This is a genomic window from Georgenia sp. G2120, assembly GCF_055326485.1.
Genome location: NZ_JBUZNL010000006.1, coordinates 135,223 through 238,079, shown reverse-complemented (window position 1 = coordinate 238,079; position 102,857 = coordinate 135,223). Strand labels below are relative to the sequence as shown.

The 102,857-nt window shown below is 73.1% G+C and carries 82 protein-coding genes; 24 read left to right on the top strand and 58 right to left on the bottom strand.

What is annotated here, in order from left to right:
• Positions 1–79: 79 nt before the first annotated feature.
• The 14 genes from ACZLMO_RS09245 to ACZLMO_RS09180 form a co-directional block, all read right to left on the bottom strand.
• The gene (locus tag ACZLMO_RS09245) at positions 80–1,771 is read right to left on the bottom strand and encodes a dihydroxyacetone kinase family protein (protein ID WP_463653551.1); all 1,692 of its coding nucleotides are present in this window, start codon (positions 1,769–1,771) and stop codon (positions 80–82) included.
• Between the two features lie 206 nt (positions 1,772–1,977).
• Positions 1,978–3,030 carry a zinc-binding dehydrogenase gene (locus ACZLMO_RS09240; RefSeq protein WP_425715062.1) on the bottom strand — a complete coding sequence of 351 codons (1,053 nt, stop codon included), beginning with the start codon at positions 3,028–3,030 and terminating at the stop codon, positions 1,978–1,980.
• 82 nt (positions 3,031–3,112) lie between these two features.
• Positions 3,113–3,898, bottom strand: a complete 786-nt coding sequence (locus ACZLMO_RS09235; RefSeq protein ID WP_425715063.1) for a DeoR/GlpR family DNA-binding transcription regulator — start codon at positions 3,896–3,898, stop codon at positions 3,113–3,115.
• Positions 3,899–4,004: 106 nt separating this feature from the next.
• Positions 4,005–5,039 (bottom strand): NAD(P)H-dependent glycerol-3-phosphate dehydrogenase, encoded by a 1,035-nt coding sequence (locus tag ACZLMO_RS09230; protein WP_463653550.1) that lies wholly within the window; start codon positions 5,037–5,039, stop codon positions 4,005–4,007.
• A gap of 338 nt (positions 5,040–5,377) precedes the next feature.
• Complete coding sequence (locus ACZLMO_RS09225; protein ID WP_425715065.1) at positions 5,378–6,889, bottom strand: xylulokinase; 1,512 nt, start codon at positions 6,887–6,889, stop codon at positions 5,378–5,380.
• A complete protein-coding gene (locus tag ACZLMO_RS09220) occupies positions 6,886–7,950 on the bottom strand; it encodes an NAD(P)H-dependent glycerol-3-phosphate dehydrogenase (RefSeq protein WP_425715066.1) in 1,065 nt (354 codons plus the stop codon). Before ACZLMO_RS09220 ends, ACZLMO_RS09225 begins: the two co-directional genes overlap by 4 nt.
• Positions 7,951–7,978: 28 nt before the next feature.
• Complete coding sequence (locus ACZLMO_RS09215) at positions 7,979–8,683, bottom strand: L-ribulose-5-phosphate 4-epimerase (RefSeq protein ID WP_425715245.1); 705 nt, start codon at positions 8,681–8,683, stop codon at positions 7,979–7,981.
• Between the two features lie 125 nt (positions 8,684–8,808).
• Positions 8,809–10,491: a ribulokinase gene (locus tag ACZLMO_RS09210; protein ID WP_425715068.1), complete on the bottom strand. Its 1,683-nt coding sequence runs from the start codon at positions 10,489–10,491 to the stop codon at positions 8,809–8,811.
• Positions 10,492–10,593: 102 nt separating this feature from the next.
• Entirely contained in the window at positions 10,594–11,961 is a 1,368-nt protein-coding gene (locus tag ACZLMO_RS09205; protein WP_425715069.1) for a sn-glycerol-1-phosphate dehydrogenase, read from the bottom strand.
• Between the two features lie 57 nt (positions 11,962–12,018).
• Positions 12,019–13,584, bottom strand: a complete 1,566-nt coding sequence (locus tag ACZLMO_RS09200) for an FGGY-family carbohydrate kinase (protein WP_425715070.1) — start codon at positions 13,582–13,584, stop codon at positions 12,019–12,021.
• A gap of 91 nt (positions 13,585–13,675) precedes the next feature.
• Entirely contained in the window at positions 13,676–14,530 is an 855-nt protein-coding gene (locus ACZLMO_RS09195; RefSeq protein ID WP_425715071.1) for an HAD-IIA family hydrolase, read from the bottom strand.
• Between the two features lie 193 nt (positions 14,531–14,723).
• Positions 14,724–15,710, bottom strand: a complete 987-nt coding sequence (locus ACZLMO_RS09190) for a hypothetical protein (RefSeq protein ID WP_425715072.1) — start codon at positions 15,708–15,710, stop codon at positions 14,724–14,726.
• A 160-nt stretch (positions 15,711–15,870) separates the two neighbouring features.
• Complete coding sequence (locus ACZLMO_RS09185) at positions 15,871–16,356, bottom strand: ribose-5-phosphate isomerase (protein WP_425715073.1); 486 nt, start codon at positions 16,354–16,356, stop codon at positions 15,871–15,873.
• Positions 16,357–16,563: 207 nt separating this feature from the next.
• The gene (locus ACZLMO_RS09180; protein ID WP_425715074.1) at positions 16,564–17,562 is read right to left on the bottom strand and encodes a sugar-binding transcriptional regulator; all 999 of its coding nucleotides are present in this window, start codon (positions 17,560–17,562) and stop codon (positions 16,564–16,566) included.
• Positions 17,563–17,694: 132 nt separating this feature from the next.
• Here ACZLMO_RS09180 and ACZLMO_RS09175 point away from each other — a divergent pair, with 132 nt between their 5' ends.
• Together ACZLMO_RS09175 and glpK are read left to right on the top strand one after the other, a co-directional pair.
• Positions 17,695–19,434: a glycerol-3-phosphate dehydrogenase/oxidase gene (locus tag ACZLMO_RS09175; protein ID WP_425715075.1), complete on the top strand. Its 1,740-nt coding sequence runs from the start codon at positions 17,695–17,697 to the stop codon at positions 19,432–19,434.
• A gap of 131 nt (positions 19,435–19,565) precedes the next feature.
• A complete protein-coding gene (glpK, locus tag ACZLMO_RS09170; RefSeq protein ID WP_425715076.1) occupies positions 19,566–21,086 on the top strand; it encodes a glycerol kinase GlpK in 1,521 nt (506 codons plus the stop codon).
• A gap of 130 nt (positions 21,087–21,216) precedes the next feature.
• Here glpK and dusB read toward each other — a convergent pair whose 3' ends face one another.
• From dusB to ACZLMO_RS09150, 4 genes are all read right to left on the bottom strand, one after another.
• Positions 21,217–22,503 carry a tRNA dihydrouridine synthase DusB gene (gene dusB / locus ACZLMO_RS09165; protein ID WP_463653549.1) on the bottom strand — a complete coding sequence of 429 codons (1,287 nt, stop codon included), beginning with the start codon at positions 22,501–22,503 and terminating at the stop codon, positions 21,217–21,219.
• 203 nt (positions 22,504–22,706) lie between these two features.
• Positions 22,707–24,095, bottom strand: coding sequence for a glycine--tRNA ligase (locus tag ACZLMO_RS09160; protein WP_463653548.1), 1,389 nt, complete (start codon positions 24,093–24,095; stop codon positions 22,707–22,709).
• Between the two features lie 197 nt (positions 24,096–24,292).
• The gene (locus tag ACZLMO_RS09155) at positions 24,293–26,491 is read right to left on the bottom strand and encodes a serine/threonine-protein kinase (protein ID WP_425715080.1); all 2,199 of its coding nucleotides are present in this window, start codon (positions 26,489–26,491) and stop codon (positions 24,293–24,295) included.
• A gap of 74 nt (positions 26,492–26,565) precedes the next feature.
• Complete coding sequence (locus ACZLMO_RS09150; protein ID WP_425715081.1) at positions 26,566–28,560, bottom strand: serine/threonine-protein kinase; 1,995 nt, start codon at positions 28,558–28,560, stop codon at positions 26,566–26,568.
• A gap of 254 nt (positions 28,561–28,814) precedes the next feature.
• Between ACZLMO_RS09150 and ACZLMO_RS09145 the strand changes: the two genes are divergently transcribed.
• The 7 genes from ACZLMO_RS09145 to ACZLMO_RS09115 all read left to right on the top strand — a co-directional run bounded on the left by ACZLMO_RS09145 (position 28,815) and on the right by ACZLMO_RS09115 (position 33,963).
• On the top strand, positions 28,815–29,837 hold the full coding sequence (locus ACZLMO_RS09145; RefSeq protein WP_463653547.1) for a metal ABC transporter substrate-binding protein: 1,023 nt from the start codon (positions 28,815–28,817) through the stop codon (positions 29,835–29,837).
• Positions 29,830–30,648: a metal ABC transporter ATP-binding protein gene (locus ACZLMO_RS09140; protein ID WP_463653546.1), complete on the top strand. Its 819-nt coding sequence runs from the start codon at positions 29,830–29,832 to the stop codon at positions 30,646–30,648. The genes ACZLMO_RS09145 and ACZLMO_RS09140 overlap by 8 nt, the downstream gene beginning before the upstream one ends.
• Positions 30,648–31,586 (top strand): metal ABC transporter permease, encoded by a 939-nt coding sequence (locus ACZLMO_RS09135; RefSeq protein ID WP_425715084.1) that lies wholly within the window; start codon positions 30,648–30,650, stop codon positions 31,584–31,586. Before ACZLMO_RS09140 ends, ACZLMO_RS09135 begins: the two co-directional genes overlap by 1 nt.
• Before the next feature lie 179 nt (positions 31,587–31,765).
• Positions 31,766–32,407, top strand: a complete 642-nt coding sequence (locus tag ACZLMO_RS09130; protein ID WP_463653545.1) for a DedA family protein — start codon at positions 31,766–31,768, stop codon at positions 32,405–32,407.
• Positions 32,408–32,537: 130 nt separating this feature from the next.
• Positions 32,538–32,891, top strand: coding sequence for an ArsR/SmtB family transcription factor (locus ACZLMO_RS09125; protein ID WP_463653557.1), 354 nt, complete (start codon positions 32,538–32,540; stop codon positions 32,889–32,891).
• Positions 32,888–33,382: an SRPBCC family protein gene (locus ACZLMO_RS09120; protein WP_463653544.1), complete on the top strand. Its 495-nt coding sequence runs from the start codon at positions 32,888–32,890 to the stop codon at positions 33,380–33,382. The genes ACZLMO_RS09125 and ACZLMO_RS09120 overlap by 4 nt, the downstream gene beginning before the upstream one ends.
• Entirely contained in the window at positions 33,379–33,963 is a 585-nt protein-coding gene (locus tag ACZLMO_RS09115) for a TIGR03086 family metal-binding protein (RefSeq protein ID WP_425715088.1), read from the top strand. The genes ACZLMO_RS09120 and ACZLMO_RS09115 overlap by 4 nt, the downstream gene beginning before the upstream one ends.
• 92 nt (positions 33,964–34,055) lie before the next feature.
• On the opposite strand, the gene ACZLMO_RS09110 is transcribed toward ACZLMO_RS09115, so the two are convergent.
• The 8 genes from ACZLMO_RS09110 to recO all read right to left on the bottom strand — a co-directional run bounded on the left by ACZLMO_RS09110 (position 34,056) and on the right by recO (position 41,399).
• A complete protein-coding gene (locus ACZLMO_RS09110) occupies positions 34,056–34,217 on the bottom strand; it encodes a hypothetical protein (RefSeq protein ID WP_425715089.1) in 162 nt (53 codons plus the stop codon).
• 237 nt (positions 34,218–34,454) lie between these two features.
• Positions 34,455–35,462 (bottom strand): siderophore-interacting protein, encoded by a 1,008-nt coding sequence (locus ACZLMO_RS09105; RefSeq protein ID WP_463653543.1) that lies wholly within the window; start codon positions 35,460–35,462, stop codon positions 34,455–34,457.
• Positions 35,459–36,274: an ABC transporter ATP-binding protein gene (locus tag ACZLMO_RS09100; protein ID WP_425715091.1), complete on the bottom strand. Its 816-nt coding sequence runs from the start codon at positions 36,272–36,274 to the stop codon at positions 35,459–35,461. Before ACZLMO_RS09100 ends, ACZLMO_RS09105 begins: the two co-directional genes overlap by 4 nt.
• Positions 36,271–37,371, bottom strand: a complete 1,101-nt coding sequence (locus ACZLMO_RS09095) for a FecCD family ABC transporter permease (protein WP_463653556.1) — start codon at positions 37,369–37,371, stop codon at positions 36,271–36,273. Before ACZLMO_RS09095 ends, ACZLMO_RS09100 begins: the two co-directional genes overlap by 4 nt.
• Positions 37,372–37,376: 5 nt before the next feature.
• A complete protein-coding gene (locus tag ACZLMO_RS09090) occupies positions 37,377–38,456 on the bottom strand; it encodes a FecCD family ABC transporter permease (RefSeq protein WP_425715093.1) in 1,080 nt (359 codons plus the stop codon).
• Complete coding sequence (locus tag ACZLMO_RS09085; RefSeq protein ID WP_463653542.1) at positions 38,453–39,637, bottom strand: iron-siderophore ABC transporter substrate-binding protein; 1,185 nt, start codon at positions 39,635–39,637, stop codon at positions 38,453–38,455. Before ACZLMO_RS09085 ends, ACZLMO_RS09090 begins: the two co-directional genes overlap by 4 nt.
• A gap of 230 nt (positions 39,638–39,867) precedes the next feature.
• Entirely contained in the window at positions 39,868–40,671 is an 804-nt protein-coding gene (locus tag ACZLMO_RS09080; RefSeq protein WP_463653541.1) for an isoprenyl transferase, read from the bottom strand.
• Positions 40,668–41,399, bottom strand: a complete 732-nt coding sequence (gene recO, locus ACZLMO_RS09075) for a DNA repair protein RecO (protein ID WP_463653540.1) — start codon at positions 41,397–41,399, stop codon at positions 40,668–40,670. The genes ACZLMO_RS09080 and recO overlap by 4 nt, the downstream gene beginning before the upstream one ends.
• 88 nt (positions 41,400–41,487) lie before the next feature.
• Here recO and ACZLMO_RS09070 point away from each other — a divergent pair, with 88 nt between their 5' ends.
• Positions 41,488–41,697, top strand: a complete 210-nt coding sequence (locus ACZLMO_RS09070) for a type II toxin-antitoxin system VapB family antitoxin (RefSeq protein WP_463653539.1) — start codon at positions 41,488–41,490, stop codon at positions 41,695–41,697.
• Positions 41,694–42,089, top strand: a complete 396-nt coding sequence (gene vapC, locus ACZLMO_RS09065; RefSeq protein WP_463653538.1) for a type II toxin-antitoxin system VapC family toxin — start codon at positions 41,694–41,696, stop codon at positions 42,087–42,089. Before ACZLMO_RS09070 ends, vapC begins: the two co-directional genes overlap by 4 nt.
• 50 nt (positions 42,090–42,139) lie before the next feature.
• On the opposite strand, the gene leuA is transcribed toward vapC, so the two are convergent.
• Positions 42,140–43,921 (bottom strand): 2-isopropylmalate synthase, encoded by a 1,782-nt coding sequence (gene leuA / locus ACZLMO_RS09060; protein ID WP_463653537.1) that lies wholly within the window; start codon positions 43,919–43,921, stop codon positions 42,140–42,142.
• Between the two features lie 172 nt (positions 43,922–44,093).
• Between leuA and ACZLMO_RS09055 the strand changes: the two genes are divergently transcribed.
• Together ACZLMO_RS09055 and ACZLMO_RS09050 are read left to right on the top strand one after the other, a co-directional pair.
• Positions 44,094–44,879, top strand: a complete 786-nt coding sequence (locus ACZLMO_RS09055; RefSeq protein WP_463653536.1) for an SGNH/GDSL hydrolase family protein — start codon at positions 44,094–44,096, stop codon at positions 44,877–44,879.
• A 99-nt stretch (positions 44,880–44,978) separates the two neighbouring features.
• The gene (locus tag ACZLMO_RS09050; RefSeq protein WP_463653535.1) at positions 44,979–45,791 is read left to right on the top strand and encodes an SGNH/GDSL hydrolase family protein; all 813 of its coding nucleotides are present in this window, start codon (positions 44,979–44,981) and stop codon (positions 45,789–45,791) included.
• Positions 45,792–45,872: 81 nt separating this feature from the next.
• On the opposite strand, the gene ACZLMO_RS09045 is transcribed toward ACZLMO_RS09050, so the two are convergent.
• The 5 genes from ACZLMO_RS09045 to ACZLMO_RS09025 are packed head-to-tail and all read right to left on the bottom strand — an operon-like array spanning position 45,873 to position 49,537.
• On the bottom strand, positions 45,873–46,379 hold the full coding sequence (locus ACZLMO_RS09045) for a mycothiol transferase (protein WP_463653534.1): 507 nt from the start codon (positions 46,377–46,379) through the stop codon (positions 45,873–45,875).
• On the bottom strand, positions 46,379–47,347 hold the full coding sequence (locus ACZLMO_RS09040) for an ABC transporter substrate-binding protein (RefSeq protein ID WP_463653533.1): 969 nt from the start codon (positions 47,345–47,347) through the stop codon (positions 46,379–46,381). The genes ACZLMO_RS09045 and ACZLMO_RS09040 overlap by 1 nt, the downstream gene beginning before the upstream one ends.
• Before the next feature lie 2 nt (positions 47,348–47,349).
• Positions 47,350–48,054, bottom strand: coding sequence for an ABC transporter permease (locus ACZLMO_RS09035; protein ID WP_425715105.1), 705 nt, complete (start codon positions 48,052–48,054; stop codon positions 47,350–47,352).
• Positions 48,051–48,698 (bottom strand): ABC transporter permease, encoded by a 648-nt coding sequence (locus tag ACZLMO_RS09030; protein WP_425715107.1) that lies wholly within the window; start codon positions 48,696–48,698, stop codon positions 48,051–48,053. The genes ACZLMO_RS09035 and ACZLMO_RS09030 overlap by 4 nt, the downstream gene beginning before the upstream one ends.
• Positions 48,695–49,537 carry an ABC transporter ATP-binding protein gene (locus ACZLMO_RS09025; protein WP_425715246.1) on the bottom strand — a complete coding sequence of 281 codons (843 nt, stop codon included), beginning with the start codon at positions 49,535–49,537 and terminating at the stop codon, positions 48,695–48,697. The genes ACZLMO_RS09030 and ACZLMO_RS09025 overlap by 4 nt, the downstream gene beginning before the upstream one ends.
• Before the next feature lie 78 nt (positions 49,538–49,615).
• Here ACZLMO_RS09025 and ACZLMO_RS09020 point away from each other — a divergent pair, with 78 nt between their 5' ends.
• Positions 49,616–51,079, top strand: a complete 1,464-nt coding sequence (locus tag ACZLMO_RS09020; RefSeq protein ID WP_425715108.1) for a dihydrolipoyl dehydrogenase family protein — start codon at positions 49,616–49,618, stop codon at positions 51,077–51,079.
• A gap of 13 nt (positions 51,080–51,092) precedes the next feature.
• Here the strand turns inward: ACZLMO_RS09020 and ACZLMO_RS09015 are convergent, their stop codons facing one another.
• The 9 genes from ACZLMO_RS09015 to ACZLMO_RS08975 all read right to left on the bottom strand — a co-directional run bounded on the left by ACZLMO_RS09015 (position 51,093) and on the right by ACZLMO_RS08975 (position 71,367).
• Positions 51,093–53,066 carry an FHA domain-containing protein gene (locus tag ACZLMO_RS09015; RefSeq protein WP_463653532.1) on the bottom strand — a complete coding sequence of 658 codons (1,974 nt, stop codon included), beginning with the start codon at positions 53,064–53,066 and terminating at the stop codon, positions 51,093–51,095.
• A gap of 230 nt (positions 53,067–53,296) precedes the next feature.
• On the bottom strand, positions 53,297–55,795 hold the full coding sequence (locus ACZLMO_RS09010; RefSeq protein WP_463653531.1) for a transglutaminase-like domain-containing protein: 2,499 nt from the start codon (positions 55,793–55,795) through the stop codon (positions 53,297–53,299).
• Positions 55,792–57,234 carry a DUF58 domain-containing protein gene (locus tag ACZLMO_RS09005; RefSeq protein WP_463653530.1) on the bottom strand — a complete coding sequence of 481 codons (1,443 nt, stop codon included), beginning with the start codon at positions 57,232–57,234 and terminating at the stop codon, positions 55,792–55,794. Before ACZLMO_RS09005 ends, ACZLMO_RS09010 begins: the two co-directional genes overlap by 4 nt.
• Positions 57,231–58,241 carry an AAA family ATPase gene (locus ACZLMO_RS09000; protein WP_425715113.1) on the bottom strand — a complete coding sequence of 337 codons (1,011 nt, stop codon included), beginning with the start codon at positions 58,239–58,241 and terminating at the stop codon, positions 57,231–57,233. Before ACZLMO_RS09000 ends, ACZLMO_RS09005 begins: the two co-directional genes overlap by 4 nt.
• 129 nt (positions 58,242–58,370) lie before the next feature.
• Complete coding sequence (locus tag ACZLMO_RS08995; protein WP_463653529.1) at positions 58,371–64,796, bottom strand: Ig-like domain-containing protein; 6,426 nt, start codon at positions 64,794–64,796, stop codon at positions 58,371–58,373.
• A gap of 487 nt (positions 64,797–65,283) precedes the next feature.
• The gene (locus tag ACZLMO_RS08990) at positions 65,284–65,991 is read right to left on the bottom strand and encodes a hypothetical protein (RefSeq protein ID WP_425715116.1); all 708 of its coding nucleotides are present in this window, start codon (positions 65,989–65,991) and stop codon (positions 65,284–65,286) included.
• A 3-nt stretch (positions 65,992–65,994) separates the two neighbouring features.
• Positions 65,995–67,914: a serine/threonine-protein kinase gene (locus ACZLMO_RS08985; protein WP_463653528.1), complete on the bottom strand. Its 1,920-nt coding sequence runs from the start codon at positions 67,912–67,914 to the stop codon at positions 65,995–65,997.
• Positions 67,911–70,415, bottom strand: coding sequence for an FHA domain-containing protein (locus tag ACZLMO_RS08980; RefSeq protein ID WP_425715118.1), 2,505 nt, complete (start codon positions 70,413–70,415; stop codon positions 67,911–67,913). Before ACZLMO_RS08980 ends, ACZLMO_RS08985 begins: the two co-directional genes overlap by 4 nt.
• Before the next feature lies 1 nt (position 70,416).
• A complete protein-coding gene (locus ACZLMO_RS08975; RefSeq protein ID WP_425715119.1) occupies positions 70,417–71,367 on the bottom strand; it encodes a PP2C family protein-serine/threonine phosphatase in 951 nt (316 codons plus the stop codon).
• 191 nt (positions 71,368–71,558) lie between these two features.
• Here ACZLMO_RS08975 and ACZLMO_RS08970 point away from each other — a divergent pair, with 191 nt between their 5' ends.
• A complete protein-coding gene (locus ACZLMO_RS08970; RefSeq protein WP_425715120.1) occupies positions 71,559–72,353 on the top strand; it encodes a DeoR/GlpR family DNA-binding transcription regulator in 795 nt (264 codons plus the stop codon).
• A gap of 75 nt (positions 72,354–72,428) precedes the next feature.
• Here ACZLMO_RS08970 and ACZLMO_RS08965 read toward each other — a convergent pair whose 3' ends face one another.
• From ACZLMO_RS08965 to ACZLMO_RS08955, 3 genes are all read right to left on the bottom strand, one after another.
• Positions 72,429–73,466, bottom strand: a complete 1,038-nt coding sequence (locus tag ACZLMO_RS08965) for a zinc-binding dehydrogenase (RefSeq protein WP_425715121.1) — start codon at positions 73,464–73,466, stop codon at positions 72,429–72,431.
• Positions 73,463–74,260, bottom strand: coding sequence for a class I fructose-bisphosphate aldolase (locus tag ACZLMO_RS08960; protein WP_425715122.1), 798 nt, complete (start codon positions 74,258–74,260; stop codon positions 73,463–73,465). Before ACZLMO_RS08960 ends, ACZLMO_RS08965 begins: the two co-directional genes overlap by 4 nt.
• 255 nt (positions 74,261–74,515) lie before the next feature.
• Positions 74,516–75,373, bottom strand: coding sequence for an aldo/keto reductase (locus tag ACZLMO_RS08955; RefSeq protein WP_425715123.1), 858 nt, complete (start codon positions 75,371–75,373; stop codon positions 74,516–74,518).
• Positions 75,374–75,593: 220 nt separating this feature from the next.
• Between ACZLMO_RS08955 and ACZLMO_RS08950 the strand changes: the two genes are divergently transcribed.
• Positions 75,594–77,159 (top strand): FGGY-family carbohydrate kinase, encoded by a 1,566-nt coding sequence (locus ACZLMO_RS08950; protein WP_425715124.1) that lies wholly within the window; start codon positions 75,594–75,596, stop codon positions 77,157–77,159.
• Between the two features lie 185 nt (positions 77,160–77,344).
• Here ACZLMO_RS08950 and era read toward each other — a convergent pair whose 3' ends face one another.
• The 7 genes from era to hrcA all read right to left on the bottom strand — a co-directional run bounded on the left by era (position 77,345) and on the right by hrcA (position 85,051).
• Positions 77,345–78,358 (bottom strand): GTPase Era, encoded by a 1,014-nt coding sequence (gene era / locus ACZLMO_RS08945; protein WP_425715125.1) that lies wholly within the window; start codon positions 78,356–78,358, stop codon positions 77,345–77,347.
• A complete protein-coding gene (locus ACZLMO_RS08940) occupies positions 78,355–79,833 on the bottom strand; it encodes a hemolysin family protein (protein WP_425715126.1) in 1,479 nt (492 codons plus the stop codon). The genes era and ACZLMO_RS08940 overlap by 4 nt, the downstream gene beginning before the upstream one ends.
• Before the next feature lie 10 nt (positions 79,834–79,843).
• Positions 79,844–80,296, bottom strand: coding sequence for an rRNA maturation RNase YbeY (gene ybeY / locus ACZLMO_RS08935; RefSeq protein WP_425715128.1), 453 nt, complete (start codon positions 80,294–80,296; stop codon positions 79,844–79,846).
• Positions 80,293–81,402, bottom strand: coding sequence for a PhoH family protein (locus ACZLMO_RS08930; protein ID WP_425715129.1), 1,110 nt, complete (start codon positions 81,400–81,402; stop codon positions 80,293–80,295). The genes ybeY and ACZLMO_RS08930 overlap by 4 nt, the downstream gene beginning before the upstream one ends.
• Positions 81,403–81,627: 225 nt before the next feature.
• Positions 81,628–82,554: a 16S rRNA (uracil(1498)-N(3))-methyltransferase gene (locus tag ACZLMO_RS08925; protein ID WP_425715130.1), complete on the bottom strand. Its 927-nt coding sequence runs from the start codon at positions 82,552–82,554 to the stop codon at positions 81,628–81,630.
• A gap of 126 nt (positions 82,555–82,680) precedes the next feature.
• Positions 82,681–83,817 (bottom strand): molecular chaperone DnaJ, encoded by a 1,137-nt coding sequence (dnaJ, locus tag ACZLMO_RS08920; RefSeq protein WP_425715132.1) that lies wholly within the window; start codon positions 83,815–83,817, stop codon positions 82,681–82,683.
• Between the two features lie 217 nt (positions 83,818–84,034).
• A complete protein-coding gene (gene hrcA / locus ACZLMO_RS08915) occupies positions 84,035–85,051 on the bottom strand; it encodes a heat-inducible transcriptional repressor HrcA (RefSeq protein WP_425715134.1) in 1,017 nt (338 codons plus the stop codon).
• 336 nt (positions 85,052–85,387) lie between these two features.
• Between hrcA and ACZLMO_RS08910 the strand changes: the two genes are divergently transcribed.
• From ACZLMO_RS08910 to ACZLMO_RS08900, 3 genes are all read left to right on the top strand, one after another.
• A complete protein-coding gene (locus tag ACZLMO_RS08910) occupies positions 85,388–86,215 on the top strand; it encodes a hypothetical protein (RefSeq protein ID WP_463653527.1) in 828 nt (275 codons plus the stop codon).
• 258 nt (positions 86,216–86,473) lie between these two features.
• A complete protein-coding gene (locus tag ACZLMO_RS08905) occupies positions 86,474–87,367 on the top strand; it encodes a DUF3097 domain-containing protein (RefSeq protein ID WP_425715137.1) in 894 nt (297 codons plus the stop codon).
• 666 nt (positions 87,368–88,033) lie between these two features.
• On the top strand, positions 88,034–89,584 hold the full coding sequence (locus ACZLMO_RS08900; RefSeq protein ID WP_425715138.1) for an HNH endonuclease: 1,551 nt from the start codon (positions 88,034–88,036) through the stop codon (positions 89,582–89,584).
• A 204-nt stretch (positions 89,585–89,788) separates the two neighbouring features.
• Here ACZLMO_RS08900 and hemW read toward each other — a convergent pair whose 3' ends face one another.
• The 4 genes from hemW to lepA all read right to left on the bottom strand — a co-directional run bounded on the left by hemW (position 89,789) and on the right by lepA (position 95,062).
• On the bottom strand, positions 89,789–91,069 hold the full coding sequence (gene hemW / locus ACZLMO_RS08895; RefSeq protein ID WP_425715140.1) for a radical SAM family heme chaperone HemW: 1,281 nt from the start codon (positions 91,067–91,069) through the stop codon (positions 89,789–89,791).
• Entirely contained in the window at positions 91,062–92,042 is a 981-nt protein-coding gene (gene trmB, locus ACZLMO_RS08890; protein WP_463653526.1) for a tRNA (guanosine(46)-N7)-methyltransferase TrmB, read from the bottom strand. The genes hemW and trmB overlap by 8 nt, the downstream gene beginning before the upstream one ends.
• Positions 92,039–93,088, bottom strand: coding sequence for an MOSC domain-containing protein (locus ACZLMO_RS08885; RefSeq protein ID WP_425715144.1), 1,050 nt, complete (start codon positions 93,086–93,088; stop codon positions 92,039–92,041). The genes trmB and ACZLMO_RS08885 overlap by 4 nt, the downstream gene beginning before the upstream one ends.
• Before the next feature lie 111 nt (positions 93,089–93,199).
• Positions 93,200–95,062, bottom strand: coding sequence for a translation elongation factor 4 (gene lepA / locus ACZLMO_RS08880; protein WP_425715146.1), 1,863 nt, complete (start codon positions 95,060–95,062; stop codon positions 93,200–93,202).
• 399 nt (positions 95,063–95,461) lie between these two features.
• Between lepA and ACZLMO_RS08875 the strand changes: the two genes are divergently transcribed.
• The 3 genes from ACZLMO_RS08875 (at position 95,462) to ACZLMO_RS08865 (ending at position 98,015) form a co-directional block, all read left to right on the top strand.
• Complete coding sequence (locus ACZLMO_RS08875; protein ID WP_425715148.1) at positions 95,462–96,589, top strand: YeeE/YedE family protein; 1,128 nt, start codon at positions 95,462–95,464, stop codon at positions 96,587–96,589.
• A 341-nt stretch (positions 96,590–96,930) separates the two neighbouring features.
• Positions 96,931–97,155, top strand: a complete 225-nt coding sequence (locus ACZLMO_RS08870; RefSeq protein WP_425715150.1) for a sulfurtransferase TusA family protein — start codon at positions 96,931–96,933, stop codon at positions 97,153–97,155.
• A 182-nt stretch (positions 97,156–97,337) separates the two neighbouring features.
• Positions 97,338–98,015, top strand: coding sequence for a hypothetical protein (locus tag ACZLMO_RS08865; RefSeq protein WP_425715152.1), 678 nt, complete (start codon positions 97,338–97,340; stop codon positions 98,013–98,015).
• A gap of 168 nt (positions 98,016–98,183) precedes the next feature.
• On the opposite strand, the gene ACZLMO_RS08860 is transcribed toward ACZLMO_RS08865, so the two are convergent.
• Genes ACZLMO_RS08860 through ACZLMO_RS08850 form a run of 3 tightly spaced genes read right to left on the bottom strand, consistent with a single transcriptional unit; the run spans position 98,184 to position 101,661 of the window.
• Positions 98,184–99,017: a transglutaminase family protein gene (locus tag ACZLMO_RS08860; protein ID WP_425715154.1), complete on the bottom strand. Its 834-nt coding sequence runs from the start codon at positions 99,015–99,017 to the stop codon at positions 98,184–98,186.
• Positions 99,014–99,943: an alpha-E domain-containing protein gene (locus tag ACZLMO_RS08855; RefSeq protein ID WP_425715156.1), complete on the bottom strand. Its 930-nt coding sequence runs from the start codon at positions 99,941–99,943 to the stop codon at positions 99,014–99,016. Before ACZLMO_RS08855 ends, ACZLMO_RS08860 begins: the two co-directional genes overlap by 4 nt.
• The gene (locus ACZLMO_RS08850) at positions 99,937–101,661 is read right to left on the bottom strand and encodes a circularly permuted type 2 ATP-grasp protein (RefSeq protein ID WP_425715158.1); all 1,725 of its coding nucleotides are present in this window, start codon (positions 101,659–101,661) and stop codon (positions 99,937–99,939) included. Before ACZLMO_RS08850 ends, ACZLMO_RS08855 begins: the two co-directional genes overlap by 7 nt.
• A 52-nt stretch (positions 101,662–101,713) precedes the next feature.
• On the opposite strand from ACZLMO_RS08850, the gene ACZLMO_RS08845 reads away from it, so the two are divergent.
• Together ACZLMO_RS08845 and rpsT are read left to right on the top strand one after the other, a co-directional pair.
• The gene (locus tag ACZLMO_RS08845) at positions 101,714–102,406 is read left to right on the top strand and encodes a type II toxin-antitoxin system PemK/MazF family toxin (protein ID WP_463653525.1); all 693 of its coding nucleotides are present in this window, start codon (positions 101,714–101,716) and stop codon (positions 102,404–102,406) included.
• 170 nt (positions 102,407–102,576) lie between these two features.
• Entirely contained in the window at positions 102,577–102,837 is a 261-nt protein-coding gene (gene rpsT, locus ACZLMO_RS08840; RefSeq protein WP_425715161.1) for a 30S ribosomal protein S20, read from the top strand.
• Positions 102,838–102,857: the final 20 nt, after the last annotated feature.

The following is a 102,857-nucleotide window of genomic DNA, read 5'->3' as shown; positions in this document are numbered from 1 at the left end:
CGCCATGTTGTGGCGCCCCGGCGGCCCTCACTCGTGAGGAGGAATCACCTCACTCGTCATACAGGTGAGCGGCGCTGCCTCAGCTGGCGGTGCCCGCGTGCCGGGCGATCGTACGGACGACGAGCGCGGCGGACACCGCGCCGGGGTCCGCGTGGCCGACCGACTTCTCGGCGAGCGGTCGGGCGCGGCCGAGCTTGGGACGCATCTGCTCGGTCGACTCGGCGCCCTGCTGGGCGGCCACCGCGGCGGCGGCCCAGTCACCGGCACCGAGGGCGTCGATCCCGGGCAGGAGCGCGTCGAGCATCGTCTTGTCACCGGCCACGGCCCCGCCCACGCGAGCGACGGCGTCGACGGCGGCCTTCGCGGCTCGGACGAGGTCGTCGGCGCTCGGAGCTCCGGTGTCGGACAGCTCGCCCGCGGCAGCGTTGAGCAGCGCGCCCCACAGCGCGCCGGACGTGCCGCCCGCACGGTCGGACCAGGTCTCCCCCGCGCGACCGAGCGCCGTGCGCAGACCCGCACCGGCGTCGGCGGCCTCCCGGGCGGAGGCCAGGGCCTCGCTCGAGCCGCGCGCCATCCCGGTGCCGTGGTCGCCGTCGCCGGCGAAGGTGTCGAGCTCGCCGAGCTCGTCCTTCTTCGCGGCCAGCGCCTCGGAGACCGAGGACAGCACCTCGACGAGGCGCGCCGCGGCGGCCTTCCCGGCGTCGTCGGCCTCGGGGATCGCCTGCTCGGCAGACTCGACCTGCTGGATCTCGTCGGCGGTGAGCTCCTCGCCGGCGATCTGCCCCATCTTCACGGTCGGGGTGTCGCAGGGGGCCTTCCACAGGCGCTCGAGCTCGTCGTCGACCCACACGAGCGTGAGCGAGACACCACCCATGTCGAGGGAGGTGACGAGCTCGCCGACGAGCCGGTCGACGACCGTGAGGCCCGCCGCCTCGAGCTGACCCTCGATGGTCCGGTAGGCGACGAACATCTCCTCGTACTTGGCGGTGCCGAGGCCGTTGAACAGGACGACCACGCGGCCGTCCGCCCCCTCGGGTCGCTCCTTGAGCAGCGCCTCGACCAGCGTGGTCGCCGTCTCGTCGGCGGTGCCGAGGTCGGTCTCATCGATACCGGGCTCGCCGTGCACGCCGAGGCCGATGCCGAGCCGCCCCTTGGGCACGGTGAAGAGCGGCTCGTCGGAGCCGGGCAGGGTGCAGCCGGAGAACGCGACGCCGAGGGTGCGGGTGCGGTCGTTCGCGTGGCGGAACACGCGCTCGACCTCGTCGATGTCCATGCCCTCCTCCGCCGCCGCGGCCGCGATCTTGAAGACGGGCAGGTCGCCGGAGATGCCGCGGCGCTTCTCGATCTCGTCGACCCCGGCCGAGGCGATGTCGTCCGTGACGACCAGTGCGCGCGCGTCGATGCCCTCGGCCCGGAGCCGCTCGACGGCGTCGCCGAAGTGCAGGACGTCGCCCGCGTAGTTGCCGAAGCCGATGATGACGCCGCCGCCGCGCTCGGCGGCCTTGGCGACCGACACGGCCTGCGCGGCCGAGGGCGAGGCGAAGATGTTGCCGGTCACGCCGCCGTCGGCGAAGCCGGGGCCGACCCAGCCCATGAAGGCCGGGTAGTGGCCGGTGCCGCCGCCGGTGAGGACGGCGACCTTGCCCTGGGGCGTGCGGGTGGCGCGGACGACGCCACCGTACACCTCGCGGACGTGGTGGGGGAACGCGGCGGCGAACCCGGAGACGAGCTCGGCCGGGAAGTCCGACGGGTCGTTGACGAGCTTGGTCATGACAGCTCCTTCGATGTCGTGCTGGTGATGGGTGATGGGTGATGGGTGATGGGTGATGGGTGGATGGTCGGGGTGGGGGGCCGGGACGGTCGAGCAGGTCGGATCGGGTCGGGTCGGGACCGGGAGGACGTGGCCTCCGACGACGACGGACGGCGCTCCGACGACTCATCGGCGCCGACGACCGTGCGGCGTGGGCCGCAGCCGGGTCAGGCGGGGCCGGCCTCCGCATCCGGGACGACGGCGACCTTGATCCCGCCGCGCTGCGCGGTCGTCTCGATCGCGTCGAGCGCGTCCGAGAGCCCGAAGCGGTGGGTGACGTACCGGGACCCGTCGATCGCGCCGGAGGCGAGCAGGTCGACGGCCTGGTGGTAGTCGGACCGGCGGCAGTTCGACCCGCCGGTGACGGTGAGCTGGCCGTAGTGGATGTCGTTCGGGTCGATGACGGCGGTGCCGCCCTTGGGGAACCCGGCGAACGCGCTCACCCGGCCGCCGATGCGCACGAGCCTCGACGCCTCGGAGAACAGCTCGGGCACGCCGATGGAGACGACGGCGACGTCGGCGCCGCGGCCGTCCGTCAGCGCCCGTACCTCGGAGTCGACGTCGTCCGTGGTCGGGTCGAGGGCGAGGGTGGCGCCCATGTCGAAGGCGACCTGCCGGCGCTCGGCCGAGCGGTTGGTGACGACGACGTTCCGCGCCCCGCGCAGGAGTGCGACCTGCACGTGCAGGAGGCCGATCGGCCCGGCGCCCATGACGACCACGGTGTCCCCGAGCTCGACCATGTACTCGCGCAGACCGTTGAGGACGCATGCCAGTGGCTCGGCGAGCGCGAGGTGTGCCGGGTCCGTGCCCGCGGGGGCCGGGACGAGGTTGCCGCGCGCGACCGCGTCGGCCGGGACCAGCTGGTACTCAGCGAGCCCGCCGTCGACCTGGTAGCCGAACAGGCGAGCCTGCTCGCAGTGGTGCTCGAGGTCGCGCCGGCAGAAGTAGCACGAGCCGCACGAGATCGTCGGCAGGACCGCGACGAGGTCACCGACGGACACGGCGCTCACGCCCTCGCCCACCTCGTGGACCACGCCGGCGGCCTCGTGGCCGAGGACGACCCCGGGGCGGGCGTCCTTCTCCCCGCGCACGAGGCGCACGTCGGTCCCGCACACGGTGTTGGCCGCCACCTCGAGCAGCACCTCACCGGGTCCGGGGCGGGGCGTCTCGACGTCGGTGAGGACGACGTCGCCCTTCCCGCGCAGCACGACCGCCCTCATCGGTGGCTCCGACCACGGGTGCGGACCTGGGGGGACGTCGACATCTCGGTCTCCTTCACTGGTGCTGACGGTCTCACGGGGATCATGCCAGGTGGACGCGCAGGCCGAGGTCGCGCAGGTGGTCGACGCGCTCCTCGGGCAGCGAGGACGGGACGACGATGTCGTCGACCTGCGCGAGGTCGGCCACGCGGTGCATGGCACGCCTCGCGAACTTGCTCGAGTCGACGACGAGGATCTTGCGCACCGACCGCGCGAGCATGGTGCGCTTGATCTCGGTGACGTCGCCGTCGGGGTGGTGCATCGCGTCGTCCCAGATCGCGGTCGCCGACATGACGCAGCAGTCGGCGCTCAGCTCGCGCAGGGCGGCCACCGTGGCGGGACCGTGGTAGGCCTGCGCCCAGGCGGTCCAGCGGCCGCCGACCATGTGCAGGCGCACGCCGTCCATACCCTGCGCCTCCGTGGCGACGAACTGGCTGTGTGTGATGACCGTCAGACCACTCGTGTCCCCGAGGGCCCGGAGCACGTGGAGGCCGGTCGTCGAGTCGTCGAGCATGAGGACGCTGTCCGGCGGGACGAGGCTCGCCGCGACCGTCCCGAGCTGGTCCTTGACCGCGGTGTCCCGGGCGAGACGGTAGGCGGCCGACGCCTCGACGAGCGAGGTGACCACCGACGTCACCGTTCCGCGCGAGCGCGCGAGGAGGCCGAGCTGCTCGAGCGCGGCGAGGTCCCGGTAGACGGTCATGGCCGAGACGCCGAGCTCGCCGACGAGCTCCTCGACCTGGACCGAGCCGCGTTCGACCACGATGTCCGCGAGCCGGTGGCGCCGTCGGCTCAGCTCCCCGGCGCCGCGCGCGTCCTCCTGGTTCATCGGCGCTCCTCGGCGCTCCGCCCGCACACGCGGCTCACGGATACGTCGGACGTCGACGCAACGGTGCCGGACGCGGCGGTGCGGCTCGTCGTGGGGACGTGCTCCGTCACGGCAGGACCGCGGCGGCGACGCGTCCGGCCGGATCCTCGGCGCCGTCGATGACGGCCGCGACCGCGGCGAGCAGCGGCATCCGATCCGGCAGAGAGCCACCGATCTGCTCGACGAGGCGCACCGCGAGACCCGCGGCGGGGACGCCCTCGACGGTCTGCTCGGCCGCGACCATCGCCTCGAGCGCCGCCCCTGCCTCCTCGCCCCGTCCGATGCGCGAGCCGTAGACCTTGTTGCGCCCGGACAGCCCGGTCACCTCGAGGTCCCCCACCCCGGCGAGGCCGTACACGGTCTCGGCGCGGCCGCCGAGCGCCTCGCCGAGGGCCGCGATCTCGCGGACCGCCTGGGCGAACGTCGCGGACTTGAGGTTGTGGAACGGCTCGTCGTGTGCCTCGTGGAGTCCGTCGGCGATGCCGAGCGCGATGGCGTAGACGTTCTTCATCGGGGCACTCACCTCGAGCCCGACCTCGTCGGTCGCGCCCTCGATGCGGTACGTGGTCGAGCTGAGCGAGTCGGCCACCTCCGCCACGATCGCCTCGTCCTTGCCGGCGTACAGCGTGGCGGTCCAGCGGTCGGCCGCCACCTCGTTGGCCTTGCAGGGCCCGCCGACGGCGACGATCGGCGGCAGCGGGGTGCCGCTCGTGGCGGCGACCCGCCGCACGGCGTCGGGCAGGAGCTCGATCCGGCCCTCGGCATCGGGGGCAAAACCCTTCGAGGTGAGCAGGAGGGCACGCGCCCTGGCGATGCCGGGCAGCGCGAGCTCGGCGACCTTCTCGACGCCGACGGAGGCGACCGAGAGGACGACGTACTCGGCGCCGTCGAGCGCGGCCTCGAGCTCGCCGGACCGGAAGAGCCGGGTGCCCTCGGCGAGCCGGACGTTCGTGCGCGGGTGCGGCCGGCCGGCCTCGACGGCGTCGAGGAGGTGGTCGTCGAGCCAGGTGCCCCAGAGTCGGACGTCGTGGCCCTGGGCGCGGTACGGGGTGGCGAGGGCGGAGCCCATCGCACCGGCACCGAGGATGGTGATCGTCGTCATGACAGCTCTCCTGGGTCGCAGGTCTCGGCGTGACCACGGGGGACGCCCGGCCGGACGCTGCGGGCTCGGCGGTGGGTCCCACGGCCCGACGTCGGACCGCGCATCGAGCATCCCACATCACGCGCGTGAAAAACAACAGCACACTTGTGATGGCGCGAGTATGCCGGCGATGGTCGAGCAGGTCTGCGAGCTCGCAGCGTGCAGGCATCCGGAACCCGCGTCCACGACGACGAAGGTGCGTCCGTCCCGTCGCGGACGCTCGTGCCTCCGACGACGGGCGCACACCGGGCCGGTGCGGTCACCCGCACCGGCCCGGCCGCGCCCTCACCCGCGGGGCGTCACTCCCCCGTGAGCTCCCACAGGCGCTCGTAGACGGGCTCGAGGTGCTCGTAGAGCGTGGCCTGGGCCTCGCCCCAGCGCGCATACTCCTCGCCCCGCTTCTCGTCAGGCTCGGTCACGTGCCCGGTCCGCGCCATCGCCCGAGCGGTGGCGGGGACGTCGCCGTGGACGCCCGTGTGCGCCATCGCGAGGACGGCCGCTCCCTGGGCGGAGACCTCCTCGACGCCGGAGGCCACGATCGGCAGCCCCACGGTGTCCGCGAGGATCTGCGTCCACAGGTCGGACCGCGACCCCCCGCCCGTGGCACGCAGCTCGGTCAGCCGCGTGCCGGTGCCCCGCTGCATCCCGGCGAGGTTCTGCCGCAGCTCGTACGCGGTGCCCTCGAGGATCGAGCGGTACATGTGGGCGCGGGTGTGTGCGCCGCCGAAGCCGACCATCGCACCGCTCGCCACCGGGTTCCACCACGGCGACTGCACGGCGTTCCAGTACGGGAGCGTGAGCAGGCCCTCGGCGCCGATGGCGACCTTCGCGGCCGCCGCCTCGAGCTCGGGGTCCGGCCTCCCGTCGAGCTCCGGCTTCCCGAGCTCGGAGCGGAACCAGTTCGCGAGCACCGATCCCGAGTTCTGCACGATCTCAAGGACGTACTGCCCCGCGAGCCCCGCGGCGAGCGTGCGGTACTCCTTCCCGTACCGGTAGTCGGCCGAGTGCACGCCGGCCACGATCGAGGTGCCGATGTTGATGTAGGCGACCTCGGGGTCGATGGCGGCGGTGCCGAGACCGGAGCCCTGCCCGTCGCCGAGCCCGGAGATCACCGGCACCGTGTGCTTGAGCCCCCAGTGCTGCGCCACCTCGAGGTCGAGCTCGCCGACCACGTCCCCGGGGGCCGCGAGCTCCGCCATCTGGTCGCGGCGCACGCCGGCGAGCTCGAGCAGCTGGTCGGAGTAGTCGAGCGCCTCGATGTCGAACAGCGCGAGCGTGTCGGCCGAGGCGTGGGAGGAGACCCAGCGGCCGGTCATCGCGTGCACGAGGTAGGCGTGGACGTCGACCACCTTGTCCGCTCCCGCCAGGACGTCGGGCTCGTTCTCCTTGAGCCAGATCATCTTGTAGAGCGCCGGCGTGGTGTCGGCCGGCTTGCCGGAGAGCTGGTGGATCTCGTCGGACCCGTGCTCACGGATCTGCTTCGCCGCGCGCGAGTCGAGCCACAGCACCGCGTTCCGGGTCGGCGCGCCCGTCGCGTCCACCGGCACGAAGCTCTCGCGCTGGTGGGTGATCGCGAGCGCGGCGACGCGCGCCTTCTGCTCGGCGCTCAGGCCGCCCACCGCGCGCCCGACCGCCGAGTCGGTGGAGAACCACCACTGGCGGGCGTCGTGCTCGTAGTGGTTCATCCGCGGCTGGAGCAGGTCGATCTCCGCCCGGCCCTCGCTCAGGGTCCTGCCTGCCGCGTCCACGACGACGGCCTTGGTGGCCGAGGTCGAGGAGTCGATCGCGATGACGAGCGGGTCGTCGCTCACTTCCGCCCCCCGAAGAACTCGTCCCACGGGAGGTCGATGGGCTCGTCGCGCGCGATGATCCCGTGCAGGTGGCGCAGCAGCGGGAACTCGTGGGCCTCGAGCACGCCGCGCTCGATCTGCTTCTCGATCGCCGCCCCGACCACGCGGATCGCGTTGACGCCCTCGAGGGTGACGCCCTTCATCAGGGAGTCGCGGACCTCGGAGAACGGGATGCCGGAGCCGACGTAGGTGCCGGCCTTGACGTTGCGGCCGCCGGCCGAGGTCACGTGCATGTCCCCCACGCCGGGCAGGCCCCAGACCATCCTCGGGTCGCCCCCGAGGATCTCGTAGAAGCGGTGCATCTCCTGCGCGCCCTGGGCGAAGATCGCCGCGGTGAGGTTGAGGCGGCGGTAGCGCTCGTTGGCGTCGTCGCCCTCCTTGAGCTGCAGCCCCTCCCCGAACCCGGCCGCGAACGCGTAGATGTTCTTCGTGGCCGCGCCGATCTCGGCGCCGAGGAAGTCGGTCGTCGTCCACACGTGGTAGTAGTCCGTACGGAACAGCTGCGCGAGGCGCTCGACCACCTCCTCCTTGTCGCCCGAGAAGACGACCGCCGTGTCGTGACCGACCGCGAGCTCGCCGGCGATCGACGGGCCGACGATCGCGGCCCAGTCGACCTGCCCCGCGAGCTCGTCGCCGACGATCCGCTTGAGGGCGTCGGGGATCATCTCGAGGGTGCCGTCGTCGTCGGCCAGCATGCCCTTGGTGACCGAGAGGACGGTCTGGCCGGGCCGCAGGAGGCGGGCGAGCTGCTCCCCGACCCAGTCCACGCCGAAGGAGTTGACGCCGGACATGACGACGTCGGCGCCGTCGAACGCCTGCTCCGCGTCCTCGAGCTGGTACGCCGTGATCCCGTCCTCCACCACGAGGTCGAGGTCGGGGTGCCGACCGGTGGTCTGGATCGACTCGATGATGTCGCGGTCGAGGTGGGTCCCGACGAGCCGGACCTCGTGCCCGTTCTGACGGAGCGGGAAGGTCAGGGCTGTCGCCATGATGCCGGACCCGAGTACGACGACGGTGGTCATGTGCTGCTCCTTGTCGTGGGTGATGCGGTCAGTTCTGGCCGTAGACGCCCTGGTAGCGCTCGTACAGGCGCGTGACGGCGTCGTCGGGGATCGGGAGGGGCTCGCCGAGCTGGCGCGAGACGTGCACGGTGCGGGCGACCTCCTCGCACATGACGGCGGCCTTGACGGCGGCCTTCGCGTCCGTCCCGATCGTGAAGGGCCCGTGGTTCTGCATGAGGACGGCCGGGGAGCGGTGCCCGCGCAGCGTCTCGACGATGCCCCGGCCGATGGAGTCGTCGCCGATGATCGCGAACGGTCCGACGGGGATCTCCCCGCCGAACTCGTCGGCCATCATCGTCAGCACGCAGGGGACGGGCTCGCCGCGGGCCGCCCAGGCGACCGCGTAGGTGGAGTGGGTGTGCACCACTCCCCCGACCTCGGGCATGTGCCGGTAGACGTAGGCGTGCGCGGCGGTGTCGGAGGACGGGCTGAGCACGCGCGAGGCGTCCGGGTCGGCCAGGGCCCGCCCCCACAGGTCGGTGACGACCATGAGCTCGGGCGCGAGCTCGTCGTAGCTGACGCCGGAGGGCTTGATGACCATGAGGTCCTCGCCGCCGTCGACCGGCACGCGGGCCGAGACGTTGCCCGCCGTCCACACGACGAGCCCCCAGCGGGGCAGCTCGGCGTGCAGGGCGGCCACCTCCGCACGAGCCTGCTCGACGGTGGCACGCACCTCGGGCGCGAGGTCCGCCAGCGCGGGGACGTCCCCGGTCGGTTCGTCGACTACCTGTCCTGCGGTCACTGCTCTCCTTGGTCGGTCCGGCGTGCCGGTACGGCGACGGCGCCCGGCCGGGAGCGGCCCGGCCGGGCGCGGCGTCGTTACTTCTTCGCGCCCCGGGCGGCCGCGCGGGCGCGGATCGCCTTGAGCCGGTGCATCAGCTCGTTGCCGCCGCGCCCGAAGTAGTCGTGCAGCTGGACGTACTCGGCGTACAGCTCGTCGTACAGCGTCGCGCGCTGCTCGCTGGGCAGGTAGGCGTTGCGGACCTTTCCGCCCATCGCCTCCGAGGCCTCCTGGATGGTCTCGTACTCGCCGGCGGCGACCGCGGCGTGGACGGCCGAGCCGAGGGCGCCCGCGTGGGCCGCCGTCGCGACCGAGATCGGCAGGCGCGTGACGTCGGAGAACAGCTGCATGAGGAACTTGTTCTTCAGCAGGCCGCCGGCGGCGACGAACTCGTTGATCTCGACGCCGTGCTCCTTGAAGGTGTCGACGATCATGCGGGCGCCGAAGGCCGTCGACTCGAGGAGCGCCCGGTACTGGTCCTCCGGGCGGGTGGTGAGCGTGGTGCCGATCATCAGCCCGGACAGGTCGGTGTCCACCAGGACGGACCGGTTGCCGCCGTGCCAGTCGAGCGCGACGAGTCCGTGCTCGCCGATCTGCTGGTTCGCCCCGAGGTCGGTGAGGTAGTCGTGGACCGACTTGCCCGCCTTCTTCGCGGCCTCGTGGTACTCCGGCGGGACGCTGTGGTCGACGAACCAGCCGAAGATGTCGCCGACGGCGGACTGGCCGCCCTCGAAGCCCCACAGGCCGTCGACGATTCCGCCGTCGACGACGCCGAACATCCCGGGGACCTCGACGAGATCCGGACCCGAGACGACGTACACGGCGGAGGTGCCGAGGATCGCCGTGAGCTGGCCCGCCTCGACGGCCTTGACGGCGGCCGCGGTGACGTGGGCGTCGATGTTGCCGACCGCCACGGCGGTGCCGGCGGCGAGCCCCATGAGCGAGGCGAACTCCTCGTTCAGCTCGCCGGCCTTCGAGGCCAGCGCGGCCACGGGGGCCGCCATCTTCTCCTCGAAGATGCCCCCGAACTCGGGGTTGAGCGCCTCGAGGTACTCGCGCGAGGGGTACTGACCGTCCTGGAACATCCGCTTGTAGCCGGAGTCGCCGGCGGACTGCACGAGGGTGCCCGTCATCCTCCAGACGATCCAGTCGAGCGCGTTGACGAAGACGTCGGTGGCCGCGTAGACCTCCGGGTCCTCCTCGAGGGTCTCGAGGACCTTGGGCAGGAGGAGCTCCGAGGAGATCGTGTTGCCGTAGCGGCCGAGCCAGGTCTCCCCACGCTCCTTGGCCACCTCGACGATGCGGGTCGCCTGCTCCTGGCCGCCGTGGTGCTTCCACAGCTTGACCCAGGCGTGCGGGCGGTTGCGGAACTCCTCGAGCTCGCACAGCGGCGTGCCGTCCTCCTTCGCGGCGACGACCGTCGCGGAGGTGAAGTCGATGCCGAGCCCGACCACCTGGTCGGCCGTGATGTCGGCGTCGTTCATGGCGGCCGGGACGGCCTTGCTGAGGACGTGGATGTAGTCGGCCGGGTCCTGGAGGGCGAACTCGGGCGGGAGCTTCTGCCCGTCCGCCGCGTCCAGGGTGCGGTCCATGACCGCGCTCGGGTAGTCGACGATGACCGAGGACCCCTTCTCGAGGCCGTCGCTCACGCGGATGATGCTGGCCCGGCCCGAGAGCGTCCCGAAGTCGATGCCGATGACGAACTTGCTGTCCTTGGTCACTGTGCTGCCTTCCTCCCGGCGGGGTGACGCCGTCGTCGGTGGCGGGGACGTGGTGCTTCGTCGTCGGGTCCCGGTGCCCGCCGGACCGGGACCCGACGGGGGTCAGCGCGCGGACTCCTGCGACCAGTAGCCCTCGGGCGAGAACAGCTCCTCGACGCACTCCTCGAGCAGCCCGACCTCGAGGAGGAGGTCGAGGAGCGTGTACCGCGAGCGGATGGTCTGCGCGCGGTAGTAGGTGAGCCGGAACCGCTCCATGTCGATGTCGATCTGCTCCGGGTGGTACACGGCGCCGACCGCCTTGAGCATCTCGCGGGCCTCGTCGGCGCTCACGAGCTGCTCACGGCACTTCTCGACGATGGTCGGCCACTCGCGGACGACCAGCTCGAGCCGCTCGCGCAGCTGCTCGGGCTCGAGGTACTTCGCCAGCGTCTGCTGCACGGCCGGCTCGACGAGCGGGGCGGCGCGCTCGGTGGTGTGCATCGCGCGCACCCGGGCCTCCATCTCCTCGCGGGACGGCCAGGCCGCCACGAGCGCGTCGATGTTGATGGCCGGCACGTCCTTGGTCAGCGCGACCTCGTAGAGCGCGCAGAGCGCCACCGTGCCGAGGCCGACCTTGAAGCCGTGCGAGAGCGGGGGCTCCCAGTCCAGGCCGTGCCCCTCCATCTCCCACGTGTGCGAGAACTGGTGGCCGGCGCCCGAGGCGGGCCGCGAGCTCTGGTGCGCCTGCATGGCCAGGCCGGACATCAGCAGACCCTCGGCGAGGCCCGCGAGCGCATCGGGGTCCGACTTCGCGAGGTCGTCGGGCCGCGAGAGGGACTCGCGCAGCGGGCCCTGGACGAGGCCCCAGACGTACTCGTCGATCGTCTCGACCCCGAGGATGTCGGAGATGATCCAGTCGGCGCCGGCGGGGACCTTCTCGACGAGGTCGCCGAAGCCGGTCGCCGTCAGGCGCTGCGGGGCCGTCGCCATGAGGTCGAGGTCCGCCACCAGCGCGGTCGGCGCCGGGCAGTTGCGCGTGATCTTGAAGCCGTCCTTGGTGATCGACGACCCGAAGGCGGCGTACCCGTCCATCGAGGCGGCGGTGCACACGTTCATGTAGGGCCGCTCGAGCTCGCCCGAGGCGAGCTTGACGATGTCGTTGAGCGTGCCCGACCCGATCGAGCAGGCCACCGCGTCGGTGCCCCGCAGGTGCTCACGGATGAGCTCGACGTTCTCGTAGCCGGCGTAGAGCGTGGGCGTGCCCGGGAAGACGTAGGGCTCGTCGAGGTCGATCCCGGCCGCGCGCAGCGACTCGGTGACGGCCTCGCCCGCGAGGGCCCACGTGTTGCCGTCGGCGACGACGATGCCGCGCCGACCGGCGAACTGCTCGGCGAACACCTCCCCGGTGCGGCCCACCACGCCTCGTCCGTGGACGATCGCCTGGGTGTCGGTGGCGGTTGTCAGCGCGGTGGCGATCAGGTCCTCGGTCATGAGGTCTCTCCTTGTCGGGATGGGGATACGGCGGTGGGGACGACGCGACGACGCCGGTCAGCCGGCGACGTGGTCGACGGTGTCGTGGATGAGCTCCTGCAGCGCCGGGTACTGCTTGGCGTACTGGTCGACGTAGAAGCGGTACTCCTCGTGGCGCGCGGCGTCCGGCTCGAGCCGGGCCCGGGTGTGCACCATGGCCTCGGCGGCCTCCGCGACCGACGGGTGCAGCCCGGCGCCGGCGGCGGCGAGGATGCACGAGCCGAGCGTGACGGCGTCGCCGACCTCGGTGAGCGTGATCGGGACGCCGGTGACGTCTGCGTGCATCTGGATCCAGTCGGCCGACTTGAGCGCGCCACCGGCGGCGACGAACTCCTCGACCTCGAACCCCACCTCGCGCAGGGCCCGCATGTTGAGCTCGACGCCGTAGGCGACGGACTCCTGGACGGCCTTGTAGAGGTGCGCGCGGGTGTGCGAGAGCGAGAGCCCGGAGACGGTGCCGCGGGCCTTCGAGTCCGAGTAGGGCGTGCGGTTGCCCTGGAAGTACTCGGTGAAGATGACGCCGTCGGAGCCCGGTGCGATCTCGCGGGCCTTGGCGTTCATCACGTCGTAGGGGTTGAGGCCGGTGCGCTCGGCGGCGTCGACGATGTCCTGGCAGAACTCGTCCTTGAACCACTTGAGGACCGATCCGGTCGAGGTCAGCGAGCTCTCGACCGTGTACTGGCCGGGGACGACGCCGTCGACGTAGCCGCCGAAGAAGCCCTTGCCGGAGATCGGCTCCGCGCTCTGGCCGGACATCACGTGGCTCGAGCCGGTCACGAGCGTCATCTTCCCCGGGGAGAGCACGTTGAGGCCGATCTGGCCGTGCCAGGCGTCGCCTCCGCCCTGGGCGACGGGGGTGCCGGGCATGAGGCCGAGCTCCTCGGCGGCGTGGGACGTCAGGCCGCCGACGGCGACGCCGAGGTCGTTGACCGTCTCGGGGAGCTTGTCGAACACGTCCCCGGCGCCGGCCGCCTCGTAGAGGTCGACGGGCCAGCCGCCGTTGTCCCGGTCGTAGTAGGAGCGGTGCGCGGCGGTGTTGATGTTGAGCGTCCACTCGCCGGTCAGCTGGAAGGTCAGCCAGTCGGGCGCGTCGATGAGGCGGTACGCCCTGTTGTAGGTCTCCGGCTCGTTCTCCTTGAGCCAGGCCGCCTTGAAGGGGTACCACTCGGCGGTCGGCGGGAGGGTGCCGTCACCGGTGTACCGGGTCGCGGGCGAGCTGTGCCCGACGACGCGCTGGGCCTGCTCGGTGGCGCGCACGTCCATCCACATGATGGCCGGGCGGATGGCCTGGCCCGAGCGGTCCATCGCGACGACGGTCATCGTCGTCGCGTCGTAGGAGATGCCGGCGATGTCCCGGCCGGTGAGGCCGGATTCGCGCATGGCCTTGGCGGTCGACGCCTTGAGCGCCTCCCACCAGTCGGACGGCGACTGCTCGGCCCATCCCGGCCGGGGGTGGGTGGTGCGGTAGGTGGTCGCCGCGAAGACGATCGGGCGGCCGACCAGGTCGAAGATCCCGACCCGGCAGCTCTCGGTGCCGAAGTCGATGCCCATGACGAAGGGGCCGGTAGGGGTACGAGCGGACATCGTCGCCTCTTTCTCGTGGGGGTGCTCCGCGCATCTCCGCGCAGGTGGCCTGGGTGACGGCCGGTCCCGGGACGGCGGACCGGCCGCGCTGTCAGTCGGTGTCGTCGTCGCCCCACCCGAGCGCCTGACGCTCGGCGGCGGGGATCAGGTGGTCGATGCGCTCGAGCGCGAAGGTCGGCTGCTCCTGCGCGGGCAGCTCCTCGGCGTCGACGAGGGTGTTGTCGCCGGTGAGGACGAGAGTCGAGGCCATGCCGGTGCGGACGGCCATGCCGATGTCCGTGCCGAGCCGGTCGCCGACCATCATGCAGCGGGCGGGGTCGACGTCGAGGCCGACGAGGGCCGCCTCGAGCATCGCTCCCTCGGGCTTGCCCATGTTGGCGTGGAGCGAGACGCCGGTGGTCGCCTCGATGGCGGCGACGATGCCGGCGGCGTCGGGCTCACCGCGTCCGCCCGGGAACGGGCAGTAGCGGTCGGGGTTGGTCGTGATGAGGATGGCGCGCTTGTGGAACCACAGCGCGTCGAAGGCGATCTGCAGCTTCTTGTACTCGAAGGTGCGGTCGTAGGAGGCGATGACGATGTCGATCGCGGCCGGGTCCTCGGACCGCTTGATGCCCGCGGCGTCGAGGGCGCGGATCAGCGGTTCCTCCGCGATCGGGTACACCGTGGCGTCGGGGTGGTGTGCCTGGAGCCAGCGCACCGTCGTGACGACCGTGTTGGCGATCTCGTCGACCGGGGTCGGCAGTCCGAGGCGCTCGAGCTTGGCCGAGTACTCCTCGGGGTCCTTCGTGGGGTTGTTCGACAGGAAGCGCACCGGCAGGTCGCGGCGGTGCAGCTCCTCGATGAGGCGCTTGGCGCCGGGGAGCAGGTGGTCGCCGAGGTAGATCGTGCCGTCCATGTCGAAGACATAGGCCTCGTAGAAGTCCGTGGGTCCGGCCTGATCGATCATCGCGCCTGCTCCGTCTCTCTCGAAGTGGGGCCTCCAGCGTTGCAGAGGCCCGATGTTCGCGCCCGCGGGGGTACGGCGGGCTGCGGGGTGTACGTCGTCGTGCGGCGCGAAGTCGCGCCCCACCGCCGGCGAGGCCGGACAGGGGTGGAACTGCTCCGGGGCGGGGGCCGTGGCCCCCGCCCCGGTGCGGCTGTCAGATCGTGGTGACCAGGTAGATGACCGTGGTCCCGATGAAGATGATGCCTGCCGGCGGGTCGATGTGCGTGTCGCCGCGGGCGTTGAAGATCCGCGAGAACGCCTCGCCACCGACGCCACCGAGGAGACCGGCGATGCCACCGCCGATGACCGCGACCCACGGGTCGGTGCCGACCACGGTGAGCAGCTGCACGGCCGCGAGGCCCGCGAGGATCGTCATGTGGTGCGTGACCGGGGTCTTCAGGCCCAGGCTGAGGAAGATGAGCGAGATCGCCGAGATCGCCCAGCCGATGAGGAACACCTGGCTGACGATGTTGGTGTACGCCGGGTTGTCGGTCGGGACGTTGCCGATGAGCCACACGGCGACGAACGCGAAGAGCAGACCGGAGGTCAGGCCGTGCAGCGCCGAGATGCTCCACTTCTCCTGGTGCTCGACCCAGTGGGTGCCGTCCTTGAGCGAGAGCGGGTTGTGCCCCTTGAACGGGCCGACCAGCGACCTGGACTTCACGCCGAACACGAGGCGGGCGACGAGGGCGACGCCGACGACCGAGAGGGCGACCGTGTCCGTGGTGAACAGCAGACCCTCACCCTCCGGAGCCCACAGGCCGAAGAGCCAGATGAAGAACTGGTTCATCACGTAACCGAGGATGCCGAAGACACCACCGACGACGAAGATGTCGGCCTTCGGGTAGCCGGCCAGCGGCGTGACGATGTCACGTCCGTTGACACCCTCGGGGAAGTACCCCCGCTTCGCGGCGTAGGCGGCCGCGGCGGCACCACCGGCGAAGGCGATGTGCGGTCCGAAGACCGGGCCGAACGCGAACATGCTGATGAAGTCCTGCGCCACCGGGACGCCGCCGAGCAGGGCGGAGAACCCGAACAGGAAGGCGAAGCCGGTGAAGATGAATGCGGTCTGTCCGCCGATGGCGGCGCCGAACGCGCCGCCGGCGAACGCGACGATCAACCAGACGATGTCGATTTCCACGTCGGTGGTACCTCTCTCTTCCCCCACGGCGCCGTGGGGAGTGTTGTGACTGCGGTGTCGGGCCGCCGACGTCTTGGAGCGACGATGGCCGGACCGGCCTGCGGGGGGAACCCCGCCGACCGGGGACCGCACCCCGGCCGTGGGGCCGGGGTGCGGAGGGTCAGGATCCGGCGGTGCCGGACTGCTGCTGCTTCGCCTCGTAGTCGCTGAGGACGGCGACCTTCTCGGCCGACGGCGAGCTCTCGTCGAACTCGTGGCCGAGCCACTCGCCCGCGAGCTTGCGCGCGAGCTCGAGGCCGATGACGCGCTGGCCGAAGGTGAGGACCTGCGCGTTGTTGGACTTGATCAGCCGCTCGACGCTGAAGCTGTCGTGCGCGACGGACGCCCGGATGCCGGGGACCTTGCCCGCGGCCATCGCGACGCCCATGCCGGTACCGCACACGAGGAGCGCACGGTCGGCGTCACCGGCCGCGACCTTCTCGCCGGCTGCGGTGCCGATGTTGGGGTAGGGGTTGCCGTCGTCGGACGTGCCGACGCCGACGTCGATGACCTCGTCGACCCGGGGGTCGGACTCGAGGTCAGCCTTGAGCTTCTCCTTGTAGTCGTATCCGGCGTTGTCCGAACCGACCACGATCCGCAGGCCCATGTCGCCTCCCGTTCTGGCGCCTGTGCGCCTCTCGGGTGACGGTTCTCGGGCTCCGTCACCCGTCACGCCCGTGCGGCGCGATCTGCGTCGGAACCGTACCAAAGGCGTCGACAGATGCTCACCCATGGTGAACGGAAGTGCAGGCGTGTCGTCCAGGCGTGCGAAAGTGCGCGGGACGACGCTCATCTGCGCCTCCCCTCCCCCTAGTCACAGGGGAGGCAGCGGCCGGCCCCGGGAGAGACCCGACCGGGCGATCCGCTCGGCGAGCGCACGCAGGGTCGGCTCGTCGATGACGAGGTCGGTGACAGCGCCCGAGCGGAGCGCGCCGAGGGTCGGTCGCACCTTGGCGGCGCCGGACACCACGCACACCCGGCGCTCGATCCGCCGCAGCGCCGCCGGCGACGGCCCCGAGGCCCGGGCGTTGGTCGCGATGTCCGCGTAGGTCCCGTCCTCGCGCAGGAGCACGGTGCAGATGTCCCCGACGACGCCGGCCGCCTGGAGCGTCTGGATCTCCTGCTGGTCGAGGTATCCCCCGGCGTAGACCTGGGAGCTGAGCGCACCGGTGAAGGCTCCGACGCCGAACAGCGCGACGTCGGTGCGCGCCTGCAGCGCCCGGACCGCGGCGAGGGACCGCTCCCGCCACATCGCGAGCTTGGTCTCCGGGTAGTCGAAGAACGCCGGCACCGGGAAGTGGTGCACCGACGACTCGAAGGCCCGCGCGGCGGCCTCCATGATGGCCCCGGCGTACGGGATGCCGGTCGTCGTCGGGTTGGCGGCGCCGTTGAGCTGGACCACGGCCGAACGCGGCGCCGAGCGGGCGACGAACTGGGCGACGACGGCCGCGATCGTGTTGCCCCACGCGATCCCGAGCACGGAGCCGGGCTGCATCCAGCCCGACACGAGCCGCCCGGCCACGCGCGCCACCTGCTCGAGCCGCTGCACGTCCGTCGACGCCGGCCGGACCGTCACGACATGGGTCTGCACGTCGAACAGGTCGCGCAGCACCATCGACTCGCGCGTCCCCATCTCGGCGGGCGGGTGCAGCTCGATCCGCACCATGCCCGACGCGCGCGCCTGCTTGATGAGTCGGGACACGGTCGAGCGCGAGACCCCCGTGCGCCGGGCGATCGTCTCCATGGTCTCGTCCTGCAGGTAGTACATCGAGGCGGCCTCGAAGACCTCCCGCTCTCGGTCACGCTCGTCCACCGGTCCTCCGTCACTCTGCACGTCCGCTCACCCAAGTTGTGCGGATGTGCGATGGCGACCATCCTAAGGAGAACACGACGCGGTGGACGCGATCCCCGACGTCGACGCACGAGCCGATGGAGGAGCGAGCACGTGAACACGACAGCACTCACGCAGGAGTCCCGGCAGGACGCCCTGGACACGATGGCCGAGACCGAGCTCGACGTCCTCGTCATCGGCGGAGGCGTCACCGGCGCCGGCATCGCGCTCGACGCGGCCACGCGCGGCCTCAGCACCGGGATCGTCGAGATGCGCGACTGGGCGTCCGGCACCTCGCAGTGGTCCTCCAAGCTCATCCACGGCGGGCTCCGCTACCTCTACCAGCTCAACTTCGCCCTCGTCTCCGAGGCGCTGAAGGAGCGCGGCATCCTCCTGACGACGACGGCACCGCACCTCGTCTCCGCCCAGCCGTTCCTCTGGCCGCTCAAGCAGCGCGTCATCGAGCGTGGCTACTCGGCGGTCGGCGTCGGCATGTACGACGCGCTGTCGATCCTCGGCAACAAGGGCGCGACCGTGCCGATGCAGAAGCACTACAGCCACAAGGGCGCGATGGACCTCGTCCCGAGCCTCGACCCCGACACCCTCATCGGCGGCATCCGTTTCTACGACGCCCGCGTGGACGACGCGCGGCTCGTCATGACCCTCGTGCGGACCGCGCAGGGCTACGGCGCCCACGCCGCGACGCGCTCGCAGGTCACGTCGATCACCACGGATGCCACCGGCCGCGCGACCGGCGCGATCGTCAAGGACCTCGAGACCGGCCGCGAGATCACCGTGCGCGCGAAGAACGTCATCGGCGCGACCGGCGTGTGGACCGAGGAGACCGAGACGCTCGGCGGCGCCGAGGGCGGGCTCCAGGTCCTCGCCTCGAAGGGCATCCACATCGTGGTGCCCAAGGAGCGGATCGAGGGCAGCACCGGCGTCTTCCTGCGCACCGAGAAGTCGGTCCTCTTCATCATCCCGTGGCAGCGCTACTGGGTCATCGGCACCACGGACACCAAGTGGACCGAGCAGGTGGACTCGCCGGTGGCGACCGCGGAGGACATCGACTACGTCCTCGAGCAGGCCAACTCGGTGCTTCTCGACAAGCTGACGCGGGACGACATCATCGGCACGTACGCCGGCCTGCGCCCCCTCCTCCAGCCGGTGGACAAGGGCGACGGCGAGTCGACGAAGGTCTCCCGCGAGCACACGGTGACCACGCCGCAGCCCGGCCTCACCGTCATCGCCGGCGGCAAGCTCACCTCGTACCGGCTCATGGCCCAGGACGCGGTCGACCACGCGATCGGGAAGGCTCGGGCCAAGGCGACGCCGTCGATCACCGAGAGGACCCCGCTCGTGGGGGCTCCCGGGCTCGAGGCCACGCGCCGGCAGCTACCGCGCCTGGCGTCGAAGTACAACCTCACCCGGGCACGCGCCGAGCACCTCGTCTCGCGCTACGGGTCCGAGGTGACCGAGGTCCTCTCGACCGTCGACGCCGACCCGAGCCTCGGCGCGCCGCTCGAGCACGCGCCGGACTACCTGCGCGCCGAGGTCGCCTACGGCGTCACCCACGAGGGTGCGCTGCACCTCGAGGACATGCTGCTGCACCGCGTCCGGCTCGACTTCGAGCTGCCCGACCGTGGCAAGGCGGCGGCCCCCGAGGTCGCCGAGGTCATGGGTTCCCTGCTCGGCTGGGACGACGCCCGGCGTGAGCAGGAGGTCCAGAGCTGGGTCGCGCAGGCGGACGCGATCCTCGCCGCCCAGCAGACCGACAACGACGAGGCGGCCTCGGCCGCACGCGTGCAGGCCCCGCAGCTGGTCCCCGTCGAGGACCTCTCGTCGGCACACTGACACGTACTGCCTGGACGGGCGGGAACCCACCGGTCCCCGCCCGTCCGTCCACCCCCACAAGGACCGGCCACCGGAAACCGCCGGCGGCCGGATGCACATCGACACCGAAGTCGAAAGGAACCGCCCCCACCATGAGCGACCAGAAGTACGTCCTCGCGATCGACCAGGGAACGACCTCCTCCCGGGCCATCATCTTCGACCACTCCGGGCAGATCGTCTCGGTCGGCCAGCTCGAGCACGAGCAGATCTTCCCGAGGGCGGGCTGGGTCGAGCACGACCCGAAGGAGATCTGGAACAACGTCCGGGAGGCCGTGGGCCAGGCCCTGTCCAAGGCCTCCCTCAACGCGGGCAACATCGCCGCCGCGGGCATCACCAACCAGCGCGAGACCACCGTCGTCTGGGACAGGACCACCGGTGAGCCGATCTACAACGCGATCGTCTGGCAGGACACCCGCACCGACGCCATCTGCAAGGAGCTCGCGGGCTCCGAGGGCGACGAGAAGTACAAGTCCCGCGTCGGACTGCCGCTCGCCACCTACTTCTCCGGGCCGAAGATCAAGTGGATCCTCGACAACGTCGACGGCGCCCGCGAGAAGGCCGAGTCCGGCGACCTCATCTTCGGCAACACCGACGCCTGGGTGCTGTGGAACATGACGGGCGGCGTCGACGGCGGCCTGCACGTCACCGACGTCACCAACGCCTCGCGCACGATGCTCATGGACGTCAAGACCCTGAGCTGGGCCGAGGACATCGCGGCCGACATGGGCGTCCCGCTCTCGATGCTCCCCGAGATCCGCTCCTCCTCCGAGGTCTACGGCAAGGGTCGCGGACAGGGGCTGCTCGCCGACGTGCCGATCTCCGGCATCCTCGGCGACCAGCAGGCCGCCACGTTCGGCCAGGCCTGCTTCGAGAAGGGCATGGCCAAGAACACCTACGGCACGGGCAACTTCATGCTCATCAACACCGGGAACGAGCCGGTGTTCTCCGAGAACGGGCTGCTCACCACGCTGGGCTACAAGATCGGCGACCAGCCGGCCGTGTACTGCCTCGAGGGCTCGATCGCCGTGACCGGCTCGCTCGTCCAGTGGCTGCGCGACAACCTCGGCATCATCTCCAGCGCTCCGGAGGTCGAGGAGCTCGCCAAGACGGTCGAGGACAACGGCGGCACCTACTTCGTCCCGGCGTTCTCCGGCCTGTTCGCCCCGTACTGGAAGTCCGACGCCCGCGGCGCGCTCGTCGGCATGACCCGGTTCGTCAACAAGGGGCACATCGCCCGCGCCACCCTCGAGGCCACGGCCTTCCAGACGCGCGAGGTCCTCGACGCGATGAACGCCGACTCCGGCGTCGACCTCGCCGAGCTCAAGGTCGACGGCGGCATGGTCGCCAACGAGACCCTCATGCAGTTCCAGGCCGACATCCTCGGGGTCGACGTCGTCAAGCCCGTCGTCGCCGAGACGACCGCGCTGGGCGCCGCGTACGCCGCGGGCATCGCCGTCGGGTTCTGGAACGGCGAGCAGGACGTCATCGACAACTGGGCCGAGGACAAGCGGTGGACGCCGCAGCTCGACGAGGCCGAGCGCGAGCGGACCTACCGCCTGTGGAAGAAGGCCGTGACGAAGACGTTCGACTGGGTCGACGAGGACGTCAACTGATCGACGAGTGAGGGGATCTCCTCCCGCGAGCGAGGGGATTCCCCGACGTGCCGAGGGGCGCGCGGCCACCGCGGCTGCGTGCCCCTTCGCACGTCCGGCTCCAGCGACCTCACGCTCCCCCGCCCCGGTGTCAGCCCCCGGACACCGACAGTTCGGCCTGCCGCAGCACCGCGGCGAACTCGTCGTCGACGGTGCGCGAGCTCAACCAGGCGTCCGGCAGGTGCGCGCGCTTCGGTCCGCCGGCCCTTCCCCGCTGCCCCTCGGCGCCCTCACCCGGGTACGGCGAGTCGAGGTCGAGGTCGGCGATCAGCGCATCCAGCTCGGCCAGCGTGGAGATGAGGGCGAACGCCCGACGCGCGTCGCCGCCGACGGGGTACCCCTTGAAGTACCACGCCACGTGCTTGCGCATCTCGCGCATCGCCCGGTCCTCGTCGCCGAAGTGCTCGGCCATGAGCTCGGCGTGGCGGCGCAGCACCCCGGTCACGTCGCGCAGCCCTGGCCGCACCCGCCGGCCCGAGCCGGTCGCCGCCGCGACGAGGTCGGTGAACAACCAGGGCCGCCCCTGGCACCCACGACCGACGACGACGCCGTCCGCCCCGGTCATCCGCATCATCTCGGCGGCGTCCTCGGCGGACCACAGGTCGCCGTTGCCGAGCACGGGGACGGTCGTCACGGCCTCCTTGAGCCGGGCGATCGCCTCCCACCGCGCGGTCCCCGAGTAGTGCTGCTCGAGCGTGCGGGCATGCAGCGCGACGGCCGCGGCGCCGGCGGCCTCGGCGGCCCGCCCGGCGTCGAGGTAGGTGAGGTGCTCGTCGTCGATGCCCATCCGCATCTTCACGGTCACCGGCACCTCGTGCCCGCGCCCTCGGCTGGCCGAGCGGGCGGCGTCGACGGCACCGCGCACGATGTCGCTGAACAGGTCGGCCTTCCACGGCAGCGCCGCTCCCCCGCCCTTGCGCGTGACCTTGGGGACCGGGCAGCCGAAGTTGAGGTCGACGTGGTCGGCCCAGTCCTCCTCGACGAGGATCCGCACCGCGGCCGCCACCGTGACCGGGTCGACGCCGTAGAGCTGCACCGACCGCACGGGGTCCGTGGGGTCGGGGGTGATCATCCGCATCGTCTCGGGCGTGCGCTCGACGAGCGCGCGGGACGTGATCATCTCGCACACGTACAGCCCGGCCGGGGCATGGGTCCCGACGGCGGAGCTCACCCGGGCGGTCGGCTCCAGCGCCGCCTCACCCGCCTCACGGCACAGCTGCCGGAACGGTGGCAGGGTGACGCCGGCCATGGGGGCGAGGACGACGGGGACGCCGACGCGCACCTCCCCCACCTGGAGCGGGGCCGGGGTGCGCAGCGCGTCCGTCGCCGTGTGCGGCGGCTCCGGCTCGCCGGTCACCCGCGTCGTCGACTCGCTCATCCACCAGCTCCTGCTCGTCCGCCGTCCGCCGCGTGCCCGCCGCACCACGCGACGGACCCTCCATTGTGCGGCAGCGAACCGGTCGGCGGCGTGCGACGGTCCTCACGGCGCCCCCGCGCCGGCCACCCAGGACGAGTGACCGACGCGGGTCGGACGATGTCGACCCGCCCGCGCGCTGAATCCGTCAGGCGCCGGGAGGGCGGTCAGGCTCCGACGAGACGCTGGGCGAGGTACCCCGCCACCTGGTCGAGGGAGACGCGCTCCTGGGTCATCGTGTCGCGGTCGCGCACGGTGACGGCCCGGTCCTCGAGCGAGTCGAAGTCGACCGTGAGGCAGTAGGGCGTCCCGATCTCGTCCTGCCGACGGTAGCGTCGGCCCACGGCCCCGGCGTCGTCGAAGTCGACGTTCCAGCTCTGCCGCAGCTCGGCCGCGAGGTCGCGCGCCATCGGCGAGAGGTCGGCGTTGCGCGAGAGCGGGAGCACGGCGGCCTTGACGGGCGCGAGCCGGTGGTCGAGCTTGAGCACGGTGCGGGTGTCGACCCCGCCCTTGGCGTTGGGCGCCTCGTCCTCGGTGTAGGCCTCGACGAGGAACGCCATGAGCGAGCGCGTGAGACCGGCGGCCGGCTCGATGACGTAGGGCGTCCAGCGGGTGTCCTTCGTCTGGTCGAAGTAGGACAGGTCCTTGCCGGAGTGCTCGGAGTGCGTCGAGAGGTCGAAGTCGGTGCGGTTGGCGATGCCCTCGAGCTCGCCCCACTCGCTGCCCGTGAACCCGAACTTGTACTCGATGTCGACGGTCCGCTTGGAGTAGTGGGAGAGCTTCTCGGCGGGGTGCTCGAAGTGCCGGAGGTTCTCGCGGGCGATGCCGAGCCCCGTGTACCAGGCGGTGCGCTGCTCGATCCAGTACTCGTGCCAGTCCTCGTCGGTGCCGGGCTCGACGAAGAACTCCATCTCCATCTGCTCGAACTCGCGCGTGCGGAAGATGAAGTTGCCGGGCGTGATCTCGTTGCGGAACGACTTGCCGATCTGGCCGATGCCGAACGGCGGCTTGCGGCGCGCGGAGGTCATGACGTTGGCGAAGTTGACGAAGATGCCCTGCGCGGTCTCGGGCCGCAGGTAGTGCAGGCCGGACTCGTCCTCGATCGGGCCGAGGTAGGTCTTGAGCATCATGTTGAAGTCGCGGGGCTCGGTCCACTTCCCGCGGTTGCCGCAGTTGGGGCACGGCAGCTCGGTCAGCTCGACGGCGTCGGGGTCGTCGAGGCCCTTGCGCTCGGCGTACTCCTCCTGCATCTGGTCGACCCGGAACCGCTTGTGGCACTCGAGGCACTCCGTCAGCGGGTCGGTGAACACACCGACGTGGCCCGACGCGTGCCACACCTGGCTCGGCAGGATGATCGCGGAGTCCAGCCCCACGACGTCGTCGCGCGAGGTGACCATGTGCCGCCACCACTGGCGCTTGATGTTGTCCTTGAGCTCGACGCCGAGGGGACCGTAGTCCCAGGCGGAGCGGGTACCGCCGTAGATCTCGCCGGACTGGAACACGAATCCCCGGCGCTTGGCGAGGGAGATGACGTTGTCGAGAGCGGTGGCGGCCATGTGGTCTCCAGGTTCTGCCGGGCGGTGCCCGGCGCTCGAGCCGCACCCGGGTGGTGCGGACGGGGACAACCGTAGACGGACGGGACGCCGCGGGGCACATCGATCCGCCGCAGCGCGGACCGCGACCGGTGTCGGGCGCCACGCGGCCCGCTGCAGCACGGGGACCGGGGGCTCGCCCGGCTCGGACACGCTCGCCGCTAGCTCTCCCGGTAGATCTCCGGGACCTGGTCCGGGTAGGCGAGGACGCGGCCGTCGCCGATCGCCACGGTGGCGATACCTCCGTCGAGCGACGTGTAGGTCATCGTCAGCTCCTCCGCGCCGGCCACGTCGAGGTCGATCTCGACGGGCTCGCCGAGGGTGACCTCCTCGCTCCACCGCAGCGCGCCGTCAGTGGAGAACTGCACGCGCACGACCCGGTCGTCGAAGCCCTCGAGGTCGTCACCGGCGAGCTCGGGGTCCTCGAACCGCCCGATCGTCCCGCGGAACCGTTCGAAGCCGCCGTCGAGCGTCCAGCCCCACGTACCCGAGTCGTTGTAGTTGCCGGAGTCGAGCGCTCTCGGGTAGGACCGGCCCGCGATCTCGATCGGCCCCTGCCCCGCGATGTTGAACCCGGAGCCGGAGATGTAGTCGAGCTCGTCGAGATACATCGAGGTGCTCGGGACGGCGACCTCGACCTCGACCGACCCGTCGTGGTCCTCGCCCGCCGCGGGGGTCTGCCCGACGATCGTGCCGACCGGCTCACCGTCCGAGAGCACCTCGGTGGTGGCGATCTCGGTGCCGTCGCCGAGCTCTGCCTGCGCCTGCTCGACCGTCTGCCCGGCAAGGTCCGGGGTCGGGCTCGACCGGAACACGAACGCCCAGAGCAGGAGCACGACGACGAGGAGCGCGACGACGCCGCCCCCGACGAGCAGCGGCAGGCGCGGTCGCGCAGCCGCACCCGGGGCGCGGGAGGCGTTCCCACCGGTGGCCGCTGCGCCGCCGTAGGCCGCCGCGCCGCCGTACCCGGCCGGACCACCACCGGCGGACCCGGGCGAGCCCGGACCGCCGTAGGACGCCGAACCGCCGTACGGCCCGCCGGCCGCTCCCCCGTACCCGGGACCACCTGCGGCCGGTCCGACGTACGAGCCGCCACCCGGCCCGCCGTAGCCTGGTGCACCCGCGCCGGGGCTGCCGTACGTGCCGGGCGCTGCGGCGGGCGACCCCGCCACCATCGGCCCCGCACCCGGGTCGTGCGCGGACGCCGCGGACCACGGCGGCGCGCCCTGGGCACCGGCCGCCGGCACTGAGCCTGGCGCGGAGGCGCCACCGGCCCCCGCGGCGCCTCCCGCGGCCGCCGCACCTCCCGCGCTCGGCGCGAGCCGCGTGCTGCCGGGACCCGCACCCTGCTCGAGCAGGGCCGGGTCGACCTGACGGGTCTCGTCACCACCGGTTGCGGCGGTCGCGGTGCGCCGGCCGAGGTCGGCCGTGGCGTCGTCGTCGGTCCGCCGGGGCGCGGGCGCACCCGGAGGCGGCGCGTCGAGCGCGGTCAGCGCCGGCAGGCCGCGCAGCTCCTCGGCCAGGTGCCCCAGCTCCTCGGCCACGTCGGTGGCCGACGGACGCTCGCGGGCCTCCTTGTCGACCATCCGCGTCACGGCGGTCCACAGCTGGTCCGGGAACCCGTCGGGGCGGCCGGGCAGCAGCTCGGAGTGCCGGCGCAGCACGCCGTACGTGCCGCCGGGGCCGGCGAACGGGGTCACCCCGACGACCATCTCGTAGAGCATGACGCCGAGCGCGTAGACGTCCGTCGCCGGGCCGGGCGGCAGCTCCTCGATGACCTCGGGCGCCATGTAGAGGGGGGTGCCGAGCATCGCGGTCGACGTCGTCGAGTGGAGGGCCTGCGTGACGCGGGCGACGCCGAAGTCGGACACCTTCGGCACGATCCCCTCGCCCGCGCCGCCGTCGTCACCCTCGGCGACGTCACCGCCTCCGCCGGCGAGCAGGACGTTGCCCGGCTTGACGTCGCGGTGGATGACACCGCGATCGTGGATGGCGGCGAGCCCGACCGCGATCTGTCGGCCGAACCACGCGGCCTCGCCCGGCGGGAGCGTCCCGCGCTCGTCGAGCAGGCCGCGCAGGTCGCCGCCCGCGACGAACTCCATGACGATGGCGAGCGTGCTGCCCTCGACCACGAGGTCGTGGACCCGTACCACGTTGGCGTGGACGACCCGGACGAGGAACGAGCGCTCCTGGACGAACCGCTGGACGATCTCGGGGTCCTCGGCGTACTCCGACCGCAGGATCTTGACCGCCACCTCGTGGCCGTCGTCGTTGCGGTGCCCCGCCCAGACGGAGCCCATCGCGCCGCGGCCGACCTGGCGGTCGAGCGTGTATCGGCTGCCGAGCGGGCGTGACGTCATGGATCCTCGGGTGTCGGTGCGGAGGGGCGGGAAGGGGGGAACGGTCCTGCGACAGGGTACCGATCCGCGGCGCGTCAGCCGTCCTGGTAGCGCTCGGGGAGCTCGCCGGGCGCGGCGAGCACACGCCCGTCACCGATGGCGAAGCCGGCAGTGGCATTGTCGCCGCCGCTCGTCAGCGACCAGCGGACCACGATCTCGTCGACCCCCTCGACGTCGAGCGTGAGCGCCCGGGGCTCGTCGAGCGTGACGGACCCGCTCCACAGGATCTCGCCGTCGCCCGTGACCTCGACGGCGACCGTGTACGAGTCGTAGGTCGTCTGATGCGCCTCGTCGTCGAAGGTGGCGGGCATCCGGCCGATCTCTGCGCGGAACACCCGGAACCCGGAGTCCAGGTCCCACCCCCAGGCGCCCTCCGGCACGCTCGGCTCGGAGGTGTATCCGCGCAGGAAGGCCTCCTCGCCGAGGTCGACGGCCTCCTGGACGGGTTCGGAGAGGTCATCGCCGGTGAGGGGCTCGAGGTCCGCGAGGTCGCGGCGCTCACTCTCCCGCGCGATCGTCACCTCGACCTCGCCGTCGACGGGCTCGTCGGTCCGCGGCGACTGACCCATCACCGTGCCGATCTCGTGACTGTCGGCGAGGCCGTCCACGGCGACGACGTCGACGCCGCCCATCTCCTCCTCCGCCTCCTCGAGCGTCATGCCCCACAGGTTCGGCATGACCGTCACCTCGGGCTCGGTGTCGCGCGTGAACCAGAGGACGCCGGCCACGACGAGGGCGAGCACGGCGACGGCGGAGACGAGGACGAGCGGGAGGGTGCGGCCGCGCCTGCGACGCGCGTCGTACCCGTCGTCGACGACCTCGCCGTGCACGCGCAGCGGCGCTCCCCTGCCGGGCGCCCCGGCGGAGACGACCGGGCCCCCGACGGCCGGGACGAGCCCGGTCCGGTCGCGTCGCACGGTCGGCTCGGCGTCGTCGGGCGCGTGCTCACCCGCGGTCCCCGACGACGAGGAGCCGGCGGAGGCCGTTCCTACGGACGAGGACGACGACGAGCCTGCCGCCCGGGAACCGGCCGAGCTGTCGTCGGCGGGCCTGGACCCGGCGGCCGGCGAGCTGCCCGACGGGCGTCCGCCCTCGCTCGAACCGTCCGCCGTCACGCCCAGCGCCGTCGGACCGTCGGCGAGAGCCGGGCGCCGGGCGGGTGTCCCCACCGGCGGGTGGACGAGCCTCGGTCGGGCCGGCAGGTCGGCGAGCACGGTCGCGAGCGCGTCGAGCTCGTCGGCGAGCGCCGCGGCCTCGGGGCGCGCCTCGGGCTCCTTGTCGAGGCAGCGCTGGACCACGTCCCACAGCTCGTCCGGGAGGCCGTCGGGCCGGCCCGGCAGGAGCTCGGTCTGGCGGCGCATGACGCCGTAGGTCCCGCCGTCACCGGTGAAGGGGGTGACGCCGGTGAGCATCCGGTACACGAGGATCCCGAACGAGTAGATGTCGCTCGCGGGGGTGGGCAGCCGCTCGAGGACGATCTCCGGGGCCATGTACAGCGGGGTGCCGACCACCATCGTCGCGCTCGTCGCCTCGGTGATCTCGCCGTGCGTCACGCGCGCGACGCCGAAGTCCGTCACCTTCGGCACCGCCCCGTCGTCGGTGCGGTCGAGCAGGATGTTCGCGGGCTTGACGTCGCGGTGGACGACGCCGCCGGCGTGGATCGCGGCCAGCCCGCGGGCCACCCCCGCGCCGTACGCGGCGGCGTCGCCGGGCGCGAGGGTCCCACGCCGGTCGACCTCCTGGCGCAGGTCACCGCCCTCGACGAGCTCCATGACGATCGCCAGCGTGCTGCCCTCGACCACGAGGTCGATCACCTGCACCACGTTGGGGTGGACGACGTTCGTCAGGAGCGCCCGCTCCTGGATGAACCGGCGGACGATCTCCAGGTCTTCGGCCACCTCCGAGCGCAGGCGCTTGATCGCGACCACCTGGCCGTCGTCGTTGCGGTGCCCGCGCCAGACGGACCCGACGGCGCCCCGGCCGATCTCGCGATCGAGCGTGTACCGGCTGCCGAGCGGCCGACCTGACATGACTCCTCTTCCCCCTGCTCGCCGGCACGGTCGCGCAGGCGCACCACCAGAACAGGGTACTGACCACCGGCGGTCCTGCAGGGTGGGGCCCACGCGCACCACCCGGGTCGCCGTGACCCGTGGCCCGTGGCTCGTGGCCGGCGGACGGTGCCCGACCCGGGTCGTGCCCGCGACGGGCGGGTGCGTCGCACGTCATACCGCCGACGACTCCCTCGTGTTGACAACCGTTCTCACACCTCTTGAGAATGACTTTCATGCCCCGCCGCCCCCTCGCGCTCGCTGCGCCTGCCGCCGCACTCCTGCTCGCCGGCTGCGGCTCGGGTTCCGGGGACGACCCGGACGCCGAGGTCACCGTCGGCACCGCCGTCTATGCGTTCGAGTGGCTGACCGAGGAGCTCGGCGGCGACCGGGTCGCGGTGACCAACGTGACGCCGCCCGGAGCCGACGCCCACTCGCTCGAGCTCGCCCCCGCCCAGGTCGTCGACCTCGAGCAGTCGGACCTCGTCGTCCACCTGCCGGAGTACCAGTCCGCGATGGACGACGCCGTGGCGCAGCTCGGCGGCACGTCCGTCCTCGACGCCTCGACCCCCACCCGGCCGCTCGCCCCCGAGGAGCTCCTCGCCGAGGGCGCCGGCGCCGACGAGGACCACGAGCACGACGACGAGGACTCCGCCTCGGACGACCACGAGCACGACGACGACACGCACGAGGACGCGGCCCCCGAGACGGGTGGCGAGGACGCGCACGCCGGCCACGACCACGGCGCGCTCGACCCGCACGTGTGGCTCGACCCCGAGCGGATGATCGCCCTGGCCGAGGAGATCACCACGTCCCTCAGCGAGATCGACCCGGACGGCGCGGAGACCTACGCCGCCAACCTCGAGACGGTCGTGACCGACCTCGAGGACCTGGGCGGTCGGATCGGGTCGGAGCTCGCCGGCTGCGAGGTGTCGACCGTCGTCGTCGGGCACGAGGCGTACGGCTACCTGCTCGCACCGCACGGCTTCGAGGAGACCGGGCTCGCGGGGCTCGACGGCGGCACCGAGGTGAGCCCGGCGCGCATCGCCGAGCTGACGGCGCTCGTCGAGGACACCGGCGTGAGCACGCTCTACCGCGACGCGAACGCGCCCGACGACGCGGTCCGCGCGGTCGCCGAGCAGACCTCGACCGAGGTCGCGGTGCTCGACCCGCTCGAGATCGCCCCCGCCGAGGGTGACTACCGTGACGCCATGCAGGCGAACATCGACGCCCTCGCCACCGGGCAGCGCTGTGGCTGAGCCCGCCCCCGCCCCCAGCCCCCTCGAGGTCGACGACGTCCGGGTGAGCATCGACGGCCAACCGATCCTGCGCGGCGTCTCCCTCACCGTCCGGCCCGGCGAACGGGTCGCCCTCATGGGGCCCAACGGGTCGGGCAAGTCCACGCTCGTGCGCGCCGTCGTCGGCGTGCGCCCGCCGACCTCGGGCATCGTGCGGCTGCACGGCGCAGACCTCGCTGGGCCGCGCCGGCTCGTCCCCTGGCGCCGGCTCGGCTACATGCCGCAGCGGGCGTCCGCGGCGGCGGGCGTCCCGGCCACGGCGCTCGAGGTGGTCGCCGCGGGCGACCTCGCGGGCTGGCGCTGGCGGCCCCGCCGCGGCGTGGCGGACCGGGCCCGCACGGCGCTCGACCGGGTCGGCCTCGCGGACCGTGCGGCCGACCCCGTGCACATCCTGTCCGGGGGCCAGCAGCAGCGCGTCCTCCTCGCCCGCGCCCTCGTGCGCGACCCCGACCTGCTCGTCCTCGACGAGCCCCTGTCAGCGATGGACACCGCGTCGCAGCGGGCGACCACCGACCTGCTCGCCGAGTTCACCGCGGGCGGCGGCGCCGTCGTCGTCGTCCTCCACGAGCCCGGGCCGCTCGGCCCCCTCCTCGACCGCGCCGTCGTGCTGCGCCACGGCCGGGTCGTCCACGACGGGGCGCCGCCCGCGCCCGCGGCCGGCCACGACCATCCCGACCATCACCACGACCACGCGCACGGCGACACCGACGACGCACGGCCCGGCGTCCTCGACGTCGGCGCCCCGCTCCCCGACCCCTCGGGGGTGCGCTGATGGACCTGCTCACCACGCTCCAGGAGATGCTGGCCAGCCCCCTCATGCGCCGCGCGCTGCTGGTGGCGGTGCTCGTCGGGATCGCGGCCCCGGTCATGGGCACCTACCTCGTCCAGCGGCGGCTCGCCCTGCTCGGGGACGGCATCGGGCACGTCGCGCTGACCGGCGTCGCGCTCGGCTGGCTCGTCGGCTCGGCGCTCGGCGTCATGCCGGTGGACCGGTTCGCGGTGCCGGGAGCCGTCGTGGCGTCCGTGGTCGGCGCCCTGCTCATCGAGCTCGTCCGGGCGCGTGGCCGCACCTCGGGCGACGTCGCGCTCGCCATGCTCTTCTACGGCGGCATCGCGGGTGGCGTCCTCATCATCACGATCTCGGGCGGCTCGAGCTCGACGCTCACGGGCTACCTGTTCGGGTCGATCGCCACCGTCAGCTCGCTCGACATGTGGCTCGCCCTCGCGCTCGCCGTGGTCGTCATCGGGGTCGGGGTCGGGCTGCGGCCCGCCCTCTTCGCCCTGTGCCACGACGAGGAGCTCGCCCGCGCCTCCGGCCTGCCCACCTGGCTCCTGTCCGCGACCGTCTCGGTCATGGCGGCGCTGACGGTGTCGGTGTCGATGCGGGTCGTCGGCGTCCTGCTCGTGTCGGCGCTCATGATCGTCCCCGTCGCGGCGGCCCAGCAGCTCACCCGGTCCTTCCGGGGAACGATGCGGCTCGCGATGGCGATCGGCCTCGTGGTCACCGTCCTCGGCCTCGTCGTCACCTACGTCAACCCCTGGTCCCCCGGGGCCACGATCGTCGTCATCGCGATCGGGGCCTACGCCGCGGCGGCAGTCGTCCGGCCGGTCCTCGAGGCGTCGCGCCGCCGGCGGTCCGCACCCGTCGACCCCCACCCCGAGCACGACGACGACGTCACCGTCACCGCGCCGCCCAGCTCCGCCGGCTGACGCCGCTGTCGCGCCGCACGCACGACACCGCGCCGATCACCTCCGTTCGCTGACGCCACGGTCTCTCCGCCGATCGGCGCCCCGCGCGCCCCGACCGCCCGCGCACCCGCGCCGGGGCGGCGCGGTGGATCTCCTCACGTCGCGGCCCGCCCGCCACCCCGGGGGGTGACAATGCGGGCGTGCCCGACTTCCTCGCCGGATGGCCCTTCTGGGTCGTCTTCGTCGTCCTCTACCTCGGGGCGACCGCGCGCGGGCAGATGATCTACTGGCTCGGCCGGTGGGCGACCCACCTGACGGTCACCCGCACCCACCCGACAGGAGGCTGGCAGGCGAGGGCGCATGGCTGGCTCTCGGGCGAGGGCCCGCAGCGCGGGGTCGACGCCCTGCGCCGATGGGGCCTGGTCATGGTGCCGATCGGCTACCTCACCGTCGGGTTCCAGTCGATGATCCAGGCCGGTGCCGGCATCCTGCGCATCGCCTGGTGGAAGTACTCGATCGCCCAGGTCCCCGGGGCCCTCGCGTGGGCGGCGATCTACTCGACGATCGGGTTCGCGGTCTGGGGTGCGCTCATCGCGGCGTTCGCCGGATCGCCGCTCGGGCTCCTCGTCATCGCCGCGCTCCTCGTCGTCGGGTTCACGACGTTCGCCCTGCACCGCCGGGCGCGCCGGCGCTCGGCCGACGCCACCCCGGCCGACACCCTCCCGGCCGACGGCGACTCCACGGCGGCCACCACCCCGGCCGACGCCCTCCCGGCTGACGCCACGCCGGCCGTCGACGACTCCGCGGCGGCCACCACCGCGGACCGCGGCACCACGACCTGACACGCTCGCCCTACGTATTCAACCAAGGGGTTGACCACGCCGCGCCCGTCCCCTACCTTCATAGTCAACCGAGAGGTTGAACAACAGGGATGCAGAGGATGACACCGTGCAGGACGACTCCCTCGATCAGATGTTCGCAGCACTCGCCGACCGGACCAGGCGCGACATCGTCGCCCGGCTCGCCGAGGGTGACGCGACGCTGACCGAGCTCGCCGAGGGCTACCCGTTCTCGGTGCAGGCGGTCGCCAAGCACATCGCGGTGCTCGAGCGCGCCGGTGTGGTCACCCGCACCAGGGACGCCCAGCGCCGACCGATCCACCTCGAGGCGGAGGTTCTCGCCGGCATGACGACGTGGATCGAGCTGTACCGGGCGCGGGCCGAGGACCGGTTCCGCCGCCTCGACGCCGTCCTCGACTCGATGGACGACGACGCCGCCACCGACATCACCGCCAGCAGCACCTCACCGAAGGAGCAGAGACCATGAGCGCGACCACCCAGCACCCCGAGACCACCATCCAGGCCGACCCCGCACTGCCGACGATCACGATCGTCCGCGAGTTCGACCACCCCGTGTCGAAGGTGTTCCACGCCTACACCGATCGCGACCTGTTCGCGCGGTGGATCGGCCCGAGGGAGCTCCCCACCGAGATCGAGGAGTGGGACTGCACGACCGGCGGAAAGTACCGGTACGTCAGCCGGGCCGACGGCGAGGAGTACCGCTTCTACGGCTCGTTCCACGAGGTCCGGCCCGACGAGCGGATCGTCCAGACGTTCACGTTCACCGGTTTTCCGGACGGCGTGTCCCTCGAGACGGGCACGTTCGAGCACCTCGGCGACGGCCGCACCCGGCTCACGCTGCACTCGGTCGTCGACACGATGGAGGCACGCGACGCGATGCTCGCGAGCGGCATGGAGACCGGCGTCGTCGAGGGCTTCGAGAAGCTCGACGACCTCCTCGAGGCGGGCGCGGCATGAGGCCCGACGCCCCACCGGCCGACTTCCACCGCGAGGTCGCCGGCACCTTCACCGCAGTGGTCGACGGCGTCGCACCGCAGGCGTGGGACGCGCCGTCGCCGGTGGCGGGCTGGACGGCCCGCGACGTCGTCGGGCACCTGACCACGTGGTTCCCCGCGATGCTCGCGGGCTCCGGCGGGCCGGACCTCCCGCCGGGGCCGTCGGCGGACGACGACCCCGCGGGCGCCTGGAACCACCAGCGGGACGCCGTCCAGGCGCTCCTCGACGACCCGGCGTCCGCCGACCTGTCCCTGTCGAACCCGAACGTCGGGGAGGTCCCGCTCCCGCAGGCGATCAGCCAGTTCTACGTGGGCGACGTCTTCATGCACACGTGGGACCTCGCGCGAGCGACCGGTCAGGAGCCGGGTCTCGATCCCGAGCTGGCCGAGGCGATGCTCGACGGCATGGCGCCGATGGAGGACGTCCTGCGCTCGAGCGGCCAGTACGGGCCGGCGGTGCCGGTGCCCGAGGACGCCTCGGCGCAGGACCGGCTCGTCGGGTTCATCGGGCGCGACCCGGGCTGGGAGCCGCCGGCGCGTTGACGTCGATCGCCCGGGCCGCCCCGGGTCTCGTCCCGACACCTCCGACGTGGGGCGTGGGACGAGACCCGGCGCCTCGTTCGCGGGTACGGCGCTCAGCTGATCGTGAGGAGCTTGAGGGTCCCGAACAGGTTGCCCGCCACCATGGCGTCGAGCAGCGGACCGACATCGGCGGAGGCCGCTGCTCCCCACCCGCCGTTCTCGAGCGCCGCACCGCGCTCGTGCACGCGTCCGGACCACGGGATCTCGTGGTCCATGAGCACCAGCAGGTTGCCGGCCGACAGCAGCGCGGCCAGCGCTCGACCAGGCGGTCGACGGTCGGCGACCGCATGACGTGCCCGGCCTGGAGCAGGAGGGCATGGAGCCCACCTCGCCGGGTGCCGACCACGTCGGAGGCCACCCGCAGCAGGGGGTCCTCCGGCGGGACCTTCCCCGTGGGGTGCACCTTTCCCGTGCCGGACGGCAGCACCGGTCCTACCGCCCGGCCGCGCCGGTCAGCTGCCCTCGGACCGCCCGCGGCGCCAGTAGCCCATGAACGCCACCGAGCGGCGGTCGAGCCCCTTGTCACGCACGAGGAAGCGGCGCAGACCGGTGATGACGCTCGCCTCCCCCGCCAGCCACGCGTAGTCGGGTCCCTCGACGTCGGCGGGGACGTCCCAGAGGATCCCCTCCGGGTCCGGGGTCGGGGCGGAGGGTGCGTCGTCGCCCGGGCCGGTCTGCGGCGCAGGTCCGGTGCCCGCGCGCGTCGCGCCGTCGGCCACCGGTCCGCCCGCCGGGAAACGCTCGTCACCCCACGCGCGGACGGCGGCATCGAGCGCGGCCCCGTGCTCGCGCTCGCCGCGCACGAGCCAGTGGACGGTCATGCCGTCGGGCGCCGCGAGCTCGACCACGTCCTCCGCGGTCGGCACCTCGACGAACACCTCTCCGGAGAAGCTCGCGTCCAGGGTCTCGACGACGCCGCAGATCGCCGGGAGAGCCGTCTCGTCGCCGGCGAGAAGTACACGGCGCGCCCGGCCCGGATGCCACGCGATGCCGCCGTTCTCCGACTCGCTGCGCGCGTCCGGGCCGATGACGACGAGCTCGTCGCCGACCTGCGCCGCGCTCGCCCACGCGGACGCCGGACCCTCGGTGCCGTGCAGGACGAAGTCGATGTCGATCTCGCTCGACCCGGGTCGCACCGCCCGCAGCGTGTAGGTCCGCATCGGGTTGCGCTCGGCGTCGGGCAGCTCGCGCCAGCGGCGGTACCACTCGGCCATCGTGGGACGCGGCTCGTCGAAGAGCCCGACGTCGGGCAGGGTCCCGTCGGCCCGGGGCAGGTACAGCTTGATCCGCTGGTCGAGGCACAACGGACCGGCATGCTCGAGCTCGTCGCCCGTCAGGGTGATGCGGGTGAGGTGGGGCGTGAGCGGCTCGACGGCGCGCACCCGCGTACGGAAGGCGCGCGAGGGCGGGTAGGTCACGGCGCCGGCCCGCGCGGGGGTGATCGTGGCGGTCGGGGTCATGAGGCCACCTCCATGGGTCGGGCGTGGTGCCGGCCGATGGGCACCATGAGCGGGCTCCCGGTCACCGGGTCGGCCACGATCGTCGAGCCGATCCCGAAGACCGCCTCGACGCACGCCGAGGTGAGCACCTCGGTCGGCCTCCCCGCGGCGTGCACCGTCCCGCCCGCGACGGCCACGAGATGGTCGGCGTAGCGGGCGGCCAGGTTGAGGTCGTGCAGCACCATGACGATCGTCGTGCCGCGTTCGATGTTGAGGTCGGTGAGCAGATCGAGGACCTCGACCTGGTGGGAGACGTCGAGGAACGTCGTCGGCTCGTCGAGCAGGAGCACGTCCGTCTCCTGGGCGAGCACCATGGCGATCCAGGCGCGCTGCCGCTGCCCGCCGGAGAGCTCGTCGACCGGCCGGTCCGCGAGGTCAGTCGTCCCGGTGGCCTCGAGGGCGCGCGCGACGGCGACGTCGTCGGCCTCGCTCCAGCGCGCGAGCATGCCCTGGTGCGGGTGCCGGCCGCGCCCCACGAGGTCCGCGACGGTGATCCCCTCCGGGGCGAGGGGCGTCTGCGGGAGCAGGCCGAGGACCTGGGCCAGCTTGCGGGCGTGGATGCGGTGGACGTCCTTCCCGTCGAGGACCACGCGCCCCTTCGCGGGCGCGAGCAGGCGAGACATCGCGCGGAGCAGCGTCGACTTCCCGCAGGCGTTGGCACCGACGATCGCCGTGATCCGCCCCGGCGGGACGGCGAGGCTGAGGTCCTCGATCACCCGGCGGTCGCGGTACCCGACCCACACGTTCTCGGCGGTCAGCGTTCGGTCGGTCACAGTGAGCCTCCGGCCCGGTCGGTGCGTGCGATGAGGTAGACGAGGTAGGGGGCCCCGAGGACGCCCGTGATGACGCCGGCGGGGAACCTGGTGCCGAACGCGTACTGCCCGGCGAGGTCGGCGGCGAGCACGAGGACGGCGCCCACGAGCGCCGCGGGGACGAGCAGGGACCGCCCGGGGCCCACCACGCGCGCGGCGATCGGCCCGGAGAGGAAGGCGACGAACGCGATCGGGCCGGCGGCCGCGGTCGCGAACGCGATGAGGCCGACCGCCGCCACGACGAGCGTGAGGCGCGTGCGCTCGACCCGGACGCCGAGTGCGCGGGCGGCGTCGTCGCCGAGCTGCATGGCGGACAGGTCGCGGCCGCGCGACAGCAGGACGGGACCGAGGACGGCGAGGGCGATCGCGGCGGGGACGACGGCCCCCCACGTCGTGCCGTTGAGGCTGCCGACGAGCCAGCGCATGGCCTCCTGCAGGTCCCACTGGGCGGCGCCGTCGAGCAGGTAGCTCGTCACCGAGTCCAGCATCGCCGCGATCCCGATGCCGATGAGCACGAGCCGCGTGCCGGCGACCCCGCCCCGGTAGGACAGCGCGTAGATGAGTACCGCGACACCGAGCCCGGCGATCACGGCGACCGCGGAGACCTGCCCGCCGTCGAGGTCGAGCACGATGATGGCGAAGGCGGCTGCCGCGCTCGCGCCCGCGCTGATCCCGATGATGTCCGGGCTCGCGAGCGGGTTGCGGAGCATCGTCTGGAAGGTGACGCCCCCGAGGCCGAGGCACAGGCCGGCGACGAAGGCGAGGGTCGCCCGCGGCAGGCGCAGCCGACCGACGGTGAAGCTCGCCCCCTCGACCTGCTCGCCCGTGACGACGGCCCACACGTCGGCGGGCGGGTAGAACGTGCGTCCGACCATGAGGGAGGCGCACCACAGCGCGACGACGACGCCGAGCAGGACGAGCGCCACCGTGAGGCCCCGACGCGTCCGGCGCCGGCGCGCCCGGGCGAGGGCGTCCGCCGCGCGGGGGCGCCCCGTGACGGTCCGTCCGGCGTCGTCGGGGCGTGTCGACGAGGCAGTCGTCCGCGCTCGCTCGGTCACCGCGCTCACAGCTCGCGGACCTTCGTGCGGCGGACGATGGCGATGAAGACCGGGGCGCCGACGACGGCGGTGATGATGCCGACGTCGATCTCGCCGGGGCGTGCCACGACTCGGCCGAGGACGTCGGCTCCGACGAGCAGCCCCGCGCCGGCGAGCGCGGAGAAGGGCATGAGCCACCGGTGGTCGGTCCCGACGAGGAGCCGGCACAGGTGCGGGACGACGAGGCCGACGAACCCGATCGGTCCGGCGACCGCCGTCGCGGCACCGGTCAGGACGACCGCCCCGGCGGCCGCGACGAGCCGAGCGACCCCGACGCGCACGCCGAGGCCGGCGGCCACGTCGTCACCGAGGGCGAGCGAGTTGAGGCTGCGCGCGGAGGCCAGGCAGACGAGGAGCCCGACGACGAGGAACGGCAGTACCTGGCCGGTGGCCTCGTGGGTCGCGCCGCCGACCCCGCCGACCTGCCAGGAGCGGATGCTGCCGGCGATGTCGCCGCGCGGGAGGGCGACCGCGGTGATGAAGGAGGCGAGCGCGGCCGAGGTGGCGGCTCCCGCGAGGGCAAGGGTGAGCGGCGTGGCACCCCCGCGGCCGACCGAGGCGATGACGTAGACGAACACGGCGGCGAGGCCCGCCCCGAGGATCGCGGTCCAGATCATGCCGGTCCGGGTCCACAGGCCGAACCAGGCCATCCCGACGACGACCGCGAGCGAGGCGCCCATCGTCACGCCGAGGATCCCTGGGTCGGCGAGCGGGTTGCGGGTGACGCCCTGCATGGCGGCGCCGGCCACGCCGAGCGCGGCCCCGACGAGCAGGGCGAGGAAGGTCCGGGGCACGCGGGTGTAGACGACCGCCTCACCGACCGAGTCGGTGGAGCCCGTGAGTCCTGCGAGGATCTCCTGGACGGAGACCGCGCGCGAGCCGATCGCCACCGAGGCCATCGTCAGTGCGGCGACCGCGGCGAGCAGCACGAGGAGCCAGAACAGACGTGCCCGGGCCGGACGTCGGAGGATGGCGACGTCCGGCCCGGGTCCGGAGGGCGTGGACGGCGCCCTCCCGACCTCCTCGCGTTCCGGGGCCTGGGTCACTGCGACCCGGCTGCTGCCTCGGCGAGGAGGTCGACATAGTCCTCGAGGACCCAGGAGATGGACAGCGGCGTGGGGTTCGCCGCCGTACCCATCGGGCCGGACCCGTCGAGGAAGACGATGGCGCCGGACTCGACGGCCGGCATCTGGGAGAGGAGGGGGTCCGCCTCGAGCGTGTCGACGAGCTCCTGGTCGCCGTAAGTGACGATGAGCTCGACGTCGTCGAACATGTCGACCTGCTCGGCACTCACGGAGCCGGAGAACTCGCCGCTGGCGGAGGCCTCCTCGACCGCGGCCGGCGTGGCGAGGCCGAGGTCCTCGAAGAACGCGGCGCGGGTGTCGTTGGCGGTGTAGAAGTTGACGGTGCTGAGGTCGGCGACGTCGACGTGGGTCATGAACATCGTCGACACGCCCTCGAGCTCGGGGTGCGCCTCGACGGTGGCGTCGATCTCGCCCTCGAGCTCGGCGACGAGCTCCTCGCCCTCCTCGACCAGGCCGAGGCCGGCGGCGTTGTAGCTGATCGTGTCCCGCCAGGAGGTCCCCCAGGCCGTCTCCGGGTAGGCGACGACGGGCGCGATCTCGCTGAGCGTGTCGTAGTCCTCCTGCGTGAGGCCGGAGTACGCGGCGAGGATGACGTCGGGCTGGGTGTCGGCGACGGCCTCGAAGTCGATGCCGTCGGTCTCGTCGAACAGGACGGGCTGCTCGCCGCCGAGCGCCTCGAGTTCCTCCTCGACCCAGGGCAGCATGCCGTTGCCGTCGTCGTCGCCGAAGTCTGCGGATGCCATGCCGACGGGCACGACACCGAGGGCGAGCGGGACCTCGTGGTTCGCCCAGTTGACGGTCGCGACCCTCTCGGGGACCTCCTCGATGACGGTGGTCCCGAAGGCGTGCTCGATCTCGATCGGGAGCTCGGCCCCGGAGATCCCGGCCGCGCCGGCGTCCGCGGACCCGTCACCCGCATCGCCCGACGACGACTCGTCCGCCGATCCCGCCGACCCGGACTCCGAGTCGGACTCCGAGGCGCTCTCGTCACCCGCGCCGTCGTCGTCGAAGCGCTCGTCCGTCGTCTCCTCGACCGCGGCGTCGTCCCCCTCGTCGGCGGAGTCGTCGGAGCCGCCGCAGGCGGCGAGCGTCAGCGCCACGGCGGAGGCGGCGGCGATGACGTGGAGTCGGGGGTGGCGCACGGGGGACCAGCTCTCGTTCGGGGGCGGCCACCTCGTCTCACGACGCCGTGACCACCAATTACGCTACGTTTGCGTGTCGAAAAGTTACCGACCTGCGAATGCATAGGCAAGGCTCACCTGAGTGAGCCATCCCACGAAACCCGACGAGGGCTCCGTCAGCCCGACGGCCGGGCGGCCTGGTCGAAGGCTCACCTGAGTGAGCCATCCCACGACACCCGACGAGGGCTCCGTCAGCCCGACGGCTCGGCCGCCGCGTCCACGGCACCGCCCCAGCGCCGGTCGCGCCGGGCGTACTCCTCGACCACCCGCCACAGCGAGCGTCGGTCGACGTCGGGCCACGCCTCGTCGGTGAAGACGAGCTCGGCGTAGGCGGACTGCCACAGGAGGAAGTTGCTCGTGCGCCGCTCACCGCCGGTGCGCCACAGCACGTCGACGTCGGGCATGTCCGGCTCGTCGAGGTAGCGCGCGAGGGTCCGCTCAGTCACCCGGTCGGGGTTGACCCTGCCGGCGGCGACGTCGCGGGCGAGGTCGGCGGCGGCGTCGGCCAGCTCTGCGCGCCCTCCGTAGTTCACGCACATCGTCAGGGTCGCGGTCGTGTTGTGCCGGGTCAGCTCCTCGGCCGTCTCGAGCTCGCGGATGACGGAGCCCCACAGCCGTGGGCGCCGACCCGCCCACCGCACGCGGACGCCCCAGGCGTGCATCTCGTCCCGTCGTCGTCGGATGACGTCCCTGTTGAAGCCCATGAGGTAGCGGACCTCGGCGGGCGAGCGCTTCCAGTTCTCGGTGGAGAACGCGTACGCGCTGACGTGCGTCACGCCGATGTCGATCGCTCCGGCGACGACGTCGAGGAGCGAAGCCTCCCCCGCCGCGTGGCCCTCGGTCCGGGGCAGCCCGCGGGCGTTGGCCCACCGGCCGTTGCCGTCCATGATGACGGCGACGTGCGCGGGCACGAGCTCGCGCGGGATCTGCGGCGGGCGTTCGCCGGAGGGGTGGGGCGGCGGCGGGACGGGGTCGGTGCGGGGGGGCCGGCTCATGCGCGCTCCACGAAGGGCAGGGAGCGCAGGCGGCGCTCGAGGTGGTACTGGAGGTGGGCGGCGACCAAGCCCGAGGCCTCGGTGCGGTGGCGGTCGTGCGAGGCGTCGGCCACGGGCCAGTCGCCGGAGAGCAGGGCACCGAGCAGGGTCATCGTCTCCTCCGCCGGCGAGGCCGACCCGGGCGGCCGGCACGACGCGCACATCGCCCCGCCCATCTGGGTGGACCAGGCGCGGTGCGGGCCGTCGGCCCCGCAGCGGGCGCAGTCGTAGCAGCTGGGCGCCCAGCCGGCCACGGCCAGCGAGCGCAGCAGGTAGGAGTCGAGCACGAGCGTGGCCGCGTGCCGGCGCATGCTCATCGCGTGCAGCGCCCCGATGAGCAGGATGTACTGCTGCGGGGCCGGTACCTCCTCGGCCTGGGTGAGCTGGGTGGCGGTCTCGACCATGACGGTCGCGGACGTGAACAAGGAGTAGTCGGCGGCGAGCGAGCGCCCGTAGGGCGCGATCGTCTCGACCTGCGTGACGGTGTCGAGGTTCCGCCCCCGGTGCAGCTGGACGTCGACCACCGTGAAGGGCTCGAGCCGGGCGCCGAAGCGGGAGCTCGTGCGGCGCACGCCCTTGGCGACCGCCCGGACCAGCCCGTGCTCGCGCGAGAGCATGGTGACGATGCGGTCCGCCTCCGACAGGTCGTGGGAGCGCAGGACCACCGCCTCGTCCCGGTAGAGCCTCACTCCCCCATTGTCGCCCCTCGGCCCGACAGGACGACGGACCACCACGGGCCGCGCCGCGCGTCGCACAAGCGAGGTGTATCGTTGGTGTATGGCACGCACCAACATCGACCTGGACGACGACCTCGTCACCGAGGTGATGCAGAGGTACGGCGTGCGGACCAAGCGCGAGGCGGTCGACCTGGCGCTGCGACGCCTGGTCGGGCCGGCGATGACCCGCTCCGAGATGCTCTCGCTCGAGGGGACCGGCTGGGAGGGCGACCTCCACGAGATGCGGGCCGACCGCGTGGTTCGCCCGTGATCCTGGTCGACACCTCGGTGTGGATCGAGTTCCTCCGCGGGACGACGACGCCGGCCACGGAGTTCGTCCGCGACCACCTGGGCAATGATCTCGCGACGACCGAGCCGGTGATGATGGAGCTCCTCGCGGGGACCCGGGCAGGCCGCCGGACCGAGCAGGTGGAGCGGCTCATGCTCAGCCAGCACTGGTGCCGGGTGGATCCGACCCTCGACTACCGCGGCGCCGTCGACGTCTTTCACGCGGCTCGCGCCGCGGGTACCCAGCCCCGGGCTCTCCAGGACTGCCTGATCGCGGCGATCGCCCTCCGACACGGAGCGAGACTCGCGCACCGGGACGTCGACTACGACCACCTCGCACGGGCGACGGGCCTCGAGGTCATCGACCTGAGGTAGGCACGGGCGTCCCGGCGCGCGGGCCCGTCAGCCCGCGGCCGGTCCGCCCGTCAGCCGGCGGCCGGTCCGCCCGCCGTACGTGCGGCCCGGTTGACGGCCGAGATGATCGCCTGGAAGGACGCGGTCATCGTCGACGGGTCGACCCCGACGCCCCACACGACCTGGTCACCGGTCTCCACCTCGAGGTAGGCCGCCGCCATCGCGTCCCCGCCCGCCGAGAGCGCGTGCTCGGCGTAGTCGAGCACGGAGGCCTCGACCCCGATGCTGCCGAGCGCGTGGACGAACGCGTCGATCGGACCGTTGCCGCGCCCGGAGAGGAGGAGCTCCTCCCCGCCGTCGTCGAGCACCACCGTGAGGTCGGCGTCGCCGCCCTCCCCGTGGGAGGTGAGCGACGTGCTGCGCAGCGTGTACCGGCCCCACGGCGCGAGGCCGTCGGTCACGGTGTACGGCAGGTACTCGTCGACGAAGATCGACCACAGCCGCTCTGCGTCGATCTCCCCGCCGTAGGCGTCGGTGTGCTTCTGCACGATGCCGGCGAGCTCGATCTGCAGGCGACGCGGCAGGTCGAGGCTGCGCGTGGAGTGCAGGAGGTAGGCGATGCCGCCCTTGCCGGACTGGCTGTTGACGCGCACCACGGCCTCGTACGTCCGCCCGACGTCCTTCGGGTCGACGGGCAGGTAGGGCAGGTCCCAGACCACGGCCGCGTCGTCGTCGCCCGCCTCGGCCACCTTGGCGTCGCGGACCTGGAAGCCCTTCTTGATGGCGTCCTGGTGCGAGCCGGAGAACGAGGTGTAGACGAGGTCGCCCCCGTACGGGTGGCGGGCGTGGACGTCCATCTGCGTGCAGTGCTCGACGGTGCGGCGCACCTCGTCGATGTCCGAGAGGTCGATCATCGGGTCGACGCCCTGCGAGTACAGGTTCATCGCGAGCGTGACGAGGTCGACGTTGCCGGTGCGCTCGCCCTGCCCGAACAGGCAGCCCTCGACCCTGTCGGCGCCGGCGAGCATCGCCAGCTCGGCGGCCGCCACGCCCGAGCCGCGGTCGTTGTGCGGGTGCACCGAGAGCGCCACGTGCTCCCGGTGGCTCAGGTGCCGGCTCATCCACTCGATCTGGTCGGCGTAGACGTTTGGCGTCGCGCGCTCGACCGTGGCGGGCAGGTTGAGGATGATCTCGCGCCCGCTCTCGGGCTGCCACGCCCCCATGACGGCCTCGGTCACCTCGAGGGCGAAGTCGAGCTCGGTGTCGACGAAGATCTCGGGGCTGTACTGGTAGCCGAACACTGTCTCGTCGCCGAGCACCTTCTCGGCGTGCGCCATCACCTCGCGTGTGCCGTCGACGGCGAGGTCACGCGTGCCCTCCCGGCCGGCGCGGAACACGACGTCGCGGAACACGGGCGCCGTCGCGTTGTACATGTGGACGGTGGCCCGTGGGAAGCCGACGAGCGACTCGACCGTGCGGTGGATGAGCTCGGGGCGCGCCTGCGTGAGGACGGAGACGGTGACGTCCTCGGGCACGGCGTCGTCGTCGACGAGCGAGCGGACGAAGTCGAAGTCGGCCTGCGAGGCGGCCGGGAAGCCGATCTCGATCTCCTTGTAGCCGAGGCGGACGAGAAGGTCGAACATCGTGCGCTTGCGCTCGGGCGTCATCGGCTCGATGAGCGCCTGGTTGCCGTCGCGCAGGTCGGTCGAGAGCCACCGGGGGGCGACGGTCACCCGCTCGTCGGGCCACGTGCGGTCCGGGAGGTGGACCGGGTTCGTCTCGGCGAACGGCCGGTACTTCGTCACCGGCATCCCGGACGGGCGCTGGAGGTTGGTGGTGCCGCGAGTCTTCATCAGGTCTCCTGGTCGAGGGTCACGTGCGGCCAGCACGACGTCTCCCGCGACGAGGAGCCGGCCTCAGAGGGCCTCGCCGCGGCAGATAAGGAGCAGGAGCTCGGTACGCACGGGACGACCATACTCCGCCCGCGCCGGTGATCGACCATCCGTCCGCCGATACGGTGTCCGCGTGCGACTCTCCCCCGGCGCGGTGGCGGCCGTCGTCGCTCTCGCGGCGGCGGCGATCGGGGCGTCCGCGCTCGCGCTCGGCTCCCGGCGCACACGCCGCCAGGTCGAGATCCATCGCGACTGGTGGGCCGCCCGGACACATACCCCGCCCGACGACGACGCGTTCCACCTCGCCGTGCTCGGCGACTCCGCGGCGCAGGGCGTCGGTGTGCCGGACCCGGCGCGCGGCTACGTGGTGCGGGTCGCCGACCGCCTGGCGACGGAGCTGGACCGTCCCGTCGCGACGACGAACCTCTCGGTCTCCGGTGCGACGACGGCGGACCTCGTCGCCGACCAGCTCCCGCTCCTCGAGGGCCTGCGCGCGGACGCCGACCTCGTCGTCTGCGTCGTCGGATCCAACGACGTGGTACGCGGCTCCTACGAGCCCGCCGGCTTCGGCGACCGGATCGAGAAGATCGCCGCCGCCCTGCCGGCCGGGAGCGTGCTCGGCGAGGTGCCCTGCCTCGGGCACCCACCGTGGGAGCCGCGCGTGCGGCGGCTCAACCCGCTCGTGCGCGCCGCGGCGCAGCGGCACGGCCACACGGTGGCCGAGCTGCACGGTGCGTCGGCCGCGCTGTGGCCGGTGCGCATCCTCGGGTACGTGGCCGGGGACTGGTTCCATCCGAACGCCCGGGGCTACGCGCTGTGGGCGGACGCCATCTGGGCGGCCACCCGTGCGACCCCGGCCGTCCGCGCGGCGTCGGCGGCGCGCCCCGCGTCCGACCACGGTGCGGCCCCTGCCACGTGACGGCCTCCATCGACATCCGCCACGCGCCACCTGTGATCCTCCCGCCGCGGGCCCCACTCCCCTGGCCGGGCCGGCGCGACGAGCCCTAACCTGGCGGGCATGCCTTCTCGAACGTCGTCCTCCGCGCGCGCGTCCTGGGGCCCGGTCGCGGTCGTCGCGAGCGCCGTGGCCGCCGGTGCCGTCGCCACCGCGGGAGCCGCCGCCACCTACCTCGGCCGCCGCTGCATCGTCAGCCGACAGGTGCCGGTCCACCGCGAGTACTGGGCGCAGCGCATCCACGAGGTCCGGGCCGCCACGGTCCCGGAGGCGTTCCACCTCGTCGTCGTCGGCGACTCCGCCGCCCAGGGAGTGGGGGTCCCGGACCCGAGCCACGGCTGGGTCGCCCGCGTCGAGCGGCGTCTCGCCGAGGCGCTCGACCGCCCCGTCGTCACCACCAACCTGTCCGTCTCCGGCGCGACCACGGCCGACCTGGTCGCCGACCAGCTGCCGCTCCTGCAGGGCCTCGAGGGCGGACCCGACCTCGTCATCTGCGAGATCGGTGCCAACGACGTGGCCCGCCGCCAGGTGACCGTTCCGGGCTTCGCCAACCGGATGGAGACGATCGCGACCGCGCTGCCCCACGGCAGCGTCGTCGCCGACGTCCCGAGCTACGGGTACGGCCCGCACGAGCTGTGGGCCCGCCGCGCGAGCACCACCATCCGGGAGACCGCGGAGCGGCACGACCTGCACCTGGCCGAGCTCCACTCGGCCACCCGGCCGCTCTGGCCGCGCATCGTGCTCACGCACATGGCCGAGGACCTCTTCCACCCGAACGCCGCCGGCTACGAGGTGTGGGCGGACGCGATCTGGGCGGGCGTCGAGGCTGCGCTGCACGAGCGCGGCCTCGTGGCCCGCGAGCTGCTCGCCGTCTGACCGGCGCTCCGCGTCCGACCGGCGCGGAGCGTCCGACCGGGGCCCGCGGCGCACCGCGCCGGCCCCGGGGCGCCCGCGTGGTCAGCGACGCTCGAGGATTCCCCGGACGAACGCGGCCTGCCCCACGTGCTTGAGGCAGTCGTCCAGCACGCTGACAAGCCGCACGCCCATCGTCGTCGGCGGGTCCCAGCTCTCGTCGACCACCCGGTCGAGGTCCGCCTCCGTGAGCCCGCGGACGCACCGGAGCGTCTGCTCGTGCACGGCGTCGTGGTAGTCGAGCACGAGACGCGCGTCGAAGCCCGTCACCCGGTCGACGTCCTCGGCGGTGTGCCCGTAGCCGACGCCCTCGACGTCGAGGTCGAACCGCTGCGCCCAACCCTCCGTCGACCACAGCTCGTCGACGCCGAAGGCGCCGGCCACGTGGTCGTCCTGCACGCGCGTCAGGTGCCACAGGAGCCAGCCGATGGAGTTTGCCCCGGGATCGAGGCGGGCATCGAGCTGCTCGCGGGTCAGCGAGAAGCCGGCGCGGTGGACGGAGCCGTTGATGCGCGTGAACGCGTCGACGAGGATGTCGTTGGTCGTGGCCATCAGTTCCCTCCCAGGTCGTTCTCGGCGAGCCAGTCGGTCGCGATCGTCGCGGAGTCCAGCTGCTCCTCGACGCTGCGCGCGTTGAGCTCGATGAGCTCGGAGGTGGTGAGCGCCTCGCTGACCGGGTCGAGCACATCGCCGAGCTCACCGGACAGATCCTCCGGCACGAGGGGCACGACGTTCTGGGCGAGGATCATGCTCTCCGGGTCCTCGAGCGTGACGAAGTCGCCCGACGCGAGGTCCGGGTCGGCGGTGTAGATGTCGCCCATCGTGATGGTGCCGTCGAGGATGGCGCCCTTGGTCAGGGGGCCGCCGGAGTCGCCGATGGCGAGGAACTCGACCTCGACGCCGTAGAACTCCTCGAGTCCCGCCGGTCCGTACGGGCGCTCCTCGAGCTCGGCGTTGCCCCCGACGGTGATCTCGCCGTCGTACTCGGCAAGGTCCGCGAGGCTCGTGATGCCGTTCTCCTCGGAGAACTCGGCCGTCACGTTGTAGGAGTCGGCGTCCTGGGCCTCGGAGTACTCGAGAACCGCCATCCCCTCCGGAAGGGCCCGCTCGAGCTCGGCGGCGACGTCCTCGCTCGCCCGCGCCTCCGTGTCGGGCGCGTAGAACTGCAGGAGGTTGCCCGTGTACTCGGGCAGGACGTCGACCTCGCCACCCTCCATCGCCTGCAGGTAGACGTCGCGCTGGCCGATCTGGAACTGCCGCTCCACCCCGTAGCCGGCGTCCTCGAGGACCTGCGCGTAGATCTCGGCGATGATCTCGTTCGAGTAGTAGGCCTGCGAGCCGACGACCACCGTCTCCCCCGCCGCCCCCGGGCCGTCGGAACCGGTCTCCGAGCCGGACTCGCCGGCGTCGTCGGGCGCGTCCGCGGAGGTCTCCTCCTCGAAGGGGTCCTCCGACCCGCAGGCCGCGAGCGTGAGGGCGGCCGCGGCGAGGACCGCGGCGGTGGTGGTGTGGCGACGCATGATCAGCGACCTTCCGTAGGGACGACGTCTCCGAGTCTCCCCCGCGCACCGCTCGCCCGCACGGCGAGCCTCGCGATCAGCGCGAACACGCCGTCGACGACGAGGGCCAGGACCACGATGACCAGCGCCGCCCCGAGCATCTCGTCGTAGCGCTGCAGCGAGATGCCGCGCTGGATGTAGGTGCCCAGGCCGCCGAGGCCGACGTAAGCGGCGAGCACGGCCGTGGCGATGATCTGGAGCGCGGCGTTCCGCAGCCCGCCGACGAGCAGGGGCAGCCCGAGCGGTGCCTCGACCCGCGTGAGGACCTGCCAGTGCGTCATTCCCTGGGCGCGGGCGGCGTCGACGACGACGCGATCGACGTTCTCCACGCCGGCGTAGGCACCCGCGAGCACGGAGGGGATGCCGAGGACGACGAACACCACCGTGGCGGCGAGGAGCGCGTCCCCGACACCGACGAGCAGGGTGAGGACCGTGAGCAGGCCGAGCGAGGGCAGGGCGCGACCAGCCCCGGAGAGGCCGACGACGAGCTGCTTCCCGCGGCCGGTGTGTCCGACGAGGTAGCCGAGCGGCACGGCGACGAGCGCCGAGATCAGCAGCGCGACGAGCGAGTACCAGGCGTGCTCACCGATGCGCTCGAGCAGGTTCCCGGGCCCCGTCCACTGCTCGGGGTCGGTGAGCCACGCGAGGGCGTCGCGGAAGAGGTTCATGCGCGCGCCCCCGTCCATCGGCTCCATGGCATGAGGAGGCGGCCCAGCAGGAGGAGCGCGACGTCGATGACGAGCGCGACGACGACGGTGGCGACGATCCCCGCGACGATCTCGGCGACGATGCCGCGCTGCAGCCCGTCCATGAAGAGGTAGCCGAGGCTCGGGATGCCGACGAGCACGCCGACGGTCACCATGCTCACCGTGCTCATGGCGACCACGCGGAGCCCGGAGAGCAGGACGGGTCCGGCCAGCGGCAGCTCGACCGACCAGAAGCGTCCCGGCCCGGAGTAGCCCTGGGCGGTGGCGGAGCGGCGGACGTCGGGGTCGACGGCGCCGAGCGCGTCGGTGACGGTGCGCGTCATGAGAGCGACCGCATAGATGGTCATCGCGACGACGACGTTGAGCTCGCTGAGGAACCCGATCCCCAGGACCGGCGGGAGCAGGACGAACAGGGCGAGCGAGGGGATCGTGTAGAGGAGCCCGACGACGGTGAGCACCGCGCCGCGGGCGGCCGGGTAGCGCCACGCGAGGATGCCGGGCGGCAGGGCGAGCAGGAAGCCCGCGACGATCGGGATGAGGCACAGCCGGGCGTGCCGCAGCGTGAGCTCCCCGATGAGGTCGAGGTTGTCCGCGACCCAGGTCATCCGGCGCCCTCTCGGGAGGTGCCCGGGTCGTCGGCGAGCACGCCCGCGGGGCGCCCGTCGGCGTCGACGACGATCCGGCGTCCGTCCGCCTCCTCGATCCGGAGCGCACGGCGACCCCGGTCGGCGCCGATGAAGGAGGCGACGAAGTCGTCCGCGGGAGCGGCGAGCAGCTCGGCGGGGCTGCCCTGCTGCACGATCCGGCCGCCCTCGGCGAGGAGCACCACGTGGTCGCCGAGCCGGAAGGCCTCGTCGATGTCGTGGGTGACGAGCACGATCGTCTTCGACAGGGTGCGCTGGAGGCGGAGCAGCTCGTCCTGCAGCTCGGTGCGGACGATGGGGTCGACGGCGCCGAAGGGCTCGTCCATCAGCAGGATGTTCGGATCGCTCGCCAGCGCCCGGGCGACGCCGACGCGCTGCTGCTGCCCGCCGGAGAGCTGGGCGGGGTAGCGGCGCGCGAGCGACCGTTCGAGGCCGACGGTGTCCATCAGCTCCAGGCCCCTCTCGTGGGCGGCGGCCTTCGGCGTGCCGGTGAGGCGCAGGACGGTGGCGACGTTGTCGATCACCCGGCGGTGCGGCAGCAGGCCGGCGCTCTGCATGACGTAGCCGATGCTGCGGCGCAGCGCGACGGGCTCGCGGGTGGCGACGTCGGTGCCGTCGATCGACACGGTGCCCGAGCTCGGCTCGACCATCCGGTTGATCATCCGCAGGATCGTCGTCTTGCCCGAGCCGGACGAGCCGACGAGGACGGTCACCTCGTGCGGACGGATGACGAGGTCGAGATCGTCGACCGCGCGCGTGCCGCCCGGGAAGGTCTTGGTGACGGACCGGAGCTCGATCATCCGGCGGCCCCTCGTGCGCATGCCATCCCCCGAGCGTAGGGTCATCAGCGCCAGCACCGCCCGACGAAGTGGGGCTCCATGTCCGTCAGCGACCCGTCCGAGCAGCACCCGTCACCGCCCGACGACGACGCCGACACCTGGGACGTCGTCGTCGTGGGGGCCGGACCGGTCGGGGAGAACGTCGCCGACTACGCCGTCCAGGGCGGGCTCTCGGCGGTGGTGGTCGAGGCCGAGCTCGTCGGCGGGGAGTGCTCGTACTGGGCGTGCATGCCGTCCAAGGCGCTCCTGCGCAGCGGCGACGCACGCCGCGCCGCGCTGGCCGTCGACGGCGCCCGCCAGGCGGTCACCGGCGACCTCGACGTCGGGGCCGTCCTCGCGCGACGGACCTCGTTCACGTCCGACTGGGACGACGCCGGTCAGGTCGAGTGGCTCGGCTCGGCCGGCATCGACCTCGTCCGCGGGAGGGGCCGGCTGAGCGGGGTGCGCGAGGTGACGGTCGAGCTCGAGGGCGGCGGCGAGCGCGTGCTGCGGGCCCGTCACGCCGTCGCGCTCGCCACGGGGACGCGGCCGTTCCTGCCCGACGTCCCGGGACTGCGCGAGGCCGAGCCGTGGACCAACCGCGAGGCGGTGTCCGCGACCGAGATCCCCGACTCCCTCGTGGTGATCGGAGGCGGGGCCGTCGGCTCCGAGCTGGCGGGAGCCTTCAGCGACCTCGGTGCGCGGGTGACCATGCTCGTGCGCGGCGGCCTCCTCGGCGGCTACGAGCCGTTCGCGGGCGAGACGGTCACCGAGGCGCTGGCCGCGCGCGGCGTCGACGTCCGCACGGGCGTCTCACCGTCGGCCGTGCGCCGGATCGCCTCGGGTGTCGAGATCGATCTCGACGACGGCTCCACCGTGCGGTCCGAGCAGCTCCTCGTGGCCACCGGCCGGGAGCCGCGGCCAGGGCTCGGGCTCGACGCCGTCGGCCTGCCGGAGGGGTGGGTCGACGTCGACGAGACGCTGCGTGCGCTGGGCCCCGACGGCGCGCCGCTGGACTGGCTCTACGCCGTCGGGGACGCCAACCACCGCGCCCCGCTCACGCACCACGGGAAGTACCAGGCGCGCGCCGCGGGTGCGGCGATCGCGGCCCGCGCGGCAGGCGAGCCGGTCGAGGCCGAGCCGTGGGGCATGCACGCGGCGACGGCCGACGCGCTCGCGACGACCCAGGTGGTGTTCACGGACCCGCAGGTCGCGAGCGTCGGCCGCACGGCAGCCCAGGCCGAGGAGGCCGGCCACCCGGTGCGGGTCGTCGACCAGGACCTCGGCGCAGTGGCGGGCTCGGCGCTGCACGCCGACGGGTACGCCGGGAAGGTCCGGATGGTCGTCGACGAGGAGCGGGAGGTGATCGTCGGGATGACGTTCGTCGGGCCCGACGCCGCCGAGCTGCTGCACGCCGCGACGATCGCGGTGGTCGGCGAGATCCCGCTCGACCGCCTGTGGCACGCCGTGCCCGCCTACCCGACGATGAGCGAGGTGTGGCTGCGCCTCCTCGAGGCCTGGTAGCCGCGCGCCCGGGTCAGCGCAGGATGGTCTGTCCGGCGTCGTCCTCGTCCTCCGACCAGGGGTCGTCCCACTCGAGGAGCGAGTCCCCCACGCGCAGCGCGGCGCCCTCCGGCACGACGACCTCGCGCCACGGGTCCAGCTTGGTCACCGTGCCGTCCTCGGCCACGTAGAAGGTGCCGTTCGTCGAGTCCCGGTCGATCGCGTGGAGCTGGGAACCGGTGAGACGGACCGACAGGTGGGTCTTCGACATCGACGGGTCAGGGACCACCATGAGGTTGTCGACGAGCTCCCCGGCACGTGGCTCCGGGTCGCGGCCGACGAGCGTGATCCCGCCGTCGAGGAGGTACCCGCCGACGCGGACGTCCGGCACCTCTTCCCACTCCCCCGTCTCCCGCCACGAGGGGGCGGAGTGCGCGCCGAACGCGGCGTGCGCGCCCGTGGCGACGGGGGCGGAGTCGCCACCCGCGTCGTCGCCCTGGTGGACGTAGCCCTCGCCGGAGGCGTCCGGGCTGAACGCGCCCTCCGGCGTGGCGCCGCGGGGGTCGACGGGCGGGACGCCCTGCCCGGGGCGCGGCTCCCGGCCGTACACGTGCTCTCCGTACGCGTGCTGGTCGTAGGACTGCCGGTCGTGCCCGTCCTGCGTACCCCGTCCTCCCTGGCCGGGAGCGCCGTAGCCGCCCGCACCGGAGCCGTCCGGGCCGGGACCGCCGTAGCCGCCCGCACCGGAGCCGTCCGTACCGGGACCGCCGTAGCCATACCCCGCCGGCGCAGGGCCGGCGTAGTCGCCCTGGCCGGGTCCGCCGTCGGCGCCCCGATGTCCGGGGGCCTCCTGCCCCGCGCCGGCGTAGCCACCATGCGAGACGAAGCCGTACTGCTCGGGTCCGCCCGGGCCATCGCCGCCGCCGTACCCGCCCGGTCCGTAGCCGGATCCCTGGTCGGGGGACCCCGCGGAGCCGTAGCCGCCGCCGTACCCACCGGGGCCACCCGTGCCGGCGCCACCGCCGTACCCACCGGGGCCACCCGTGCCGGCGCCACCGCCGTACCCACCGTCGCCGCCGTACGGACCGGGGCCACCGTCGCCACCCGGCCCACCGTGCTGCCCGTACGCCCCGGGTCCACCGGACCCGTACCCGTGGTGCCGCTCGCCGTGGGCGTCGACCCCGGCGACCTGCGTGGCCAGACCGGGACCGTCGTCGGACCAGTCGGCGCCGCGGCGGTCGTCGGCGGGCTGCGCCCCCGAGGTGTCGGTGACGTCGACGCCCGCGCGGCGCAGCGTCCACACGCGCGCGCCCAGGCCGCCGGGGCCGAGCCCGCCGTTGCGGGCCACGGTCAGGCGCCAGGCACCGAGGCCGGCGGCGATCGCGAGCCACCAGCAGGCGACGGCCCGGATGAGGGCGGCGACCATGGCGCCGAGCGTGGCGTCGTTCGCGTAGGCGCGCGTCTGCTCGATGACCGGTCCGACAGCGAACGCCGTGGCGGCGACCGTCGCCAGGATCGCGAGCGCCGCTCCCACCTGCCGGAGTCGCACCGGCCCCGGGGCGAGGAGCCGCCCCACCTCCTGGACCGCCTCGTGCTGGCGGGCGGTGAGCTGTCCCGCGCGGCGCTGTCGGCGCCCGTCCTCGGTCACCACGGTGGGGAGCACCGCCCAGGCGAGCGTGCCGGCGATGACCGGGTTCCCGGACCGCATGAGCAGGATCGCGAGCACGGCGGCGCCGAGCACGAGGACGATCCCGACGACGAGCAGGACCGGCGCCTGGAGCGGTCCCCACGGCTCGCCCGCGATCCCGGGCCGAAGCACGAGGCTGCCGCCGACGGCGAGGGCCAGGGCGAGCAGCGCGCCCAGGGCGCGAGGCACCGAGGTGGCGGCGGGGTACAGGTCGCGCAGCGCCGTCTGACGCTGCATGAGGACCGAGCTGAAGGTCGCCCAGTCACGCGCGATGGCGGACGGGTGGGCGGCGCGCCGGACGGCCGTCGTGGAGCGAGGCATGGGGCAAGTGTGCACCGCTGCCGGGCTCCCACGCGTCGCGGGACCGGGCCCGATGCGGGCGTGTGGCGACCGGCACGTCCGAACGCGGCCGGGCACGCGCGCGACACCTCGTCTGCAGGCCTCGCTCCGCCCCTCAGCCGCACTCTCGACCCCCTGTCAGCCGCCATCGCGCCGACCCCGAGCCGCACTCTCGATCCGATGTCGGCCGGCCACCGACCCCTCGGGATCGGTCAGCCGCCCTCGCGCCGGCGTCTGCGCCGCTCGTCCCGCCGGTGCTTGAGCGAGCGCGTCGACAGGCGCGAGCGCCACCACCGACGCCGCCCCGCCGCCTTGCGGACGGCCAGCAGCGTCTCGTCGACCTCGGCCCACAGCTTCTCGACGTCGCGGTCGTCGGGCTCCCGGTAGCCGAAGGCCTGTTCGTCGGTGCGCCGGGCCAGCCCGCGCAGGTCCACGCCGCCCAGGTCGATCGGGTCGACCTCGGGGACGTCCGCGCCGACCTCGGCGTCCGGCTGCTCGGGGGCTCCGCCGCCCGGAGCGGTGGCGCCCACCGGGCGTGGGGCGTCGTCGTCGCGGGACTTCGTGCCCTTCCGGCCCTTGGCGGGACCGACGGCGCTCGCCCCGGCGCCGGTGACGCCGCGCTGCCCGCCGAGCGAGCGCGCGACGGCCCCCGCCGCCACGGACCGGGTCGCGCCCACCGGCACGCGCGCGCCGAGGTCGCGCGTGACGTCGACGACCTCGGACCAGCCCCCTGCGGCCCGGTGGGTGGTCGTCCCCCGGGTGCGCCGGCGCCGGCGCCTGGCGGCTTTGACGGCGAGGATGATCGCGATCGGCGCGAGCAGCAGGAGCAGCAGGCCACCGCCGGCGGCGGCGACGATGATCCACACGATCGACAGCTGGCTCTCGCGTTCCTCGGGCTCCTCGCGCACGTCGACGTCCTGGCGCGCGGCGGGCGGGGCGTCCGGCGGCTCGAGCACGGGCGGGGGCGGCTGGAGGACCTGCGGCTGCGGCTGCTCCTGCGGCTCGAGGTTCTGCTCCTGCCAGATGCGGTCCTCGTCCGGGGTGGGGAAGAACGGGACCCACCCGTGCTGCTCGAACGGGACCTCGACCCACGCGGTGACGTCCTCGCCGGCGAGCTGGATGGCGCCGCTCCCGTTGGGCACCTCGAAGCCGATGACCACGCGCGCGGGGATCTGCATCGACCGCAGCATGAGCGCCATGAGGGCGGCGTACTGCTCCTGGTCGCCCACCATGGCCGGGCCGGTGAGCATGGCGTCGAGCCGCGCGGCGCCGTGGCCGGCGAGCGAGGGCGTGTCGCCCTCGAGCCCGTGGCTGAAGTAGCCCTGCCGCAGGCCGGACTCAACGGCCTGGATGCGCGCAAGGGTCGTCGTCGCATCGGCGGCGAGGACGGACGCCTCGGTGGCGATCGAGTCGGGGATCGTCACCGGGGGCAGCGCGTCGTCGGCGACCGGGGCGGCCTCGAGGGCCCCGAGGTCGGGCCGCTCGACGGGCGCGGCGAGCAGCGTGTACGTGTCGCCCGGGCGGAGCCCGGCCTCGACGAGCCCGACGCCGGCCACGGGGTTGACGTAGAGCGAGCGCGCGAGGTCCGTGGCCCTCCCGGAGGTGAACTCGACGTCGGCGAGCTGCCCGGCCACGGGCACCCACACGTCGCGGTACTCCCCGATCGTCACGTCGATCTCCTCGGCGCCCGGGAGGTCCTCGTCGACGGCGGCGCCGATGCGCTGGAACTCGCCGGTCCCCGCCTCCCCGCCGGGTGCCACGGTGAACGCGGTGCCGTCGTAGGAGTCCATCGCCGCGAGCCGCACGAGCTCACCGGCCTCGAGCCCGTCGACGGTGAGGACCGTGTCGGTGAGGTGGTCCTTGAGGTAGGCGCGGAACCCGGCGAGCGGGCTCGGGTAGTCGCGCAGGTCGGGCGGCGGGGCCACGTGGTCGCGGACCACGGTGCGCCGGCCCTCGTCCTGCCACAGCAGCCCGGTGGCGCCTCCGGCGACGAGCGCGACGACGAGGAGCCCTGCCGTGGCGACGGGTCGCTCCGTGTGCAGGCGGTGGGAGCGGCGCGCCGCCCACACGAGCGCGACGGCGGCGAAGGCGAGCCCGACCGGCACCGCGAGGGAGGTGTCCCGCGTGCTGAGCAGCACGCTGCCGGGCAGGATCACCAGCGGCACGAGGGCGGCGAGCGTGGGCCGGCGGGTGCGCTGCGCGATCGTCATCGCGAGCGCCGACCCGACCACCCCGAGCAGCAGCGGGACGGTGAGGACGGCCCCGGTCGCCCCCACCGGCGCGAGGATCGTCACGAGGTCCTTCCACGCCGTGACGACACCCTGGCCGACCGCGCCGACGCTCGCCGGGCTCGGCAACCATCCGACCAGCGCCTCGACCGGGGCTGCCGCGCCCGTGAGCAGGACGAGGGCGAGCAGCACGGCGAGGACCGTCACGAGCGCGCCCCAGCGCCGCCAGGCGGCGAGCAGCGCGAGGCCGCTCCCGGCCAGCACCGCGAGGACGAGGACCACCCAGAACCGCGCGACCCCGTAGGCGGGCCACAGCGGGATCAGGGCGAGGAGCATGAGGAGCGGGATCGCGATCGCGTCCCACACGCGCATCCGGGCCCGACGCCGGAGCGCGGCCCGCGTAGGCGCGTCACCCCGGTACTGGAGCGCCTCGCTCGCGAGCCGGGTGCGGCGCCCCTCCTCGAGGGCGGACGGGCTGCTCACAGCGCCGCCATGTGGAGGCCGCGGGTGAGCTCGTCGAGGTGCGGGACGGTCACCACGGTGACGGGCCCGACGGCGGCGACGCTCGGCTCGACGTACGGGTCGGCGCGCACGGCGAGGGCGCGCATGCCGACGGGGAGGACGGAGCCGGCGGCGCGGATGTCCCGGAGCGGCACGGGCGAGCCGCACACGAGGACGGCGAGCGTGGCGCGTGCGTGGGACAGGGCGATCTCGCGGGCCATGTCGACGACCTCGGTGCGGGTCGGGGTCATCGTCAGGCGGGTGAGCGCGTCGAGGACCGCGCGGGCGGACACCGTGGGCAGCGGCGCCGACGTCGTGAGGACGGTGAGCTCCTTGTCCTCGGTGATCGCCTGGAGCGCGAGCGAGCCGACGGTGGACACGACGGTCTCGAACTCGTCGGGCTCGTCGTAGTCGGCGGCGGAGGTGCTGAGGGCGACGACGACGTGGCTGCGCCGCGACTCCTCGAACTGGCGGACCATGAGCTTGCCGGTGCGGGCGGAGGTGCGCCAGTGGATGTAGCGCCGGTCGTCGCCGGGCTGGTACTCGCGCAGCGCGTGGAACGAGAGGTCGGACTCGGTGAGCTCGGTGGTGGGACGGCCCTCGAGGTCGTGCAGCAGGCCGGCGGAGGCCGGGGCGAGACGCACCGTGCGGGGGTGGACGTACATCTCGAGGGTGTCGGTCCACGTCCGCGCCGAGCGGACGAGACCGAGCGGGTCGCCGCGCACGGTCCGGGCCGGGCCGATGTCGACGACGGCGCGGCGCTGCGTGGGCACCGCGAGCAGCTCCTCGACCGAGTCGCCGGCCGCGAGGCCGGGCAGCGGGATGGCGACCTGGCCCGGGCCGACGGGCACCTCGAGGCGGGCCGCGGACGTCGAGCGCGCCCCCGTGTTCCTGACGATGACGCCGGCGAGCGCGCGGTCGCCCACCTGGACCCGGTGGTCGGACAGCCGCAGGTCGACCTGGTAGCTCTGCCGCCCCACGGTGAACAGCACCGCGACGACGAAGGCCGCGAGCAGCGCGACCCCGCCCGCCATCGCCTCGCCCCACCCGAGGACGAACGCCACGACGAGCGCGACGACGCCGAGGCCCAGCGCCGTCCACCCGAGCACGGAGACGCCGCCGAGGACCCGGGCGACCTCCCGGCGCGGCGCGACGGTGCGCTCGAGCGCGGTGGTCAGCCCCGGGATCGCGCCGACCCGGGCGCGCGCGGACGTGCGCCAGCGGCCCGTGGTCGAGCCGCTCGAAGTCACCTGACCGATCGAGTACGGCGAGTGGGCCGAGCCCGGGGAGCCGCCGGGCGACGCGCCGGTGGGCGCGGAACCGGTGTGCGGGGACGCGGCGGAGCCGGTGCGCTCGGCCGGGCCGTGGACGACCGCGTGCCGTTCGACCGCCTCCGGGACGTCGGGGCGGGAGCCGTTCACGAGCGGCCGTGGTCCCCGGCCAGCTGTCGGTGGGCGGGCGGCTCGATCTCCTCGAGGACCGTGCCGAGCGCCCCGGCCGCGGTGGCGCCGTCGAACTGCGCCTCGGCCTCCATCACCATCCGGTGGCCGAGGACGGGCTCGGCGAGCTCGCGGACGTCGTCGGGCAGGACGTACCCGCGGCCCTGGGACGCGGCCCAGGTCTTGGCGCACCGCACGAGGGCGAGCGCCCCGCGGACGGACACGCCGACCTCGACGCCCGCCGCCGTGCGGGTCGCCGTGACGAGGCGGGAGATGTAGTCGGCGATCGCGGCGTCGACGTGGACGCGGGAGGACATCCGCACCATCTCGCTGACGACCTCGGCGGTGACGACGGCGCGCAGCTCACCGGCGCGGTCGCGGACGGCGGAGCCGGTGAGGATGGCGACGGTCGAGTCGTGGTCCGGGTAGCCGACCGAGGTCTTGATGAGGAACCGGTCGAGCTGCGCCTCGGGCAGCGCGTACGTGCCGGCCTGCTCGATCGGGTTCTGGGTGGCGAGGACGATGAACGGCTCCCCCACCTCGTGGGTCCGCCCCTCGGCGGTCACGCGCCCCTCCTCCATGACCTCGAGGAGGGCCGACTGCGTCTTGGGCGAGGCGCGGTTGATCTCGTCGGCGAGGACGACGTTGGCGAAGATCGGACCCGGGTGGAACTCGAAGGTCTTCTTCTCCTGGTCGTAGATCGACACGCCCGTGACGTCGGAGGGCAGCAGGTCCGGCGTGAACTGGATGCGCGAGCTCGTGGCCCGCAGCGTCTGGGCGAGCGACCGGGCGAGCTGGGTCTTGCCGGTGCCCGGGTAGTCCTCGAGGAGGACGTGCCCGCCGGCCAGGAGCGCCGTGACGACGAGCCGGATGACGCCGGTCTTGCCGACCACGGCCTTGCCGACGTTGTCGACGATGCGGTCGAACGTGCTCGCGTACCAGGAGGCCTGCTCCTCGGAGAGCTGCTCGATCACGGGGACGGCGGTCATGGGGTCCTCTCGGTGGTGCGGGGAAGGGACGGGCGGTCGGGGCGGGTCGGCATGATCCGCCGTGGTGCGAGCTGGGGCGATGGGCGGTCGGCTCTCCGGGCCGGCCGAGCGGTGTCGGGCGCGCGCATGTCACCCGCCCACGCGATACGAGTCCTCGGCGACGACGTCGCCCGACGAGTTCCGGACGACGACCCGGATCCAGTCCCCGGTCTCCCCGTAGTACTTGCCCTCGAGCCGGGTGCCGTTACCCGCACCGTTCGGGGTGAACGTGTAGGGGTTGGGGAAGTTCGGGGTCGGGGTGATGAGGGACGTCGCGTTCGAGCTGTCGCCGTAGTACCAGGTGACCTCGTAGGGACCGTCGTCGTAGTGCTCGAAGTTGTCGTAGCTGAACTCGAGCCACTTGCAGTCGTCGTTCGACTCCAGGCACGGGGGGTTGCCCGGCTCGCCCCGGGCGTCGTTGTTGCGCTGGACGGTCACGGTACGGGCGGGCGGATCGGGCTCGTCACCCGTGGCGTCGCTGTCCGAGTCCGTCCGCCTGGTGCTCGAGGGATCGTCCCGGACGACGGTGATCGTGGCGTCGTAGGTCGTGTTCCACTCGGCCGCGTTGATCGTCGTGCTCGACTGCGAGAGCGCGTCGATACGGCCCTGACCGGTGATCTCGACGTACGCCTCGCGGATGGGCCGACCGTTGCCGTCCGGTACCGACCACTCGACCTCGACGCGCGCGTCCTGCCCGTACTCGTTGGGCGTCGTCGCATCGACCGTGACCGACGGCTCTCCGAACGGCCCGTACGGGATCGCCGCCGACGAGGCGCCGGACGGCTCGCCGCAGTACGTGTTGCACGCGCGGACGCGGAAGGTGTAGCTGGAGCCGTTGGTCAGGCCGCCGACCGAGTCGCCGCTCAGGGTCTGCCAGCCGCCACCGTTCATCGAGTACTCGTAGCGCTCGATCTCGTCGCCGCGGGGGTCGGCCGCCCCGTAGTCGAGGGTGACCTGCCCGTCCGAGCCGGTCGCGGTGACGCTCGGCGTCCCGGGCGCGGTGGGCTGGATGAACGACCTGACGGTGCCGGATCGCGGGCTCGCCGGCCCCTGGTCCACGTCGTTGGTCGCCGAGACCGCGACCGAGTAGTCGTGGCCCTCGGGCGCGTCCTGCGTGAAGGAGGTGGACTGGGTGGTGAACCGGGAGAACTCCGCGCCGTCCTGGAAGATGACGACCTCGTAGCCGGTGATCGGCGAGCCGTTGGCGTCGGCCGGCGCGAACGAGCCGGTGATCTGGGCGGCGATCGGCGAGTCGACGCGCTGGACGTCCGGCGTGCCCGGAGCCGTCGGCGGACCGGCGGGCACGACGGCCTGCGACCAGGGCGACCACTCGGACGGCTCGTCGGCGCCGTTGTGCGCGCGCACCCGGAACGTGTAGCTCGTGCCGTTGCTCAGCCCGCTCCACGTGTGGCTCGTCCCCGTGGCGGAGACCTGGCCGCCGCCGGTGGACGGCGTGACCTGGACGTCGTACCGCTCGACCGGGGTCCCGCGCGAGACGGGCGTCTCCCACGCGAGCTGGACCTGGCCGTCGCCCCGCTCGGCGGACGGCGCCTCGGGCCGCTCGGGCCGCACGTCGGGGATCGCGGGACCGGACGGGGCGGACGGCTCGGAGTCGCCGACCTCGTTGGTCGCGATGACGGTGAACGTGTACTCCTGGCCGTTCGTCAGACCGCCGATCGTGCAGGTCGTCGTCCCGCACTCCTGCCGGTGCCCCGCGGTGTCCACCGTGTAGCCCGTGATCGGGGAGCCGTTGGCGACCGGCGCCGCCCACGTGAGGACGACCGCGCCGTCCTGCACCTCCTGGACGCGCGGCGGCGTGGGCGTGCCCGGGACGCCGACGACGTTCATCGTGATGCGTGCCTCGGTCTGCCGGGACGGCAGGCCGGTGGCGTCCTCGACCGTCACCCGCACGGTGAGCGGGCCGACGAAGTCCTCGGCAGGCGTCACCGAGACGTCGGTGAGCGAGTTGTCGACCTGCGCGATGCCCTGCTCGGCGGCCGCGGAGACGATCGTCAGCGGTTCGCCGTCGTCGGCGTAGGGGTTGAACGCGCCCTCGAGGATGTCGACGGTCTCGGTCTCGCCCTGCTCGACCTCGCCGAGGTCGACGTCCGGCACGGACGGGAGCTGTCGGTTCGACGCGGTGACCTGCACCCGCACGACGCCGGGGACCGGGTCGTTGACGCCGTCCGAGACGGTCATCGGCAGGTCGAGGGTCTGGCCGGGCACGACGTCGACGGCGGCCTCGACGGTGAGCGTGTGGCCGTCCACGCTCGCGGTGAGCCCGTCGGGGACGCCGTCCTCGACCACCTCGAGGCGCAGGGAGGAGAAGTCCTCCGGGTCGTCGATCGCCGAGCGCAGGTTGACCGACTCCGGGTCCTCGCCGGGGACGACCTCGATCTCGCCGCCGCGGAAGGTCGGCGGGATGTTGACGCCGTCGGGCACCACCGTGATCGGCAGCGTGAGCCGCGAGCTGAGGCCGTCCTGGGCGGTCTCGCCGTCGGTGACCTCGAACGTGATGGACGCGGGCCCGTAGTAGTCGGGCGCGGAGGTGAACTGCAGGGTCGTCGCGTCGACGACCGGGCTCGAGCCGTCCGAGCTCGTCGCCGTCACCTGGGTCTCGTCGGTCAGGCGGATGTCGCGGCCGGACGGGGCGACCACGTAGTCGTCGAGGTCGATCTCGATGCGCTCGCCCGAGTGCACCTCGATCGGGTCGACGTCGGTGCGCAGCACCGGGCCCGTGTCCTCCGAGCCGGGCACGTCGATGAACGCGAAGCCCTCGATGCCGTCGGGGTCGGTGACCTGATAGGTGACGACCTGACGGGTCGGCAGGACGGGGACCTGCACGTCGTTGCCGGCCACGCGGGCGCCCTCGGGCGGGTCGACGAGGGAGACGGTCAGGGCGTCCGCGGTCCCGTCGGGGTCCTCGTCGTTGGCGAGGACGGGCACGGTGACGATGTCGTGCCCGATGATGTCGGCCGGCGCCACGAGGTCGTCACGCGCGAGCGGGGGCAGCAGCGGGGCGTCCGGCGTGACGTCGACCGTCGCGACGGCGGAGTCGAGCCCGCCGCGCCGGTCGGAGACCCGGTACACCAGCGAGAACGCCGCGGGCTCGGTCGGGGTGCTCACGCGGATGCGCTGCTGCTCGGTGGGCTCGGGGGCGAGCTCCGGCAGGTCGTCGAACGGCCCGCCGTCCGGGTCGTCGGCGAGGTAGAGCGGGTCGCCGTCGGGGTCGGTGTCGTTCGAGAGCACGTCGACGTCGACGGTCCTCCCCGGGCGCACCTGGACGGAGTCCTCCTGGGCCTGCGGGCGCGAGTTCGACAGGGGCGGGGGCACGACGGCGACACGCACCTGCGCCGAGGCCACCGCCCCGAGCCGGTCCCGCACCGAGTAGGTGAACGTGTCGGTGCCCGAGGACTGGCCGTACGCCTCGTAGTCGAGGTATCCGGCGCCGACCTCGACCACGCGGCCGAGCTGCGGTGCGGTGCCGGCACCGAGCAGCTGGACCGAGTCGCCGTCCGGGTCGATGCCGTACATCGGCACCTGGATGCGGATCCGCTCGCCGCCGAACGCGCGGGTCTCGATGGGCTCGGGCAGCGGGGCGGCGTTGGACTCCGAGGCGGCCTGGACGCGCACGGTGATGAGCGCGGAGGCGGAGTTCCCGTTCTCGTCGGTCACCGAGTAGACGGCGTTGACGCTCTGCGGGGTCTCGGGCGCCCGGAAGCGCACGACCTGGCCGGACGTGAAGAAGTGGCCGCTGTCGGGATCGGGCTCCTCCGACAGCTCGGCGTCGAGCGTGTACTCCAGGCCCTGGGGATGGGAGTCGTTCTGGAGCACGGGGATCGTCACGTAGTCGCCGGCGCGCACGTCGACGACGTCGGGCTCCGCCACCGGCGGCTGGGGCTCGAGGTCGGACATGATCGGCAGGACGACGACCTCGCCGGTCGCCGTCGCGGTGCCGTTGGAGACGGTGTAGGTCAGCCGCTGCGGACCGGCGGTCGTCTGCGTCGAGGTGATGCGCAGCATCCGGTGCTCAAGGACGGAGACGACGAGCGGGGAGTCCTGAGGGACCTCGATCTGCTGGACCGCGAGCAGGCCGCCCGCCGGATCCTCGTCGTTGGCGAGGACGTCGACGAGGACGGACCCGCCGGCGGGCAGGAGCGCGGTGTCGCGCACGGCGACCGGCGGCGCCTCGGTGTCGGGGGCGACGACGTCGACCCGGACGAGCCCGGTCGTGTCCTGGCCGCCGGAGTCGGCGACCACGTACTCGAGGTAGTTCGTGCCCTCGGTCAGTCCGGTGAGGTGGACCTGACCGGTGTCGTAGTCCGGGCGGACGTCCGCGATGTCGGACGGGGTGACGGAGCCGAGGCGGAGCGGCTCACCCTCGGGGTCGACGTCGTTGGCGAGGACCTCGACCATCGCCTCCTCCCCCACGCTGAGGGAGATGAAGTCGTTGACGGCCCGCGGCGGGAGGTTCTCGGCGTCGTGCACCTCGACCGGGACGACGACCTCGGTGACGTCCGTGCCGTCCGAGACGCGCACCGTCACCTCCTTGACGCCGGAGCTCGTGCCGGTGTCGACGAAGGTGAGGCGGCCGTCGGGGGTGAAGTGCACGACGTCGTCGGATTCGGTGGAGGCGCCGGCGAGGAGCATCTCGTCGCCCTCGGGGTCCACCATCGAGCCGAGCACGTCGATCTCGCCGGTGCCGCCGAGGGCGAGGTCCATCCGGGGGTCGCGGTCCTCGCGCACCTGGGGCGGGCTGTTCTCGGTGTCCGGGACGACCCGCAGCGTGATCGTGCCCTCGGCCTCGCCGTTCTCCCGGCCGTCGGTGATCGTGTAGGGCACCGAGACCTGCCCGGACGCCGTCTCCGGGACCGCGACCTGGAGCGCGCGCCCGCCCATGATCGAGGACAGCACCCCGGTCTCCTCGGGGATCTCGCCGAACTCGGAGACGGTGAGCAGGTCGCCGTCGGGGTCGGTGTCGTTCGCGAGGACCTCGAGGACGGTGACGGAGCCGGGGCGTACGCCGAGGGCGTCGTCGACGGCGGTCGGCGGCCGGTTCTCCTCCTCGCGGTCGAGCGGCTGGTCCTCGAGGCGGTCGTCGGTCGAGTCCGTCTCCTCCTCGGAGTCGCCCTCCGGCGGGGTCGTGTCGTCCCAGTTGTCCACGAGCATCATGTCCTCCTGCGGGAGGTACACGGTGCCGGTGAGGGTGTCGTTGAGGACCACGAGGTCGTGGTTCGTCCGCAGGCGCAGCTCGTGCTCGGAGCCCTGGAGCGGGACCTGGGCGTCGACCGCCTCGGAGTCGCCGCACTGGACGAGGTAGGAGCCCTCGGCGCCCGCCCAGGCGCCGTGGACGCAGCCGGCCACGACGATCGGCTCGGCCGGGGCGCCGATCATCTCGGAGCGGATGATCGTGGGCTCGTCGCCGTCCATCGGGACGAGCACGAGGGCGTCCCGGGTCGCGAGCGCCACGGTGCCACCGGCGTCGGAGGGCTGCTGGAGCGCGACGTCGGTGAGGTCGAGGTCGTAGCCGGTGAGGTCGAGGGGCTCGCGGTCGCCGCGCAGGACGAGCAGCTGCTCGTCCTCCTCGGTTACGACGGCGCCGACGGGGGTCGGGCCGACCGAGGTGAGGCCGACGTACTCCGCGCCGCCGAGGACGTCCGCGCCGACCCCGAGGTCGGTCGTGGCGAGAGCCTCGGTGGTCTCCTCCTCGGCCTCGGTGGTGGGCTCGGGGGCCTCCTCCGACCCGCCGCTCGCCGCCTCGCTGCCGGACTCCGCGGGCGGGGTGCCGCCGGCCGGCTCGCTGCCCGCGGGGATCGTCACCACGGAGCCGTCCTCGACGGACAGCCCGTGGACGGCGCCGTCCCTTCCGACGGCGAGGCGGCCGTCGGCCCCGATGTGCGCGTTCGGCGCCGCCTCGGCGTCGCCGAGGACGCCGACCTGGTCGACGGGGACCGAGCGCAGCGCGCCGGAGCCGGGCTCGAGCATGCCGACGGTGTCCCCGCCGAGGCCCAGCTCGGCCGAGCGCGGGATGGTCACCGCACCGGTGCCGGTCGAGACGGTCGCCGGGTCGAGGGTCTGGAGCAGGGCGGCGCCGTGGTCGACCACGAGGACCGTGCTGCCCTCCTGGAGGACGTCGACGTCCGCCGACGCGGCGGTCACCGAGCCGTCGAGCTCCTGGACGGGGTAGTTCACGCGGCCGACGAGCAGCTCGTCGGAGTTCGTCACCCACACGCCGCCGTCGTGGAGCTCGATGTCCGCGACCGGCTCACCGTCGTAGGCCAGCGCCGCGACGACGATGCCCGTCGACGCGACCGCGAGGGCCGCTCCGGCCGCCACCGACCGGCGACGACGGCGTCCGCGCTCGGCGCGGCGGGCGTTGGCGTCGTCCGCGGCGGCGGCGACCCCCGAGGAGCCGGCGGCCTTGCGGGCCTGCTCCTTCCGGGCCTGCTCCTTCCGGGCGCGGGACCGCTCCGCGACCGGGCGACTGGCAGGGCCGCCGTCGGTGTCGGCGGGCATCGTGGCGCCGGGCTCGGGCGTGCCGGACCCGGGTGTGGCTGGTCCGGGAGTGGCTGCTCCGGGTGTGGCTGGTCCGGTCGTGCCGGGCCCGGTCGCACCGGACGCCGCGCCCGTGCGCGACGCCGCATCCGTGCCACCGGGTGCGCCGGTCGACCCGTCCGCAGGTCGACGACGCCACCACGCCATGCCGCTGCCTCCCCTGGTTCCACCTGACGACCGGGCGCCGGCGGGCGCCGCAGGGTCCTGGCGAACCTTATCGCCGAGCGGCGGGCGTCATCGTCGCGTTCGTGGGCCGCCCCGGTGAACCTGCCCACCTCGATCCGACCGCATGAGTCCGCCGGGACAACGGCGGGTGAACACCAGGTGCTCGCGCTGGATGCGCGGCCGCCGGATCGCTGTCGGCGCCCCACCGTCGGACCCCGCTGAGGTCCGTGGCGTCGGCACCGCACGCCTCGCCGGCCCACGCGAGCGCGGACCGACGTCGGTGCTACTCGACGTTCGCGTCGGCGTCCTGCGGGGCGTCGAGCAGCTCGAGCTCGTCGCTCGTGACGAGCCGGGAGGCGACGGCGTGCTCGACGAGGCGCGCACGACGGTTGACGGCGAGCTTGCCCTGGCCGCCGCGCAGGCCGCGCACGCCGTAGCGGGCGAGCTTGTCGCACACGTTGTCGAGCTTGCGGTTGAAGCGGGTGAGCGTCCACCCGAGCCGGTTGGCGGCCTCGGCGGACGTGGGGATCGACGTCGTCGACCCGCGTCCGGACAGGACCGGCTCCGCGAGGGCGAGGACGAGAAGACGCTGCGAGGGCGTGAGCGAGACGGGGCCGATCGTCGTCTCCCCCACCTCCATCTCGTCCTCGGGACGGGTGGGGAAGTACGCCGGGTCGTCGTTGGCGATGAGGACCTCGTACGTGGTCGGCCCCGCCGTGAACATCAGCGTCGTCCGTGCGTACACGAGCGGGAGCCGGGCGCCCGGGGACAGCCACGCCTGGGTGTTGCCGTCCGGGTCGGCGACGGTCGCCGTCAGCCGCGTGCCGACGTTCGAGACCCACCACAGGCCGCCCGACTGGGCGACCGTGAGGAACCTGCGGTGCAGGTAGGGGTTGTCGTCGAGCTCGAGGGGCCCCTCACGCCCGATGACGAACGGTTCCTCGTCGTCGACCGGGAACCAGTCGCCGCAGAACTCCACCTGGATACCCATGGGTCATGCCTCCTCGTCGACGCACGTCGTCGCCGGCTCGTTCGACGTCCGGCCGTTCGTGAGCCGGATCTTCACCTCGATGCACACCTCGCCCGACTCCTCCACCGACGCTACGGGCTCGTCGGCCGAGGTGAGCGGGGTCTCTCCGTCCGTACGTTGCCACACGTAGCTGACGTCCTGCCCGTCGAGCTCGGTGGGCGCCGCCCACGTGAACTCGACCGTGGACCCGTCGCGCGTCCCGACCAGGTCGACCGGGCTGGGGACGAGGTCCGGGACGTCGATGGTCGTGTCCTGGTTCGAGTCCGCCGACACCTGACCGTCACCGCTGCTCGACGAGTCGCCGGTCAGGGTGCCGAACGCCCAGATGAGGGCGACGACCACCGCCATCACGCACACGACGGCCGTGACGACGACGCCGGAGCCCATGCGCCGCCGAGCACCGGCGCCCTGCTGCGGTGCGGGGCCGGACGACGGCGCACCGACGGCAGAGCCCGCGCTCGGCGGGCTGCCCGCGCCGGGATATGGAGCGCCGGCCGCGTGCTGGCTCCCCTGGGCACCCTGTCCGCCGAGGTGCATGGGCTGCGTGTGAAGTCCGCCCGACGCACCGGCATGATTCGGTGACGAGGCCACGGCAGGTCGGCCGACGCCGGCCTGGACGCCGTTGCCCTGCGACGCGACCGCGCGGATGGAGTTGACCCTCGTCGGCTCGGGCTGCCCGGCGGGCGCCGGCGCGTTCGCGCCGCCCGGGTGGGGGCGGGACCGGACGGGCTGAGCGCCGGTCGGACCGTCGGCGCGGGCGGCCGGGCTCGGCGGCGGCGCGGCCTTCAGCTCGTCGGACGTGATCTCCGGCCCGGAACCGGCGTGGCGGCCCGTCCCGGGCGCGCGGCGCGATCCCGAGCGGGACGAGCCCGACGACGAGCTGCCGGAGTCGGCCGACGAGCCTGACGACCCGGACGAACCCGCTGCCCCGTCGCCGCGACGCGCGCCGTCCCTGTTCTCCAGGGCCGCCTTGGGCGCCTTGCGACGGTCCTGCGGGTCGGGTGCCAGCCAAGAGGTGTCCGGCATCTCGATCTCGGTCATCGGCAGGCGCATCTCCTGCTCGACCATCTGGAGGGCCCGGCCGAGGTCGGCGGCGCTCTTGTAGCGCTGGGAGGGCTGCTTGGCCATCGCCTTGTCGAGGACGCGCTGGAGGGAGTCCGGCAGATCCTCGCGCTCGATGCGCGGCACCGGGTCGCGCCGGATCCGGGTGGTGTAGTCGAGGCGCGTGTTCGGGCCGCCGGCTCGGGTGAACGGCGACCTTCCGACCAGCAGCGTGAAGATCGTGGCGCCGAGCGAGTAGACGTCGCCCTCGATGCCGGTGACCTGGCCGTCGATCGCCTCCGGCGGTGCCCACGGGATCGACAGCCCCGCGGTCTCGGCGAGCTTGTTCGACAGCAGGCCGGCGATGCCGAAGTCCGTCAGCGCGGGGCGCCCGTACTCGGTCGTCAGCACGTTGGCCGGCTTGATGTCGCGGTGGACGATGCCGGCCCGGTGCGCGGTCTCGAGCGCGCCGGAGAGCCGCACACCGATGCCGACGGACTCGGCCACGCCGAGAGGGCGCCGGCGCGTGCGCTCCGCGAGGTTCGGCAGCGGGCAGTACTGCATGACGAGGAAGGGACGCCCGTCCGGCGACGTGCCGGCGTGGTAGATCGAGACGATCGAGGAGTGCGAGGACAGCTGGGCCATGAGGTTGGCCTCGGCCGTGAACTGCTCGCGGGACTGGCCCTCGGCCGCCTCCTCGGTCATCACCTTGACGGCGACGTTCCGCTTGGGCAGGTGCTGGCTGTACAGGAAGACGTCGGCGAAGCCGCCCGAGCCCAGGAGACGAACGTGCTCGTACCCGTGGAGCTCGGGAGGCTCTCCCGCCGGACGCTTCTGGCTCACTGCTCGGGCACCTGCCCGGCGACGTCGACGTGGAAGCCGGCGTCGGTGCCGAGCTCGACGTACGCGCCCGGGGGCACGGGCACGCCGGTGCGCGGGTGCAGACGGAAGGCCGGCTGGTCGGGCAGCACGATGACGGTGCCGTTGGTGGAGTCCATGTCCGTCACGACGACCGTGTCACCGGCGGGGCGCACCTCGACGTGGGTGGCCGAGACGTCCCGCTCGGGGCTGCGGACCTGGACGATGCGCGGGGCGTCGTCGCCGCTGAAGCGGGTGGCGTCCGGCGCGCGACCGAGGAGGACCGGCCGGTCCACCGCGACCGTGGTGCCGTCGGGCAGCACGAGGACGAGGCCCTCCGCGTAGTCGCCGACGGAGACCATGCTCGTGGCGCCGTCGTGGTCCGGGCCCGCCGGGTCGGCGTGCCCGTCCTGGTCGGCCGCGGCGGCACCGTGCCCCTGCTGGTCGTACCCGGGAGCACCGTCTCCGTCGCCGCCCTGGTCGCCGTAGCCCTGGTCGCCGTACCCGCCGTCGCCCTGGCCCTGCTCGCCGTAGCCGGCGTCGCCCGGGCCCTGGTCGCCGTAGCCGTGGTCGCCGTACCCGGCGTCGTCCTGGCCATGGTCGCCGTACCCGCCGTCGCCCTGGTCCTGGTCGCCGTACCCGGCGTCGCCGTGGCCCTGGTCGCCGTAGCCACCGTCGCCGTCGCCGTGGTCGCCATAGCCGTGTCCGCCGTCCGCCCGGTCCTGCCCGTACGGGTTCTCGGACTGGCCGCCGGCGGCACCGGCGGCTGCGACCGCCCCTGCCGCGCCGAAGCCCGCGGCGGCGTACGCGGCCTGGTCGTTCGCCTCGGTGTCGACGGCGTGCGCCTCCACCGGCTGCTCCTCGACGGGCGGGACCTCGTCGCCGCGGCCCTCGGCAGCGGCCTCGTCGAAGATCTGCGTGTGCTCGGCGTCGTCGTGCGCGCCGGCCACGTGCCCCTCCTGCTCGTCACCGGAGCCGGGCGCCCCACCCGCGTCGTCCGCGCCGGGCTGACGGTCGCCGTCCTGCGACCACGTCGGGACGTTGTCGATGAGTCCGTCGTCCTCGGCATCCTCGACGCCGGAACCACCGACACCTGAACCCTCGACACCAGACCCGTCGACGCCGGAACCCTCGCCGTCCGGGCCCTCTCCGACGAACCCGTCGGCCTCCTCGGGCTCGGCCGTGAGCGCGACCTGGTCCTCGGCCGCGAGCGCCTCGGCCAGCTCGGCGTCGTCCGGACGACCGGGCTCGTCGGTGTGGGCGTCGTCGTCATCGCTCTGCTCGAGCGCTGCGCCGGAGTGGTACGGGTCGGCGAAGCCCTCGCCCTCGACCTGCTCGGCCTCCGGAGCATCCGGGGCGCCGGATCCGGGCGCGCCTTGCTCCTCCGACGCCTGGAACGCGTCCTCGCCACCGAGCGTCGCGGCGCCCTCCTCGACGGCGCCGGGGGCCGCCTCGTCGGCCGCCTCGCCCGGGATCGCGTCAGAACCGTCGACCGCGGGGCTTCCGCCCTCGGCGAGGGGGTCGCCCTCGCCGGGCACCTCCTCCGCGACCGGTGCGCCGGGCGCCGCGTCGGGCGCTGCGGCGAGCGCTGCCTCGTCCGCAGCCTGTCCGTCGGCAGCCTGCCCGTCGGCGGGAGCGTGCTCGGGCGCGTCCCCAGCCATCGCCTCCTCGTCGACGAGGTGCTCGCCCTCGGCGGCGGCCTCCGCCTCGGCATCGGGCGCGCCGTCCGCCGAACCCTCCGCGTGCGGAGCTGAATCGCCGGCGAAGTCGGCGTCGGTGATGCCCGCGAACGGGTCGTCACCCTGGTCGGCGGCGTCGTCGCCGGCTCCCGCCAGTGCCGCACCGGCCACGCCGGCGCCCGCGAGACCCGCACCCGCGACCCCGGCGGCCGCGAGGGCCGCGCCGGATCCGTCACCCTCGGTCGCGCCCGGGTCGTCGCCGTCCGTCGAACCGGCTACGTCCGTCGAACCGGATACGTCCGTCGAGCCTTCGCCATCACCGGCACCGGCACCGGCACCGGCACCCTCCGCGTCCTCGCCTGCGACCGTGAGTCCGGCGTGCTCCTCCCCAGCAGGGGCCCGCGAGACGACGCTCGCGGCGAGCACGATCCCGGTGGTGACGGGGAGCGCCTCGGCGGCACCGTCGGCCTCGGGGGCCGAGATCTCGAAGTCGGAGGCCCCGGCGACGAGCTCCTCGTACCAGGTCGAGTAGCCGCGTCCGGTCACGGTCCGGCTGCCGGCGCGAACGGTGAGGTCGCCGCGCACGAGGACGAACAGGCCGTCGTCGCGCGCCTCGACGAGCGCGAACGGCGGCAGCGACGTGATGCCCCGGGCCGCGAGGACCTCGATCCAGCGGCTCAACCGCTCGCCGTCGCGGTCGTTGTCCCACAGCCGGCGCGCGTCGTCGGTCCCGAGCGAGGGGTCCAGCAGCGCGACGGCACTCTCGCCGACGACGGCGATCCAGCGTCCAGAGGTGTACTCGTGCATGTCAGCTCTCCGCGGTAGTCGGGGTCGGTGCCAGCGGCGTCGCCGGGACGGGGGTCGGGGTCGAGAGGGGTGCGTCGGGGCTCGGCGCCGTCGTGGCGAAGGTTCGCTCGGGTCGGGCAGCGACCTCGGCGTCGGACTCGGGCGGGACGACCTCGGCGCGCCCGTGCCCGCTGCCGGTCGCGGTCGTGCCGACCGCGTCCTCGTTGTCGACGTCGACGACGACGGCGGTGATGTTGTCCCGCGCGCCCCCGTCCGCGACCGCGCGCTCGATGAGCTCCTCGGCCGCGGCGGTGGGGTGCATGCGGGTCCGGAGCACGTCGGCGATCTCGTCCTCGCCGAGCTCGCCGAAGAGCCCGTCCGTGCACACGAGCAGGCGGTCGTCGGCGCCCACGTGGAGCATCCAGTAGTCGACCTCGACGTCGAGCCCGGTGCCGACGGCGCGCGTGATGACGTTCCGGCGGGGGTGAGTCCGGGCCTCCGCCGGGGCGAGCTCGCCGGCGTCGACAAGCTCCTGGACGAGGCTGTGGTCGACCGAGACCTGCTCGAGGCGGTCGCGCGAGAAGCGGTAGACGCGGGAGTCCCCGACGTTGAGGACGAGCCAGTACGGCTCGCCGTCGGAGTGGGTGAGGACGACCCCGGCGACGGTGGTGCCGGCCATCGCGTCAGCGAGATCGGGCCCGAGCCCGCCCTGACGGGCCTCCTCCTCCATCGTCTGCCGGATCTGCTCGGCACCCGCCCGGACCGCGTCGGTGACGTCGGCAGGAGTGATGGGCCCTTCCTGGTCGGCGAGCGCCCCGAACGCGGCGACGACGGTGCGCGAGGCCATCTCACCGCGCGCGTGACCCCCCATGCCGTCGGCGACGACGAACACCGGGTGGCGCGCGAACGCCGCGTCCTCGTTCATCTTGCGCCGGCCGCCCGCGTCGGAGGCGGAACCCCATTGCACCTGCATGCTCACCTCTCTCGGGCCTCTCGCGGAGACCAACCTACCGGCCCGCACGCAGCCCGCCTGCGCACGGACGGGGTGGAGTGCCCATCCGGACGACCGCGCGCGGGACCGAGCGGCCCGTACCCGGCCACGGTTGTCACAGTCCTCGACGTTGGTCGAACATCACGAAGTGATGGTCGTGGCAGGATCGGCGCATGAACGCCCCACCCGCCCCGATGAAGGACCGCCGGCAGCGCCTGGCGACGATGGCGGAGCTGGTGCTCGAGGCCGGCACCCTGTCGGTCGAGGACGTGGCCGCCCAGTTCGGCGTCTCGACGATGACGGTCTACCGCGACCTCGCCGAGCTCGAGCGCGGCGGCATCGTCACCCGCACGCGCGGCACGGTCACGGCGCGCGCGACGTCGATGTCGGAGGCGTCCGCCGAGTTCCGCAGCACCCTCAACACGGCGACGAAGCGCCGCCTGGCCGCCCGCGCGGTCGAGGAGGTCCACGCCGGGTCGACGATCATGATCGACGACTCGACGACCCTGCTGTCCATGGTGCCGCTGCTCGACGACCGCGGGCCGGTCACGATCGTCACGCACTCGCAGGCCGTGGCGCGCGAGGCAGCGGCGCTGCGGTCGGTGCGGCTGTTCGTCACCGGTGGCCGCTACCGGCCCGAGCTCGACTCCCTCTACGGCTCGACGACGCTCGCCACCTTGCGCTCCGTGCGCGCCGACATCTGCTTCATGTCGACGACGGCCCTCGCGGGCGGAGAGCTCTTCCACCCGCTCGAGGAGAACGCCGACGTCAAGCGGGCGATGCTCGCGTCCTCGACGCGATCGATCCTCGTGACGGACGCGTCGAAGTTCCAGCACGCGGCCACGCACCGGGTCGCGTCGGTCGCCGACTTCGACCTCGTCGTCGTCGACTCCGCGGCGCCCGCCGACGAGCTGGCGATCATGCGCGAGCACGGCGTCGAGGTCGCCCAGGTCGACACCGCGGACTGAGCCGCACACATCTCCCGCACGACGACGGGCCGCCGGCCGGTCGTTCCCGACCCGACCGGCGGCCCGCAGCCCTGGTCAGGGGTGGACGGAGACCTTGATGCCCTCTCCCCCGGCGGAGAACTCGATCGCCTCGACGGCGTCCTCGAGGGCGTACTCGTGGGTGACGAGCGAGGCGACGTCGATCGCACCCGAGGCGATGAGCCCGAGCGCACGCTCGTGGTCGACCCGGCGCGAGTTCGACGCCCCGGTGACCGTCAGCTCGTTGTAGTGCACGAGATTCGGGTCCACCTCGGCGGAGACGCCCTTGGGGAAGCCCGCGAACGCGTTGACCCGGCCGCGCTTGCGCACCACGGTCAGCGCCTGCGCGAACAGGGCGGGGATGCCGATGGCGACGACCGCCACGTCCGCCCCGAGGCCGTCCGTCAGCGACAGGACGTGCTCGCGCAGGTCGGTCGAGGTCGGGTCGACCACGTCGGTCGCCCCGAGGCGGGACGCGACCTCGCGGCGGCTCTCCGACGGGTCGGACACGACGACCCGACCGGCACCGGCGAGGCGGGCGACCTGGGTGTGGAGCAGGCCGATGGGCCCGGCGCCCAGGACGACGACGGTCTCCCCGGGCGCGATCCCGTAGGACTCCGCGGCGCCGAGGACGCAGCCGAGCGGCTCGGCGAGCGCGATCGACGAGTACGTGACCTCGGGCGGCGCCACGAACACGCCGCCGCGCGAGATCGCCTCGGCCGGGACCGCGACGTACTCGGCGAGCCCGCCATTGAGCGCGTACCCGAAGATCGCGGAGTCGCTGCACAGGTTCTCCCGGCCGAGCCGGCAGTACGCGCAACGCCCGCACGGCACGGTCGGGTTGATCCCGATGCGGTCGCCCTCGGCGAACCCCTCGACGCCCGCCCCGAGCTCGACGACCTCGCCGGCGATCTCGTGGCCGAGGACGACACCGACGTCGATGCCCGCGGACTTCTCGCCGCGGATGATCCGCACGTCGGTCCCGCACACGGTGTTGGCGCCCGTGCGCAGGAGGAGTCCGCCCTCGGGCGCGCCCGGCGTCGGGACGTCGGCGAGCTCGACGACCCCCGGACCACCGAAGACGACGGCCCTCATCGGGACTCGCCGGCCCGGTGCGTGATCGCGCCGAGGGTGCTCAGGCGCTCCTCGAGGTCGCCGGCCTGCCACACGTTGCGGCCGAAGATGAGGCCGCGCGCACCGGACGCGATGGCGCCGGCGGCGGCGGCCGCGACGGCGTCGTCGTCGCCCGGGGCGCCGCCCAGGGTGAGGACCGGGACGTTGCCGACCTCCTCGATGATCGTGCGCTGCGCCTCGACGTCGCCGACGTACTCGGTCTTGATGGCGTCGGCGCCGAGCTCGGCGGCGATGCGGCAGACCTGGCGCAGGCCCTCGGGGTCCTTCTGGTCCTCGTTGCGCAGGCCCCACAGGGTGCCCTCGACGATGACCGGGAGGCCGACGGCGTGCGCGCGGTCGATCGTCTCGGCGACGTTGGCGATGTTGTCGTAGAACATGCCGTCCGACTTCGGGCGGGCGATGAGGTACATGCACAGGGCGTCGGCGCCGAGCGCGATCGCGTCGGCGGGGTCGACGAGCGGCCGGTAGCCCTCGCCCTGCTCCTCCTTCATCGCCGGGTCGAGCGTGGTCCAGTCGGCGCGCAGGATCGCGGCCGGCGCGCCGCGGTGGGCGAACACGTGCGAGGCCTGGGCGAGCATGCCCTTGTTGAGCAGGATGCCGTCGGCCCCGCCGGCGGCGATGCGCTCGAGCAGCGCGACCGGGTTGCCGAGGCCGCCGGGGATCTTCAGCGACTGGCCGTGGTCGAACGCGACAGTGAACGAACGGTTGGTGTCCTTGTCGAACATGCGGCCGAGACGGATGTCGATGCCACTCATGCGGGCTCCTTCGATCGGGGTGGTGGTGGTGCTGGTGATGGCGGTCGTGCGGTTGGTGCTCGCCGAGATTGCGGTTCGTGCTCGTCGAGATTGCGGTTCGTGCTCGTCGAGATTGCGGTTCGTCAGGATGGGGCAGCGGGAATCGTCGAGCGCGCCGTTCGCCGTCGGGCATGGGGTTCGCCGTCGGGCATGGGGTTCGTCGTCGGGCACGGGGTTCGCCGTCGGGCACGGACCCGAAGGCGCGCCCGACCCGTCTCAGTACTCCTCGTTGACGGCGGGGTCCTTGCCGAGCGCGACGGCGGGCATCGCGTCGATGCGCTCGACCTCCTTGTCGGACAGCTCGATGCCGGGCGCGGCGAGGTTGGCGCGCTGACGCCCCTCGTCGGCGGACTTCGCGACGGCGCCGACGCCCTTGCGGACGGTCCAGGCCAGGGCGATCTCGACGGCGCTCACGCCGTGGTCCGCAGCGATGGCGTCCAGCGTGCCGTCGTCCATGATCCCCTTGCCGCGCCCGGCCACACCCCATCCCTGGGTGACGATGCCGTGCTCGGCGTCGAAGGCGCGGATCTCGTCCTGCGGCCACCCGGGGTGGAGCTCGACCTGGTTGACCTCGGGGTACTCGCCGAACCTCGCGTGGATCGACTCGAGGTGCTCGGGGAGGAAGTTCGACACCGCGATCGCGCGGATGAGGCCCTCCGCCCGCAGCTCCATCAGCACCTCGTAGGACTCGAGGTAGCGGCCGAGCATCGGCAGCGGCCAGTGGATGTAGTACAGGTCGAGGTAGTCGGTGTCGAGGCTGCGCAGCGAGGTGAGGAACGAGCGGCGCACCTGGCGCGCCTCCTGGTCACCGCCCCGGAGCTTCGAGACGAGGAGCAGCTCCTCGCGGGGCACGCCGGACTCGCGCACGCCCCGGCCGACGTCGACCTCGTTGTGGTAGCGCTGCGCGGTGTCGATCAGCCGGTAGCCGGTCCGGATGCCCTGGGCGACGGCGGTCCGGCCGACGTCGCCGTCCATCTGCCAGGTCCCGAGGGCGACGTGCGGGATCTCGATCCCGGAGCTGGTGACGAAGCGGGGCAGGTCGCGCCGGTGTGCGGCGCCTGACGACTCGGGCACGTGGGTCACCTCTTCGTGTGGCGGGTCCGCCGGTGCGGCGGCGATGACATGAAGCCTACCGGAAGGCTAACATCAGGCTCTGTTGTTTCCACATCTTCGGGTGTTGCGTCATCGGGTGTCCGTGTTCGCTCGGCACCGATGGCGGCGTACGCTCGGAGGCCCGTGGTCGGGCCACGGCGACGTCGCCCGGCAGGTCCAGCACGCTCAAGGGAGAGACACGATGACTGCATCCACCCGCCCCGACGGCCCGTTCGTCATGGGGATCGACTTCGGCACCGAGAGCTGCCGGGTCGCGATCTTCAATCTCGTCGGCGACCCGGTCGCCTTCGCCGCCACGCCCTACCCGACGACGCACCCCCGACCGGGCTGGGCCGAGCAGTCCGAGGACGACTGGTGGTCGGCGATCGCCACCTCCAGCCACCAGGCGCTCGAGAAGGCCGGGCTCACCGGCGCCGACATCGCGGGCATCAGCTACGACGCGACGACGATGACCGTCGTCGCGATGGACGACTCCGGCAAGGCGATGCGGCCGGCGATCATGTGGATGGACGTGCGCGCCGTCGAGCAGGCCGAGCGGGCCTCGACGTCGGACTCGAAGGCACGCCGGTACAACGGCGGCGGCACGATGCCCGCGACGGCGGAGTGGTTCCCCTTCAAGACGGCCTGGCTCAAGGAGCACGAGCCGGAGACCTTCAACAACGCCAAGTACCTCGTCGACGCCCCGGACTGGATCACGTACAAGCTGACCGGCGAGTGGACGATCAACATCAACTCGGCGTCGGCGCGCATGTACTACGACCGTGACAACGGCGGCTGGCCGGTCGACTTCTACGAGCACATCGGCGTGGCGGACGTGCTGGACAAGATCCCGGGCACGGTCAACGACCTGGGTGTCGCCGTCGGGGGGCTGACCTCGGCCGCGGCGCAGCACCTCGGGCTCCGCGAGGGCACGCCGGTGGCGCAGGGCTGCGCGGACGCGTTCGCCGGTCAGATCGGGCTCGGCGTCGTCGCGCCCGGCAAGATGGCGCTCATCACCGGGTCGTCGCACGTGTTCATCGGCCAGACCGACCAGCCGATCTCCGGCGAGGGCTTCTTCGGCGGCTACACCGACTCGGTCATGCCGGGCCAGTACACGGTCGAGGGCGGGCAGGTCTCCACCGGCTCGGTCGTCAAGTGGTACCGCGACAACTTCGCCAAGCACCTCGTGGACGAGGCCGAGGCGGCCGGCCGCACCGCGTACTCGCTCATGGACGAGCGCGCGGCGCAGATCCCGCTCGGCTCCGAGGGGCTCATCGTCAACGAGTACTTCCAGGGCAACCGCACGCCCTACACCGACGGGCGCGCCCGCGGCATCCTCTGGGGCCTCTCCCTGCACCACGGCCCGGCGCACTTCTACCGCGCGATCCTCGAGGGCGTCTGCTTCGGCACCGAGCACATCGCGCGCACGATGCGGGCGGCCGGCCACAAGGTCGACGAGATCGTCTCGTGCGGCGGCGCCACGAACAGCCAGTTCTGGATGCAGATGCACGCCGACGTCACCGGCACCCCGATCACGCTGACGAAGGTGCCCGACGCCGTCGCCCTGGGCTCGTGCATCCTCGCCGCCGCGGGAGCCGGACTGCACGACGACATCACGTCCGCCTCGAACGCGATGGTCCACACGGCCGACACGATCGAGCCGGACATGCAGGCGCACGAGGAGTACCAGTTCTACCTGGACAGCTACATCGACACCTACCCGCGCATGCAGGAGCCGATCCACAAGATGGTCGACCACATCGGCTGACGCGCGAGGGCCGGGGCCGGCCGGTCACGAGCCGGTCGGCCCCGGTTCGTCGAGGGTGCGGTTCAGCGCGACGGCCCGTCGTCGAGAGTGCGGCTGGGAGCGGGGCTCCCAACCGCAGTCTCGACGACGACGAACCGCAATCTCGACGTGCACCAACCGCAATCTCGACGAGAGGTGGCAGATCCTCAGAAGCCGAGGCGGCCCAGCTGGCGCGGGTCACGCTGCCAGTCCTTGGCCACGCGGACGTGCAGGTCGAGGTAGACCTTCCGGCCCAGGCGCTCCTCGATGCCGGCGCGCGCCCGGCTGCCGACGTCGCGCAGGCGGGACCCGCCCCTCCCGATGACGATGGCCTTCTGGGAGTCACGCTCGACGACGACGGACACGTGCACCGCGAGCACCGGCGGCCGCGCATCCCCCTCGGCGCGCTCACGCTCGACCATCTCGTCGACGACGACGGCGATCGAGTGCGGCAGCTCGTCGCGCACGCCCTCGAGCGCGGCCTCGCGGACGAGCTCGGCGATCGTCGTCTCGACCGCCTCGTCGCCGGTGGCCCCCTTCGGGTAGAGCGGCGGGGACAGCGGCATCCGGGCGAGCAGGAGGTCGGCGAGGAGGTCGACCTGGTCACCGGCGACCGAGCTGACCGGCACGATCTCGGCGAAGTCGGCCAGCGCCCCCACCTCGAGCAGCTTCTCGGCGAGCGCACCCCGCCCCACGGCGTCGGTCTTCGTCACGACCGCGACGAGGTCGCCGCGCATCCCCTCGACCTCGGCGAGCAGGTGCCGGTCGCCGGGCCCGATCTTCTCGTCGGCGGGCAGGCACAGGGCGATGACGTCGACGCCGGTCAGCGTCTCCCGGACGACGTCGTTGAGCCGCTCCCCGAGCAGGGTCCGCGGCCGGTGCATGCCGGGGGTGTCGACGAGGACGATCTGGCCGTCGGGGCGGTGGACGATTCCACGGACGGCCCGGCGCGTCGTCTGGGGGCGGTCGGACGTGATCGCGACCTTCTCCCCCACGAGCGCGTTGGTCAGCGTCGACTTGCCGGTGTTGGGCCGCCCGACGAGCGCGACGAACCCGGCGCGGTGGTCGTCCGGCCAGTCCTCGTCGACCAGGTGGCCGAGGTCGAGCCCGGCGAGCGCGTTGGTGTCCTCGCCCAGCTCGGAGCCGGACCCGGGCTCCCCCGGGAACACGACGTCGGTCATCGCTCCTCCTCCACGTCTGGCTCGCTCCGGCGGGCGAGGATCGTCGACACGCGGCGGCGCCGGCCCTCCACCCGCTCGGCCTCCAGGTGCACGCCGTCGACGTCGACCGCGGCGCCCGCGAGCGGCACCTTGCCGAGCGCCTTGGCGAGCAGGCCGCCGGCGGTGTCGACGTCGTCGTCGTCGAGCTCGAGGTCGAAGAGCTCGCCCAGGTCGCTCACGGGCGTGCGCGCAGGGACACGCCAGCGGCCGTCGCCGAGGTCCTCGACCACGGTCTCGGCGCGGTCGTGCTCGTCGACCATCTCGCCCACGAGCTCCTCGAGCAGGTCCTCGATCGTCACGAGTCCGGCGACGCCGCCGTACTCGTCGACCGCCACGGCGATGTGCACGGACTGGAGCTGCATCTCGCGCAGCATGTCGTCCACGAGCTTGGTCTCAGGAACGAAGAACGGCTCACGCATGACGTCGGCGCAGACCACGTGCTCGGTGTCCATGCGGCGGTGCACCCGGCGCATGACGTCCTTGAGGTAGAGGACGCCGCGCAGGTCGTCGAGGGACTCGCCGTGGACGGGCACGCGCGAGAACCCGGAGCGGGTGAAGAGGTTGAGCGCCTTCGACAGCGGCTGCTCGGCCTCGATGGACACCATGTCCGTGCGCGGGACCATGACCTCGCGGACATAGGTGCGGCCGAGCTGGAACACGGACTCGAGGAGCTCACGGTCCCTGTCCTCGAGCCGTTCCGACTCGCTCATCCGGTCGACGAGCTGCTGCAGCTCGTCGGCGGACTCCTGCGCGATGTCCTCCTCGGAGCGCTGACGGGCGGGTGCGACCGCCCGGCCGAGCCGCCCGAACGCGCCGGCCACCGCCGTCACGCCCGCGGCGAGCAGGGAGAGGCGGGCGAGCACGTTGCCCGGCTGACGCTGGCCGAGCCGCCGCGGGCCGATCCCGGCCACGACGACGACGAGCACCAGGCACGCCCCGACCGCCCCGAGCGCGACCAGCCACCAGGGCTCGAGCAGTGCCGCGGCCGCGACGGTCAGCAGGACGGCCGTCGTCATCTCGACGAGGACGCGGACGAACATGAGGCCCGCGAGCCCGGTCTCCCGATGCTCGACCAGGCGCGCGACGCGGGTCGCGGCCGGGTGGTCGGCGTGCTCGAGCTCGGTCACGCTCGAGCGGCTGATGCGGGCCAGGGCCGACTCCGCGGCCGAGAAGAGGGCGGCGACCACGAGGAGCAGCACCGCGACGACGAGGAGCACGACCACGGGTGTGCCCGGGACGATGGTGGTCACCGGCGCGACGGCCGCGGACGGCGCGACGCCGGACCACGACGGTGCGATGCCGGACCACGACGGCGCGACGCCGGACCACGACGGTGCGACACCCGACCAGGACGGCGCGACGCCGGACCAGATGGGCGCGACGCCGGACGAGGTCGCTACGCCCGCCAGGGCGCCGCCGGTATGAAGAGGAGTCATGGCCGGCGGGTCACCGCCCGGCCAGGAAGGTGAGCAGGAGCCGACGCTGGAGGTCGAACATCTCCTTCTCCTCCTCGGGCTCGGCGTGGTCGTACCCGAGCAGGTGGAGGATGCCGTGGACCGTGAGCAGGCCGAGCTCCTCGGCGGTCGAGTGGCCGGCGGTGCGGGCCTGCGCGGCCGCCACGCTCGGGCACAGGACGATGTCGCCGAGGGTCCCCTCGACGGGCGGTTCGCCGTCGGCCCCCGGGCGCAGCTCGTCCATCGGGAAGGACAGGACGTCCGTGGGACCGGGCTCGTCCATCCACCGCACGTGGAGGTCGGTCATCACGTCCTCGTCGACGAGCATGATCGAGAGCTCGGCCTGCGGGTGGACCCGCATCTCCTCGAGGACGTACCGGGCCAGGGCCGCCAGCTCCTCGACGTCCGCGCCGCTGCCGGACTCGTCGTTGACCTCGATGCTCACTGCTCGGCTCCTGATCGACGTGCGGGTCGGGTGTGGGTGCTCGTACCTGAGCTGCCGGTCGTGCCCGTGCGACCTCGGCGGGCGGCGGTGCGCCGTTCGCGCTCGACGTCGGCCTCGCCCTGGGCGTCCCAGCGCTCGTAGGCGTCGATGATGTCGCCGACCAGGCGGTGCCGCACGACATCGCGCGAGGTGAGGTGGCACATCGCGATGTCGTCGACCCCGGACAGGATCTCCTGGACCACCCGCAGGCCGGAGCGCGTCCCGGTCGGCAGGTCGACCTGGGAGACGTCGCCGGTGACGACGATCTTCGACCCGAACCCGAGGCGGGTGAGGAACATCTTGATCTGCTCGGGGGTCGTGTTCTGCGCCTCGTCGAGGACGATGAACGCGTCGTTGAGCGTGCGGCCGCGCATGTAGGCGAGCGGCGCGACCTCGATGGTGCCGGCAGCCATGAGTCCGGGCATGGAGTTGGGCTCGAGCATGTCGTGCAGCGCGTCGTACAGCGGCCGCAGGTACGGGTCGATCTTGTCGGTCAGCGTGCCCGGGAGGTAGCCGAGCCGCTCCCCGGCCTCGACCGCCGGTCGCGTGAGGATGATCCGGGTGACCTCCTTGCGCTGCAGCGCGAGGACGGCCTTCGCCATCGCCAGGTAGGTCTTGCCGGTGCCCGCGGGCCCGATGCCGAACGTGATGGTGTGGGCGTCGATCGCGTCGACGTACGTCTTCTGCCCCAGCGTCTTCGGCCGGATCGTGCGGCCGCGCGAGGAGAGGATGTCGGCGGTGAGGACGTCCGCGGGGCGGGTGTCCCCGGACGTGAGGATCGCCGTGGCGCGGTCGACGGCGTCTGCCGTCAGCGGCTGACCGGCCACCGCGATGTCGACGAGCTCGGCGAGGAGCCGCTCGGCCAGCGAGACGTCCCCCTCCGGGCCGGACAGCGTGACGACGTTGCCGCGCACGTGGATCGCGACGCTCGGGAAGCCTCGCTCGACGGCGCGCAGCACCTCGTCGTTCGCGCCGAGGAGGAGCATCGGCGGCAGGTGGTCGGGGATCGTCAGGTGGCGGGTGTCGTCGCCCTGCGCGGGGCTGCCGGTGGCGCTCGTACGGTTCATGGGTCGGGGACGGTGCCCTCGAGACTCCTGGGGGTATGCGGGTGCTGTCCGGGACATGGTAGCGAGACGGGCGTTCACGGGCGTCCGGGCCGTGGGCCGGGCCCCACGGTCACGAACCACGGCGTCCGACGACGACCATCGCCCCCGGCGGCCCCGTTCACCGGCGCCGCGGCCGTTCGCCACGGGCGTCGACGAACGACCCGGCCGACGGGTCGAGGACCCCGTTCACCAGCGCCCCAGCCGCACGCCGAGGGCCGCGATCGCTGCGGGCCCGGCGCTCGAGGTCCGCAGCACGTGCGGACCGAGCCGGACGAGTCGTGCCCCGGCCGCGACGAGGCGGTCGGTCTCGTCGTCGGAGATGCCGCCCTCCGGCCCGACGACGCACCACACCGCCGCTGCGCCTGCGAGTCCCTGCGGGGCCGGCTCGCGCGGGATCCGAGCGGGCACGTCGTGCGTCTGCGGGGCCGGCTCGCGCGGGATCCGATCGGGCACAACGTGAGTCTGCGGGGCCGGCTCGCGCGGGGTCGCGGTGGGCGCGCCCTCCCCCGGCGGGGCCACCCCTGCGCCTCGCTCCCCCTTCCCCAGCAGCGCGGCGAGGCGCTCGGTCGCCGACTCGTGCAGGACGAGGACGACGGCGCCGTCGGCGGACGCGCGGGAGACGGCGGCCGCGAGGGACGAGGTCGTGACGACGTCGTCGACGGCGGGGACGAAGGCCCTCCGGGACTGCTTGGCCGCCCCCTCGGCCACGGACGCCCAGCGCGCGCGGCCCTTCGCGGCCTTGGCGTCCCAGCGGGACACGCACCGGTCGGCCTGCCAGGGCACGACCCGGTCGACGCCGAGCTCGGTGGCCGACTCGACCGCCTGCTCGTCCCGTCCGCCCTTGGCGAGGGCCTGGACGAGGACGAGCTGCGGCGTCGGGGCCGGCTCGTCGAGGACGGCGGTGACCGACACGGCGAGCCGGTCCTTCGCGACGGCCGCGACGGTGCCGGTCACGCGGCGGCCGGCGCCGTCGACGAGGTCGACCTCCTCGCCGGTCCTCAGGCGTCGCACGGTCGCGGCGTGGTGCGCCTCGGGTCCGCCGAGGTGGACCTCGGCACCGACCGCCGCCGACGCGAGCTCGGCGGGGTCCGCGAGGAAGACAGGACGTGTCACCGGATCACCGCACCACGGCAGGGACGGCCCCCGCGAGGAGATCTCCGGGCCGCGCCGTCGGAGGCGGGTCGCAGGCAGACGTCACGTCGGCAGCCATGGCGTGTCCGGTGGGTGGCGTCGGGTCCGTCAGCGGCCGACGAAGCGCTCGCGCAGCCGCGAGAACATCGAGCTGTCGGCGCTGGTGAGCCGTGCCTCGGGACGCTCCTCGCCGCGCATCGACGCGAGGGTGCCGAGCAGCTCGCGCTGCTCGTCGTCGAGCTTGGTCGGGACGGTGACCTCGACGTCGACGTGCAGGTCGCCGCGCCGTCCGCGGGCGCGCAGCCGGCCCACGCCCAGCCCCTCGAGCGTGATGCGCTCGCCGGGCTGGGTGCCGGCCTCGACGTCGATGTCCCGCGGGCCGTCGAGCGTCTCGATCGAGGCGACCGTACCGAGCGCCGCGGCGGTCATCGGGATGGTCAGCGTGCACAGGAGGTCGTCGCCGTGGCGCTGGAACACCGGGTGCGGGCGCTCGCGGATCTCGACGAAGAGGTCGCCGGGAGGGCCGCCGGCGGGGCCGACCTCGCCCTGGGCCTGGAGACGCAGCTGGGTGCCGGTGCTGACGCCCGCCGGGACCTCGACCGCGATCGTTCGGCGCGAGCGGACGCGGCCCTCGCCGGAGCACTCCTGGCAGGGCTCAGGAATGACGGTGCCGTGGCCGGAGCAGGCGGGGCACACCGACGTGGCCATCATCTGGCCGAGGAACGAACGCGTGACGCGCTGGACCGAGCCCTGGCCGCCGCACGTGGTGCAGGTCGCGGGCGAGGTGCCGGGGCGGCAGCAGGTGCCGTTGCAGGTGCCGCAGACGATCGCGGTCTGGACGGGGATCTCCTCGGTCGAGCCGAAGACGGCGTCGACGAGGTCGATGTCGAGCATGATCTGGGAGTCGCGGCCACGACGGGCACGCGGCACGGGGCCGCGCATCCCGCCACCCGCGGCACCGCCGAAGAACTGGGAGAAGATGTCGGCGAAGTCGCCGAACCCGGCGGCCCCCGCCCCGCCTGCGCCACCGCCGCGCAGGGCGTCCTCGCCGCCGGCGTCGTAGAGCCGCCGCTTGTCCTCGTCGCGGAGCACGTCGTAGGCGCGCTGGACGTCCTTGAACTGGTCGCCCGCCTCGGGCCCGGCGACGTCGGGGTGCAGCTGGCGGGCGCGCTTGCGGTACGCGCGCTTGATCTCGTCGGGGCTCGCGTCACGGCTCACGCCGAGGATCGAGTAGAAGTCGCTCACAGGTCGCAATCTGTCTGGGTGTCGGTTCTGGTCGGTGCTGGTTCGGGATGTCGATGCCGGTTCAGGAGATCGGTGCCGGGTCGGGGGCTCGGTGCTGGTCGGGGTCTCGGCGCGGGGGTTCGTCGTCGGGCGGGGTGGTCGCCGTCGGGCGTGGGGTTCGTCGTCGGGCGGGAGTGACTCTCGCCGGCGGCCGACCGCGCGCTGCTACGAGTGGTGCCTACCCTCCGAGGAAGCGGGAGAGGTACCTGGCGACGGCGCGGACCGCCGCCATGGTGCCGGGATAGTCCATGCGCGTGGGGCCGAGCACGCCGACCCGCGCGACGACCTCGCCCGACGCACCGTACGCCCCCGCGACGATGGACGCCTCGGACAGCGAGTCGTGGTGGTTCTCGGAGCCGATCCGGACCGTGATCCGGTCGGCCTCCATCTCGGCGAACAGGCGCAGCAGGACGACCTGCTCCTCGAGTGCCTCGAGCACCGGGCCGATCGTGCGGCTGAAGTCGGTGCCGGCGCGGGCGAGGTTGGCGGTGCCGCCGAGGACGATCCGTTCCTCGGAGTCGGCGGCGAGGACGCGGGTGAGCTCGGAGGCGACGACGTCGAGCAGCGGGCGCCGGCTCGGCTCGAGGCGGTCCGCGAGGTCGACGAGGGCGGGGCCGATGCTCGGGGCGGGCAGGCCGGCGCACACGAGGTTGAGGCGGGCACCGAGCTCGGCGATGTCGACCGGGTCCGACTCCGGCGGCACCTCGACGGTGCGCTGCTCGACGCGACCGGCCGACGTGATGATGACGATGAGCAGGCGGCGACCGTCGAGCGGGACGAGCTCGAGGTGGCGCAGCGAGGTGCGGCTGAGCGAGGGGTACTGGACGACGGCCACGTTGTTGGTCAGCTGCGCGAGCAGGCGGACGGTGCGCTCGACGACGTCGTCCAGGTCGACCGAGCGGCCGAGCAGCGTCTCGATCGCGGCGCGCTCGGCGCCCGAGAGCGGCTTGAGGGTGGCGATCTCGTCGACGAAGGCCCGGTACCCCTTCTCCGTGGGCACGCGCCCGGCGGAGGTGTGGGGCTGGGCGATGTGCCCGGACTCCTCGAGGGCGGCCATGTCGTTGCGGATCGTGGCCGGCGAGACGTCGAGGTGGTGGCGCTCGACGAGGGCGCGGGAGGCGACGGGCTCGGACGTGCGGACGAAGTCGCTGACGATGGCCTGGAGCACGCGCAGGCGGCGATCCTCGGTCGACATGGCACCTCCTTCGTCGTCGTGCGTCGTTCGTCGCGTGTCGTGCGTCGCCGTCGTTCGCGGCGGGCCGGGTGCCGGGGCCCGTCGACGGCCGCGCGCTCCTCGACCGCCGCCGGCCGACGATCGGTCGATCCGTCGGCCTGGCTGTCGAGGGAGCACCCGGCGCCTCGAGGTAGCACTCGGCACTCCTGAGTGCCAATCGTACGACGCCCCGGGTGATTCCCGCCGTGAAGCGGGCCACCGGCGGTCAGGCCGCTGCTAGCGTCCGGCGCGACGGGACCGGGGACGTCGACGGACGGGACCCGCGACGACGACGCCGAACGCCACGGGAGAGACCGGATGAGCCACGCCATCGACGCCGCCGAGGTGCCGTCGCCACGCCCCGCGCCCACCCCCTCTCCGCGGCGGATCACGCTGCTGACGGCGGCGGTCGCCGTGACGGCGGTGATCCTCCAGATCCAGCTCCACGAGTACGCGCACGCCGTCACCGCGGTGCTGCTGGTCGGCAGCTCGACCGTGCACGGGGCGATGGCGGACCACCCGCCGGCGTCGGACGCGGACCTCGCGCTCATTGCGATGGCGGGGCCGGTGTTCTCGGTGGTCCTCGGCCTCCTGGCCTGGGCCGCGTCCCGGCCGATGCCGTCCGGCTACGCGCGTGCCCTGCTCACCTGGATCGGGCTCAGCAGCATCCAGGGGGCGTTCGGGTACCTGATGATCGCGCTGGTCGCGCCGGTCGGCGACACGGCCGTCGCATTCGAGGCCTGGGGCCTCGGGATCGTCTGGTCGATCGCGTCGTTCGTCGTCGGGGTGGCCGGGATGTTCCTGTGCGCCTACCTGCTCGCCCGGGAGATCGGCCGCACGTTCGAGACGCCGGCGCCGTTCCGCAGCGCGTCGGTATGGACGTGGCTCGTGGCGACGGCCGCGATCCTCGCGATCTACGGAGGGGTCGCCGTCCTCGCCGGGCTGGACGGCGAGCTGTTCGCGTGGACGATCATCGGCCCGTCGACGGCGCTCGTCTTCGCACCCATGGCCACCATCTTCTGGAAGGCGGTGCCCTACCGGCGCCGCCCGTGGTCCGTGGGGGCGACGCCCGTGGTCGTCGCCGGACTGGTCGTGGCGGTCGCGATCGTCGCGGTGCACGCGATCGTCGGGGTCGAGCTGGGCTGATCGGCGCACGCCCGCGCTCCCTGGCTCGCGCTCCCTGGCCCGCGCTCCCTGGCCCGCGCGCCGGACCCGGCAGCACGCTCGCCGACGTCCCACCGACCCCGGCACGTCCTCGCACGTGGTGCCCCCTCCGAGGGATGGCACGACGGACCGGGCGAGGCTCCGGCGTCGGGCCCTGCCGACCCAGGCACCCACCCCGGCGACACGACGGACCGGGCGAGGCTCCGGCGTCGGGCGCGCGGGTCTACGTACCCTCGGCCGGTGACCGACCGATATGGACGCGACGTCCTCTCCTCCCCCCGTCCCGACCCGCGCCGGCGACCCGTCACCCGTGACGTCCCCGCCGAGAAGGGCCTCGTGGTCGAGGACGTGGAGAGCGGGTTCGTCGGGGCGATCACCCGCATCGAGAAGTCCGGCGGGATGCACCTCGTCACGCTCGAGGACCGGCTCGGGAAGCGTCGCTCGTTCACGCTCGGGCCAGGCTTCTGGATCGACGGCGCGCCCGTGAAGCTCGTGCCGCCGACCGTGTCCTCGGCCCAGGCGCGCCCCGACGTGGCACGGACCGCCGGCGGGCGGAACCTCACGGCGTCGGGCTCGCTCAGGGTCGAGGGTCAACGGGCTCGGGTCGCGCGCGCGTCGCGGATCTGGGTGGAGGGGCGGCACGACGCCGAGCTCGTCGAGCGCGTGTGGGGCGACGACCTGCGGGTCGAGGGGGTGGTGGTCGAGCAGCTCGAGGGCGCCGATCACCTCGCCGACGTCCTCCGGACCTTCCGGCCGGGGCCTCAGCGGCGCGCCGGCGTGCTGCTCGACCACCTCGTCACCGGGTCGAAGGAGACCCGGCTCGTGGAGGACGCGCGGCGTCGGCTCGGGCGCGCGTCGCAGCACGTGCTCGTGCTCGGCCACCCGTACGTCGACGTGTGGCAGGCGGTCCGGCCGGAGCGCGTGGGGCTGAAGGAGTGGCCGCACGTGCCGCGCGGGACCGACATCAAGGTGGGGACGCTGGCCGCGCTGGGGTGGCCGCACGCGGACCAAGGCGACATCGCGCGCGGCTGGCAGCGCATCCTCGGCTCGGTGCGGACGTACGCCGACCTGTCGCCGCAGCTGCTGGGGCGGGTCGAGGAGCTCATCGACTTCGTCACCGGGGTGCCGGAGTAGGTCGGGGGCGCAGGCGGTCCTTCGCCGCCTCGGACGGTCACGGCCGTCTGAACGTCGCCGTTGCTCCGATGTCGTAGGTGCGTGCGCCTTTCGAGGTGTGGTGCCTGCTCGTAGGACGCCGATGCTCAGGTTGCGTAGGGGCGTGCGCGTTCCGAGGGGGCGGGTCTCCATGCACGACGACGGCGCTCCGGTTGCGTAGGTGCGTGCGCCCTCCGAGGGGGCGGGTCTCCATGCACGACGACGGCGCTCCGGTTGCGTAGGTGCGTGCGCGTTCGAAGGGGTCGCGCCTCCTCGCACGACGCCGATGCTCAGGTTGCGTAGGTGCGTGCGCGTTCGAAGGGGTCGCGCCTCCTCGCACGACGCCGACGCTCCGTCGGGCCTCGGCATCTCCGCATCTCCGCATCTCCGCACAACCGTGCCGCCGTACCGCCGTACCGCCGTACCGCTCTACCGCTCTACCGCTCTACCGCTCTACCGCTCTACCGCTCTACCGCAGCGATCTCACGGTCGTTTGCTTGCTGATGATGTATCCACATGCCGGTTTGTTACCAATCCATCCACAGATTTGCGTTCAACCCTTCCAAGTGTCGTTTGATAGCGGTACATTAGGTCTAGTTCGAACACGCGTTCGGACAGTCCAGCACGACGACGAGGGAGGTAGCAGCGATGACGACCCACGAGTCCGGCCACGAGACCACCGCTGCTGCGCCATCGCCCGCGCTGACGGACGGCCATGAGTCGCCCACGCGCGGGTCCGACCTGCCGGTCCTCGGCGCGGCGGACGTGCGTACGATGCGTGACGCCCTCGTCGGCCTGCGCCGTGATAACGAGGCCGACGCGATCGAGCAGATCACCGCCCTGGACGAGCTCGTCGCCGCCGCCCACGCCGCCCAGGCCCGGGCTGCCGCGGACCTGCGACACACGCGCATCGGAGCCGAGCGGGCCCGCGGCGTCCCCGTCGCGAAGCAGGGCGCCGGCCTGGCACAGGAGATCGCACTCGCTCGCCGCAGCACCCCCGGACGCGGACAGCGGGCCCTCGCCCTGGCCCGCGCTCTGGACGAGGACCTCCCCCACACCCTGCATCTCATGGAGACCGGCCAGGTCAGCGAGGATCACGCCGCCGTCGTCATGCGCGAGACATTCGGCCTCGACCCCGAGGACAGGCGCACCGTCGATGCTCGTCTGGCACCGGACCTCCCCACCATGGGGCGGGGCCAGGTCCACACCCACGCCCGTAAGTACGCCATGGAGCTCGACAACGACCACGAGAGCACCCGCCGCGCCTACGAGGCATCGCAACGACGGGTCAGCATCCGCGGCGGCACCGGATCCATGGCCTACCTCACCGCCCACCTTCCTATGACCGACGCCGTCCGCGTCCACGCCTCCCTGACCCGCCAGACCCACACGATCACCAACGACGGCGAGTCCGACGGGCGGACCAAGAAGCAGATCGCGGCCGACCTCCTCGTCGAGCACATCACCGGCACGGCGATCACGGCTCCTCGCGACGTCGAGCTGTCCATCGTCATGCCCGCCGAGAGCCTCGCCGGGTCTGACGTCCCGGCCTGGCTCACCGGACACGGCCCCCTGCCCGCCGACACCGCCCGAGAGGCCGTACGCCACGCCCGCATCGTGTGGTTCACCCGGCTGTGGACCGACCCTGCCCACGGCGGCGTGCTGACCACCGAGTCCCGCTCGCGCACCTTTGACGGCCGGCTGCGACAGCTCGTCCTGACCCGGGACGACATCTGCCGAACCCCCTATTGCTCGAACCCCGTCGAACACATTGACCACACGATCGATCACGCAGCTGGCGGCCCCACCAGCGCCGAGAACGGCACCGGTCTCTGCGCGAGCTGCAACTACACCAAGCAGAACCCGAACTGGCGGCACGCCACCAGCCCCGACGGCAGCCACGAGGTACGCACCCCCACCGGTCACCGGTACGCCGTGCCCCGCTCCCCCTTCCCCTACCGGCACACCCCCGGCCCCGAGATGACCAGCCAGCGGCTCCAGGCCATGAAGGACCGCGTGAGCCGGCGGGTGACCGACAACCGGGCCTCCGAACGAGAACGGGAGGCCGAACGCGAGTGGGAAGTCGAAAGGGAACCGGGCGGCAACGCCGCACAGGAAACGGAACGTGGACGGGAAGCCGAGCAAGATCCCGCCCGCAGCCCGAGCATTCCCGCTCCACCACCGTCGTCACCGCGATAACCACACCGCACCAACGATCACGGCACCGCCTGCGAGCACGTCCGCGTACACCTGTGCACGGCCGTGCTCGTACGCATGCCCACGTCATAGTGGCGTCGTCCGTCGACCAGTCGGCCTGTGGGCTGCGGTACCGGTGTCACCGACCACTCGATCGGCGCCTCGGGAGCTCGTGGCACGGCAGGTCAGGCCGAGCGCCTGACGCTCCTAGCCCGTCAGCTCACGCACGACCGCGTCGGCCAGCAGCCGACCGCGCAGCGTGAGCCGCACCCGCCCCTCGGCGGCCGGCCCAGGTTCGCACAGACCCTCGGCGACGAGACCCGCGAGGTGGGCCTCGGCGTCGTCGGGGGTGAGTCCGTCCGGCGAGGCGACCCGGACGCCCTCGGCGAGACGGACACCCAGCAGCAGGCGCTCGAGCTCGCGCGACTCAGCACCGAGCACCTCCCGCCCGACGGCCGGGCTCAGCCCCTCCGCCAGCCGGGCCGCGTACGGCGTGGGGTGCTTCCCGTTCCACCACCTGACGCCCCCGACATGGCTGTGGGCGCCCGGGCCGACACCCCACCAGTCTCCGCCCCGCCAGTACGCCAGGTTGTGTCGGCTCGCGTGGACGAGCGTGCCGTTTGCGGGTGAGTCTCCCGGCTCGACCTTCGCCCAGTTCGACACCTCGTACCAGCCGTAGCCCGCGCCGGCGAGCATGGAGTCGGCGAGCTCGTACTTCTCGGCCTGGTCGTCGTCGTCGGGCAGCCTGAGCTCACCCCGGCGCACCTGCGCCCCCATCCGCGTCCCCCGCTCGACGACGAGCGCATACGCCGAGACGTGATCGGGCTCCATCGCGAGAGCGGCCTCGAGCGTCGTCCGCCAGTCCTCCAGGCTCTCGCCCGGGGTGCCGTAGATGAGGTCGACGGATACGTCGAGCCCCGAATCCCGCGCCCACGACACGGCGAGCGGGACCCGGTCGGGATCGTGCGTGCGGTCGAGTGTGGCCAGCACGTCCGGCACCGCCGACTGCATTCCGAACGACACGCGCGTGACACCGGCGGCGGCCAACGCCTCGAGCGCCTCGCGGTCGACCGAGTCCGGGTTGGCCTCGGTCGTCACCTCGGCCCCCGGAGCAAGCCCGAACGTGTCGCGCACGGCGCCGATCATCCGCCCGAGATCGTCGACCGGGAGGCGCGTCGGGGTGCCTCCTCCGAGGAAGACGGTCGACACGAGCCGGGGCGCCATCCCCGCCGAGACGAGCTCGGGGTCGGCGAGGACACGGCCGGCGAGCTCGATCTCGCGGACGGCGTTGCCCGCGTACTCCGCAGCCGACCCCCCGCCGCCGAGCTCCGCGTTCGTGTAGGTCGTGAAGTCGCAGTACCCGCACCGCACGGCGCAGAACGGCACATGGAGGTAGACCGAGAAGGTCCGGTCACCGGCACCTTCGGCAGCAGTGGTGGGGAGTCGTCCGTCGTCGGGGGCGGGGTCGCCCTGCGGCAGGTCAGCCATCGGAGGCCCGCTGCTCGACATCCGTGGTTCCTCCGGCGTCCCGGAGGCCCGTGCTTCGTCCGTCGGCCTCGACGCCCGCCGGACCCTCGACGCCCGCCGTAGCCTCGACGCCTTCCCTACCCACGACGCCTTCCCTACCCACGACGCCTTCCGTACCCACGACGCCTTCCGTGCCCACGACGCCCGCCGTAGCCTCGACGCCTCGAACGCCCACATCGCGCCGGACCGCCGTGAGGTCCGTGACGGGCCGCCCCTCCTCGACGCCGCGCCGCTCGAACCGTGTGAGCGTGCGCCCCTTCCACCGTTCCGGCTCGACGGTCAGGTCGAACGCGGGGTGGGCATCCAGCACGGCAATCATCTGGTCGGCGTAGTTCTGCCAGTCGGTCGCGAGCCGCCAGATCCCGCCGGGGGCCAGCAACCCCGCGACGACGGATGCGAACTCGGCCGAGACGATGCGCCGCTTGTGGTGCTTCGACTTGCGCCACGGGTCCGGGAAGAAGGTCCACAGCTCGTCGACGGAACCCGCGGGCAGGAGGATCGGCAGCGCCTGCTGGGCGTCGACGCCGAGGAGCCGGACGTTCGTCGCGCCCTCGTCGAGGACCCGGGCGAGGGTCCTCGCCAGGCCCGGCTGCCACACCTCGAGCCCGAGGAACCGCGTGTCCGGATCTGCGAGCGCCGCGTGCACGATCTGCTCGCCGGCGCCGCACCCGATCTCGACGACGAGGCGCGCGCTCGAGACGTCCGCCGTCACTGGGCAGGCACCAGCACCAGCAGTGTCCGCGTAGACGGCATCCAGATCGAGCCGGGTGCCTCCGGCCACGCCCGTCTCCGTCTCCATCGGGACGTCGAGCACCACGCCGGCACGCTGCTCCCAGACCTCCGCGAGCCTGGGCTTGAGCCGGTTGCCTCGGCGGGTGAACGAGCGGATGCGGGCGTCGATCACGGGCTTGTCGTCGTCGTGCTCGGGGTTCATGCCTCGCCCCCGCCGAGGCCGCGGCCCGTCGAACGGAGGGAACCGGGGAAGACTCGGGCCTCCGCCGACCGTCCTGAGCGGTCCCGGGGAGCAGTCGTGCTCGAGCGCCGACCCTCCTCCGTAGCGGACCACGACCGGGTGGTAGATCCCGACCGGGTGGGGGATCGTGGGCCCTCGACCGCGCCCTCGACCACGCCCGCGACCCCGTCCGCCCGCTCGAGCGCGCCGAGCGCGTTCCTGACGAGCGACTCGTACAGCACGGTCCCGCTCGCCGCGGCCCAGTCGAGCAGCGCGTCGGCCCGCTCGGCGTCGAGCCCGGCGGACGCATCACCCACCGTCACCCCGTGCGAGGGCACGTCCACGACGTCGATCAGCTCCCCCGCCGCGATCTTCCCTGTCTCGAGCACCCGGAGGTACACCCCGCAGCGCCCTCCGGCAGAGAATCGCCGCGCCCAGTCGGGCTCGTCCATCCACGCCGCGAAGGTTCGGCACGGAGTACGTGGTGCGGTCACCTCGAGCACCGTCGTCCCGACCCGCCAGCGCGTGCCGATGACAGCCCCGTCGACGTCGAACCCCCGAGTGGCGAGGTTCTCCCCGAACGATCCGGGCGGGCACTCCCGCCCCAACGACGACGCCCACGCCTCGCGCGTCTCGCTCGCGTACGCGTACACGGCCTTGAACAGGCCGCCGTGGTGCTCCCGGTCGCCCTGGACGTCGCCCCACACGCCGTGCCGCAGCACGGTCAGGGGGCGGTCGACGGGGCGCTTGTCGATCCCGCTCATCAGACCGCGCGAGCCCACGTGGAACAGCTCGGTCACCGAGCAGACGTCGGCGACCCGGGCCGGGCCCTCGTCGAACCGGACGTCGTCGAACGAGAGGTCGGCGGACGCACTCCCAGTGGACCGGACGTCGACGGACCCGAGGCCACCCTCGGACGAGAGGCCGCCGGACACACTCCCGGTGGACCGGACGTCGACGGACGCGGGGCCACCCTCGGACGAGGGGTCGGCGGATGCACTGCCGGCGGACGTCGAGTCTCGACGCACGACAGCACCACGCACGACATCACCACGCACGACCTCCCCGCCCGCGTGACCGCGCGCAGCGACGCCACCGACGGCGATCGCGCCCACCGCCGTCTGCCGACCGACCACGACCTACTTCTTGCCGGTCGGCGCGTCGGTCTGCAGCGCGGCGACGAAGGCCTCCTGCGGCACGTCGACCCGACCGATCGACTTCATCCGCTTCTTGCCCTCCTTCTGCTTCTCGAGCAGCTTGCGCTTCCGCGAGATGTCACCGCCGTAGCACTTGGCGAGCATGTCCTTGCGGAGGGCGCGGATGGTCTCCCGCGCGATGATCCGCGACCCGACCGCCGCCTGGATCGGCACCTCGAACTGCTGGCGCGGGATCAGCTCCTTGAGCTTGCCGACCATCGCGACGCCGTAGCTGTACGCCTTGTCCTTGTGCACGACGGCCGAGAAGGCGTCGACGGCATCGTGGTTGAGGAGGATGTCGACCTTGACGAGGTCGGCGGGCGCCTGGCCGTCCTCGTCGTAGTCGAGGGATGCGTAGCCCTTGGTCTTCGACTTGAGCTGGTCGAAGAAGTCGAACACGATCTCCGCGAGCGGCAGGCGGTAGCGCAGCTCGACACGGTCCTCGGAGAGGTAGTCCATGCCGAGCAGCTCGCCGCGCTTGCCCTGGCACAGCTCCATGACCGCGCCGACGAAGTCGCTGGGGGTGAGGATCGTCCCGCGCACCATCGGCTCGGAGATCTCCTTGAACTTCTCCCCCGACGGGAACTCGGACGGGTTCGTCACCGTCACCGGGTCGCCGTTCTCGAGGATCACCTCGTAGACGACGTTGGGCGCCGTCGAGATGAGGTCGAGGTTGAACTCGCGCTCGAGACGCTCGCGCACGATCTCGAGGTGGAGCAGGCCGAGGAAGCCGCAGCGGAAGCCGAAGCCGAGCGCCACGGACGTCTCTGGCTCGTACGTGAGCGCGGCGTCGTTGAGCTTGAGCTTGTCGAGCGCCTCGCGCAGGTCGGGGTAGTCCGAGCCGTCCACCGGGTACAGGCCGGAGAACACCATCGGCAGCGGCTCGCGGTAGCCCGAGAGCGCCTCCTCGGCGCCACGGGTCTGGGTCGTCACCGTGTCGCCGACCTTCGACTGGCGCACGTCCTTCACGCCCGTGATGAGGTAACCCACCTCGCCGACGCCCAGGCCCTTCGACGGCTTCGCGTCCGGCGAGATCACGCCGATCTCGAGCAGCTCGTGCACCGACCCGGTCGACATCATCTCGATGCGCTCGCGCGGGTCGAGCCGCCCGTCGACGACCCGCACGTAGGTGACGACGCCGCGGTACGTGTCGTACACGGAGTCGAAGATCATCGCCCGCGCCGGCGCGTACGCCTCGCCCACCGGGGCCGGGATGTCCCGCACGATCGTATCGAGCAGGTCGACGACCCCGTCGCCCGTCTTGCCCGACACCCGCAGGCAGTCCTCCGGCTCGCCGCCGATGAGGCTCGCCAGCTCCTCGGCGAACTTCTCGGGCTGAGCCGCCGGCAGGTCGATCTTGTTGAGCACCGGGATGATCGCCAGGTCGTTCTCGAGCGCCATGTAGAGGTTCGCGAGCGTCTGCGCCTCGATGCCCTGCGCGGCGTCGACGAGCAGCAGCGCGCCCTCGCACGCCGCGAGCGACCGGTTGACCTCGTAGGAGAAGTCGACGTGCCCCGGGGTGTCGATCATGTTGAGCGCGTACGCGGTGTCGCCCACCTGCCACGGCATGCGCACGGCCTGCGACTTGATGGTGATGCCGCGCTCGCGCTCGATGTCCATCCGGTCGAGGTACTGCGCCCGCATGTCGCGGTCCGCCACGACGCCCGTGATGCCGAGCATGCGGTCCGCGAGGGTCGACTTGCCGTGGTCGATGTGCGCGATGATGCAGAAGTTGCGCAGCTGCGCGGGCGGCGTCGACGCCGGGGCGATGCTCGCGGCTGTCGACGCGTCGGGGATCGGGGGCACTGCTCACCTTCACGGGGTCGGGCGGGAGGGCCCATCGTCGCACACGAGCCCCGTCCTGCCGCGGCCCGTCACGGTGCGTTCGCGCACCCCGGGGCGCGTGGTCGGCCCGCCGGCGGGCATCGCCTCGGCCCCCTGGCGAAGGCCCCGGACCACCCCGCACGACGACGACGCCACCACCTCTCGGGACCACCTCGCCCCGCCGGGACTCGACGTCCGAAGAACCCGCCAGACCCCGCCCGACGACGACGAACGCGCCGTCCAAGGGGCCGCTGTCTCGCATCCCGGACTCTCGCCGTCGGGGCCGACGCGGCGCGGCGGCAGGTCCTTAACGTCCGGGGCGACAGCGGCCAAGGCGCAGCCACCACCTGCGCCGTCGCACCACTCACCAGGGGGACCACCATGATCCTGACAGGACTGATCGTCGGCGGAGCGCTCGGCTTCGCCCTGCAACGCGGCCGATTCTGCGTGACCGGCGCGTTCCGCGACGTGTGGGTGGGCCGCAAGACCCGCTGGCTCACCGCGTTCCTCGTCGTCGTGGCCGTGCAGTCCGTGGGCATCTTCGCCCTCGACGCGGCCGGCGTCATCGAGCTCGGCGCCGGAGAGCTCGCGCCCGTCGCGACGATCGTCGGCGCCTTCATCTTCGGGTTCGCCATCGTCCTGGCGGGCGGCTGCGCCACAGGCACCTTCTACCGGTCGAGCGAGGGACTCATCGGTTCCTGGTTCGCGCTCATCTTCTACGCCGGCTTCGCGGCGATCATGAAGTACGGCGTGTTCGCGGACCTCACGGCCGCCGCCCGAGCCCAGACCGTGCCGGTGACGACGATCCACGACTCGCTCGGCATCTCGCCGTGGTGGCTCGTCGGGATCCTCGTCGCCGCCGTCGGCTGGGCGACCTACCGGCACCTCTCGGCCGAGCCGAGCACCGTGCTCGCAACGCTCCCGCCCCGCCGCAGCGGCCTGGCCCGCATCCTGTTCGAGAAGCCGTGGCACGCCTTCGGCACCGCGGTCGTCATCGGCGTCATCGCGATCGTCGCCTGGCCGTTGAGCACCGCCGCGGGCCGCCCGTCCGGTCTCGGCATCACGACGCCGTCCGCGAACCTCGTCAACTTCCTCGTCACCGGGGACGTCGAGCTCGTGGACTGGGGCGTCATGCTCATCCTCGGCATCCTCGTCGGCGCCTTCATCGCCGCGAAGGGGTCGGGCGAGTTCCGGCTCCGCGTGCCCGACACGACCACCCTCGTGCGGTCGATCTCCGGCGGCGCGCTCATGGGGGTCGGCGCCTCGCTCGCCGGCGGCTGCACGATCGGCAACGCCATGGTCGGCACCGCCCAGTTCTCCTACCAGGGCTGGCTGTCGCTCATCTTCATGATCCTCGGCACCGGTGCCGCCACCCACGTCTTCATCCTCCGCCACCGCGGCAGCGCGGCGACGGCAGGGGCGGGAGTCGGCGGCACGGCGGGCTCCGCCGGCGCGACGGCGGGCGGCGCCGGTGACGCCGGCGGCGGCAAGGTCCTCACCAACGCCTGATCCCGCGCTCGTCGCCGACCGAGAGCCGGACGACTCGCACCGCCGGCCACCCGGCGTCATGCACCACCTGTTCAGCACGACCCGCCGGCCACCCGGCGTCTCGTACCACCTGTTCAGCACGACCCGCCGGCCACCCGGCGTCTCCTACCACCTGTTCAGCACGAACCACCGGCCACCCGGCCGGCACCCACCACCGGTCACCCGGCCGGCACCCACGACCGGTCGCCCGGCCACCGCGCCCGACGACTCGTCACCCACCACCGACGACTCGGTCACCGTGCCCGACGACTCGGCACCACACACGAATTACCGGCACACGCCACCAACACAAGGAGAGAACGATGCCGCTCACGCTCGAGACCGACGGCCAGGTCTGCCCCTTCCCGCTCGTCGAGGCCAAGCAGGCCATGGCCACCCTCGACGACGGCGACCACCTCGTCATCAACTTCGACTGCACGCAGGCCACCGACGCGATCCCGCGCTGGGCCGCCGAGAACGGCTACCCGGTCACGCACTTCGACCGCGTCGGCGACGCCGCCTGGACGATCACGGTGCAGAAGTCCTGACGCACGAGCAGACGGCCTGACGCACGAGCAGACGGCCCGACGCACGACCGGACCACGGCGGGGACGGCGGGCGGCCCACGGGTCGCCCGCCGTTCCCGCGTCGGACACCTGGGCTGTGTACCGTCGTCCGGTCGGAGGCTGTCCCACCGGACCCGCCGCCTCCCCGATCGCTAGGAGACCAGGTGCTTCCCGCCCCGTTCCGACGCCGTGCCACGGCCGTCACCGCCGCCCTCGCCCTCGCCACCGTCCTGGCCGCATGCGGCGGAGGGGATGACGAGTCCACGACGACGGACTCCGGCGGCGAAGGAAGCTCGACGGAGACGGGCTCGGGCTCGGACCCGACGACGGAGTCCCCGTCGGACCGCCCCGAGGTCCCCACGAGCGGCGCGATCCCGCCGAACGACACCGAGACGCTGCCCGAGGGCGTCGACCACGTGACGAACACGTCGGACGCCAACACCATCACCGCGGGCATCGCGTCCACCGACGGCGAGGTGAGCGTCGAGTGCCTCGGCAACGAGGAGGGCCTCGTCGTCTCGCTCGCCGGCACCAGCCCGGACCACGGCGACCTCTCAGCCGTCGTCTCGTTCAGCCAGCAGGAGCTGACGTCCGTCGTCGTCCAGTCCACGGAGTCCCCCGACGAGGGCGGCCCGATGATGTGGATGACCAGCGCGGGCCTCGGCGAGGAGCTGACCGCGACCGCCGTCGAGGACGGGGGCGTGTGGACGGTGACCGGTCCGATCGACGGGTTCGACGCGCTCACGCAGGCGCCGATCGAGGGCGCCGAGGTCGACATCGTCGCCGACTGCTCGACCAGCGACGGGTCCGGCGAGGCCGACTCGGAGGCCGCGAGCGACTGACGCAGGTCCGTCGGCGGCCCGCCCAGTCACGTGGCCGACCGCTCCGGATCGCGGTGCAGACGTGCCGGCGTCCGGTCGCCGCGAACACCCGACCCGGGCAGGTCAACCGCCTGACCTGGGCGAGACCGACCGCCCGACCCGGGCAGGTCCGTCGGCCGGCGTCCTCGCCTACGCCTCCCGCGTGGTCCGCACCTCGACCGTCTGGCGCGAGGTCCCGCCGCCGGAGTAGACGCCGCGCAGCGGTGAGACGTCGGCGTAGCTCCGCCCGTGCGCGACCCGCACGTGGTGCTCCCCGACCGCGGTGCGGTTCGTCGGGTCGTGCTGCGTCCAGCGCCCCGCCGAGAACTCGACCCAGGCGTGCGACTCGCCCAGCACGGACTCCCCGATCTCTGCGGAGGTCGGGTGGATGTAGCCCGAGACGTACCGCGCCGGGATACCGATCGACCGCAGCGCCCCCAGCGTGAGGTGCGTGATGTCCTGGCACACGCCCTTGCCGGCCCGCCACGCGTCGGCCGCGTGCCCGTGCACCGACGTCACGCCGCTCTGGTACTCGACCCGCTCGCCGATGTGCTCGCACACCGCGATGGCCGCCTCCTGCGGGTCCATGCGCGCCGCGGCGTCGGCGGCGAACGCGGCGAGCTCCTCGGGCGGGTCCGTCACCGGGTCGCCCTGCAGCCACTCGCCCAGCTCGTCGAGGACCTCGGGCCGCCGGACCTCCTCCCAGCTCGCCCCCTCGAAGAGATGCACCGGGTCGCGCTCGACCACGCACTCGGCGCGAACCGTCAGCGTGTCGTGCGGGGAGAGCACCTCGACGACGTCGACGAGCGTCCCGAAGTAGTCGGTGTAGCTGGACATGTGGGTCGCGGCCGCCACGTGGAGCTCGGTGTCGAGCACCCGCTGGCCGGACAGGGCCGCCGGCCGCATCCGCGCCTCGTTGTAGGAGGCGAGGACCGGCTGGTCGTAGCTGAACGTGGTGCGGTGCACCACCCGGACGACGCTCATGCGCTCTCCCCCTTCCACGCGGCCGGTTCCCCGACGAAGAACTTCGACCGCACCGCGTCCGCAGCGTGCTGGCAGGCCACCTGGATCGCCTCCATCTCGTCGAGCAGGTTCTCCTGCACCTCGTTCATCGCCATGTACTCGATGCGCGAGCGCGCGCGGCCGAGGATCCGGCCGGCCTCGTCCGGCACCGCCACCTGCTCGCCGATCGTGCTGCGCAGGTCGACCAGGCATCGCTCGGCCTGGTCGAGCGAGTGCACCACCGAGCGCGGGAACAGCCGGTCGACGAGGAGGAACTGCGCGGCCTGGCGGTCGCCGGCCCGACCGCGCGTCGAGCGCAGGAACGCCTCGAACGCGCCGGTCGAGCGCAGCAGGGTCGTCCAGTCCGGCGCACCAGCCGTCGTCACCGCGCGGGTGGCCACGAGGCGGGCCGTCATGTCCGCCCGCTCGAGGGAACGGCCGAGGACGAGGAAGCTCCACGTCTCGCCGCGGCTCATCGTCGAGTCCACGAGGCCCGAGACGATCGCGCTGCGCTGACGCACCCACGCGAAGTAGTCGTGCGCCGAGCGAAGCAACGCCATGTCGTTCTGCGAGTTGTAGGTGTGGTTGAGCACCTCCCACAGCTCCGAGGACACGGTCTCTCGCGCGCGCCTCGCGCTCTCGCGGGCGGACCAGATGGTGCCGGCGATCGAGGCGGGCGACGTGCGGTCGTAGGCGAGCCGGTCGAGGACGTCGCGGCGGGCCACGTCGTCGTCCTCCGCCGTCGACTGGCCCATGATCGCGAGCAGCGCGCGGCAGGCCGTGTCCTCGTCGATCCACGGGTCCTCGAGGAGCAGCTGGAGGTGCGTGTCGAGCAGGCGCGCGGTCGCGTCACCGCGCTCGACGTAGCGGCCGATCCAGAACAGCGACTCGGCGATGCGGCTCAGCACGAGACCACCCCCTCCGTGGTCGGGCCGGCGTGCTGGCCCGTGATCGGGCCGGGCCACTCGCGGGTCGGGCCGGGCCCCTCGCGGGTCGGGCCGGGCCCTTCGCGGGTCGGGCCGGCGATCGGGGAGGCCACCGGGGCGGCGCCGTTCGTCGTCGGGCCCTGCTGTTGCTGCTGCTCGTGCTGGACGCGCACGGTCCGCTCGCGGTCCGAGTCGAGCGGGACGCCCTGCGGGACGGGCTGCATCTCGCGCGCGTCCTCCGCCGCGCCGGCCGCCGGGCGCCGCTTCCCGGGACGCCGGCCGACCACCCACGTGTCCTTGGACCCGCCGCCCTGCGAGGAGTTGACCACGAGCTGCCCCTCCTGCAGCGCGACCCGGGTGAGACCGCCCGGGAGGACGAACACGTCCTCGCCGTCGTGCACCGCGAACGGGCGCAGGTCGACGTGCCGCGGGCGGGCCAGGCCGTCGATCATCGTCGGCACGGTCGAGAGCTGGACGACCGGCTGGGCGATCCAGCCCCGCGGGTCCGCGCGGAGGCGACGCCGGGCGGCGTCGATCTCCTCCCGGCTCGCCGCGGGACCGATGATGATGCCCTTGCCGCCCGAGCCGTCGACGGGCTTGACCACGAGCTCCTCGAGCCGGTCGAGGACCTCGGCCAGCGAGTCGGGCTCCTCGAGCCGCCACGTGTCGACGTTCGCGAGCAGCGGCTCCTCCCCCAGATAGAAGCGGATGAGGTCGGGGACGTAGGTGTAGACGAGCTTGTCGTCGGCCACCCCGTTGCCCACGGCGTTCGAGATCGTCACGTTCCCCGCGCGGGCGACCGACATGATCCCCGGGCAGCCGAGCATCGAGTCGGACCGGAAGACGACGGGATCGAGGAAGTCGTCGTCGACCCGGCGGTAGATGACGTCGACCCGGCGCCGCCCCGAGGTGGTGCGCATGTAGACGCGACCGCCGGCGACGAACAGGTCGCGGCCCTCGACGAGCTCGACGCCCATGAGCCGCGCGAGCAGCGAGTGTTCGAAGTAGGCCGAGTTGTAGACGCCCGGCGTGAGGACCACGACCGTCGGGTCGTCCACGCCCTCGGGCGCCGTCGCGGTGAGCGCCGCGAGCAGGCGCCGCGGGTAGTCGACCACCGGCCGCACTCGCAGCGAGGAGAACAGCTCGGGGAACGTCTGCGTCATCGCCCGGCGGTTCGACAGCACGTAGCTGACCCCGGAGGGCACGCGCACGTTGTCCTCGAGCACGCGCCAGCCCTCGGCGGAGTCCCGCACGACGTCGATGCCCGACACGTGCACCCGCACGCCGCCCGGCGGGCGGAACCCCATGGCGGCGCGGGCGAAGTGCTGCGACGTGACGACGACGCGGCGCGGGATAACGCCCTCATCGATGACGCGCTGGTCGGTGTAGACGTCGTCGAGGAAGGACTCCAGCGCCTTGACGCGCTGGGCCACCCCCGGGGCGAGGAGGTCCCACTCCTCCGAGGCGACCACGCGGGGCACCGTGTCGAGCGGGAACGGACGCTCCTCGCCGCCGTAGTCGAACGTGATCCCCTGCGCGAGGTAGCTGCGGGCGAGGGAGTCGCTGCGCGCCTGGAGCTCCTCGGCGCTCAGACCGGTCAGCGCCTCGTGGACCGGGCGGTACGGCTCGTTGACGTCCGCACCGGCGATCATCTCGTCCCAGGCCGCGCCCGGCGGGTATCCGTCGAAGAGGTCGGTCATGCCTCGATGGTAGGTGCTGACGTGCCGCCGCTCACACGTAGGCTCGGGTGCCATGAGCATCGCCAGCCGCCTCGGTCGTATCGCCCGCTCCGTCGCCCGCGACGTCGCGAAGGAGGGGCGGCGCCGCATCGAGGACCGACTGCGCGGGCGCTCCGGCGGGTCGACTGGTTCTGGCGGGTCGGGCCGGCCCGGCGGGTCGGGTGGCTCTGGAGGGTCGAGGCGTGATGTCGACCCGGGACGTGCAGGAACCGGGAGCGCGCGCACCTCGGGCGCGGGCCGCGACGGTGGGCCCTCCCCGCTGGACGTGGGCCGGGCCGAGCAGCGGCGCGTCGACGTCGTCACCCCCTACGACGTCGACCGGCACGGCCTCCCCACCCTCTCCTACGACCCGAACCACGACGACCGGCCGGACCCCGGCGAGGTCGTGTGGGCCTGGGTGCCGTACGACGAGGACGACGGCCGTGGCAAGGACCGCCCGGTCCTCGTGCTCGCGCGGCTCGACGGCGCGGTGCTCGGCGCGCAGATGACCTCGAAGGACCGTGCCGACGGCGGCGTCCACACCGACCGCTACGGCCGGTCGTGGATCGACGTCGGCAGCGGGGCCTGGGACTCCGAGGGCCGGGAGTCCGAGGTGCGGCTCGACCGGGTGCTCGAGATCCCGGACCACGCGGTGCGCCGAGAGGGCGCCGCCCTCGACCGCGGCATGTTCGAACGTGTGACCCATGCCCTTGAGTCGAGGTACTGACCACCACTGACGCGGCGCGGACTCGCTGGTAACGTAGGCCGCTGGGTCGGAGCCCCCTCTCGGCGACGACCAGGGGATCCGTCGGCGCCCGCTCGCCCGGACCGCCCCGCTCGATCGTCAGCACCCCCGCCGCGGCGGGCACGCACCAGCCGAACCGAAGGATCATCCACGTGGCGAACATCAAGTCGCAGAAGAAGCGCAACCTCACCAACGAGAAGGCGCGCGTGCGCAACAAGACCGTCCGCACCGAGCTGCGCACGCACGTGCGTCGCGTCCGCGAGGCCATCGCCTCCGGCGACAAGGAGAAGGCCGGCGCCTCGCTGGCGACCGCCTCCCGCAAGCTCGACAAGGCCGTCTCCAAGGGCGTCATCCACGCCAACCAGGCCGCCAACCGCAAGTCGAAGCTCTCGAAGCAGGTCGCCGCACTCTGATCGCCCCCCCGCCGCAGCGC

Coding starts and splice junctions, on each gene's coding strand:
- ACZLMO_RS09245 (WP_463653551.1), bottom strand. CDS start 1,771: ATGACCAAGCTCGTCAACGACCCGTCGGACTTCCCGGCCGAGCTCGTC.
- ACZLMO_RS09240 (WP_425715062.1), bottom strand. CDS start 3,030: ATGAGGGCGGTCGTGCTGCGCGGGAAGGGCGACGTCGTCCTCACCGAC.
- ACZLMO_RS09235 (WP_425715063.1), bottom strand. CDS start 3,898: ATGAACCAGGAGGACGCGCGCGGCGCCGGGGAGCTGAGCCGACGGCGC.
- ACZLMO_RS09230 (WP_463653550.1), bottom strand. CDS start 5,039: ATGACGACGATCACCATCCTCGGTGCCGGTGCGATGGGCTCCGCCCTC.
- ACZLMO_RS09220 (WP_425715066.1), bottom strand. CDS start 7,950: ATGACCACCGTCGTCGTACTCGGGTCCGGCATCATGGCGACAGCCCTG.
- ACZLMO_RS09205 (WP_425715069.1), bottom strand. CDS start 11,961: ATGACCGAGGACCTGATCGCCACCGCGCTGACAACCGCCACCGACACC.
- ACZLMO_RS09200 (WP_425715070.1), bottom strand. CDS start 13,584: ATGTCCGCTCGTACCCCTACCGGCCCCTTCGTCATGGGCATCGACTTC.
- ACZLMO_RS09195 (WP_425715071.1), bottom strand. CDS start 14,530: ATGATCGATCAGGCCGGACCCACGGACTTCTACGAGGCCTATGTCTTC.
- ACZLMO_RS09185 (WP_425715073.1), bottom strand. CDS start 16,356: ATGGGCCTGCGGATCGTGGTCGGTTCGGACAACGCCGGATACGACTAC.
- glpK (WP_425715076.1), top strand. CDS start 19,566: ATGAGCGACCAGAAGTACGTCCTCGCGATCGACCAGGGAACGACCTCC.
- dusB (WP_463653549.1), bottom strand. CDS start 22,503: ATGAGCGAGTCGACGACGCGGGTGACCGGCGAGCCGGAGCCGCCGCAC.
- ACZLMO_RS09160 (WP_463653548.1), bottom strand. CDS start 24,095: ATGGCCGCCACCGCTCTCGACAACGTCATCTCCCTCGCCAAGCGCCGG.
- ACZLMO_RS09155 (WP_425715080.1), bottom strand. CDS start 26,491: ATGACGTCACGCCCGCTCGGCAGCCGATACACGCTCGACCGCCAGGTC.
- ACZLMO_RS09150 (WP_425715081.1), bottom strand. CDS start 28,560: ATGTCAGGTCGGCCGCTCGGCAGCCGGTACACGCTCGATCGCGAGATC.
- ACZLMO_RS09145 (WP_463653547.1), top strand. CDS start 28,815: ATGCCCCGCCGCCCCCTCGCGCTCGCTGCGCCTGCCGCCGCACTCCTG.
- ACZLMO_RS09135 (WP_425715084.1), top strand. CDS start 30,648: ATGGACCTGCTCACCACGCTCCAGGAGATGCTGGCCAGCCCCCTCATG.
- ACZLMO_RS09125 (WP_463653557.1), top strand. CDS start 32,538: ATGTTCGCAGCACTCGCCGACCGGACCAGGCGCGACATCGTCGCCCGG.
- ACZLMO_RS09120 (WP_463653544.1), top strand. CDS start 32,888: ATGAGCGCGACCACCCAGCACCCCGAGACCACCATCCAGGCCGACCCC.
- ACZLMO_RS09115 (WP_425715088.1), top strand. CDS start 33,379: ATGAGGCCCGACGCCCCACCGGCCGACTTCCACCGCGAGGTCGCCGGC.
- ACZLMO_RS09110 (WP_425715089.1), bottom strand. CDS start 34,217: ATGGACCACGAGATCCCGTGGTCCGGACGCGTGCACGAGCGCGGTGCG.
- ACZLMO_RS09105 (WP_463653543.1), bottom strand. CDS start 35,462: ATGACCCCGACCGCCACGATCACCCCCGCGCGGGCCGGCGCCGTGACC.
- ACZLMO_RS09080 (WP_463653541.1), bottom strand. CDS start 40,671: ATGAGCCGGCCCCCCCGCACCGACCCCGTCCCGCCGCCGCCCCACCCC.
- ACZLMO_RS09070 (WP_463653539.1), top strand. CDS start 41,488: ATGGCACGCACCAACATCGACCTGGACGACGACCTCGTCACCGAGGTG.
- leuA (WP_463653537.1), bottom strand. CDS start 43,921: ATGAAGACTCGCGGCACCACCAACCTCCAGCGCCCGTCCGGGATGCCG.
- ACZLMO_RS09050 (WP_463653535.1), top strand. CDS start 44,979: ATGCCTTCTCGAACGTCGTCCTCCGCGCGCGCGTCCTGGGGCCCGGTC.
- ACZLMO_RS09045 (WP_463653534.1), bottom strand. CDS start 46,379: ATGGCCACGACCAACGACATCCTCGTCGACGCGTTCACGCGCATCAAC.
- ACZLMO_RS09040 (WP_463653533.1), bottom strand. CDS start 47,347: ATGCGTCGCCACACCACCACCGCCGCGGTCCTCGCCGCGGCCGCCCTC.
- ACZLMO_RS09035 (WP_425715105.1), bottom strand. CDS start 48,054: ATGAACCTCTTCCGCGACGCCCTCGCGTGGCTCACCGACCCCGAGCAG.
- ACZLMO_RS09030 (WP_425715107.1), bottom strand. CDS start 48,698: ATGACCTGGGTCGCGGACAACCTCGACCTCATCGGGGAGCTCACGCTG.
- ACZLMO_RS09025 (WP_425715246.1), bottom strand. CDS start 49,537: ATGATCGAGCTCCGGTCCGTCACCAAGACCTTCCCGGGCGGCACGCGC.
- ACZLMO_RS09020 (WP_425715108.1), top strand. CDS start 49,616: ATGTCCGTCAGCGACCCGTCCGAGCAGCACCCGTCACCGCCCGACGAC.
- ACZLMO_RS09015 (WP_463653532.1), bottom strand. CDS start 53,066: ATGCCTCGCTCCACGACGGCCGTCCGGCGCGCCGCCCACCCGTCCGCC.
- ACZLMO_RS09000 (WP_425715113.1), bottom strand. CDS start 58,241: ATGACCGCCGTCCCCGTGATCGAGCAGCTCTCCGAGGAGCAGGCCTCC.
- ACZLMO_RS08995 (WP_463653529.1), bottom strand. CDS start 64,796: ATGCCCGCCGACACCGACGGCGGCCCTGCCAGTCGCCCGGTCGCGGAG.
- ACZLMO_RS08990 (WP_425715116.1), bottom strand. CDS start 65,991: ATGGGTATCCAGGTGGAGTTCTGCGGCGACTGGTTCCCGGTCGACGAC.
- ACZLMO_RS08980 (WP_425715118.1), bottom strand. CDS start 70,415: ATGCACGAGTACACCTCTGGACGCTGGATCGCCGTCGTCGGCGAGAGT.
- ACZLMO_RS08975 (WP_425715119.1), bottom strand. CDS start 71,367: ATGCAGGTGCAATGGGGTTCCGCCTCCGACGCGGGCGGCCGGCGCAAG.
- ACZLMO_RS08970 (WP_425715120.1), top strand. CDS start 71,559: ATGAACGCCCCACCCGCCCCGATGAAGGACCGCCGGCAGCGCCTGGCG.
- ACZLMO_RS08965 (WP_425715121.1), bottom strand. CDS start 73,466: ATGAGGGCCGTCGTCTTCGGTGGTCCGGGGGTCGTCGAGCTCGCCGAC.
- ACZLMO_RS08960 (WP_425715122.1), bottom strand. CDS start 74,260: ATGAGTGGCATCGACATCCGTCTCGGCCGCATGTTCGACAAGGACACC.
- ACZLMO_RS08950 (WP_425715124.1), top strand. CDS start 75,594: ATGACTGCATCCACCCGCCCCGACGGCCCGTTCGTCATGGGGATCGAC.
- era (WP_425715125.1), bottom strand. CDS start 78,358: ATGACCGACGTCGTGTTCCCGGGGGAGCCCGGGTCCGGCTCCGAGCTG.
- ACZLMO_RS08940 (WP_425715126.1), bottom strand. CDS start 79,833: ATGACTCCTCTTCATACCGGCGGCGCCCTGGCGGGCGTAGCGACCTCG.
- ACZLMO_RS08930 (WP_425715129.1), bottom strand. CDS start 81,402: ATGAACCGTACGAGCGCCACCGGCAGCCCCGCGCAGGGCGACGACACC.
- hrcA (WP_425715134.1), bottom strand. CDS start 85,051: ATGTCGACCGAGGATCGCCGCCTGCGCGTGCTCCAGGCCATCGTCAGC.
- ACZLMO_RS08910 (WP_463653527.1), top strand. CDS start 85,388: ATGAGCCACGCCATCGACGCCGCCGAGGTGCCGTCGCCACGCCCCGCG.
- ACZLMO_RS08900 (WP_425715138.1), top strand. CDS start 88,034: ATGACGACCCACGAGTCCGGCCACGAGACCACCGCTGCTGCGCCATCG.
- hemW (WP_425715140.1), bottom strand. CDS start 91,069: ATGGCTGACCTGCCGCAGGGCGACCCCGCCCCCGACGACGGACGACTC.
- trmB (WP_463653526.1), bottom strand. CDS start 92,042: ATGAACCCCGAGCACGACGACGACAAGCCCGTGATCGACGCCCGCATC.
- ACZLMO_RS08875 (WP_425715148.1), top strand. CDS start 95,462: ATGATCCTGACAGGACTGATCGTCGGCGGAGCGCTCGGCTTCGCCCTG.
- ACZLMO_RS08870 (WP_425715150.1), top strand. CDS start 96,931: ATGCCGCTCACGCTCGAGACCGACGGCCAGGTCTGCCCCTTCCCGCTC.
- ACZLMO_RS08860 (WP_425715154.1), bottom strand. CDS start 99,017: ATGAGCGTCGTCCGGGTGGTGCACCGCACCACGTTCAGCTACGACCAG.
- ACZLMO_RS08850 (WP_425715158.1), bottom strand. CDS start 101,661: ATGACCGACCTCTTCGACGGATACCCGCCGGGCGCGGCCTGGGACGAG.
- ACZLMO_RS08845 (WP_463653525.1), top strand. CDS start 101,714: ATGAGCATCGCCAGCCGCCTCGGTCGTATCGCCCGCTCCGTCGCCCGC.